Consider the following 114876-nt stretch of genomic DNA (forward strand, 5'->3'; position numbering starts at 1 on the left):
GGTCCTCAGCTCTGCCTCGGGCTGGTCCGGGTCCGGAATGGCCATCAGGCCTCTCAATTTCAGGTTCGGTAACTCGCCGATGGCGGCCACCAGTTCCGGAAGCTCCGTAATTCTGCTACCTGATTTGCTGTCTTCCTCATTAATATTGACCTGAAGGCAGATATTCAATGGTGGCATACCCGGGTCTCGTTGCTCACTGAGTCGACGGGCAATCTTGAGGCGATCGACACTGTGGACCCAGGAAAAGGCAGACGCAATTTGTCGGGTCTTGTTGGATTGTACCGGGCCGATGAAATGCCACTCGATGCCGTCGAGATCCGCCAGCGCTTCGATCTTCGCCAGGGCTTCCTGAAGGTAACTCTCACCGAACGCGCGCTGCCCCGCGGCGTAGGCCTCATGCAGATCGTCAGGCGGTCGCGCCTTGCTCACGGCGAGCAGCTGCACGGCTCCCGGCTCGCGGCCCGCCTGCAATGTTGCTTTTTGTATGCGTCGGGTTACGCTCCCGATGTTGTCTGCTATGCTGCTCATAGTGTGAAAATGCCATGTCCGGTCTGTCACTTGTACGATGACACGTTACCCGCAGGTCACTGAAATGCCAAGTGAACCACGCCGGGGCCTCGCCGGGCGCATGCGACCGGGATAAAAGAAAAAGCCTTCCGAGGATTCCTATGGATATTACTGAACTGCTTGCCTTTTCGGCCAAACAGGGTGCGTCTGACTTGCACCTGTCTGCCGGCCTGCCACCGATGATTCGTGTTGATGGGGACGTTCGCCGCATCAACCTGCCGCCCATGGAGCACAAAGAAGTCCACGGGCTGATCTACGACATCATGAACGACAAGCAGCGCAAGGACTACGAAGAATTCCTGGAAACCGACTTTTCCTTTGAAGTGCCGGGTGTGGCTCGTTTCCGTGTCAACGCCTTCAACCAGAACCGCGGTGCCGGTGCGGTGTTCCGGACTATCCCCTCCAAGGTTCTGACCATGGAAGATCTGGGCATGGGCCAGGTCTTCAAGGATGTGTCTTCGGTGCCCCGCGGGCTTGTGCTGGTGACCGGCCCGACCGGTTCCGGTAAGTCCACCACGCTGGCCGCAATGATCGACTACATCAACGATACCCGTTACGAGCACGTCCTCACCATTGAGGACCCTATCGAATTCGTGCATGACTCCAAGAAATGTCTGGTGAACCAGCGGGAAGTGCACCGGGATACCCTGGGCTTCAACGAAGCGCTGCGTTCGGCACTGCGGGAAGACCCGGACATTATCCTGGTAGGTGAGCTCCGGGATCTGGAGACCATTCGCCTGGCCCTCACCGCCGCGGAAACCGGCCACCTGGTGTTCGGCACCCTGCACACCACCTCTGCAGCCAAGACCATCGACCGGGTGGTGGATGTGTTCCCGGCCGAGGAAAAGTCCATGGTGCGTTCGATGTTGTCGGAATCGCTGCAGGCGGTTATTTCCCAGACCCTGATGAAAAAGATGGGTGGCGGCCGGATTGCGGCACACGAGATCATGATTGGTACGTCGGCAATCCGTAACCTGATCCGTGAGGACAAAATCGCCCAGATGTATTCCTCGATCCAGACCGGTGGTTCCCTGGGCATGCAGACACTGGATCAGTGTCTGGAGCGGTTGTTGCAGAAAGGGCTGATATCCCGCGAAGCGGCGCGGGCCAAGGCGAAGATGCCGGATAACTTTTAACAATGGTGCTCCCGGGGCTGGAGTTTGGGTGCCGGGAGCCGCGGGGTAATCCAGCCGGACTCCCCGAATTGAGTTTGAGGGGTGGGGCGGGTACTGCTTCCCGGGACTGTCTGCAGCATGGATGCTGCAGTCAAGCTTACATGGATGTATTCACAGCGTGTCCCGGGAAGCAGTACCCGCCCCACCCAGGCACCAAATAATGAAGACTGGGTAGAAAAATGGAATTCGAAAAACTGTTACGGCTGATGGTGGAAAAGGGCGGTTCGGACCTGTTTATTACCGCGGGTGTGCCGCCGAGCATGAAGGTGAACGGGAAAGTGCTGCCGGTCACCAAGAACGCGCTGACGCCGGAGCAGACGAGGGAATTTGTCTACGGCTCGATGAACGAGAAACAGCGCGCCGAGTTTGAGGAAACCCACGAATGTAACTTTGCGATCAGCGCCCGGGGCATTGGCCGTTTCCGGGTCAGCGCCTTCTTCCAGCGTAACCTGTGCGGCATGGTATTGCGCCGGATTGAGGTGAAGATCCCCCAGATTGACGACCTTGCCCTGCCGGGGGTGATCAAGGATCTGGCCATGACCAAGCGGGGCCTGATCATGTTTGTGGGTGCCACCGGTACCGGCAAGTCCACCTCGCTGGCGGCCATGCTGGGGCACCGTAACCGCAACAGCCGTGGCCACATTATCTCCATCGAGGATCCGATCGAATTCGTACACCAGCACCAGGGCTGTATCGTGACCCAGCGGGAAGTGGGGATTGATACCGAAAGCTTCGAAGTGGCTCTGAAGAATACCCTGCGTCAGGCGCCGGACGTTATTCTGATTGGTGAGGTGCGTACCCGCCAGACCATGGAATACTCGGTGCAGTTTGCCGAAACCGGCCACCTGTGCCTGGCGACATTGCACGCCAACAACGCCAACCAGGCGCTGGACCGGATCATTCAGTTTTTCCCGCCGGAACAGCATAACCAGATCTGGATGGACCTGTCCCTGAACCTCAGGGCCATTGTGGCACAACAGCTCATTCCCACACCCGATGGTAAAGGGCGTAAGGCGGTTATCGAGGTGCTGATCAATACCCCGCTGGTGGCGGACCTGATCCGTAAGGGCGAGGTGCATCGCCTGAAGGAGCTGATGGCCAAGTCCAACGAATCCGGTATGCAAACCTTCGATCAGGCGCTTTACCAGCTATACTCCGAAGGGTCGATTACCTACGAAGACGCTCTGGCTCATGCCGACTCCGCCAATGATCTGCGCCTGATGATTAAACTGGGTGCCGATGCCCAGGGGGCGGATAAATTGTCGTCTTCGGTGGACAGGCTCTCGATTCAGGACGACTAGAACTCGCTGCCCTCTCAGACTTTGGTCGTAGGTAGTTGGGGGCTGAACCGTTAGGGATGGCATTTGAAGCTGGTCGGTTCCGCCGCGTATACTTCGCGCGACAGAACAAGGAGAGACCATGCACAACAATTCCTCAATGCTTGCGCGAGCAATACAGCTGACCACTCTTGCGGCAATTGCCGCACCTGCGGGCGCCCTGGCGGGGGGCTTTTCCCTGAACGAGCAGAGCGCCAGTGCCATGGGCACAGCCAATGCCGGTGCCGCCGCCAATCCCGAGAACGCCACCACGGCTCTGTTTAATCCCGCCGGTATGAGCCAGTTGTCCGGCACCAATATATCTTTTGGTGCGGCGGTTCTGGATATTGATGCCGAGGCGCGGCAGTCATCTCTCTCAGCGGTTCGTCGGAACCCGGCAGTTCCCGTTCAGCCGGCGACTGGGGGTGGTGATATCGCTGATCCGGCTGTTCTGCCTAACTTTTACCTGACTCATGAAGTCAGTGACCGCGTTGACGTTGGCTTCGGTATCCATGCGCCCTACGGGCTGGCAGCGGATTACGAGGACGACTTTGCGGGTCGCTTCTTTGCCGATAAGACCGAGCTGACGGCCATTGCCTTCACTCCGTCGATCTCCGTGAACAACGGTAATGGCCTGTCCGTGGGCGCCGGCATCAACCTGATTTACGCGGAGGGCCGTCTCAGCCGGTATCAGGACCTGAGCGCTGTTGCCGGCCCGGCTGCCCTGGCTCTGGATGAACCTTATGCCGATATCGAAGGCGATGATATAGCCGCTACATTCCGGGTTGGTGTCCTTTATGAGCTGTCCGGGATGACCCAGATCGGCCTGAGTGTCCAGACGGGCACCGATCTCGATCTGGACGGCGACGCGACCATCTCCGATTTCCCGGTACTTTCCTCGCCCGGTCAGACCACAACACTGACAGAAAAGGTCCGGGTTCCGCTGGCCATTCCCGGGAGTGCAACGCTTGGTCTGCGGCATCGCTTTAACGACTCGTTTACCCTGCTGGCGGGTGCTACCTATGCCAGGTGGAGCCGGTTCGAAGAACTCGATATCTACAGCCGGGAGGGGCAGAGTGGTGAGGTATCCCAGGCAACCGGACGTCAGCCCGGCCAGCCGATCACGCACATCACCGAAAAGTGGCAGGATACCTGGCAACTTAACCTTGGCGGCATATGGCAGGTCACGCCCGACTGGGCACTGAAGGCCGGCTACGCCTGGGATGAGTCACCCGTGAACAAGCAATATGTGACTGCCCGCATACCTTCCCAGGACCGCCACTGGCTGACACTGGGTGCCCAGTGGAAGGAGATTGCTGGCGGCTGGACCGTTGACGCAGCCATGGGAACGCTGTTGTTCTCCGGAGACGCCAAGGTGAATGATCGTGAGTATGGTCATGACAATCCGACTCAACCCGCCACGCCTGCCAACTACCAGGGCACCTATGATCTGAGTGCCTGGAGTGCGGCTCTGCAGGTTAGCAAAGCCTTCTAGCCCGCACTGATCAGCCAACCACCTGACCACGGTAGATGACCTTTTTCTTCCGTGGCGGGTGGCTTTCTCCCTCGCCGTTTTCATTGGCCGTGACAGGTGGCGCGTCGGCGATCACCTGGCCGCGGTAGGTGCGCTTCAGGCCGTTGTCCTCTTCCTCGGGTTCAATGTTCAGTTGCGGAACCTGTTGCTTCAGGGTTTCCCAGGTCCGGATCAGATGGCTTGAGCGGGTTTTTCGGGCGTAATCCGCCAGTTGCTGTTCCAGATGCTCTTCCGTGAGATGCAGTTTGACGCCGAATTCTGAGTGAATCAGGCGCCGGCACTGGTGAACCAGTTTCAGCAGGCCGGGGTCCAGCAGCCAGCTACGTTCAGATGCCAGAGAAGTCATGGTTTGAGCCTCGGGAAAGTGTGTCACAACATGGCGTTGCCCCGGAACATCCGGCATGGGCAAGGCGCCGACCCTGGGGCCGGAAGCGAATTTCATGCCGTATCCGGGTGGGGCGGTGTCCGCCGCGCCCTGGCGTGAAACCCTGGCAGGAACAGGCGCCTTTGTGCTCTGAATCTCTGGCGCATTTCAGTGCATTGGCGGGCGTCCATGCCCTGTTTTGGGGTGGGTCAGTGGGCTTCGTCCCAGTTGTCGCCGGCCCCGGCCTCCACAAGCAGCGGTACATCCAGTTCTGCGGCTGCCGACATGCGTTTCACCAGTCCTTTACGGATTTTATCCAGGGCCGATTCCTTCACTTCCAGAATCAGTTCATCGTGAACCTGCATGGTCATCCGGGCTTCGTCGGCGTGCTCGGTGAGCAGCCAGTTCTCCACATCCACCATGGCCCGTTTGATAATGTCCGCTGCGGTGCCCTGCATGGGCGCGTTGATGGCCGTGCGCTCGGCAGCCTGTTGCAGCTGTTTGTTTCGGGCGTTGATTTCGGGCAGATACAGGCGGCGACCAAACAGGGTTTCCACAAAACCGTCCTCGTGGGCCTGTTTGCGGATGTTGTCCATGTATTTCAGTACCCCCGGGTAACGCTCGAAATAGCGGTCGATGTATTGCTGGGCCAGCTTGCGTTCCACATCCAGCTGCCGGGAGAGACCAAAGGCGGACATGCCGTAGATCAGGCCAAAGTTGATGGCCTTGGCGCTCCGGCGCTGGTCCGCCGATACCTCGTCCAGGTTTACACCGAAAACTTCGGCCGCGGTTGCCTTGTGAATGTCTTCCCCGTGTTCAAAGGCAGTGAGCAGTCCCTTGTCGCCGGACAGGTGAGCCATGATCCGCAGTTCGATCTGGGAATAATCCGCCGCGACCAGTTTGTACCCTTCCTGAGCGATAAACGCCTGACGTATCCGTCGTCCCTGCTCGCTGCGGATAGGGATATTCTGCAGGTTGGGCTCGGAGGAGGATAATCGTCCGGTCGCTGTGACGGCTTGATGGTAAGAGGTGTGCACACGGCCCGTCCGGTGGTGAATCAGCTCGGGCAGAGTATCGGTGTAGGTGGACTTGAGCTTGCTCAGGCTCCGGTGTTCGAGGATCAGCCGCGGCAGTTCATAGTCATGAGCGAGTTCCTGCAACACCGGCTCAGCGGTTGACGGTGCGCCCTTGGGGGTTTTCTTGACGACCGGTAAGCCCATTCTTTCGTAGAAAATGACCTGGAGTTGCTTGGTGGAGCCCAGATTAAAGGTCTCGCCTGCGACGTCGTGGGCTTCCTTTTCCAGTTCGGCCAGACGTTCGGCCAGCTCCTGGCTGTGCCGGCGCAGTGTACTCGCGCTGATCAGGGTTCCCCGCTGTTCCATACGCGAGAGCACTGGTACCAGGGGCAGGTCGATTTCCTTGTAAACGGATGCCAGTTTGCCGGTTTGCTTCAGCCTTGATCTCAGGGTCTGGTGCAGGCGCAGGGTGATGTCCGCATCCTCGGCGGCGTAGGGAGCGGCTTTCTCCAGCTCGATCTGGTTGAAAGTAAGCTGCCTGGCGCCCTTGCCGGCGATGGACTCGAAGCTGATGGTCTTTTCGCTCAGGTAGTGCATGGCGAGGCTGTCCATATCGTGGCGGGTGGCCACGGAATTCAGGACATAGGACTCAAGCATGGTGTCCTCGGCAATCCCCTCGAGGCAAATGCCGTGATTGGCCAGCACATTTTTGTCGTACTTCAGGTTCTGTCCGACTTTGGCCTGGCCCGGATCTTCAAGCAGTGGCTTGAGCTGTTCCAGTACCGCCTCACGGTCCAGCTGATCCGGAGCCCCCATGTAGTCGTGAGCCAGGGGCACATAAGCCGCTTCGCCCGGGGTGATGGCAAAGGAGACGCCAACTATCTCGGCGTCCATATAACGAAGGCTCGTGGTTTCGGTATCAAAGGCGAAAAGGTCGGCGGATTTGAGGCGCTGCAACCAGCGGTCAAGATCGCTCTGATCGGTAATAACGCTGTAGTTTTTACCGGCCTCGGGCGCCGGGTTTTCGCTGTAGTTTTTACCGGCCGGTGTTTGCGAGTCTTTATTGCTCTCCAGTTCAGCAATCCAGCTCCGGAATTCGTACTCCCGGAACAGTTCCAGCAGCTGCTGGTCATCCTGTTCACGCAGCTCCAGATCTTCCAGGCCAAAGTCCAGCTCCACATCGGTGCGGATGGTGGCCAGTTCGCGGCTCAGGGGGAGGGTTTCAGTGGCTTCCCGGAGGTACTCACCAATCTTGCCTCTGATCTCATCGGCATGCTCAATCAGATTGTCCAGATCTTCGTAGGTCTGCAGCCATTTCACCGCGGTTTTCGGTCCGCACTTGTTAACTCCCGGGATGTTGTCCACCTTGTCGCCCACCAGGGCCAGGTAGTCAACGATCTGCTCGGGGGTAACACCGAACTTTTCCACCACGCCCTCCCGGTCCATCCGGGTTTCGGTCATGGTGTTGATCAGCGTTACGTGGTCGCTGACCAGCTGCGCCATGTCCTTGTCGCCGGTTGAAACCACCACATCAATGCCCTTGCTGGTGGCTTCTTCGGCCAGTGTACCGATCACGTCGTCCGCTTCTACGCCGGTTACGGTCAGCAGGGGCAGGCCCATGGCCTTCACGATTTCGTGGATGGGTTCGATCTGGCAGGCCAGATCCTCAGGCATCGGCGGCCGGTTGGCCTTGTACTCTTCGTACAGGTCATGCCGGAAGGTTTTGCCCTTGGCGTCTAAGACCACCACCATCTTTGAGCCGGGGAAATCCTGCTCCAGGCGCCGGATCATGCTGATCACACCCTTGATCGCACCGGTGGGGTGGTCCTTGCTGGTGGTCAGCGGTGGAAGTGCATGATAAGCACGGAAAAGATAGGACGATCCGTCCACAAGAACCACTGGTGGTGTGTTTTTGCTGGTCATGTCAAAACAAGTCCGGATTCTGATTGAAGCATGGGTTGGCTTATGCAACTCTGTACTGAAATCGATGGACGAAAGGGTATCACGAAAATGAAACAAATCGCCTGCCCGGCATTGCTACTCGTCTGTTTGCCGTTGGCTGCTCTGGCCCAAGAAAAAGGGGCGCTGAACGAGACGCCGGTGGAAACGCCGAAAGAGCCCGTTGTGGTTTCCGATTATCAGCCTGCTGGCGAGGGCCCGCAAATTGTTATCCGCCCCGGCGAGAACGAGGTCTTTTATGAGTACCGGGTTAATGGTCAGCTTATGGAAATCAAGGTTGTGCCGGAAGTCGGGCCGGAATATTACCTGGTACCTGCCGATGGCGGTGGTGGTTGGGTCCGGCAGTCCGAGTCCGACACGCTGCTGCCCCGTTGGGTTATTTTCCGCTGGTAACCCTGATTCGTCTATTTCCCGCTTTTAGTATGAACATTCTAATTTTTCGGCGTAACTTGGATCCTGAGCTTGAAGCAAGGCCTGCTCCCAAGAAGTTTTAGCAGCGCCTTGGAACTTTCAGGAAACCAATAGGAGAACAGACATGGGTAAACTCAAGTCATATCAGGAACAGCTTCAGGAAATCGTCGATAAAGGCATCAATGCCGCTGAAGAGCAGCAGAAGAAGCTTGCCTCCAAGCCGTTTGATTACGCGGAAAAGCTGGAGGCCGAGGCGCGTGAGTACAGCGTCAAGACCCTGCGCAAGCGTTACAACGGTTACAGCGATAGCCTGTTTGGCCAGCTGCGCAGCCTGAACAGCCGCTTTGGCAGCTTCGCGGGTGATCTGGTCGCCAAGCTGGAAAAAGAGGCCGCTGAAGGCGCTGACGCGGTATCTGAAGCTGCCGAGGATGTTTCCGAAGCCGCTCAGGACGCCAAGAAGTCCGTTGAGGCCAAGAAGCCGGCTGCGCGCAAAACCACCGCGCACAAGACTACCGCTACTACCAAGAAGAGCACTGCTGCTTCCGCCTGAAAGCGGTGAGGCATCTCACTTGATCAGTCAGTGAAATGAAAGAAGGGCCTTCGGTTCACCGCTGGCCCTTCTTTTTATTCCGCGCTCCGGTGCGGCCCGGCTGCGGCGATCAGTTGGTTTCCCCGGCGGGCTCCAGCGGCAGTGTCCGGGCCTCGTCGGTGACTTCTTCCAGGCGTTCTATATCGGCTTCGAAGGCCTTCTGCAGTGCCTCAATTTCCTGGGTTTGCGAGGCAATCTCCCGCTCAATGTCCCGAATCTGTGACTCCAGCCTCCGGATTTTCTCAAGGATGGATTCAGGTATGTCGCGTCCGGTCCGTTCCATATCGGCCGCGCGGCTCTGTTCGCTGTCCAGCTGGCTGGATATTACCGAGATGTTGCCTCGCTTGAGCTGGATCAGGCCCTCGAGTTCCCGGATCTTTCGATGCATTGCTTTCACCGCCTGATCCGGGTGACTGAAGCGCTTCAGCAACTGCCTGTCTTTCTCACGTTGCTCGGCGAGCTCTTTCTGGCGTTGTTTTTCCGCTTCCCGGGCGGCAATTTCCTCTTCCGTGGGCGCGGGAGGAATGGTCTCGATCACACGACCATTGTTGCCCAGAATATCGTAGCCCCGTTTGGTGGCTTCCTGGGGAATAGTGCTGCTGATCACAACCTGGCCGTTCGCATCCGTGTATCGGTACATGTTGGCTGCGGCGTGGGGCGCTATGCCCAGCATAAGCGCACATGCACAAGCCCTGGCTGAAAATGCGGTCAGACGATTAGCCATTAATCAGACTCCGTAACGATCCCGGTAACTGGCGACCTTCCCGGCATGCCCGGCGAAGTCCGGGTTGGCCTTGAGGTAGTCCAGGATTTGTTCGAGGCGAATGATGCTCACCACCGGGATACCGAACTCCTTTTCCACTTCCTGAATGGCCGACAGTTCGCCATTGCCTTTTTCCTGCCGGTCCAGCGCTATAAGCACACCGGCCGGTTCGGCGCCCGCGGCCCGAATAATGTCGATGGACTCACGGATCGCAGTGCCCGCAGTAATAACATCATCGACAATCAGTACTCTGCCCTGCAGTGGTGCGCCAACAATGTTGCCGCCCTCACCATGATCCTTCTTTTCCTTGCGGTTAAACGCAAAAGGTTTGCTGTTACCGTCTGTAGCCAGGGCCATTGCTGTTACGGTGGCCAACGGAATGCCCTTATAGGCAGGCCCGAAAATGATGTCATAATCCAGCCCGCTGCGTGCTATCGCAGCGGCATAGGCCTTGCTTAACTGAAGCAGGTCATCCCCGGTATTGAACAAGCCTGCGTTGAAGAAGTACGGGCTGGTTCGACCCGACTTGAGCGTAAACTCGCCAAAGCGCAGTACGTTCCGGCGGATGGCAAACTCAATAAATTTTTGCTGATAGTCGTGCATGACAAGGCTTCTGGCGGGTGTTGATCTTTAATTAACACGTAAAAACGGTATCATACACACAAACCGAATCAGGGAACACGTATGCGGGTAGTATCAATCAGCGTCAATGGCCTCGCCCAGGCTGTTGAGAAGGGCTTTTTCGACTGGCTGGCGCAGCAGGATGCCGACGTGGTCTGCGTTCAGGACCATCGCATGCGGGCCTACGAGATTGAGGACTACAACCTGATTCCGGAAGGTTATGAGGCCTATTTCATTGATGGCGAGAACAATGAGGATGGTGGCGTGGGCATTTACACCCGCCACTTTCCGAAGGCCATCATGTACGGTTTCGCCAACGAGCAGGCGGATCGTGAGGGCCGGTTTATTCAGGCCGATTTTGACAAGGTTTCCGTGGCCTGTGTGCTCGCGCCCTGTGCCCTTGGCCGGGAAGAAGAACTGATCGGCGAAGATGACCTGACAGTGCTGGACCATAAGGACGAGTTCATGGAGTCTTTTGGTCTGCACATGCAGAAGACGCTGCGTAAGCGCCGGCAGTTTATTTTCTGCGCCAATCTTCAGACGGCCCACCATGTAACGGATGCCAGCCCGCTTTATCACAAGCTGGACTTTTCCGGTTTCCTGCCCCATGAGCGTGCCTGGCTTGACCGCCTGTTTGATGAAATGGGCTGTGTTGACGGGTTCCGGGAAGTGAACAGGCAGAGTAATCAGTTTACCTGGTGGCCGGAGCAGGCGGAAGGTTCCCGCAGGAATGCCGGTATCCGGGTGGATTACCAGTTGCTGACCCCTGGGATCCGCAAGACCATCGAGGATGGCTGGATTGACGACTCAACCCGGTTTTCCGATCACGCACCGGTGATCATGGATTACGATATCGAAATCGGTTTTTGAGTCTGGGGAAGGCGCCTGTGTGGCGACGTTTCCCCAGACACGCTACGAGCACATCCCTGTGCGCTTGCTTCGGGCCGTCCATGGCCCTCAACAGTCTGGGGAAACGTCGCCACACAGGCGCCTCAGACTTGTGAGTTAGCCTTCCAAAGCTGTTTTCTGGATTTCGAACAACTGCTCAATGCCCTGCCTGGCCAATACCAGCATGTTGTCCAGCTCTTCCTGAACAAACGGCGCACCTTCCGCCGTTCCCTGAATCTCGATAAAGCCGCCCTGGTCGGTCATGATGACGTTCATGTCGGTTTCCGCTTCGGAATCTTCCGGATAGTCCAGATCCACCACCGGGGTACCCTTGTAAACGCCAACGGACAGCGCGGCGACCATCTGTTTGAGTGGTGATTTTTTCAGGCGCTTTTCGGCCACCAGGTGGTTCAGGGCATCGACCAGTGCCACGCAACCGCCGGTGATGGCTGCGGTGCGGGTGCCGCCGTCGGCCTGGATAACGTCGCAGTCCACGGTGATGGTGTGCTCGCCCAGAGCGGAGAGGTCGACGGCGGCGCGCAGGGAGCGGCCGATCAGGCGCTGGATTTCGACGGTGCGTCCGCCCTGTTTGCCGCGGGCGGCTTCCCGGCCCATTCGGCTGCCGGTGGAGCGGGGCAGCATGCCGTATTCGGCGGTGATCCAGCCTTTACCTTCGCCCCTCATAAATGGGGGAACCTTGTTTTCGACGGAGGCGGTGCAGATAACTTTGGTGTCTCCGAATTCCACCAGCACGGAGCCTTCGGCGTGGCGGGTGTAGTTGCGGGTAATTCGAGCATCTCTCGGTTGCTCGGGCGTTCTGCCGCTTGGACGCATAGTATTTCCTGAAGTCAGTAATGAATTTCCGGGCGCGTGTCCCGGTCGATCGTGTGTCGAAAAGGCGGAAAAGTATAACACGTTGGCACTGGCCTTTTGTTTGGTTCGCCGTGGGCGTTAAGAGCCTGTTAAACTCGGATTGTTTCCACCAACCATGAGCGGAGCCGACATGATCCGAAGTATGACCGCATTTGCCCGGAAGGATGTCCAGGAAGACTGGGGGACGCTGACCTGTGAGATCCGGACGGTGAATCACCGCTACCTGGAACCGTCTTTCCGTCTGCCGGAGGCTTTCCGGGAGCTTGAGGGCCGGTTCCGTGAGGAGCTTCGGAATCAGCTGAAGCGAGGCAAGGTGGATGTGTCCATGCGGCTTCAGTCCGCCGAAAATGTGACCCAGAGCTTCGAGATTAGCGAAGAGATGGCGCAGGCCGTCAATGAGGCCGCGAATCACATCAATCGGATGCTGGATAACCCGGCCCACATCAACGCCCTGGATATTCTTCGCTGGCCTGGCGTTCTTTCGGTGCCGGAGCAGGACTATGGTCCGGCGAAAGAGGCAGCGGCCGGTTTGTTTGAGCAGACCGTTGCTGAGCTGGCATCAGTGCGGGAGCGCGAGGGAGAGCGGTTGCGGCCGTTGTTCGAAGATCGCCTTAAAGTCATGGGTGAGTTGGTCTCGGACGTGCGCGCTCGCATGCCGGAGCTGCTTGACGCCCAGGAGAAGGCGCTTCGGGAGCGGTTCGAGAAAGCGAAGGTGGAGCTGGATCCCGATCGGGTTACCCAGGAGATGGTGATGCTGGCCCAGAAAAGTGATGTGGCCGAGGAGCTGGACCGGCTGGACGCCCACATTGGCGAGGTGGCGGATACCCTGAAAAGTGAGGGGGCCATCGGTCGCCGGCTGGATTTTCTGATGCAGGAGCTGAACCGCGAGGCCAATACCCTGAGCAGCAAGAGTATCGACGCCGGAGTAACCCGCATTGCTGTGGATCTGAAAGTGCTGATCGAACAGATTCGGGAGCAGGTGCAGAACCTGGAGTGATCCCGGGGCAGGGCTTTTTGGGGTTCAGGACTGTTTCAGGCTGTCCAGGTTGTCCGGTAACCGGAACGTGACCTTTTGTTTGCTCAGCGGGCAGTCGAATTCCAGATAGTAAGCCAGCAGCTGCAGGGGAGCCGGGGCAGGTCGTCCGTACAGGCGGTCGCCGACGATCGGGTGCCCAAGGCCAGCCAGGTGGCGGCGGATCTGGTGTTTCCGTCCGGTTTCAATGCTCACCTGTACCAGGGAGGTCTGGTTGGCCTCGCTGGCACTTAGTGTCGTCACCCGGCTGGTTGCCGGTTTGCCCTCCACCGGAGCGTCAACGATCCGGTCCTGGGCGCTGACCACCCCGGTTACTCTGGCCCGGTAGTATTTGGTGATGGTTCGGGCTGAAAAGCACTGGGACAGGGCGCTCGCAGCTTTCGGGTCGTGGGCGATCAGCATCAGCCCGGCGGCGTCGGCATCGAGGCGGTGGATCAGGTGACACGGCCGCTCGAGAAGCACTTCTGCCAGCCGCAGCAGGCTGCAATGGTCGCCCCACTGGGAGCCTTGGGCGAGCATGCCGTGAGGTTTGAACCAGACGGTGTAACGCCCTTTGTCCTCCAGCAGAACCGGGTCTTCAGGTTTTCTGGCCAGTACCTTCTCGTCATAGTACAGCTGCAGGTGCACGCCGGCTCTGAGCTCCTTCGTCGCCCTTCGCAGTCTTAATTGTTTGCCCTTGTGCGTCCACCAGCAGGCGCCCTTGGTCATGGCATCCTTGATTTTCTGGCGTGAGAGCTCCGATGCCTCACTCAGTGCGTCAATGGCTTTCCGGGGTTTCTGAAGAGTAATGTCTATGGTCGTTCGCATGGGGTATATCAGTTGATAAAAGGGACAATTACGCAAATGGTATCAGGTGGCGCCCTGTCGGGGTGCGGTGTTTTGCCAAAGTCCGTATAATTCCGGCTTTACCGGTCGGAACAGGTGGCCGCCGCGTTCAGGTTTGGAGTTCTCGGGTTATGAGTCAGTCAGTTGAGCAGGGTACCCTGTACGTTATATCTGCGCCATCCGGTGCCGGTAAGACAAGCCTTGTGGCGGGCATGCTTCGCGATGACCACAAGCTTGGCGTCTCCGTGTCCCACACCACCCGCTCCATGCGCGAAGGGGAGCAGAACGGTGTTAACTACCACTTTGTCGGCCGCGAAGAATTTGAGGCAATGATTGCCAAGGGTGATTTTCTGGAACACGCGGATGTCTTTGGTAACTACTACGGCACCTCTCAGGCCTGGGTGCGGGAGACGCTGGCCAGGGGCCAGGATGTCATCCTGGAGATTGATTGGCAGGGTGCCAGTCAGGTGCGCCGGCTGATTCCCGAATGCGTCGGTATTTTTATTGTGCCGCCGTCGCCGGCAGTATTGCGCGAGCGACTGGTGGGTCGTGGTACCGACACGCCCGAGGTGGTGGAGCGCCGGTTGGCGGAGGCCAAGGAAGAGTGCCGCCACGCCGTTGAGTTCGACTTTCTGGTGGTCAATGACGACTTCGATATCGCCCTGGCGGACCTGCTGGCCATCGTCCGGGCCCAGCGCCTGCGCATGGAGGTGCAGCAGCCACGGCACCAGAAGCTTCTGGCAGGGTTGTCTGGCCTGGCCTGATACGGGCTTTTCCTGTATACAAATTGAACCGGTCGCAGTAAACTATCCGGTCTGCTGAATCAGTCATTTTATTTGTCGGGGAAGTTATGGCACGAGTTACCGTTGAAGATTGTCTGGAAAACGTTGATAACCGCTTCCAGCTGGTAATGCTGGCTACCAAGCGTGCGCGTCAGCTCGCTACCAAGGGGGCCGAGCCGATGGTGCCGGAAGAAAATGATAAGCCGACGGTGATTGCCCTGCGCGAAATCGCCGAAGGCAAGATTACTCGTGATCTGCTTAAGGAAGACGACGACGAGTGAGCTGTCTGCGGATATTGGGCATAAGTACCTGTCCGTGAGTGAGAAGCATTGAAATCCGTCCCCGCGGTTTTATAGTGTGTCTATAGAACGTTGCTGGAAGGACTAAGGAAGGACCCGGATGCGTGCATTCGGGTTTTTTTGTCCCTGAATTTCATGAGGTTGTGGAGGCGCGGTGTCGGCAGAGGCTACGGTTGAAGGGCTGGCGAGAGAGCTCAGCTCCTATCTGGATACCCATCGCATCAATCAGGTGCGACGGGCCTACTACTATGCCGAACAGGCCCATGAGGGCCAGATGCGCAAAAGCGGCGACCGCTACATTACCCATCCCCTGGCCGTTGCCCATATCCTCGCCGATCTCCGGCTGGACCACCAGAGCCTGATGGCCGCGATGCTTCACGATGTCATTGAAGACACCGGTATCCCGAAGGATGCCCTGTCGGAGCAGTTCGGTGAGGATGTGGCCGAGCTGGTGGATGGCGTCAGCAAGCTGACCCAGATTGAGTTCCGCTCCCGGGCGGAAGCCCAGGCTGAGAACTTCCAGAAGATGACTCTCGCCATGGCCCGGGATATACGGGTCATCCTGGTGAAGCTGGCTGACCGGCTGCACAACATGCGCACCCTCGGTCCCATGCCTTACGAGAAACGCCAGCGCATTGCCACCGAAACCCTCGATATCTACGCCCCGATCGCCAACCGCCTTGGTATGCACTCGATCTGCACCGAACTTGAGGATCTGGGTTTCTCCTCCCTGTATCCGATGCGATCGAAGTACATCTCGAAAGCGGTGGAGAAGCTTCGGGGCAGCCACCGGGAAATCATCGAAGACATCCGTGGCAAGTTGCAGGAAAAGCTGGAAGAGCGCGGCCTGCCCGGGCGGATTCTTGGCCGGGAGAAACACCTGAACAGCATCTACAACAAGATGAAGTTCAAGCAGAAATCCTTCCATGAAATCATGGATGTGTACGCCTTCCGGATTATTACCGACACCGAGGATGACTGTTATCGCATCCTCGGTGCCGTTCACAGCCTGTACAAGCCCCTGCCGGGCCGGTTCAAGGACTACATTGCCATGCCCAAGGCCAATGGCTACCAGTCTATCCATACCACCCTGTTCGGCATGCACGTGAACATTGAAATCCAGATCCGCACTGAGGAAATGGAGCACATCGCCAACAACGGTATTGCGGCTCACTGGATGTACAAGAACGAGCCCAGCAGCGTTACCAGTGCGAACCAGGCAAGGGTTGATCGCTGGGTGAAGGGTCTGATGGAAATGCGGGAGCGGGCCGATGATTCCATGGAATTCATTGAGCACGTGAAAGTGGATCTGTTCCCGGACGAGATCTACGTGTTCACGCCCAAGGGCCGCATCATGGAGCTGCCCAGCGGGGCAACACCGGTAGATTTCGCCTACGCGATCCACACCGATATCGGTAATGCCACCGTGGCCTGCCGGATCAACCGTAATCTCGGTTCCCTGAGCCAGCCCCTTCAAAGCGGTCAGACCGTCGAAATCATTACCGCACCCGGTGCCCGGCCCAATCCGGCCTGGCTCAGTTTCGTGGTTACCGGCAAGGCAAGAAGCAGTATCCGTCATGTCCTGAAGAGCCAGAAGCGGGCGGAATCGCTGGAGCTGGGACGGGCCTTGCTGAAGAAGTCGCTGAAAGGCTTTGGTGCCAAACTGTCGGATATCAGCGATGCCCAGAAACAGGCGGTGGTGAATCACAACCAGGTGAACAGTTTTGACGACCTGATCGGTGACATTGGTCTTGGAAACCGGATGGCCTATCTGGTTGCCCGTCAGCTCGTAAGCGGTGCCGAAGGACCGGACTCCGGTGAGGGCGCCCGGGATATCGAGGGTGGCAATCAAAGCCCGGTGACGATTCGTGGTACCGAGGGACTGCTGGTCCGGTTTGCCAGCTGTTGCAAGCCGATTCCCGGTGACCCGGTGGTGGGTGTTATGGATTCCGGCAAAGGCATGGTAATTCATTCCGATACCTGCTCTCGCTTGCCGGAAGACGACGAAGGCCGGGCCCGCCTGACCCATCTCAAGTGGGCCAAGGACATTACCGATGAATTTTCTGTGGAGTTGCGGGTAGAGCTTGAGCGTCAGCGCGGTGTGATTGCCGAGATGGCAAACGCCGTGGCCATGGCTGACGGTAACATCGAGCGCATCAATGTGGAGGAGCAGAATGCCCGCTTCGGTGTCGTCAGCCTGGTGGTGCATGTGCAAGGGCGCCGGCATCTGGCCCGGGTTATGCGGCGCATCCGCAATATTCGGGCAATTACCCACATCAGCCGCGTACGGCACTGAACCAGACCAAAGCCCGGTTGACAGGCGCGCCACAGAGGGGTGAGGATTGGCGTTTTGGAAGAGAGGAAAATAAGGGTCATGACCAACAAATCCGTAATTCAGACCGAGAATGCGCCTCAGGCCATTGGCACATACTCCCAGGCGGTGAAAGCCGGAGACACGGTATATCTGTCTGGCCAGATTCCGCTGGTGCCGGAGACCATGGAAGTGGTGGCAGGGGATTTTGCTGCCAAGACCCGTCAGGTATTTGATAACCTCAAGGCCGTGTGTGAAGCCGCCGGCGGTGAGCTCAAGGATATTGTCAAGCTCAATATCTATATGACCGACCTGGCAAACTTCGCCACGGTAAACGAGATCATGGCTACCTATTTCCAGGAGCCGTATCCTGCCCGCGCGGCAGTTGGCGTCGCTGCGCTGCCCAAGGGCGTACCCATTGAAATGGAAGCAGTCATGGTGCTGAGCTGAAGCCGGGGCAGGTTCCAATTTCGTGGAAAAGGCGGCTACGGTCGCCTTTTCCCGTTTCGCGGACTCAGTTTTGGTGAATCATCGCCCGATAGCCGGCCCGGAAGTCCGGGTACCGGAACTGGAATCCGGTGGCCAGCAGTCGCTGGTTATTGCAGCGTTTACTCCCGGCCCGGCCCCCTTGACGGGCGTCTGGTAAAGGATCGGCGCAGGGAGTTTGTTGCCGTACCCAGTCCACCACTTCATCGAGCCGTACCGGCTCGCAATCGCTGGCGATATAGCAGGGCTCCAGCAGCGCCCCGGAGACGGCAAGCCGGACCAGATGAGCGGCTGCTTCCGCAGCATCTTCTTCATGGATCCGGTTGCTGAACGGTGCCGGTGGCTGCGGGCTCATACGGCCTTGCTGAACCTCCTCAAGAAAACGTGCCCTGGACGGACCATAAATGCCACTGAATCGTATGATGGTTGCAGGGTGACCGCTGTCCAGCGCTGTTCGCTCCCCCGCCAGAATCTGTTCGCCGCTGAATCTGGCCGGGTTGACAGGGCTGGACTCGTCTACCCAGCTGTCGTCATCCTGAGCGTAAACGCTGGTACTGCTGACAAAGAAGAGATGTTTCAGGGAATGTTCGCCCAGTTCCCGTAGCAGGTTTTCGAGGCCGGTAACGTATGCATCCTGGTAGCCCTGCTGGTCGTAACTGGAGGGTGTCAGGCAATAAATGACGATGTCCAGGTTATCTGGCAACTGGCCGGCCAGGGTTGCAGGCCGGGTCAGGTCAGCTCTGATGCCGTGTACGCCTTTCGGCACCTGGTCCGGATTCCGGCGCAGCCCGAATACCGTTGCCGAGGCTTTCAGCCGGCTGGCGATGGCGCCACCGAGTTTGCCACAGCCGGCAACCAGGATTCCCGGCGGGTTAGTGCTTTCAGTGATTGCCATAGACAATTTCAATCCTTATGCTTTAGCTCATAAAGTTAAGTGGAACTTCGACCCGCATCCATCTGACCGGAGCTCACCATGACTCTCACCGAGTTACGATACGTCGTTACGCTGGCCCGCGAAAGGCATTTTGGCCGGGCTGCAGAGCGTTGCCATGTAAGCCAGCCGACACTCAGCGTTGCTGTGAAAAAGCTGGAAGATGAGCTTGGCATCCCGTTGTTCGAGCGCAGCAAGAGCAGCATCCGCGTCACCGAAACCGGTCAGCGTATTATTGAGCAGGCGCAACGGGTGCTTGACCAGGTGGGCGTCATCAGGGATATGGCCCAGGACGGCAAGAACCAGCTCAACTCGCCTTTGAAAGTCGGCGCGATTTACACGATTGGCCCGTACCTTTTCCCCCACTTGCTGCCGGAGTTGCGCCGTGCGGCGTCTGAAATGCCGCTTTACATCGAAGAGAATTATACTGCAAACCTGCGCCAGAAACTCCGGCACTCGGAGCTGGATGCCATCATCATCGCCCTGCCTTTTGAAGAGCCGGAAGTTGTGACGCTGCCGCTCTACGATGAGCCTTTTGTGGTGCTGTTGCCCGCCAGGCATCCGCTGGCAGAGAAGGAGCAACTGACTGCCGATGAACTCGCCCGGGAACAGCTGTTGCTTCTTGGTCCCGGCCACTGTTTCCGGGATCAGGTGCTGGAATCCTGTCCGCCGCTGGTCGATGCGGTGACCCGGCGTGCAGACGCGGCCTCCCCTTCGCTGGTCACCGAGGGCAGCTCTCTGGAAACGATTCGCCACATGGTTGCGTCCGGGCTGGGTATTACTGTGCTGCCGCTCTCCGCGGCAACGGCCATGCAGTACCATGAAGACATTCTGGCCGTGCGTCCATTCGCGCCGCCGGTGCCGTTCCGGACCGTTGCGCTGGCCTGGCGGGTTACCTTCCCGCGGCCCAAGGCGATTGACGTTCTGTCGCTGGCAGCGAGCCAGTGCCGGGTAATCGAGAAGGCGAGAACTGATACACCCGTCGTGGCCGAAAGCGCCTGAGACCTGCTATGACATCACTGGATGACATTTCGGTCACCCAGCTCAAGGGCGTAGGAAACGCCCTGGCAGAGAAGCTTGCCAGGCTGGGGATTGCTTCCCTGCAAGATCTGTTGTTCCACCTCCCGCACCGCTACGAGGACCGGACCCGCATTGTGCCGATGGGCAACCTGCGAATCGGCGATGTGGCGGTGGTCGAAGGGGAGGTGATGAAAGCCGACCTGGTTATGGGGCGCAGGCGCAGCCTGCAGGTGACTCTCCGGGACAACAGTGGCTTTCTGGTGATGCGTTTTTTTCATTTCAATGCGGCCCAGAAAAACCAGCTGGGTGAAGGGGCCCGGGTTCGATGCTTTGGGGAGGTCCGGCCGGGGCGGGCCGGCTACGAATTCTATCACCCGGAGTATCAGGTCAATCCGCCACCCATGCCTGGGGAAGGTCAGGCAACCCTCACCCCGGTGTATCCCCTGACCGAGGGCATTCAGCAACCCCGGGTGCGGTCCCTCTGCCAGCAGGCTCTGGGCTATCTGCAGCGATTCCCGATTCGGGACTGGCTGCCCCAGGAGCTGTTGGCCGAGTATCAACTGCCGGGTATTGCCGAGGCGGTCCAGGTGGTGCATTCGCCCCCCGCCAGTGCGCCTGTGCACCTGTTAATGGAAGGGCGCCACCCGGCGCAGCAGAGACTGGTAATGGAGGAATTGCTGGCGCATCAGTTGAGCCTGCTTCAGGTGCGTGAGCAGATCCGGGCCCGGGAGGCGCTGCCGCTTCTGCCAACGGGAGACCTTACGAAACGTTTCCTCGATTCCCTGCCGTTTTCACTCACCGGCGCGCAGCGCCATGTGCTCGCGGATATCCGGCAGGATCTCAGTCAGCCTTTGCCGATGCTCAGGCTTGTCCAGGGTGACGTTGGTTCCGGGAAAACCGTGGTGGCGGCCCTGGCGGCCCTGCAGGCTATTGGGGCGGGCACCCAGGTCGCCCTTATGGCGCCCACTGAAATCCTGGCAGAACAGCACTTGCAGAACTTCCGGGCATGGTTGGAGCCGTTGGGCATCCGGCTTGCCTGGCTGTCTGGCAAAGTCAAAGGCAAGGCGCGGCAAGAGGCGCTGGAAGTTGTCCGGTCCGGTGAGGCCGGGGTGGTGATCGGAACCCATGCCCTGTTCCAGAATGAGGTTGAGTTTCACCGGCTCGCGCTGGTAATCGTCGATGAGCAACACCGGTTTGGCGTTCATCAGCGCCTGGCCCTGCGCGAGAAAGGCGTGGGTGGGGCGCTGGCACCCCATCAGTTGATCATGACAGCAACGCCCATTCCCCGCACTTTGGCCATGAGCGCTTATGCGGATCTGGACACCTCGGTTATTGATGAATTGCCGCCGGGAAGGAAACCGATTGAAACCATCGTGATTCCCGACAGCCGAAGGGAAGATGTGATCGAACGTGTTCGTGGCGCCTGCCGGGAGGGTCGGCAGGCCTACTGGGTCTGCACACTGATCGAGGAATCCGAAGCCTTGCAGTGCCAGGCAGCAGAAGTGACGGCTCAGGAGCTGGCGGAGAGGCTGCCTGATCTCAAAGTGGACCTGGTCCATGGCCGACTCAGGGCCCAGGAAAAAGCGGCGGTTATGGAACAGTTCAAGGTGGGCGAGCTTGATTTGCTGGTAGCCACCACGGTGATTGAGGTTGGGGTTGATGTTCCCAATGCTTCGTTGATTATCATTGAAAATCCCGAGCGCCTCGGGCTGGCGCAACTGCATCAGCTTCGTGGCCGTGTCGGCCGGGGTGAGCAGGCAAGTTTTTGCGTACTGATGTACCACCCGCCATTGTCCGCTAATGGTAAGGCCCGGCTCCAGGCGCTTCGGGATAGCCAGGATGGCTTTTTTATTGCGGAGAAGGACCTGGAGATTCGCGGGCCAGGCGAGGTGCTGGGTACCCGCCAGACCGGCATGATGCAGTTCCGCCTGGCGGATTTTGAGCGCGATAAGAGCTGGATTGAGCCAGTACGGGAGATGGCGCCAGGGCTCATGGCGCGCCCGGATATAGTTCAGGCACTGGTACGACGTTGGCTTGGCGATAAAATTCGCTATGGCGACGTGTAGAAAAGTCCGTTCTCTGACCGACAGCGTATGGAAGTGGTCAGGAAATAGAGTTCAGTCAACATCAGGGTTATTTCCTTGCCCTATACTGAGCTTACAGTGATAACAGATCCGGACGATCCGAGAAAAAATAGCAACATTCGGGAGGGCTTTATGGAATTACCTGTCGCGGTGCAGCAGGCTCTGGGCGATTCCGCTGCGGGCGTGTCCCTCAGGGATGCTGCCCAGGCCAGCCGGAACGAACTGCTGCGCATGGTTTTGCTCAGTGATGGCCAGGGAAACCTTCAGGTTATCTGCCGCAAGGAGGATATGATCGATCTGGAGCAGTTGAACAAGCAACTTGGCCGTGATTTCCGGCTGATGAAGCGCCGGGAGCAGGTCCGGGTCCGGGAAAGAGCCGGACTTAAGGCATTACCAGCATTGCCGTCTCTGACCGGGTGGCCGACCGTTGTTGACCAGCGCGTTAGTTCCTTGCCAGCAGTCGCTCTTGAGCTGGGCGAGCAAAACCTGGCGATGGTTATGCCTGCGGAAGACTTCCGGACACTGACAGCCAAGGCCGACCGTCGTTCGTTCGCCGTGGCGCCGGAGTCCATCTCCGTCAACCTGAGTGACCATGGCAAGGACAGGGATCAGCTGCATTCTGCCATCAAGAAATTTACCGGCCGGCGTATACAGCAACGCCTGGAAGACACGCTTGAATTGCCGCCGCTGCCGGAAACCGCCCAGAGGATTATCCACCTGCGGGTTAATCCCAATGCTGTCATGGGAGACCTGGTAGACATCGTAGAGAGTGATCCAAGCCTTGCGGCCCAGGTGGTGAGCTGGGCTTCGTCCTCGTTTTATGCGGCCGCAGGTCAGGTAAAGTCAGTGCATGATGCCGTTTCCCGGGTACTCGGGTTTGATCTGGTGATGAACCTGGCCATGGGCCTTTCCCTCGGGCGGGCCCTCAAGCAGCCCCAGGATCATCCCGACGGCTATGTGGATTACTGGCAGCAGGCGATCTGGCAGGCGCAGTCTGCCGGCATTCTCGCCAGCATGATGCCCCGGGGGGAACGGCCGGTATTCGGACTCGCATACCTTGCCGGTCTGTTGCACAATTTTGGTCACCTGGTCCTTGCCCAGGTATTTCCGCCGCATTTCAGGCTCGCCTGTCGTTCGCTGGAAGTGAATCCGGATATTGACTCCTCGGTTACCGAGCACTATCTACTCGGTATTACCCGGGAGCAGATTGCCGCGCAACTGATGGAAAACTGGGGCATGCCGGAGGAAGTGACCCTGGCGATCCGTTACCAGAAAAATCCGGCCTACGATGGCGGCCAAAGCGTCTACGCCAGGCTGCTTTGGCTGGGCCGTCAGTTGTTAACCGCCCGGGGCGTGGAACTGGGTGCCGGGGAAGTGGTCAGTCAGTCGTTCTATCAGGAACTTGGCCTTAACCGTGAGCAGGTTGAGGAGCAGTTTGATGAGCTGGTCAACAGTAAGGACAGCATAATGGCCATGGCCGGCATGATGAGCCAGTAGCGGGTCGCTGTTCCCGGGAATCTGCCTCAAAAAAAGCCGGCCCCGAGGCCGGCAAGTTCACCCGCTTGTTGCAGAGTCGTCCAAACTTATCAGGAGAAAACAATGTGAGGCGGCTCCCACCGCAGATGATGGTGACCGCCCTGTCTTTAATTTAGACTCTGGCAGGGAAAAGAAAAGTCAACCGTATGCGCCTTAAAGGAATGAGTATGCCGTCAGTTTTCGAAGATTCCCGGACTTATTGATTTTCTTGGCTAAATTCTGGTGAGTCCTGGGAGTCCTGTTACAAAATATAACAAAAATAAGGTCTGACCAGTTGTGGCTGGAAGCATTCAAGGGGTGTCGGGCGAAAACGAATGGTGTCGAAGGGCGGTTGCTGCCCGGCGTATCTCGTCAGCGTGTTTCTGCTCAACTTCAAACCGTTCCTTGTCCATCTTTTCGATAAACTTTGTCTCAGTGGCCTGCCGAGCCCGATGGGTGGGCATGTGCTGCAGCTGATCGTGCACTTCCTGAAATACCCGAAAAGGGGACCGCTCCAGCAAGTCTGGTGCAATGTGGTCCAGCAGGCCCTTGAGCCGCAGGCAGGCTTCTGAATATTCGATCTGATCCTCTTCAATCGCCATCGCGATGACATGAACACTGCGGATCATGTCTTTTCTGCGGTTTGCCTGGAACTCCTTGGCTTTGGCCTGTCGTTTACGGTTTTCCGAGAGCAAAGTCATCTGCCGGCGGATAAACACCAGCATCAGAACGATGGCGATCACGCCGGTGATGATCAGACTCCACTGCAGCCACTGAGGCATTATCAACTCCTTTTATGGATCAGGCCCGTTTCCGTTGTCGCCCGGGGCGCCAGACTTTGACAGTAACGGACTGACCATTCAATACGGACGTGCCAGAGAGCGGATCAATGTCACCGTCGCTGAGCACATCGTTTATGCTTGCTCCGGCATGGGCTGCCGCCACTGACTGGCCGGTGCCCTCGCGGTCGTGACCCCAGCCATGGGGGATTGAAACGACGCCGGGCATGACATCTTCGGTGATTTCTACAGGTAGAACAATCTGCCGGGTTTCTGCACTGATTTTGGCCGAGTCGGTCGCCTGCAGTCCCAAGCGGCTGGCATCTTTGGGGTGAATCATCAGGGTGCAGCGGTCTTTACCTTTCACCAGGCGCTGGCTGTTGTGCATCCAGGAATTGTTGCTGCGAACATGGCGCCTGCCGATCAGGAGCAGGTCGTCGTCAGCGGGTGTTGCCAGCATGTCGTGTAAACGCCCGAGATCGTCCAGATACCGCCTGGGCGCCAGATTGATTCGGTCATCCCGGGTAAAGAGTCGATCCGGAAGCGAAGGCTGAAGCGGTCCGAGATCAACCCCGCTCGGGCATTCCCTGAGCGCGTGCAGCGAGAGGCCCTTGGGCAGGTCCTGCCAGTGGCGGTTCAGGGGGCTGAGTTTTGCCAGACCCCTGAGCAGATGCCGCTGCGGGAGAATATCCATGATCAGATCAACGGCCGGTTGCAACACCCCGCGTGCCCGGCCCACGTCTGCGCCATAGGGGCCGGCGCGCAGCAGCAGATCCAGAATCGGATCCGGGCCGATCTGCTTGAAGGTGCGCCAGCCCAGCTCTGAGCGCAGCGGCAACCGCCCGCCTTTTCGGCGTCTTTCAAGACGGTGGGCAAGTTCCAGCAGGATCTGCCAGTCATGGCGGGTATCCGGGCCCGCATCAAACAAGGGCTCGCTGTACTTGGCGACGTTGCGCACGGCAAGCATGTTGAAAATCAGGTCGTAATGACTGCGTTCGAGGGCTGCGGTCGGAGGCAAAATGATGTCGGCGTGGCGGGTGGTTTCATTCAGGTAGTAATCCACCGAGACCATGAAGTCGAGCCCGCCGAGAGCCTCTTCAAGCCGTCGTCCGTTGGGGCTTGAGAGGACCGGATTGCCCGCTATGGTAACAAAGGAACGGATCTGCCCCTCGCCCGGTGTCAGCATTTCATCGGCCATGGTGCTGGCAGGGTATTCTCCGGCAAACTCCGGCAATCCCTTCACGCGGCTGTGGCGTTTGCCAAAGTGACCGTTCTGGCCAGACATGGCGCCGAGCTCCACCAGATCGATGGCCGGCTGGGTAAACAGAACACCCCCGGAAATATCCAGTTTGCCGGTAAGAATGTTGAGGCAGTATGCGAGCCAGGTGGCGACACCGCCAAACCGTTGGGTGCTGGTACCGATGCGGGTGTACAGGGCGGCCTTTCGGGTCGTGGCCAGCTGTCGGGCGAGTGCCCGGATATCCTTCGTGGCAACGCCGGTACGGGCGCTCACCGCTTCTGGCGTGAAGGCGAGGGAAGCCAGGCGCAGCAGATCAACATCCTTTACCAGTCGCTCGGCAGGCCCCGGGTCCACCAGGTTCTCTTTAAACAGGGTATGCACCATGGCCATCAGCAGCAGGGCATCGCTACCGGGACGGATGAAATGGAATTGGTCCGCCAGCTTTGCGGTTTCGGTCCGGCGGGGGTCTACCACAATCATTTTCCCGCCCCGCTGTTTCAGGGCTTTGAGCCGGCCCCTGAAATCGGGCACGGTCATCAGACTGCCATTGGACGCCATCGGATTGGCACCGATGCAGATAAACAAATCGGTGTGGTCGATGTCCGGAATCGGAAACAGGATCTGGTGCCCGAACATTTCCAGGCTGGCCAGCATGTGCGGCAACTGATCGTTAGAGGTTGCCGAGAAGCGGTTCTGGCTGCCGATCGCCCGCAAAAACGGCATGGTAGCAACCAGGGAGCCATGGTTGTGGACATTGGGGTTGCCCAGGTAAACGCCGATACTGTTGCGGCCATGGTCCTGACGGGTCTGGTGGAGTTTTTCTGCAACCAGATCGAAGGCCTGGTCCCAGTCCATTTCCTGCCAGCCGGTCGTGGTTTTCCGCATCGGCTTCCGCAAACGGTCCGGATCCTCGTGGAGATCCTGCAGCGCAACCGCCTTTGGACAGATGTGCCCCCGGCTGAGCGGATCATTTTCATCACCCTTGATGGAGTCAATGTGACCGTCTTTCATTTCAATAGCGACACCGCACATGGCCTCGCAAAGGTGACAGGTACGGTAGTGGGTGCCGTTTTCCATGAAGGGGGTCTCCCGGAGACTGTTGCCATGGCTGCTGAGGTTTCATTTTGCAACCAGATTAGCAGGAAATGGACGGGAGGGGGAAATAAGGATCGGTCGTTTCAGAGGCAAAAAGGGCCAGCTCGCAGGCCGGCCCTTCGTGCACAGGTCTCAGAGCCTTCTATTGCTCAGCTGGGATCTCCTTCACCGGATTGGAGATGAAGTTGAGGTAGACGCCCTGTTCGGGGATCTGAAGGGGCAGATCTATCGTCACAATTTCTCCGCCAGGGACTCCCAGGGCCCGCGCGCGGACATTGATGTCGACCAGGTTCGAGTTTCGTTGCTCAATCTGCATCCGGCCGTCGTCGAAGAAGGTAATGTTCCCCTCGAGTTCGAGCACGAATTCCCGGCCGTACAGATCGTGGCGGCCGCCCAGCGGTATTTCCATGTCCGGTGCATCGAGCATCAGTTCGGCGCGGGTCTTGAACACCGGCTGGCCATTGTCGCCTTCGGTAATTACCCCGGGGATCAGGCCCGAGCGGCTGCAGGAGGGCCCGGAACAGGCCGGGTCGTCCTTAGTGTAGCGCATACGAAGGACTTGGGTATTGGTGATGGACTCTTCCTGTAGCGGGATGAACCCGAAAACCCGCAGCTCTGTGAACACACTGATTGATGTGGTCGCAAGCTGGGTGGGGTAGAGATTCACCAGAATCCCCTCATCGCCTGTCGGCTCATACACACCGGGGCCGACAACTTCGGTATTCAGGGCGTAGGTCTGATAGATAAACTTGTTCTTCGGGCACCGCTCACCGGTCTCGCAGCCAACCCGTGCATCGGCGGTACTGGCCACGATCACAGGAGGGGATGCTGAGGCCTGATTGTTCCGCACTCTCAGTTTGGTTGAGTTGGCTGAGGCTGCCCATCCGTCGTTGTCGCTGCCCTCATGGGCGAAAGGCTCAAGACAGTCCGGATTGGTGTTGGAGTCGCAGTCCACCAGGAAGTTGGCGTTGGTGTCCCGAACAGGCAGGTTCCGCAGAGGCGCGAACACGCTGTCCAATGGCTCGGCTCCGGTGAAGTAAATCACCATGTGGTCCGGACCGTTGTTGTTGCCGCCGTCATTCAACCCTTCGAGCAGGTCGGTTTTCAGGGCCAGGCCATCGGAATCGCAAATTGAGGTGTAGGCTCCGTTGGTGCAGGTGCCGGCGTCTTCCGATGACTTCAGGGTGTAACGGTAGTGGGCGCCGGCCTCCCAGGGTTGATCCGGATAGAAGCGGATTCGCTGGAGGCTCTTCTCGAGCCGGCCGGGTAGGTTGCTTTCCAGAACCGTGATGGAACCATTTGACGCCTGGCTCACCTTTTCAACGACGAAGGTGTCGCCCGGAATAATCGACTCCAGGTCCATAGACTTTGAGAACACCACCGTAATGGGGCGATCTGACGGCATGGTGCTGACTGGCAGCACGTCACCGACACCCCCATCCGAATAACACTGTCCCAATACGCCAGCGGAGAGATCCAGCAGGCTGTGGTCGGTCTCGCAGGGATAGCCCGGATAGGTTGTCAGGGCCAGGGCAGGGCGTCGGGTCACAGATGAGCCGCCAATGTCATCCAGTGAAAACTGCAGTGGCACTGTGGTGGCCGGATTGCCGGCCAGATCGGTCAGACCATCAATCACCACTTCGTAGTCAACGCCATGGCTCAGGCCATCTTTCGGATTGAGAATGACGGCGGTTCCGTCCAGGCGTGTCTCAAGGGCATCTACAGGAATGCCATCTGCAAACAGCGAGACGCCTGTCTCAATGGAATCCGGGGCCAGTGGCTCGTCAAAGAACAGAATGACAGGGTCGCCGGGGCGCTGCATGGACTGGCGAGTATCCGGAATGGCGGTCTCACCGCCGGGCATCCAGCTCACCAGGCTTGGCGATGTGCTGTCCAGCTCCCGGAGCAGCTCGGCATCAAGCACTGAGTCGGCATCGGTGGCGGCTTCGAGGTGGAACGCGATGGTTGAGTCAGTGTATTCCTGGCCCAGGAGGTTCGGTTCCACCATGCCAATGGCATCGATAGTGAGAACGCCATCCTGCACCAGGGCAATACCGCGCAATTCCACGCCCATCAGGTCCTGGGACAGAGCCGCGTTGGGCTGTGCATTTTCAGTGTTCATGGAAACATCCATAAACAGCGTGATGTGCCGGGGGGCATTGATATCATCAGTGTAGGGGTTGGGGCTGAGGTAGCCGGAGGCGTCTGACAACATGGTGACCTTGATGTTGCCGGTGGTCTGGAGCTCACCGGTGGCCGCATCCAGAACCGGAACCTTGCCGCCGACCCGAACATCCAGGCTGGTGCTGTTCAGAACGCTTCCCCGGGCAATGCGCAACGGCAGTGCTTCATCGGCGTCGAAAGCCGGCGCATAAGCCAACTCGGCGAACAGGTCCCCGGTTTGCTGGGACGGCCCGGCATTACCCTGAAGAACGGAGTTCAGGGTAACGCCATTGATGATCTGGCCGTTCAGTACAGACCGGGTCGCGGTCTCTTCGGTTTCTCCTGCCGCCAGGCCGGAGTCCACTGCCGATTGCTGGAGGACCACGGTCGGGCCGGTATCCCGTGGTGTGAAGCTGAACTCGCGATTGAGTCGCTCACCCTCGGGCCGGGTCTGACTGGCGAGGTTGTTGAGCCGGAGGGTGTAAGTCTGGCCTGTGTCGAGAACATCATTCTTGCTGCCGCACTCCCGGGGATCTTCGGCCACGCACGGATCGACGGTTATCCGGTTGCCTTTGACCAGAACGGTTGCTGGAACGGCCTCGCCAGTTTCGTCCAGCAACTCGATTGAACCGCCCAGACTCTTCCAGTCAGGATGAACAGGGTGGGTCATTGCGAGCCGGAAGGTCGAGAAATTCATCGCTTCAAACGGCGTTCCGCTGGCTGGCACCTGCCAGGCCACGTCAAAGCCTTCGGCGGAGTTGGCCAGGCCGGCGATTCCGGAAAAGGCGTTACGGGTACCGAACTGGATGCCGGGTTCACCAACCGCGTTTGGCGTGGCTATCTGCCTGCCACCTTCGGCCGCCAGTGGTTGGTCAAAAACCACAGTGTAGGATTGAAGGGCGTCAAGAGTGCTGGCTGGTGATAACTTCAGGCTCCTGCCTTCGTCAATCCGGCTTACGGAGAAAGGTATGGACTGCCCGCCGGAGGCCAGGCGGATTTTGGTCTGCAAGTCCGCATCTTCATCGGTAATACGGCGGTTAAAACGGAGCACGATATCTGTTTTCGGGCTGACGTTTGTCTGACCATCTGCCGGATAGGAGTAAACCACCAGGCCCGGAGTGGTTTTCTCGTTCATGGTCTGTTCATCCCCGCCGCAGGCCGCGAGCAGCAACGCGGGAATCAGTGCCAGTGTTTTGTTGTAATTCATGGCAAACCCTCCTTAAAACTTCAGGGTGACAGAGCCGCTGACAACATGAACGTCGCCGTCCGCCGTTACGGAAGTTTCGTTTCCGTCAAAATCCACCAGCGTGAAATCCCGCTCCTGCAATTGCTGGTACTGGTAGCCGATGTCCAGGCGTACCGGATAGGCCAACAGGCGGGTGCGGTCATAGGTGGCACTCAGACCGAGGCCAACGACAATTTTGTCGGTATCGAGATAGTTGATCTCCGGGTTGCGGGTGGATTTGAGCGGTGACTCCTCATAGGCAAGGCCGGCGCGCAGGGAGAAGTTTTTGTTGAGTGCGTACTCGGCGCCCACTCTGGGAATCAGGATGTCATCAAACTGAATCCGGTCACCAGGTGCCACGGAGCCCTGATCCTTAATGGTGTCGCCAGCGAACTGCTGCTCAAGCTCCGACCAGTTCTGCTGTTCGATACTGCCGCCGATACGCCAGCTGTCGCCCCTGTACTGGGCGCCAAAACCGAAGGTCTCCGGCTGAAAAGAATCGATGGTAGAGACCGCAAGACTCAGGCCCGGGTCCGGGATGGTCTGGGTCACGATAATGTTGGAGTCGACCGTGGTTGAGGCAGAGGATTTGGTCCGGTAGGTAAAAGCCGTCTCCCATCCCTGAAAGAAACAATCGCTTTCCGGGCAAAAGGTGCTGCCAAGATCAATGCTGGTGCCCAGAATGGTCTTCAGGGAAGGTTCGGCATTGACTGCAAGTCGCTCGCGAGTGGTTTCGCCACCCAGAGTGGATACAGCATCCAGGTTCGCCGTGGCATCAAGCGTTACCCTCACCGACGCACCGGCGGAAATCCCGCGCCAGAGAGGCGTTGCGCCACCGATATTCAGGAACAATGGCTCCTTGCCATATTGCAGGAATTGGCCGCTTTCCGTGGTCTGCGAATCGAACGCCAGCATCTCCTTGCCGTACTTCTCGACACCGGCGATGAAGCCCAGATAAATCGGATGTTTGAAGCGGGTCAGCGAGCCAAGGTTGGTCTTCATACCAATCAGCACATGCTGGCTGGGTGAGCTGGAAAGCACATCGCCATTGGCGTTCGGGTTGGCCGAACGCAGTTCCTGCTCTGAGTGCAGGATGCCGGCCGTCAGCTCGCCTCGCTCGTCTTTGGTCAGGTAGGCCGGGTTGTAGTAGGTGGCGGATACCTGATCGTTGAACATGGACAGCGACTGGGCGGTTGCCACATCCACCGGCATGACGCCGTAGGTGGTGCCGAGGTTGCCCATGCTGGCATTTGCCGGGAGAGAGAGACCTGCTGACAGAGAGGCGATGGCGACGGACAGGGCCCGTACTGAGAGCCGGGAGGAAATAGCCATTGATACACTCCATTACTTCGTTGTTTTTATGCTCGGGCCAAGGCCCGGCCCCTGACGCACGGCTGGTACGCAGGTGGTTCGGGTAATAGTGTATGTGGCTTGTCTTTTCAGGACGTTGGCTTTTTTGACATCGAACAACGTCTTTAGAACCAGCACTGCAAGAGGGAAGACGTAAGTGCGTGTAGTTCTGGGAGAAGATATTCAGCTTACAATGTTGTTAAGGGGATTAGTCGCGGCTGAGCTCAGGTGCTGGCACAGGAAAGGAGGCCCCAAACCGCCCGAAACGGAGTGCGGAAGTACACTTGAAAGAAAAGGTCCCAAGTGCAGGGCCTTTGAAATTTGTGAGCTTTAATGTGTCAATTAACCCGACACTAATTGGTTCTTATACGTCGCCGTATTGCAACGAGTCCCATTAGCCCTATGCTGAACAGCGCCAGGGTTGAGGGTTCAGGTACCTTTACCGGCCCACAATCACGATCGACGCAGTAGGCGGCATCATGAGAGAAGGGAGCAAAGTCGGTGATTGCCGTCCTTTGGCCATTAGTTTCGCCGTAGGTATAGAGATCAAAATGAAGACCGTAGCCCCCTGCCAGTGATGACGCATCGATCTGAAATACCTGCTTGAACAACTCCTCACCGGCAGGTCCAGCCGTATCGTCCTGGACGTTGTAGGAGGCAATTGTGGGCAGGCCGGCAAAACTGAATGCGAGTTGGTAATAGTAGGTATCGAAGATTCCGTGTGGGGCAAGTTCTCCGCCGTTGGAGACTGATGCGACAGGCGGAGTGCCATATTCGGAGGCGCCAAACAGGGTGGAAAGCGCCGTGCCATTTACGGTGACACTGCCAAGGTTAGCCGGATCCCCGATATTCTGGGTCTTGGGCAGTAGCGCGACCGAAAGGTAATAGTCAATAGCTGTATCTACTTCGGTTGTCTTGCCCAAAGCCCATAGATCAAATGATGAAGTTGTAGTCACGGTGCTCTCTTCTGTACCGCCTACATAGGTGCCGCCATCAATATCCAGTTGTAGTGTTGGTATGGCAAGCGCAGAGCCCGCTCCCAGCATCCCTGTAACCAAGGCCGCTAAAGTTCCCGTTCTCATAGCGACAATCCTCCAAAATTTCATATGCATGTCCCAACCAGTCAATGGCGGGTGTCCTGTGGAATACATGCAAAAGCATGACCAGAAACTAGAAGTAACGGAGTTTCAACGGCCTGACTTTACAAGGTAATTGCTTGGTAGGTGCTGTGTGTAAAATATGCCGACAAGAATCTGAGCTTTGATGAGTGGTCATGACACCATAACGTGGCCGGTGTTTGTCACCATAAATTGGCCGGGTTTTCCAGCCAATAATAGAATGACCAGATATTGTGGTATTAAGCCTTTTAAACAAAAGCGGACATTCAGATTTGGCTCTGAGTGCCTTTTTGCGAGCCTTCCTGACTAGCGGAGATCATCGACAGTTGTCGCAAAACTTCGTCGACTGAATTCTACAGGGCTTACAAGCCTCTGAAATTTATGAAATAGTGCTACGGGATGATCTTGGATAAGCGAACCTTGAAATTGCGCCAAAAACGACATTCTACGAATATCTCGATGTAAAAGTTTTCAGAGATTCACTCATAGGTCTCTGATAATTAAATATAAAGTGGCGTTTTATGCCTTTTCCCGTTGAGGGATATACGTCATTTGTCGTTGAATAAGCTGTTATATGGGCAACCTCAGTAAAAAATGGAGAATTTTAAGTGCCAACTGAAAATGTAATCCAAAAAAGTGCCGCACTGCGGGGGAAAGGTAAATTTGACGACGCAATCGAGCTGATCGAGCGCAGTATCCACAATATTGATCCCGATACTAAAGTTATCGCTTGGCTTGAAGCTTTTCGAGCCGCCAAAGAGAAAGGCGATCAAGCTCTAACAAGAAAGTACGCTGAGTTAGTTGCGTCTGAGGAACCAGATATGCCCTCTGTTCAAGATTATTTGTGACCATACACTTCATGTGAGGAAGAGCCAGCCATGGATAATAGGTTCGCGGTCTCGCTGCATGATGTTGACCCTTGGAGGCCAACAGATGAGGAGCGTCAAGAAGAAGTCGTGAAACGGCTAATGGACGAATGCGAAGTGTTGGGTGAGGCAAAGCCCAGCATCATGACTTTTGGTTTTCGTACTAATAGCTCTACTGCACAAATTGCGAACGATCTGGTCTCTGGCCTATCTCTTCCAGCACTTATTAGCTCTGCTGGATATGTCTTAAAGCACCTTGCACCATTAATCATCGAGTACCTGAAAACACGCCCCCAGAAAGAGGTCACGATAGACTACAAAGGGCATCGGGTAACAGTGAGAGGCGGTGGTGACGTTGCCAAAGAGCTGCAGAATTTGATTCGAAAAATTGATGAGACAGAGTCCGGTGGAGACTAACAGGGCATATAACCCATATGAGCGTCACACGGATGGTCTTTCTCCGCTCCCAAGAGGACACCGGTGCGCTAGTCGTTAGCCGGCGTACAACAGTGTGAACTTGAACAGGATACTTCTGGTGGCTTGAAGAAGTCCTTAAAGCCACATTCAATAACAGAATTTGGACGATGCCCAATGGATGCTATTATCGAAGTCGATGTTCGGGTTGATCAGATAGAACTGAGAAACCAGAGGCCGGTTTTTAGCTCGGATAAATCATACGAAAGGGCGGTGGAAGTATCTGGCCGGTGTCTTATCACTTACCCGTACTCGATCAGCATAGATGACGAAGTAGATTTGGCGCGTCTACCTGGGGTCGTAGCAATGCGAGGGAGCGATAGGTTTACGAGGCCTCAATCAGATAAAAATGGCGATATACTCGGTTTCATCCGGTACGAAAAAGCAGGGGAGCCTGTTGGGAATTCTGAAGGTTCTCCAGCTCGATTTGTTATTGAACTTGGTGGTTTTGACTTGAATCTTTTGGCATCGTTTGTACCAGCTATAAGGCCGGACGATAAGCTGCAACTCGTATTGACGGTTTTTGGGCTTGAGCACAGTTCTTCGCCCGATGGATGGCGTTGGCCAAGTTCAACAGTGCAAGATTCAGGAGCGATTCTCGTTTACGACTTTGCAGTCAAAATCGGAAGCCAATCTGACTGAGAAGTAGCGCTTTCTCTATCAGTGGGTGACTAGGTCCAGTGCCACTTCTTCAGCAATGTCCATGCAGTACCACTCCCGTACGATATAGGTTGACTCAGATCCTCATAAATCTTTCTATTAAAGCAGACAGCAACAACTCGCTGACCATCATTAGTATTGCTTCTGCCATAGCCTTTGAGTCATTCGCAAGGAACATCAGTAGCGCTGTCGCTAAAAGGAAGACAAAAAATATAAGTAGGGACTTGTGCTTCATTGATCGCAAGCCTTCAACGTTGGGTTGAAAAGATTTGCGATATCTCGAAGCACTGAGTGGCGATTTCAGGCTGGATATCGGGGGTAGAGTGGTGTTAGCGCCTAACGCATGGCCCCGTGCCAAGATCTATAGTAGAGCATGGAAGGACAGAAGGCGTCAAATTCTCGGCAGTGGAGCAACAGTGTCAATGGCCATTTATTTTGACCCACCTTTGGCCAATAAAATTGACCCACCTTTCATAGTCTAGCCTGTCGTTTTCTGCTTCAGCCGATAGCTTTCTCCTCCCAGCATAAAGATGTGTGAATGGTGGATGACCCGATCAATGATCGGCACCGCCACGTTGTCGTCGTGGAAGAACTCGCCCCAACTGGTGAAGTCCTTGTTGGTGGTGAGGATGATGGACCGGTATTCGTACAGGCTGTTGATCAGCTGGAACAGGTTGTACCGGGCCTGCCGCGTCATGGGCAGGTAACCCAGTTCATCGATGACCAGCAGGTCGTACTTGGCCAGTTGGCTGACCCGCTTTTTCAGCTCACCCTTCATCTCGGCCAGCTCTAGTTCTTCCACCAGATCGAGAGCGTTGCGGAACAGCACCCGGTAGCCGGCCTCCACAGCTTTGTGGCCAATGCCGATGGCCAGGTGGGTCTTGCCTACACCGGGCGGACCGATGAACACCAGGTTGTTTCGCTCGTCGATGAACTGGAAGTCCAGCAAGGCATTGACCTGGCGTTTGGTAATGGTGGTCTGGTGCCGGTAGTCGAAGCCCTCCAGGCGCTTCTCCGCTGGGAACGCAGCCATTTTCCGGTTCCGGCGGATGCGTTTGTCCTGGCGCTGGGTCAGTTCGTGCTCGGCAAGCCGGTCCGCGAAGCTGAGATAGGACATCTCGTTGGCTTCAGCCTCGGCCAGCAGGTTGGTCAGTTCGTCGGCGGCCGCGCTCAGGCGCAGGCTGCGGTAACGGGCCACGGTCTGTTCAAGCTGGCTCATGGGTCACCCCCTGGCCACTGGAGCGGCCAATATGGCGGTAAGCGCTCAGATCCAGTGTTTCTTTTGGTTCCGATAGCGGTTCCGGCTGTCGCTCCCGGAGAACGGCGGCCTGGGCTGCTTCCAGATAACTTTGCAGCCGTGTCGCGGTCATGCCGGGACGCTCTGCCAGCGTCGTAATTAATGCCGGATCCACGGGCGCATGGCGCTTGAGCAGGTCACGGGCAGCCACCAGCTGGTCCTTGTAGATCTTGGGCTCGGAACGCTTGAGCTGTTGGCACAACCGTGGCCCGATGTCACTGCCGATCAGGTCGTTGATCTTACCCTCAAGGGTGGCCACCCGCTGGGCATGATCCCGGTAGTGGTGGGTGTTCTTGATTACCTTGCCTTTATCGGCACACAGAGCATGGCTGGCAATGACTTCCCCTGTGTTCAGGTCGCTGATGTGGAGTTGGCCGCCGGACTCCAGAACGCCCACCCGGGCCTGCTGCCAGGCCATGGGCACAGAGTACTTGTTGGCCTTCCAGGCGATCAGGCCGGTCTTGTCGGCTCGACGTGTCTCGTGGGCCACAGATTGCACGCAAGCTGGTGACAGGTAAGCCTCCAGGTGTTCTCGCTCATCCCGTTCGAAGCGTTCCCGGGGTGGTTCTCCGGTGGTGCCGTGGATGCGGACATTGGCTACGCTCTCAAGCCAGTCCTGCACGTGCTGGCGCACGTGCTCCTGGTCCCGGAAGACTTCACCGTAGAGGCAATCCTGCTTGACGTACTTCACGCCAGCTTCCACCTTGCCCTTGCTCTCCGGGTCATAGCCTTCGCAGGCATGGATCCGGAACCCGGCCGTGGTGGCATACTCATGGAACCGTTGGTTTAGCGTCAGTTCCCGGTACTGCTCGTTGATCACCACCAGCTTGGTCTGATCGTAGACGCACTCCTCTGGCAGGCCACCGAAGTAACGCAGGGCTTCGTCATGGAGCTGGATAAACGTCTGGGTATCCAGCGGGCGGAAGGCCAGACCCACGTACATCAGCCGTGAGAAGGACAGCACGAACACCACGAAGTGGAGAATCCGCTCTTCGCCACCGATCAGCACGCCGCGCAACTCACCCGGATCCACCTGACACTGAACACCCGGCACATCGTCCAGAATGGGTTCGTAGTAGCGCATCTGGGCCGAGGCCACTTCCTCCTTAAGCACCCGCACATAGCGTCGGATGGTGCGATCCGAGGCCGACAACTCGCCAACCCTCTCTTGCAGCTTGCGGGCAATCTTGACGGCGCTGAGCTTGGGAAACTGCTGGAGCAAATGCACCAGATAATCCCGGTGATCATCGAGTCGCTTGCTCCGCGAGGGGTCTGCAAACCGTTCTGAAATCGCATCCACCTCCATCCGCAGGTACTTGCGAACGGTATTGCGGGACAACCCCAGTTCCTGACTGATGGCGCGGATCGACAGCCCTTTGCCGTTATCGTGCAGTGCCTTGATCTTGTGTATCACAACCCACTCCTTCACTGACATGCCCCCGGCCATGGATAAAAGCGGGGGACAGTAGCTGGTTCTGTGGCCTGACGGCCACCCGGGGGTGGGTCAAAATTAATGGCCAGTAGTGGGTCATTTTAATTGGCCACTAACAAACAGCCAGAGAAGTAACTACACTGTTCGACAAAGCCCACGAAAGGAAAATGCAATGAGGCAAATGTCACCGGCACTCTCAGTAATCTCTATCTTTTCTGTGCTATTGAGTGGCTGCGGCACCGTGCCTTCAGCCCAAGTGGATATCGAACCCTTGCCATTGGCTAATCAAGATGCGGTATACACGCGGGGCTTACCGATGCTGAGAAGCGTTGGTGAGAGCGCGACGGTGATCGTATCGCCGATTGAAACACCGCGAAGGCAAGCCTATCGAAACAGTTTTTGGGTTTGGATAGAAAACAACTCATTTGAACGCTCGTTTAATTTTGAAATAGGTGACGTACACGTCCGTTACAACAATGCCAATTCAAAAGTTCTTTCCTACACAGAAGCCAAGAACGAGGCTTATGCGGAAATGCGAGACCGCAAAACTCTTGCGGCGTTGGCATACAGTTCCCAGGCACTAAGTGCTGACCAAACCGCCACCTCCCAAGTGAGTAGGATCGGTGGGCCTTCAGTTCAGATTTATGAGCCAGCCAAGGCACAGCAGATACGCGTTCAGGCAGCGGATCAGCTTGAGTCAAATAGGCTTAAATCTGAATCAAAATTTCAATCAAAAGTCGAGGCGCTTGAGAGCTACGTAAGGCGGGAGACAATCACTCCTGGCGAGTCATTCGGTGGCTATTTCCATTTCAATATCAATAACTTTCAATACAATAAAAGCAATGACCTAACCATAACTGTGAACGCTGGAGGAGAGAGTCATCAATTTCATTTTCGAGAGTTCAATCACGGGCTCAACCCGGCAAAATTAAATTCAGCCGCCCCATCGGAAGATCCTCAATCTGGTGAGAAAGGTGATGCTAGAAATATTTTTGAGGGAAACTTTTTTAACGGACGTAAACTTTGGGGCTCATAATTTGATACACGTTGCTATGATCGAGTTGTGGCCCGAGTTCCCTTCGACGGAGGGGCAGGGATTGCAGCCATACGGCAATCCCATTTCAAGGATACTTGGTGTGCCAGGCGTCAAGGGGCCGAGTCCTCGCTTTCGGTATGCGACAACTGGGGGCTGTATCAACACCTTGGCCACAAACGGGTCTTCTGATTGCACCCAATACGGGATGCCGTCTGGCGATGTAGCCATATTCAACTGGCCAAGCGAAAACAGCCTTGGCTAGGCAGGTAAGCGTTGCGGATCCTACAACTTTGATCTCTATCTCCGAGTCGTCAAGCGCCTCTAAAACGCAGTTCTCGGACTCGGATCCGAATGTTCGCTTTGCGACCTTTGTGCAGCTGAGCACCTTATAAATTGCATGTGCCAAATTGGCACACCCAAGTTGATTAAGGCAATTAAGTATGCCAACATGGCACACGTAGATTGGGTCCGTCGAATCACTTTTTATCAAGGAAGAGGGTTTTCTTGGGTTCCAGTCGAGCCTATCCCACCATCGGTGAAGAATATGATGAACACACAAGGTAAAGACACTCGCTTGGTCGCCCGTGTCGATGAAGAAACGCAGAGACTTATTGCTCATGCAGCAGAGTTAACGGGCCGCAGCTTGAGTCAGTTCCTGATCTACGCTGCAAAGAAAGAAGCACAAGAGGCCGAGCGTCAGGCGCTACAAATTCAGGTTTCCCGGCAAAGTGCTGATCTTATGCTGGAGCTACTGGATAACCCTGAGCCGATTAACCCAAAGCTTCGAGAAGCTGCACTCAACCACAGGAAGTTGGCTGGTGACTTTAAGAACCGAAGAAATCAGTAAAAAACACAATCGGCGAAAGTTTGACTGCGGTAAACCTGCACTCAACGAGTTCTTAAAGAAAATTGCCCGGCAAAGCAGCCAGAAGATGGCGACACGGACTTATGTACTGATTGAAGATGAGGTCGACCCGACGGAGATCCTCGGTTATTACACTCTTCTTCCCAGCACCGTTGTCTTCCCCCAGGGGCATCCCCTGCAAAAGCGGTTTCCGTCGGATCCGCCGGTTTACCGGCTGGCACGGCTTGCGGTTGATAACTCCGTGAAAGGATACGGATTAGGAGCATACCTGCTGATCGAGTGCCTGAGGCGGGTTGTTGATGCGTCGATTTCAGTTGGAGGTATAGGCTGTGCGGTAGATGCCAAAGACGACGACTCAAAAAGATTCTACGAAAAGTTTGGGTTCGTTGCTATTGATGCCGTTGAGGGTGACTCTTTAGCTCTTTGGCTACCTTTTGAACAATGTCTCGAAGCAGTCGAACTCTCACAGACAAGTGGACAGTAGTCGGGTTCTGCCCCGTTACTGCGGATCTCTCTAAAAAGAGGCGGAATTTCTCCCGGGGGAAAGTGTTGGTCTATCCGCCTGAACGTTCGCTTTGCGACCTATCTGCCAATCTACGGTGTCAGTCTCCGGTCACGTTGTGGCGACATGACCCGAATTATGGTTTCAAAATGAGGCGGCCAAAACTGCTAACGTAAGTCACCATAATGTGGCCGTTCCGGCCAATTTATGCTGACATGACCAATGAGTGGTAAGGAGGCTGGCAAATGGTGGGCCCAGCAGGACTCGAACCTGCGACCAAGGGATTATGAGTCCCCTGCTCTAACCAACTGAGCTATAGGCCCATTCAGCGAACGCTGTTTGGAAAGGTGTTTCCGGAGGGGGGAAACAAAGCGGGCGCCATTATACCGGTGAGGTGTGGCGCCCGCTACTGTTTGCGGGAATTATCCCTGATTACCCTGGTCGTCGATAAAGCCACGCAGGTGATCGGAGCGTGACGGGTGACGCAGTTTGCGCAGTGCCTTGGCTTCGATCTGACGGATACGTTCCCGGGTAACGTCGAACTGTTTGCCGACTTCTTCCAGGGTGTGGTCAGTGTTCATCTCGATGCCAAAGCGCATCCGCAATACCTTGGACTCGCGGGCTGTGAGCCCGGCCAGTACGGAGCGGGTGGCCTCGCGCAGGCCTTCGGCGGTAGCGGAATCCACCGGGGAGAGGGCCTGGATATCTTCGATGAAGTCGCCCAGGTGGCTGTCTTCGTCATCGCCGATCGGAGTTTCCATGGAGATCGGCTCTTTCGCAATCTTCAGCACCTTGCGGATCTTGTCCTCGGGCATTTCCATGCGTTCGCCAAGCTCTTCCGGCGTGGGCTCCCGGCCCATCTCCTGCAGCATCTGGCGGGAGATGCGGTTGAGCTTGTTGATGGTCTCAATCATGTGCACCGGAATACGAATGGTGCGGGCCTGGTCCGCGATGGAGCGGGTGATGGCCTGGCGAATCCACCAGGTGGCGTAGGTGGAGAACTTGTAGCCGCGGCGGTACTCAAACTTGTCTACGGCCTTCATCAGGCCGATATTGCCTTCCTGGATCAGGTCCAGGAACTGCAGGCCGCGGTTGGTGTACTTCTTGGCGATGGAAATAACCAGTCGCAGGTTGGCCTCGACCATTTCCTTCTTGGCACGGCGGGCCTTGGCTTCGCCAATGGAGACGCGGCGGTTGATTTCCTTGATGTCGGCGACATCCAGATCCACTTCGTTCTGCACGTTCTGGATCCGCTTCTGGAGGCGAACAATCTCGTCAATGCGCTCCGAAATCGGCGCTGCGTAAGGCTTCTTGCTTTTGGCGATCTTGTCGGCCCAGTCCAGGTTGACCTCGTTGCCAGGGAAGGATTTGATGAAATCCTTGCGCGGCATTTTGCAGTCACGCACGCAGATCTGCATGATCGCCCGCTCGTTCTCGCGCACGAGATCATTGGTGGAGCGAACCACGTTGACCAGTTCATCGAATGCCTTGTTGGCCAGCTTGAACGGCGCGAACACCTGGCCCAGCTCGTTCAGGGCTTGCTGGGTTTTCTTGTCGGAACGGCCGTGCTTGGCCAGTGCCTTGTTGGCGGCATTCAGCTTTTCGTTGAGCAGTTCGAACCGGAGACGGGTTTCTTCCGGATCGGGTCCGTTATCGGTTTCTTCCTCGTTTGAGGAATCGTCGTCATCGTCGGAGGATGAGCCGGAATCGTCCGAGCTATCGGTGGTGGTGTCCTCGCCCATGAACGGCTCGGCATCGTCCGGGTCCAGAAAACCGGTTACCACGTCGCTGATGCGGCCTTCGTTCTCGATAATGCGGTCGTAGGCCTGGCTAACGGTGCCGGTGATGCCGGGAAAGTGCGCGACGGCAGCCATGACATCGCGGATACCTTCCTCGATACGCTTGGCGATGACGATTTCGCCTTCACGGGTCAGCAGTTCCACAGTGCCCATTTCCCGCATGTACATGCGGACCGGGTCTGTGGTTCGGCCGGCGTCGGATTCTACGGCAGCCAGCGCGGCGGCGGCTTCGGCGGCAGCGGCTTCGTCGGCCGTGGAATCGCCATCGGTCATCAGAAGCGTGTCTGCGTCCGGTGCAACTTCAGACACCTGAATGCCCATGTCGTTGATCATGCGAATGATGTCTTCGACCTGATCCGGGTCAGCGATGTCTTCCGGGAGGTGGTCGTTTACCTCGGCGTAAGTCAGGTAACCTTGTTCCTTGCCTCGTGCAATGAGGTCTTTCAAACGTGATTTTTGCGAATTGCCTGACATAGACACCCTGTGAACTCGCTTTTCAGAAGGAAAAAAGTGAAACAGCCATTATAGCTGTCGCTCGGTTGCTCTGCCACCAAGGAGCCGCGGCTTCATGGTTAGATGGTGATCAGTGCATCAAGTTTCAAGTGCTGTTAGTCCCGGGTTCCACCACTCAGGGCTCTCAGCTCCTGCCGCTCCTCGGTTGTGAGGCTTGACAGGTTTCGTAACAGTGTTGCCAGTCGCAGCTGGCGCGATGCTTCCTCGTTCGGGCTTAGAAGCTCCCTCGCGGCGGCCAGCGTGCTTTCCCGCGCCGGAATGTGCTCGATCCCGTCAAACAGGTGGTAAAACCGCTCCCGGGCTGTGTTGTCCAGTGCCAGTCCGCGAACCAGTGCTTTTCGATCCCGGACGGCCTTCTCCAGAATCCAGCTTGCAAAATTACGGGCCTGGTTAAACTGTCTGGAGCCGCTGGCCAGCTCTGTTACTTCGGTGGCCAGATCCGGCGCCTCCAGCAGGGCAAGGCAGAGAATGCTGTCCTTGCTGAGTTTTACGTCGATGCGCTCTTCGGTAACCCGGTCCCTTCGCTCGCCGTTCCACCTGCCTTTTTGTTGTCCGTGCTGCCGGTTTTGCCACGGATTGCGCCCGCCGCAGAGGCGGAGCATTTCATGCCACATGGCATCCCGGAGGGTGCTTCTTGGCATCTTGTTGAGCATTGGCTCAACCCGGGCCCTCAGTTCGCCCCGGTGTTCTGGCAACTGCAGATCCAGGCCTTCGCTCTGCCGGTCAAACAGGTACCGGGACATGGGTGTGGCGCCGTCAATGCGCTTCTGGAAGGCCTCGGGGCCTTCCTTTCGCACCAGTGTGTCCGGGTCCTCACCCTGTGGCAGCATCAGAAACTGCAGGTGGAGGCCGTCGGCCATCAGTTCCAGCGCATTTTCCATGGCCCGGTCAGCGGCCCGGAAGCCGGCCTGGTCTCCGTCGAAGCAGAACACAATGTGTCTGACCTGTCTCAGCAGGGCCGTCAGGCTGTCCTGATTCGTCGCCGTGCCCAGGGTTGCAACGGCATAATGAATGCCGTGCTGGGCGAGGGCGATAACGTCCATATAGCCTTCAACCACGAGTAATTTGTCGAGCTGCCGGATTGCCTGCCTGGCCTCAAACAGTCCGTATATCTCGCGGCTCTTATGAAAGACATCCGACTCCGGGGAGTTGATGTATTTCGCCTTGTCGTCACCCAGTGTACGACCGCCAAAGGCGACTGTTTTGCCCCGGCTGTTGCGAATCGGGAACATGACCCGGTTCCGGAACAGGTCCCTGGGCCGGCCGTATTTGTCGGAAACCGTGCCGGTCTCGATCAGCGGGCCCTGGAGGTCTCTGTTCGCCGCATCGTACAGGGCGGTACCGGTTGAGGGTGCGTAACCCACCTGGTATTGCTCTACGATGGTGCTGTCCAGGCCTCGCTGCTTCAGGTAGTCCCGGGCATAGGCGCCCTGCTGGCCCTGCAGCGCTGAGTGATAGAAGCGGCTGGCAAAATCCAGAGCGTCTGTCAGTGTTCGGGCCTGCTGGATTTCCTGTTTCGCAGCCCGGTCATAGGGCACTTCCAGTCCGACCCGTTTGGCCAGTTCTTCAACTGCTTCGGTAAAACCCAGTCCGTCGAACTCCCTGACAAAACTGATGGCGTCGCCATGAGCTCCGCACCCGAAGCAGTGGTAAAAGCCCTTATCCGGCCGGACATTGAACGAGGGTGTTTTCTCGTCGTGGAACGGGCAGCAGGCCTTGTAATTGGCGCCGGCTTTCTTGAGTGTAATGCGTGAACCGATCAGTTCCGCCAGATCTATGCGGTCCAGCAGGTTTTCAACAAACTGTTGAGGGATCAGTCCGCTCATGGAGGCTCCACATCAGGCCGTCATCGGAATTGGCCAATAGCCAAAAATGCCGCCGAAGCCAAGCCTCGGCGGCATTTTTGAGTCGCTCTGTGCAGCCTGCGGCTGTACAGGCAATCAGTGCTTTGCAGTCAAGCGGCGTCGGAAAACTTAGTACAGACGCTCGAACTTGCGCTGTTCCCGCTGAAGCTTCTTGAGATGACGCTTAACGGCAGCGGCTGCTTTGCGCTTACGAACAGCGGTCGGCTTCTCGTAGTGCTCACGACGACGCACTTCAGAAAGTACACCTGCTTTTTCGCAGGAACGCTTGAAGCGACGCAGTGCTACGTCAAACGGTTCATTCTCTTTCACTTTAACAGCTGGCATTCGAAAATCACCTACCTGATAGATTCGGTTTCAATTTTGTCCGCCTGGCATGGCCAGATCGGTTCTCGATCCCTGGTCAGATTGGCTAAAACTCGACCAGTGCATAATTTAGGGCGGCAATGATAGCGCCTGGCTTATGGCGAGGTCAATGTTTGTTCGATGAATCTGCCAGTGGGTTTCGGGTTTCTGCTAAAATGCGCCTCGTTTTCAATTCTGCCAATCCATTTCTGCTAACCAATGTGGCCAGACACTATGCTGATACTTGGTATTGAAACCTCCTGTGATGAAACCGGCGTTGCACTGTACGACACCGAGCAGGGCCTGCTGGGCCACGCACTGTTCAGCCAGATAGCCATGCATGCGGATTACGGCGGTGTGGTGCCCGAGCTGGCTTCCCGGGACCACGTCCGCAAGCTCCTGCCACTGTGTGATCAGGTGCTGGCGGATGCCGGGCGAAGCCGCACCGATATAGAGGGCATTGCCTACACCGCGGGCCCCGGGCTGGTGGGCGCGCTTATGGTGGGTGGCGCTGTGGCTCATGCGCTGGGCTTTGCCCTGGGCATTCCCGTGCTGGGTGTGCATCACATGGAGGGGCATCTGCTGGCGCCCATGTTAGAGGACAATCCGCCCGCATTTCCTTTTGTGGCCTTGCTGGTTTCCGGCGGGCACACGCAGTTGGTGCGGGTCGATGGCATAGGTGCGTATGAAATGCTGGGTGAGTCGGTGGACGATGCCGCCGGTGAAGCCTTCGATAAAACCGCCAAGATGCTCGGCCTGGATTATCCGGGTGGCCCCCGGGTGGCGGCACTCGCCGAGAAAGGCACTGAAGGGCGCTACCGGTTTCCGAGGCCAATGACCGACCGGCCCGGGCTGGATTTCAGTTTCAGTGGCCTGAAAACCTTTACCCTCAATACCGTGAATGCTGCCCGGGATTCCGGTGGGCTGGATGACCAGACCCGGGCGGATATTGCTCTGGCTTTTGAGGCGGCTGTGGTGGACACCCTGACCATCAAATGCCGCCGGGCTCTGGAGCAGACCGGCTGCAAGCGCCTGGTTATCGCAGGGGGCGTCAGTGCCAACCGGCGTTTGCGTGCCGGCCTGGAAAAAATGGCGACCAAACGGAAAGCGGATGTCTTTTATGCCCGCCCGGAGTTCTGTACCGATAACGGTGCCATGATTGCCTATGCCGGCGCCCAACGCCTCAAGGCGGGCCAGCAGGATGGCGAGCGGATCCTTGCGGTGCCCCGGTGGCCGATGAATAGGTTACCGCCGATCAGTGAGCCTAGGTCTGCAGGGCTGGTTGACTGATCTCTCGACGGAGCTTTAGAGGCCAGCCTCCCGGCCCTGTGTGAGCCGGATCAGGTTGTTGCGGTGGCGAACCACGATCAGGATAGCCAGCAGGCCAAACAGGGGCAGGGTTTCCGGCTCGATAAACGCGCTGATAAGCGGCCCGCTGATGATGGCCAGCAGCGAGGCGAGGGCTGAAATTCGCCAGCGCCAGATCACCAGCGTCCAGATGGCAGCCATCACCAGCGTGGTTACCGGCGCCAGGGCAAGACCGGCACCGAGCGCGGTTGCCACGCCTTTGCCGCCCTGAAACCGGTAGAACACCGGGATCATGTGGCCGGTCACTGCGCACAGCGCCACGATAGCCTGAACCATCACCGAGAGGCCGGCAGCGTGAGCCAGCCAGACCGGGAGCCAACCCTTGGCGGCGTCGAGTGCGAGCGTCATCAGGGCTGGCGGCCAGCCTCCGGTGCGGTAAACGTTGGTTGCGCCCGGATTGCCGGAGCCCTGGGTCCTGGGATCCGGTAGCTTCCAGAGCCGGCACACTGGCAGTGCGAACAGCACTGAGCCGGCCATATAAGCGGCGGCATAGAGCAGAACGGTTAATACCGGGTCACTGGGAATCATGCTGTGGGCTCGGAAGCGAAGACGTATCTGGTCATTGTGTGCGAAAATGCCGGCCCTGAAAACGCCGGCCAGCTTGCTCACAATATCCCCTGGTTGTGCGTTATTCAATCACGAACGAGTGGAAGAGTCCGGGAGCCCCCTTGGCAGACAGCGTATTTATCGAAGGCCTGGTTGTGGAGACAGTGGTCGGTGTCTACGACTGGGAACGGGAAGTCACCCAGAGCCTGGTCATCGACCTGGAGATGGCCTGGGATAATCGGGTGCCTGGCCGTTCCGATGATGTTGCCGACGCTCTGGATTACGCCACAGTCAGTCGTCGGATCGGGACCTGTCTGAAAGAACTCAGGCCAAAGCTGCTTGAACACGGCGCCGAGGTCCTGGCCGGGGTTCTGCAGGCAGAATTTGGCGTAATCTGGCTCAGGCTGGCCATACGTAAACCGGGTGCCGTGCCCGGCGCGAAGGCCGTGGGCGTGTGCATCGAAAGGGGGTCGCGGTAATGTCGGGTCCCGTCCGGGTCTACCTCAGTATTGGCAGCAATGTAGACCGGGAGCGATACGTTATCGCCGCGCTTGATGCCCTGCATGAATGGTTTGGTGAACTGAGTGTCTCACCGGTGTATGACAGTGAGGCCGTAGGGTTTGATGGCTCCCCGTTCCTGAATCTGGTCGTGGGTGTCGACACGGTACTGCCGGTTGCCGAGCTGTCCCGGCGCTTCAAGCAACTTGAGGCGGACAATGGCCGGCGCAGGGATGTCCCGAAGTTCAGTGCCCGAACCCTGGATCTGGACATTCTGACCTACGGCGACGTTGTCGGGCGGGTTGATGGTGTTGAGCTGCCACGGGGCGAAATCCTCAAGAATGCCTTTGTTCTTCGACCCCTGGCAGACATTGCGCCGGAAGCCGTGCATCCGGTGTGCGGTAAAGCCTATGGCCAACTGTGGCGTCAATACAACACCGGCCAGAAACTCTGGCCGGTGGATTTCAGCTGGCAGGGGCGGCAGATATCAAGAGCGGTCGCTGGCTGAGCGAAACAGCTCGATGAGGTGGTCGGTGGAGCTGTCGCTGTCCTGGTCGCCGGTGTCCTGGCCAAGCAAGCGAGGCAGAATGCTTTTGCCGAGCTGTTTGCCCAGTTCCACCCCCCACTGATCAAACGAATCCACATCCCAGATCACTCCTTGCACGAAGGTCCGGTGTTCGTAGAGCGCGATGAGTGCGCCGACGGTTTCCGGGGTTGCCTTCTCCATCGTCAGGGTGTTGCTCGGTTTGTTGCCCGCAATCACTTTGTGGGGGGCAAGCTGCTCAATCTCTGCGTCGGAGTGCTTTTCCGCCGCCAGTTCTGCCCTGGCTTCTTCCAGGGATTTGCCGGCCATCATGGCTCTGGACTGGCTGAGGCAATTGGCAAACAGGTCCGCATGATGGGTGGCAACGGGATTGTGAGTGGTCAGGGGAATGATGAAGTCCGCCGGAATCAGGCGGGTGCCCTGGTGAATCAGCTGATGGTAAGCGTGCTGGCCGTTGGCGCCAACCCCGCCCCAGATGACCGGCCCGGACTGCCAGGCCAGAGCCTCGCCGCCCTGGGTCACGCTCTTGCCGTTGCTCTCCATATCCAGCTGCTGGAGATGGTCCGGCAGGCTGCGCAGGTAGTGATCGTAGGGCAGGATGGCGTGGGTTTCGGCGCCCCAGAAATTGTTGTACCAGACCCCGAGCATCGCCATGACTACCGGCAGGTTCTGGTGCAGTGGCGCCTCCCGGAAGTGCTGGTCCATAGCGTGGGCGCCGGCCAACAGAGCCCGGAAGTTGGCCATGCCGACGGTGAAGGCGATGGGCAATCCGATGGCGGACCAGAGGGAGTAACGGCCTCCGACCCAGTCCCACATGGGAAAGACGTTGTCCGGATCGATTCCGAAAGTCCGTGCTGCCGGCACGTTGGCCGTAACGGCCATGAAGTGCCTGGAAATCGCCTGTTCGTCGCCGCAGTGGTCGAGCAACCACTGGCGCGCCACCTTGCTGTTTTCCAGGGTCTCCTGGGTCCGGAAGGATTTGGACTGGATCAGAAACAGAGTGGTTTCCGGATTCACCTGCCGGAGGGTTTCACAGATTTCGGTGCCGTCGATGTTGGCCACGTAATGGCACGGTACGCCAGACTGTCCGTAGGGCTGGAGTGCCTCGCCCACCAGCTTGGGCCCGAGATAGGAGCCGCCGATACCGATGCTTACGACGTCAGTAAAGGGTTTGCCGGTGTATCCGGTGCGGCTGCCGCTCAGCACGCCGTCTACCAGCGTTTCCATCCGTGCCAGGGTGCGCTGTACCTCGGCAACGACGTCCTGGCCGTTCACCATGATGGCCTCCGTGCCCGGATTGCGAAGCGCCGTATGCAGGGCGGGGCGGTCCTCGGTGACGTTCACGCGGTCACCCCGCAGCAGTGCCTCGCGCCGGGCTTCCAGGTTGCAGCTGCTTGCCAGTGCCAGCAGTGCCTCAAGCACCTCGTCGGTGAGCCGGTTCTTGGAGAAATCCAGGGACAGTCCCGCCGCCTCGATAAAGTAGCGCTTTGCCCGCTCGGGATCCTGTCTGAAGAGATCCGTCATGGCAATGCCGTCCAGACGTTCCCTGTGTTCCTTCAGTGTCTGCCATTCGGGTTTCGAGGTCAGTACTGCCGGATTTGCGGACATCAGAGTCTCCTTTTCTGTGGGCCTATCGGGTTACGGACAGGTTATCAATCAAACGGGTCGTGCCGAGGAAGGCCGCCGCCAGGAGAGTGATCTCCTGATCATCCGGGGTGGCCGGCTTAAGGGTCTGGCTATTCACGATGTTGAAATAATCCGGACGCAGCCCGGCCTTGCCCAGGCTTTGCTCAGCTTCGCTTTCCAGAGCCTGGAAGTCTGTACGACCATCGGCGATTTTTCCGGCCGTGGCCTGCAGGGTCTGGTACACAACCGGAGCGATTTTCCGTTCATCAGGTGTGAGGTAGCCATTTCGGGAGCTTTTCGCCAGACCATCGTCCTCCCGAACGGTGGGCGCCCCAACGACATCGACAGGCATCATCAGATCGCGGACCATTTTCCGGATGACGGCGAGTTGCTGGAAGTCCTTCTCGCCAAACACCGCAAGGTCCGGCTGAACCATGTTGAACAGCATGGTCACCACCGTTGCAACGCCTTCAAAGTGACCGGGCCGGCTGGCGCCGCAGTGGCCATCGCTGACATCCGGTACAACCACCTGGGTCTGTTTTGCCAGCCCTTCCGGATACACTTCGTCCAGGGTAGGGGCGAATACCAGAGTGTTGCCGGCCGAAGCGAGCTTATCCTGATCTTCAGCCAGGGTTCTCGGGTACTTGTCCAGATCTTCGCCGGCTCCGAACTGCATTGGATTGACAAAGATGCTGGTAACCACAACATCGGCCATCTCGGCAGCTTTTCGGACCAGGGAAACGTGGCCCTCGTGCAGATTTCCCATGGTTGGCACCAGGCCGATGGTTTTACCCCGCCCGCGGTAGCCGCGAAGGATGGTCCTCAGTTCTTTCAGGGAATGTATGGTTCTCATGCCTTGAACGTATGCTCCTCAGCGGGGAATGTGCGCTCGCCGACGGCGTTCACATAGGCCTCAATCGCCTCCTGTACCGAATGCGTCTCGGCCAGGAAGTTTTTCACGAACCTCGGTTTGCGGCCGGTGGTGATGCCGAGCATGTCATGCAGTACCAGGACCTGGCCGTCGGTATCCGAGCCCGCACCAATGCCAATTACCGGAGCCCTGACGGCCTGGGAGATTCGTGCGGCCAGCGGCGCCGGAACACATTCCAGCAGAATGAGGTCGGCGCCGGCTGACTCCAGTTCGCAGGCATGTTCGATCATCATCTCCGCTGCCTTTTCGTCACGGCCCTGTACCTTGTAGCCGCCAAACTTGTTGACGAACTGCGGTGTCAGGCCCAGGTGTGCACACACGGGCACGCCGCGTTCGCTCAGGGCGGCGATGGTGTCTTTCATCCAGTCGGTGCCTTCGAGTTTCACCATGTGGGCGCCGGCGCGCATCAGTTCCGCGGCGTTCTCCAGGGCGGCCTCAACGGTTCCGTAACTCATGAACGGCATGTCCGCCATGATCAGGGAACCGCGGTTACCCTTGGCGACACAGCTGACGTGGTACACCATCTGGTCCATGGTCACCGGCAGAGTGCTGTCGTGGCCCTGCAGCACCATGCCAAGGGAATCGCCAATCAGAATAACGTGAACGCCCGCTTCGCTGACGACCTGGGAGAAGGTGGCGTCGTAGGAGGTAAGGGCTGCGAAGGCTTTGCCCTTCTGCTTGAATTCACGCAGGGTATTGATGGTAACAGCCATAGAATCCTTGCCTTTTGGGTGGATGGGCCTAGACCGGGCCGGGGTACCGGCGCTGAAGTGTTAAGGGTAATCCGCGGGTGGAAGCTTGCGCAAGCGGTTGTCCGGGCATTGGCGGCGCAGAGCGGCAACGGGTGTTCCGTCCGGCAATGTCAGGCCTGGGTTCAGGTCCAGTAAGGGCTGGAGGGCAAAGTCGCGGTTTGGCAGTTCCCTGTGGGGTACGGTAAGCCGTTCATCATCCAGTGTCCGGTCCCCAAACAGCAGCAGATCCAGGTCGAGGGTTCGGGGCCCCCAGTGCCGGAGCCGTTCCCGGCCGTGGGCCTGCTCGATTGACTGTAGCTGGTCCAGCAATTGATGGGGGGGCAGCGATGTTTTCAGCCACACAGCGCCGTTGACAAAGTCTGGCTGGTCCTGCGGGCCGACGGGCCGGCTCGCATAAAAGGCTGATTGGGCCACGAGGGTGGTGTCCGGCAGGGCAGCCAGTTCGGAAACGGCCCGGGCGAGCTGGACGACAGGCGCTTCGAGATTGCTGCCCAGCCCGATGAACGCATCGGTCATCATTGCTGTGGCGGTCTTTGAACCGGTTTGCGGCGGCGTTTGCGCTTTTTCGGCGCGTCGCTGGCCAGTTCGGATAGCATCCGCTCCTGGCGCCGCTCATCCGCTTGCTGGAACTCGGTCCACCATTGGCCCAGACCTGGCTCAATCTCGCCAGAATCCTCCCGGACCAGCAGGAAATCGTAGGCAGCCCGGAACCGGGGATGCGTCATGGTGACAAAGGCCCGCTTGCCCTGGCGGCGAGGCAGGCGCATCTGGAGTTCCCAGATTTCCTTCATGGGCCCCGAGAAGCGTTTGGGAATTGAGGTTGCCTGCACCTGCCGGCCGATCACCTTGCCGATGGCGCCATGCAGTGCGGGTTGAACCGGGTCGCCGTTGTCCTGTCTGCGATGCCATTCCGCCTGGAGCGCCGGCCAGAGCATGGCGGCAAACAGGAAGTAGGGGGTGACCGATTTGCCCTGGGCAATACGGGCGTCGGTATTCCGTAGAGCCTGGCGGATCAGTTCATCCGGTTCGCCGGCCTCTATGGCCCTGACGGTTTCAGGAAACAGTGGCTCGAGCAGGTTGTAACGGGTTAACAGATCGTAGGTGGCCTCGCCGTGACCAGCGGAAAACAGCTTGAGCACTTCATCAAACAGCCGGGCAGAAGGGATATGACTCAGTAACGGAGCCAGCTCTTTTATCGGAGCTTCGGTTTCCGGTTCGATATCAAACCCGAGCTTGGCGGCAAACCGGATGGCCCGGAGCATACGAACCGGATCTTCCCGGTAACGGGTTTCCGGGTCGCCAATCAGGCGCAGTTGCCGGTTACGCAAATCTTCTATGCCGTTGGCGAAATCAATGATGGTGAAGTCGCGAATGCAGTAGTACAGGGCGTTTACTGTAAAGTCCCGGCGCAGGGCGTCCTCTTCCTGATTGCCGTAGACATTGTCCCGGAGCAGTAGCCCATGTTCGCTGGTTCTGCGATCGTCATCATCGGCGTCGGTATCGGCTTCTGTGGCGTTGCCCCGGAAGGTGGTTACCTCGATGACTTCCCGGCCAAACACCACGTGAACAATTCGGAACCTGCGGCCGATCAGCCGGGAGTTGCGGAACAGATCGTGTACTTCTTCCGGCGTGGCGTTGGTGGCGATGTCGAAATCCTTGGGCTTTCCACCCAGCAGGATGTCTCTGACGCCGCCACCGACCAGGTAGGCTTCATAGCCTGACTTATTCAGGCGATGCAGGACCTTCTTGGCGGGCTCACTGATTACCGAGCGGGAGACGTTGTGCTGGTCCCGGGGGATTTCCCGCCGCTGGTAGATGAGGGCTTTCTTTTTTCCGTTGCCGGACATGAATGAACGGAATTTACCGACCGATTGCTCGACGAGTGTGAAAATTGATTTAGGCATTGAAATCCGTGGCCGCGATGAGCAAAAACCGAGAGTTTAACGGTTTGAGCAGGATTTGCACACGTCTGCCGTGGATTACAGTTCCGGTGCCCAGAAAATCAAAAGGCGGATCCGTTTACACGAATCCGCCCTGAAAGCGTTGACGATCTGCATTGTTTTTGTTTTTGCCGGGATTTTTCTTCGTTTTTGTACCCCACTGTCTATCCCCAAATCTGGGGCATATCAACAGTGCAAACGGAAAGCTTTGAATACACAGAGCAGCCAGAGACATCGGGCGGGTTTGGAGTAGCTGCAGCGTCACCTGTAAGGCAATTCTTCTCTGCATCTACAACTCGCACGTGCCGTGGGGCCACTAAAAAGCAAAGTACCCAAAACACTCAGTTCGCTCACGTCCTGTTTTTGTTTTTGTTACCGAACGTTTTTCCGCAGCTTTTTGTTTTTGTTGTGGCGCTGCTTTGTCACTCTTGTTTTTGTTGTTGTGCGCTTAATAGTCTGCAGTCCGTGTGCCAGTTTTTTTATTTCTTTTATTAACAATGCCTTACGATTTTGTAGGCTATAAGTGTTACCCCGTATCTGACCTAAGTGTTACTGAGATCACGTTACTCCTGAGGGGGAGTGTTACCGAGAGGAACAAAGAGTAACAACTGAGTTTCCGTTCACACTATTCTGGTTTCAGTTTCCTGAGGGTTTTTTCCGCGGGATCCCAAGGCGCTGGCGACGTTCCCACAGGGATTTCCGGCTGATCCCCAGTTTCTGGGCCAGCTCGGTCTCGCTCATGCGGTCCTGGTTCTCGAGAACAAAGTGCTGGAAGTAGTCTTCCAGGGAAAGGTCGTTGGCTGAATCTGCTTCCCGGGTCCGGGTTTGCTCATTGTTGCCTTCCACCAGCGTTTCCGGGATGTACTCGTCGCCACCTTCACTGTCGAGGTCCAGTAGTGCCGGAGTAATAACATCGCCATCACAGAGGATGGTGGCCCGCTCAATGGCATTTTCCAGTTCCCGCACGTTACCTGGCCAGCGGTGGCGTTCGAGAGCCCGCATGGCCTCAGGGCTGAGATTGAGGTTGGGTTTGCCCATTTTCTCACCCTGGCGCTTCAGGAAGCGGCGGGCCAGGCCGAGAATGTCGCTCTGACGTTCCCGTAACGGCGGAATCCGGATCTGCATGACATTCAGCCGGTAATAAAGGTCTTCCCGGAACTCGCCCGTGCGTGTCATGGCTTTCAGGTTCCGGTGGGTAGCCGCAATCATCCGCACGTTTACCTTTCGGCTCTGAGTGGAGCCAACCTTGCGGATCTCGCTCTCCTGCAGCACCCGTAGCAGACGGGCCTGGGCTTCTGCGGGTAATTCACCGATTTCATCCAGGAACAGGCTGCCGCCATCGGCCGCTTCGATCAGGCCCGTCCTCGCTGAAACCGCACCGGTAAAGGCACCCTTCTCATGGCCGAACAGTTCCGATTCAATCAGGCTTTCCGGAATCGCCGCACAATTCACCGAAATTAACGGCTTGGTGGCGCGCGGGCTCATCAGGTGAAGGGCGCGGGCGGCCAGCTCCTTGCCGGTACCGGATTGCCCCTGAATCAGCACGGTGGTTTCTGTGGGCGCAACCTTGCGGATCAGGGTAAACACGCGCTGCATGGGGTCGCAATCGCCGAACATGATGTTGGCGGGGTCGCTGCTTTCGGGTATTTCGGCGGTGGCGGCGGGTTCACCGCCAGTGTTCTGGCCAGACGGTTTTCGAGCCAGAATGTTCTCTACGGCAGCCAGCATTTCGTCGTGGTCGAACGGTTTGGCGATGTATTCAACGGCGCCCATTTTCATGGAATCCACGGCCGAGCGAAGGCTGGCGTAGCTGGTCATGATCAGCACCGGGGTGTTCGGCGCCCGGTTGATCAGCTCGGTGCCGGCAGCACCGGGCAGGCGAAGATCGGAGATGATCAGGTCAAACTGGTCCGGTTCGTGGTTCTGCTCGGCTTCTTCGACAGATGAGGCATCGGCGACTTCATAGCCGGCATGCTGCAGCAGCTTGCGTACTGCTGAGCGAATAATGTCTTCGTCTTCCACGATCAGAATTCGAGGCATAACAGTCTCAAGACCTTTGGTTCTGGCTGATGGTAGTGTTGCCGGTTTCGGTTTCGGTTTCGGATTCGTAGGCTGGCAATCTCAGCCGTACGCAGGTGCCCCTGCCTGTTTCTGCATTGGCGGGGCTCTCAACCTGAATGTTGCCGTAGTGTTCTTCAATAATGCTGTACACCAGCGATAAGCCAAGGCCGGTACCTTTATTCGGTGCCTTGGTGGTGTAAAACGGCTCAAAGATATGATCAAGCTGGTCTCCGGGGATGCCCGGGCCCTCATCGGCGACCTCGATAATAGCGGAGTAGCCGTCACCCTTTCCACTGATCAGGACGGTGCCACCTTCAGGGGATGCGTCCCGGGCGTTGGCCAACAGGTTGACGAACACCTGAACCAGGCGTTGTTCATCCCCGAGGATCTGCAGCGACGGTGGGCAGTCATTGATGTAATGGATGCCCAGCCCCTTGTCGCTGAGTGACAGCAGATTGATCGATTCCTCGACACACCGATGTATCGTTACGGGCTCGTACCGGTTCGCCTGGGCGTGATTGCCGGTCCGGGCGAAGTTCATCAGCGATTGCAGGATGGCAGAAATGCGCCGGGTCTGTTGCTGGATCTGTTCAGCCGTGTCCAGAATATCCGGGTTGTCTGTTTCCAGCTTCAGGTTCTGGGCCAGCGAGGAAATGCCGGTAACCGGATTCCCGATCTCATGGGCAACGCCTGCTGCGAGCCTGCCCACCGAGGCCAGCCGCTCACTGTGCATGAGCTCGTCCTCCAGCAGGCGGGTCTCAGTCTGGTCTTCCACCAGGATGATACTGCCACCTTCGGTGTGATCCGGCCCGCTCAGGGCGGCCTTGTGCAGGTTCAGCCAGTGTGGTTTGCCACGGAGGTCCAGTCGGTGTTTGTAACGGTGCAGATCTTCACCCCGATTGAACCCCTCCAGCAACAGGTGCCAATGTTCGGGCAGTGCCATCAGCCGGGCACCGACCACGTCGTCGGCTGTGATGCCGGTGAGTTCCTCCATGGTGTGGTTCCACATCAGGATCTCGCCATCTTCGCCCACCGAGCAGGCGGGAATGGGCAGGTTCTGCAAGGTTTGCCGGTAATGCCGGCGCAGGTTGTCGAGTTCTCCGGCCAGCCCGGTCAGCCGGTTCTGGTAATCGCCGAGGGCGCGTTCGACATACCGGATGTCCTGGGCGGTACCGCCCTGGGCCATGGGTTTGAAGCCCAGATGACGCTTGACCATGTCCCGGGCAACGGCGGGCCCGAGCAGGCCGGACAGGTTGATCTCAACCTGATCCCGGAGCCTTCGGAGCTGGTAGGGCCGGTACTCTATGTTCGGCAGCTTCAGCTGGGCGAGCGCCCGCTCCACTTCCCGTCGGGCCACCCCATAGCCCAGGGGCTCCGCCAGTTGCCGGACGAAATCGCTGGAAGAGGTGGCCAGCAGTTCCCGTCGTTGGGGGCGGGAGAGGGCGCCCAGCGAGCATGCCTGGGCGGCACTGGCCTCCTCGCTGGTGCTGGTGCTGAGTACCGAGATGAGGGCAAAGACGGTGATATTGGCCGTCAGACTCACGAAGGTGAAGATGTGCCAGTTGCTGTAATCCGGAATCAGCGGGGCGTCGAACCAGGCCAGTAAATTGGCGGTATGAGAGAAGGGCAGGACCAGGGTGACGACCCAGATTGCCAGCCCGACAAGCAGACCGGCGATGAGTCCTCGCCGGTTGCCCTCTGGCCAGTAAATCACGCCAAGGGCGCCGGGCAGCAATTGGAGGGTGCCGGACAGCGAAATGGCACCGAGAATGGACAGGTCAAGATTTTTGCCGATGGTCTCGTGGAACAGCAACGCCAGGAGAATAATCACCGCGATGAGCAGCCGTTTGATCCACTGCAGCCAGCGATAGATGTCGCCCTGGTCTTTCGGGGTTTTCAGTGGCAGCACCACGTGGTTCAGGGCCATGCCCGCCAGTGCCAGTGTGCTGACGATCATCAGGCCGCTGGCCGCTGACAGGCCGGCAATGTACATCAGCAGTGTGAGCGTGGGGCTGTCCAGGGCCTGAGGGGCACCAATGGCGAAGAACCCTGGCCCTGTTGTCACCGCCAGTTCCTGACCGCCCCACAGAATAAGGGGGACTGGCAGGCCAAGCAGCAACAGGTAAAGTGGCAGGCCCCAACTGGCCTTCGCCAGGGCTTTGGGGGAGGGGTTTTCGCTGAAGGTCATGTGGTACATGTGCGGAAGCACCAGCGCCCCGGCAAACGACATCAGCATCAGTGCCCGCCAGCTACCGTCGTCAATGCTGAGCGTCATGGTGGCGGCCGCGGAGGATCTGTTGTCGAGCCAGTGTTCCAGGCCGTCCATGCCATCGAAGACCCCGAACAGAATGACACCGCCGAGCACCAGTAACGCCACCAGTTTGATCAGCGAATCGAAAGCGATGGCCAGAACCAGGCCCTGATGATTCTCGGAGTTCTGGTCCCGGCGAGCTCCGAACAGCATGGCGAACAACACCACGATGAGGCTGAACATCACACTGATCAGCTTGGGTGAGGTATCCGGTGCCAGGATGCTGGCCGATGTGACCACGGCCTGAATCTGCATGCTCAGCAGTGCCAGAATGGCGCCGCCGGAGCACAGGGTTGCCAGGGTGCCCGCCCACTGGCTGCGGTACCGGTAGGCAAACAGGTCTGCGAGGGAAGTAAGCTGGTAGGCGCGACCGATCCGCATGACAGGGTTCAGGAGCACGGGCGCCAGCAGGAAGGCGCCACTGATGCCCAGATAATAGGCCAGGAAGCCGTAGCCGGATTCCGCCGCCATGCCAACGGCCCCGTAAACCGCCCAGATACCTGCGTACACGCCCAGGCTGAGGATGTAGACCAGGGGATGGCGGACCCATTGGCGCGGCAGCATGCCACGCTCGGTCACCCAGGCAATACCGAATAGCAGGACCAGGTAGAGCAGGCTGGCGAGCAGCAGGCCAGAGGCACTAAAACTCATTGGGATCCCGCCGCCATTCCAGCCAGAAACCGATGGCAATCAGCCCGGCCCAGATAACATACGGGCTATACCAGGCGTTTCCCGGCGAAGTCCACCAGTCGAGGATGTTGGGCGAAAAAATATAGATGGCCAGTACCAACAGGAAGACCAGACGGTAGATATACATCAGGCATGCTATCCGCGCTGAGGTGTGAGAAGGGCTTTATACCATGTCCCTCACCGGGATGTCAGGGGGATGGCGCCCCGTTGCCAGTTCGCCTGGCCCCAGTCCAGCAGGGTTTCCGGTGGGCCTTTTGCTAGCGCTTCCGGTGGGTTCTGGCCGAGGGCGACCAGTGCCCTGAACAGGTTTTGTCCGGGCGTGTTGTCGTCCAGGGCCGGCGCATGGGTCTGCTTGCTGAGTTTCTGGCCCGCTTCGTTGAGAACGACCGGAATGTGCAGCCAGCGCGGTGGCCTGGCACCAAGCGCCCGGTAAATCTGTTGTTGTTGGGCGGTCATTTCCAGCAGGTCCGAGCCGCGGACCACATCTGAAATGCCCTGGTCAATGTCATCAACCACCACCGCAAGCTGGTAGGCGTAGAACCCTTCCTTGCGGAGAATGACCGGGTCATCCAGTTCTGCTCTTACGATCTGGTGTTGTGGGCCCAGCAGCAGATCCTGCCAGTGGCAGTCCTCGTCTGTCAGGGCAAAGCGAATGGAAAAAGGGCGGTCGCCGGTTACGGCCTTGCCGCTGCGGCATTGATTGGGGTGGCGCCCCTCGTTGGCCTGGAGTTCCTTTCGCGAGCAGGGGCAACGGTAGCCGTCCCCCTGTTCCATTAGCCGGGCAATGGCGGTCTGGTAGGCGTTGTGCCGCCGGGACTGGAACCGGACTGGTTCATCGGGAAACAGGCCGTGGGCGTCGAGGCTGGAGAGGATCTGTCCGGTTGCTTCCGGAGGTTCCCGCAGGGGGTCAAGGTCTTCAACGCGGATAAGCCATTGGCCACCCTGGTTGCGGGCTTCCAGGAAGCTGGCGAGTGCGGTTACCAGCGAGCCGAAATGCAATGGGCCGGTCGGAGAAGGCGCGAACCGGCCGCGGTACCGGGGATTGGTCATGGCAGTCAGTCAGCCGGCCTTGCTGTAAGGGGCACAAAGCCGGCGGCTGTCGAATGGCTGATTCAGATACCGGTCTGGCGTTCGCGAATCTCGGCCAGGGTTTTGCAGTCGATGCACAAGGTGGCCGTCGGGCGGGCCTCCAGTCGGCGGATGCCAATTTCCACGCCACACTGGTCACAGAAACCGTAGTCGTCCTTGTCGATGCGGTCGATGGTCTGGTCAATTTTCTTGATCAGTTTCCGCTCGCGGTCACGGGTACGCAGTTCCAGGCTGAATTCCTCTTCCTGGGTTGCGCGATCACTCGGATCCGCGTAGTTTGCCGCGTCTTCCTGCATGTGATGCATGGTGCGGTCAACTTCTTCCATCAGTTCCTGCTTCCACTGCAGCAGCAGATCCTTGAAGTGCTGAAGCATCTCAGCACTCATGTACTCTTCACCCTTCTTCATTTCGTAGGGGGTGAAGTTGGTAAAACGTTCGCGTGGTTGTTGTGCAGTATTTGCCATTGCACCCGGCCTCTTGTTTGTACTTCACAAGAACGCTTTGCTTCACTCCGCGTGAGCCCCCGTGGCTGCGCGGTTGTATCCTGGATGAAGCATTCGTCCTGAAACGGGAATTTGCGGAAAATAGCAGATTAGTCTCGGGGGTGCCAGCCTTGTGACATCTACTTTTGTACGGAGATCACATGAAGTTTCCAGAACCTTTGTTTGAAGGCCGTCTTATCCGCCGCTACAAACGCTTTCTGGCGGATGTACGGCTCCCGGACGGCACCGAGGTCACCGCCCACTGCCCGAACACCGGCTCCATGCTGGGCTGCCAGCCTGACAACGCCCGGGTGTGGCTCAGTCGCAGCGACAACCCCAGGCGCAAACTTCCATACACCTGGGAATTGGTGGAAACCTCGCCCGGGCAGCTGGCCTGCGTGAACACCGCCCGGCCCAATGCTCAGGCCCGGGCGGCCGTACAGGCCGGAACGGTGGTGGAATTGTCCGGCTACCCGGAGTGCCGGGCCGAAGTAAAATACGGCTCGGAGAAAAGCCGGATCGATCTGTTGCTTTCCGGTCATGGGAAGGCGGCCGATGCATGGGTGGAGGTGAAAAATGTCACGCTGGCGGAAAACGGCCAGGGCTTTTTCCCGGATGCGGTCACCGAGCGCGGCCAGAAACACCTTCGCGAGCTGATGGCGCAGGTACAGCAGGGCGATCGCGCTGTCCTGTTTTTCGTCGTCAATCACACCGGTATCGAAACGGTTCGTCCGGCGGACCACATTGACCGGAAATACGGCGAGCTGCTGCGCGAGGCCTGCGATGCGGGCGTGGAAGTGATCGCCTACCGCGCTGACCTGAGTCGGGGCAATGGCAATCCAACGGGCCTCCTGACCCTCACCGACTCGGTGCCGGTTATTCTGGAAGTCTGATTTTGAACTGACCGTCCCGCTCCCGGGCCTTTTCCCGGAGCCGGAACTCGATAAATTTGCCCGGAGCCGGATCGGACACTGCGCAAACTGGTTGCCAGCCCCGCCTGTCGCTGGTCATTTTGGCAGTATGGCGTAACGCATGCGGGTCCCGTGATTCAGGGACATGACAATCTCATCGGCCTCCAGCCGGTGCGGGAAATAGCAGCCGGAAATCTTGGCGCTGGCAATGCTTGCGCCTTCCATTCTGGATTTCGAAAAATCTATCCCGCGCAGGTCCGTGCCGCGAAAGTAGGCATGGCGGAAATCCAATCCCTTGGCATTCATCCCGCGCAGGTCCAGACCCCGGAAATCGCCGTGGGCGAAACTGGGCAGCTCTGTGAGTTTTGCCTTCTCGGCGTTGAAGGCCTGCATGTCCTCACTGCGAAGGAGGGCATACAGGGGGTGGCTGATCTGATGTACTTCGTGTTCGCGGTTGTCGTCCATCTCATGCCTCATGCTGGCCAGTGGTAACCCATTGTTTTAATTTCCTGTTTTAGTGATGGAAATGCCCAGATGCTGCCGAATCCGGTCGGCCACCGCCTCTGCTACATGTTCCTGATCCGTGTGCAGATGGATGGTGTGGGTCTTTTCTTCCGCCGTCAGCGGTTCAAACCAGGTTTGCTGGGTGTCCAGGAGTTCCTCGGTTGCCTCTGAGGCGTCTCCCTTGCGGTTGCGGATCCATTCCCGGCGCAATGTCTCCGGCGCTTCGCAGTGTATCAGCGCAAACGGCACGCCCTGGGCTTCCGCCACGGAGGCCAGCAGCGACCGCTCGCTTTCTTTCAGGCTGGCGGCATCCACGATAACCGGTAAGCCGGCTGCCAGAACCTGTCCGGCGAGCCCTGCCAGCCGTTGGTAGGTTTTCGCCGTTGCTTGCGCAGTGTAGAGGTTGCCGCCCGTGGGGGAACGCGAACTTTCCAGTGGTGCAAGCCCGTGCAGACGCTTGCGCTCAACATCTGAGCGCAGGCGGATCAGGCCCAGTTCGCCGGCCATGGCAGCGCTGACGCAGGTTTTTCCGCTGGCGGACAGGCCAGTGGTTGCCAGCAGATAGTGATTGGGGATGGTGCTGTAATCCTCGGCCAGCTGGGCGTAATCACGATAGCGCTGCATCAGGTCGGCTTTTTCGCCCCCGCTGAGGGACGGATTGCCCATGGTGAACAGCGCAATCTTGGCCCGGACCATGGCCCGGTACGCCTTGTAGAGCGGCAGCAGGGGCAGGGCTTCGAAGTCGTCCCGGTATTCCAGATAGGTGTTGAGCACCAGATTGGCCAGCGCGCCTTCCCGCCGGAATTCCAGGTCCATCAGCAGGAACGCCAGATCGTTGATCACATCAATCCAGCGGAAAGGCTCGCTGAATTCGATGCAATCGAAAACCGTAACGTCGCCTTCAAAGCGGGTGATGTTGGCCAGGTGCAGGTCGCCGTGGCACTCACGGACCATGCCGTTGGCCCGGCGACTGGCAATCAGCTCCCGATGGCGTTCGAAGGTAGACTCGGTCCAGGCCTGGAGGTTGTCCAGTTGCAGGAGCAGATCGGCGTCGTCAATCAGCGGGCGTATCTGGTCAAAATTTTCCTGCATCGCCGCAAAGACCGCTTCAGGGGTTCCAAGCGGCTTTTCGTCAGGGACCGGTGGCAATCGCTCGTGGAAGGCGGCGACCTGCCGGGCAAGGCTGGTCAGAAGTTCCGGTGCCAGCTCACCTTGTTCCTGAAGGCGGTCGAACAGCTGGTCCTGATCGAACTGGCGCATTTTGATGGCGTATTCGAAGGCCTCGCCGTCACCACCGAGAACGGGGTGATCCGGGGTCCCGGAAATCGGAAGGACCTCAAGGTACAGCGCTTCGGCCAGTCTTCGATTGAGCCGGAGCTCTTCCGCGCAGAAATGCTTTCTGCGTTCCAGGGTGGAGAAGTTCAGAAAGCCGAAATCCATTGGTTTCTTGATCTTGTAGGCGTAATCGCCGGTCAGGATAACCTGGGAGATATGAGTTTCAATGACCTGGAAGTCTTTGACCGGGTGGTCGTACAGCTCTGGATTCTGCAGTGCCAGAATCAGATTACCTGGGGATGTCTCACTCACGGTGCTCTCCTCGCGTTCCCTGAACCCATTGATTTTTATTGCCCTATCATAACGGGCAGATTACAGAAATAACACACAGTTGGCCTGCCTTCCTGGCCGGTCCCTTCGTTATAATCCGGCCATGAAAAAATCCAGCTCATCTTCCCCGTCCAGGCGAAAGCCCTCCCGAAAGTCCTCGAATAGTGGTCGCCGCCCATGGTTCTGGCGTTTGATGTTCCGGTTTTGTGCCATTGGCCTCGTGTTGCTCGCAGGCTGGACGGTCTATCTCGATGCGGTTGTAACGTCCCGCTTCGAGGGGCGCCGGTTTGAAGTGCCGTCGCGGGTGTATGCTCGCCCCCTTGAGCTCTTTGAGGGCGCCAGTATCAGCGCCGGTGCCCTCGAACGGGAGCTCCAGCTATCCGGTTTTCACAAGGGCGCAGGCGATAAGCCCGGCAGTTATCAGCGCAATGGCAGCCGGTTCGTCATCAGTACCCGTGGCTTTTCCTTCCCGGATGGTGATGAACCCGCGCGCAAGATTTCATTGACGATCTCGGCTGACCGAGTCCAGAGCTTTTCGGTGATTCGGGGCGAGGCCGCACCGATCATTCGCCTTGAACCCGCCCGGATCGGCGGAATTTATCCGGCTCACAAGGAGGACCGGGTGCTGGTCGAGCTGAGTCAGGTCCCTGCCTTGCTGCTGGCGACATTGATGGCCGTGGAGGATCGCAATTTCTATGATCATTTCGGGATTGCCCCCTTGTCCATTGGCCGGGCAATGCTTGCGAATATCCGGGCCGGTCGTGTCGTCCAGGGTGGCAGCACCCTGACCCAGCAACTGGTCAAGAATCTCTTCCTGACCCGTGACCAGACACTGCTCCGCAAGGGCAATGAGGCCATCATGTCGGTTTTGCTGGAGCTCCATTATGAAAAAGACGACATCCTTGAAACCTACCTGAACGAAGTCTATCTGGGGCAGGCAGGCACGCGCAGCATTCATGGTTTCGGCCTGGCCAGTCAGTTTTACTTCGGCCAATCCCTGGGCGATCTCGACGTGCACCAGATTGCCCTTCTGGTTGGGATGGTCAAGGGCGCGAGCTACTACAATCCCCGGCGAAACCGCGAGCGGGCAACAGAGCGCCGGAATCTCGTGATTTCGGAAATGGAGCAGGCTGGCCTGATCGAACCCGAGCGTGCCGCAAGGGCCAGGGGCCTTCCGCTCGGGGTCAGCGAGCGCCCCTCCTATTCCGAGAACCGCTACCCGGCCTACATTGATCTTGTGCGAAGGCACCTGGCCCGTGACTACAAGGAAGAAGATCTTCGCAGTGAAGGTCTGCGGATTTTTACCACTCTGGACCCGGCCATCCAGTACGCCGCAGAATTCGCCGTGACTGATACCTTGCCAAGGCTCGGTGGTGCGAAGCTGGCGGAATCGCTGGAGGCGACCCTGGTGGTGACAGCCAAGGATTCCGGGGAAGTCCTGGCCCTGGTCGGCGGGAAAGACCCCCGGTTTGCCGGTTTCAACCGGGCTCTGGACGCCAATCGCCAGATTGGCTCGCTAATCAAGCCGTTTATATATTTGTCGGCGTTGCAGCGGTCCGAGCGTTATACCTTGATGACACCGGTGCTGGATAAGTCTTTTACTCTGGAATTTGATGACGGTCGGCGCTGGCAACCGAAAAATTACGATGGCGAAGAGCGAGGGGAGGTACCGTTGCACAAGGCGCTTTCCCACTCCTACAACTTGCCTGCGGTGCGGGTCGGGCTGGATATCGGTGTGGATGTGGTCAGTGACACGCTGACTGCTTTTGGTGTCGATACGCCGATTTCGCAGTACCCGTCCATGTTGCTGGGATCGGTTTCCATGAGCCCGATTACCGTCGCCCAGATCTATCAGGGACTGGCGACTTCCGGCTTCAATACCCCGTTAAGAACGATTCGGGAAGTCACCGATGCCAGTGGCGAGGCGCTTTCCCGATACAGCCTTGAGGTGGAGCAGGTTGCCGATCCTGCGGCCGTGCATCTGGTACAGTACGCGATGCAGGAAACCATGCAGGAAGGCACCGGGCGTTCCGCCTACAACATCTTGCCACGGCAATTGACCCTGGCCGGCAAGACGGGGACCACCGACGATGGTCGGGATTCCTGGTTTGCCGGGTTCAGCGGCGATCTACTGGCAGTAGCCTGGGTCGGTCGTGATGATAACGGAGCAACAGCGTTGACAGGTGCCAGTGGGGCGCTGCCGGTCTGGTCCCGTTTTATGGCGCAGGTGCCGCAGCATGGCTTTTCGCCGGTGGTGCCTGATGGGGTCAACTACCACTGGGTTAATACGGAGCGCCAGGCGCTGACAGATAAGTACTGCGACAATGCCCGTTTGCTGCCTTTCATCGCCGGCAGCGAACCGGCGCAGACAGTTTCATGCTCCGGAACCCTTGAACGGCGTATCCGGGGCTGGTTTGAAGGATTGTTCCAATGAAGATCAAAACGACGCTCAGAACAGGGCTCATCATGACACTGCTCGCCCTGGCGGGCTGCGCCTCCGGCCCGGGTGGCGGAATTTATGTGCCGGTGGGTGGTGAGCCCGCCAAGGCACCAGAGCCCCCACGAACCAGTGCCGGTGAGGATGAGGCGCCGGTCTGGCGAAAAAGCGAGCAGCCCGCGGCGGCGCCGTCAGAGCAGGAACCGCCTCGCAGCAGTTCTCCGAGCTACCGTGAAACCGGGGATGGGCTCTCGCCGGCTGCGCTCAGCCTGGTGCGTGACGCTGATGGATTACTAAAACAGGGTGACACCGCCGGGGCGATTGCCCGGCTCGAACGGGCCCAGCGAATTGCGCCCCGCTCGGCGGAAGTGTACTTCAAGCTGTCGGAAGCCTACGTAGCCAGCAACCGGTTGGGCCCCGCTGAGCAGTTCACCCTTAAGGGGCTGTCTCTGGCCGGAAGCGATGCCAGACTGCAGAGAGCCGGTTGGCTGTTGCTGGCGGATATTCGCCGGGCAAGAGGTAATGTGGCTGGGGCGGATCAGGCGGAGGCCCGGGCAGCGGCGTTGTAATTGAGGCCCCTGCGCAGGCAGGGGCACTGATAGGCAGCGCTATTTTGCTTACTGGGGCAGCGGAATCGGCTGTGCCTGTACTTCTGAATCGGCAATGACTTCCACGTTCTGCGTGCCTTGGAACTCCAGTGTGTCGTCGGTTTCGTTGTTATCCAACTGACAGCTGTAGCTGATGGTGTAATCCCCGGCAGGAAGGAAGGCAGCAGTGTAGGTATACAGACTGGCGCTATCCTCGTTCGATACGGGAACTGCCATAACCGGCTGTTCGTCCTCACTGTTGATATTGATGTTTGTGGGGACAACATCAGGCCCTTCAAATATGTATACCGAACCCTCATAGGCGCAGTCAGCACGCTGGTCATCGTTCGCCCGGGTGGAATTGATGGTGGCAAAGTCCACTTCGCCGGTAATAGCGCCTACTTGCAGGTTATTGACCAATCGGAGCGAAGGTTTCAGCAGGAAGTCCGCGAGCGACTGCCCCTGAGGGTCGACGATGGATTTTTTGACATCAAAGTCGATGGTGAAGTCCGTTGTGGTGTCCGCGGCTACCAGAAAATCACCCTTGAGCTTAAGAACGCTTGAGGGAACGGCCAATGTTTTCCGGATGTCGGGTGCATCATCGGTTATGACATAGGAGTCCGGCAGTGAGTCGTCGTCCGTGTCGGAGTCCTCAACATTGATGTTTAGCCGTAGTTCCGAGTACTGGCCCGCGGGCACTTCTTCGTCGGTGATCAGTGGTGCACTCAGGCCGCCCTGGAGCGCCAGAAGGTTCAATGACTTTGGTTCATCAAAAATGAACTCTACCCATTTGCCATCGGCCGGTTTCAGCGCCATCCCTGTAAACGAGATTGTCACATCGGTGAGGTTCGTCGTCGGCGCATCGGTAATGCCGAACGAAACCGTGCCTGTGGAGCTGGATGCCTGTCCGTCATCTCCGCCACCACAGGCCGCAATGCTCGCAGCCAGTGCCGAAACAGTGAAAAGCTGGGTCGAACGTTTCATATAAACCTCCATGGCTTATTTTGGGGAGTTGTAGCGTAGCAACATCGCTACCTGACCCCGGTAAAACGATCGGCAAGGGAGCGGGGTTCCGGAAGTTTTGTTAACCTTTCCTCATATCCCGGCAATGGCTTAATAATCGTTTTGCGGAAATGGCAAATGCACCGGCCGGGCGGTCTGTTTTAGACTGCGCCGCTGGAATCAACCCACGCAGGTAAACAACAGCTTTGGCAATATTTCCTTTTAAGCCTTCAAAGGCGCGGCGGTTTGAATTGCTGGTGCAACCCCATCTGGAGGCAATGTACCGGTTCGCGTTCCGTTTGGCAGGGCAGCAGCAGGATGCAGAAGATCTGGTTCAGGATGTGGTAATCAAACTGTATCCGCGGCTGGATGAGCTGGAGGCGGTCGAGCAGCTGCGGCCTTGGCTTAACCGGGTTTTATATCGTCAGTTTATTGATCAGATCCGGCGTAAAAACCGGCAGGTTGACCGCCCGCTGACGGAGCTTGTCGGGACCGAAAGTCAGGCGGACTGGCTGGACAGCCTGCAATCCGACAGCGGCGGGCCGGATATTCAGCTGGAGCACGCCCGGCTTGCACCAGTTCTGGATCGGGTGTTGGCAACACTGACACCGGATCAGCGAACCCTGTTGTTGCTTCACGACGTGGATGGCTGGCGCCAGGAAGACGTTGCCGAGGTGTTGGATATCCCGTTGGGAACAGTGAAATCCCGGTTACACCGTTGCCGGGCTGTCTTGCGCAAAAAATTGCAGCGGGAGCTGGAACCAATCGAGTCAGTCGGTCGTGTGGGAGAGTGAGGTGATGACGATGTCCTGCAACGAAATTCGGGTTAACCTGCCCGCCTACATCAGAAACGAACTTTCCGCTGCTGAGCATGACCGGGTGGCTCAGCATTTGGCCGCCTGCGAGGAATGCAACGAGGTGCTTGCGTCGGAGCATGTCCTGAACGATACCCTGCAGGAGCGATTCGTCATCCCGGCACCGTCCCCGGATTTCCAAGAGCGTGTTTTTGCCGCTGCCCGGGGCAATGCTGATGCCGGATGGAGTCACTCGGTACTGGGCGGGGCCATTGCGGCGGCTCTTGCCTTGGGTGTTGGTCTGGGCGTTCTGCTGCAGCCGGCCGGGGTGACAGAAGATGCGGCTTCCATTGCCGCCGGCTCTGATGTCGTGGCTGAAAAGCCGGAGGAGCCGATTGCAGTCCCTGTTGATAAAACGGTTCGCCTGGCCTTCCGCTCCGGTGAAGCACTGGAAAATGTTACCTTGACACTGAAGCTGCCGCCGCATGTAGAGCTTGCTTCATGGCCAGGTCAGCGCGAGTTCAGTTGGCAGGTGAGTCTGGAGGCGGGTGAGAATGTCCTGTCACTGCCTCTGAAGCTACTGTTCCCGGGAATGGGTGAGTTGGTGGCGCGACTGGACACCGGAGACCGCCAGAAAACCTTCCGGGCCCTGATTCCTGAATACCCGGCACTGCCGGTTGAGGGCCCGGAATCATGAAGCGTGATAGCCTCTCCCAGTGCATTCAATCGGCCGGATTGTTGGTTTTTCTGCTGTTGGCACCAATGACGACGCAGGCAAGCGACGATCTGGATGTTACCATGCGCATGGTGACCGACGATGTTGAGCTTACCGATTCAGTGGTTCGGGAAATAGAGTTGCCCCATGCTGTCGAAAGGCCTGATACCCCGGCCAAGTTCGGCTCTCGGGGCCTTGATGCAGCCAGGGAAGCCCGTGAAAGGGGGCGCGAGTTCGGTGAATCCATGTCTGAAAAAGCCCGGCAATCCCGAGATTTGATTAAAGGTAATGCCGAACGACCCGAACGACCCGAACTGCCGGATGCGGCGGGGCGGGAGCGCTGAAACTGAGCGAGTAGGCCGGCCTGTCCTGCGATGATCAATCCGGAGAAATCTGTTTGCTGGTGTGCTGGCTTGCCCTTTCTTTATCCTTTTTACTGGTTGCTCCCGTTGGGCTTCAGGCGGCCGAATCCGATGCTGGAATGGAGCAGTTCCGCGACGGTATTCAATCATTTGAAAACGGAAACCTGCAGGCGGCCCGGGCCCACTTTGAAAGCGCCGTCGCCGCCGGCCTGACATCCTCCTCCCTTTTCTACAACCTTGGTGTTACCTGTTACCAGCTCGGGGACTATCCTGCCGCCGAAACAGCCTTCCGTACCCTGTTGGACGGCCAAAACGGCGCACTGGTGCGCTACAATCTTGGCTTGGTAGCGCTTGGTAAAGGCGATCAGGAGGCCGCCAGAGACTGGTTTGAGCAATCGGCCGCTGCCGGTACTCCGGAAAAAATCCGGGCCTTGTCCCTGGCTCAGTTAAAGGAGCTGGGTGGCAACGTTGTGCCCCCTGGCCGCCAACCCGAACGCCGGGGCTATCTGGCAGCATCCGAAGGTTATGACTCCAACATTGCCGGCTTGCCTGAGGCCACCACGTCCCGTGAAGGCGGTGTCTTCTTCGACGCGCTGGCAGCCGGAACATTTGAACAACCTGCGGGTGCCCGTTCCCGGTTTGCCCTGGAAGTGGCGGCCTATGCCCGCAAATACCCGTCGGATGGAAGCTACGATACCCGGGTTTTACAGGGGCGGTTGGGCTGGTCCGAGTCCCTCAACGACGGGGAACGGGGAGCTGTGGTGTCCGTTGTTCAGTCCTGGTTTGATGGTCAGTCACTGGAGCGTCGATACGGTGTTGAGGGGTATTATCGCTGGAATGGGTGTGTATTGGTGGGCAGCCCTGACCAATGTGGCGTAGCCCTCGCGGCGGCCACAGTTGATGGCGGTTCAGGCTTTGAAGCGTACGATGGTCAGTGGTACCGGGCCCGCCTGCATGCACTTAAGTACTACGGGAGCTGGCGGTTTTATGGCGAGTATGCACTGGAAATCAATGATCGTCGGGATCAGCGTACAACAGACGAATATATCAGTGTGTCACCCAATCACCACACTGTGGAAGTGGCCGCCCGCTACCGCTGGCAAACGGACCTGGTTACCGGAGCGCTCGGCTCAATTCGCCACAGCCGGTATCAGGAGCCCCACGTGTTGGTTGCTTCAGCCGGTGAGAGTGGGCGCAGGAAGGATAACCGCCTTGAGGTCGGGGTACTGGCGGAGCGATCACTGAATAGCCGTTGGCTGGTGCGGGGAGAGTGGCTGATCCGCGATAACCGCAGCAGTCTGGCGCAGTATGGGTATGAACGCCAGACTGTCATGCTTACTTTGGAAGGTGCCTTCTAGCCCCTTTATTCAGGAGCCAGAAGGTTGGTTGCGGATTACAGACCGGCATTCCTCAGCCGGTTGGCGTGCTGCTTGTAAACGGATTTCGGGTCAGTTTCGAACAGGCTGTGCAGTCCGAGCGCCTGGTTAATCTCATCAAGATGGTTCATGAAGTAGTTGTCCCGGATAACCTTGCCGAACCGATTGCTGCAGCGCCCGACCAGACCATCGTTCTGGCTGAAACCGAAGGTCAGGCTGGTGGTGCCGAGCAGGGCGTCAGACGGGTCCAGCACGTTGGTGAGAACGCCGGTGCCTCCCCAGGAATAGAAGCGAACGCCGTTCGCCGAGTAAGCCCCTTCTCCGCACGCCGTCGCCGGAACACCGGCAGGGGCGAAGCTGTTGAATTCGGCACTTCCCTGAGTCGTCAGGGAGTAAAGGCTGGAGCGCAGGTCCTGGTTGTAGCCGCCGCCCGAAAGCAGATCGATAAGGCCACCAAGGGCATTGCCCAGGCTCGCTGCCAGACTTTCGGCGGGCGATCCGTAGATCAGATCAGCGACCGGAGAGCCCTTGTGGGGGGAGCCCACCGAGGTTACCGAAGCCACCAGATCAGGCCGGATCCGGGCGATGTAGCGGGCGGTTGGCCCGCCATGGCTGTGGCCAATCAGGTTCACCTTACCATGCACAGCGGCAATCGCCTGAACCTGAGGCAGCAGGGCTTCACCACGGGCAATAGTGCTATCAAGAGCCGGAACCTGGGTGGTGTAAACATCGGCGCCATATTTGCGGAGATCTTCAGCCACGCCGTACCAGTAATCCACACCGGCAATGGAATCAAAACCGAACATACCGTGCACCAGCACAACCGGGTAACGGGTATCGGTGTAATCTGAAGGGGTAGAGTCCCACCACCAGGCGGCGGAGGGCGCAGACCAGGCCACAGTCAGGGCCAGGGCCATTGCTTTAATCCAGGCTTTCATTGTCGTTCCTACAGTTTGATGTTGTGTTTGTTATTCAAACTGCGGCTCAACCTAACGGGTTGCTCCAGAGACTCCTTTCTCATACTGCATCTGCCTCAAGGCAGATCGAGTGCTTCCGTGCGCTGACTTGGTTCTTGTGTTTGTTAGGTTGATGCCGTCAGAGCATCTCGGTAGAGATGTGCCCATAATTTGATCAGTGACATGGGTAAGTCAACGGCAGAGGAGGCAAGCCGGGTGTGTTCACTCTGGAAGTGTGAGGCATATCACATGGATGGCCCCGCAGGACAAGCCTCGGGCTGACCTGCGGGGTGTGTTGACTGGCGAGCGCAGTCTCAGGGATCAGAGCGTGGCCATGACCTTCTTGGCCGCCGCGGTAGTATGGGCAATATCTTCTTCTGACAACGCAGCGCTGGTGAAGCCAGCCTCGAAGGCGGAGGGGGCCAGGTAGACACCCTCCTTCAGCATGCCTTGGAAGAACTTCTTGAATCGCTCGACATCGCAGGCCATCACCTGGTCGAAGCGGGTAACCGAAGGCTCTTCTGTGAAGAAGAAACCAAACATGGCACCGGAACCCTGAACGGTCAGGGGAATGCCGGTGGCATCGGCGGCCTCCCTGAGGCCTCGGCAAACGGCGTTGGTTTTCTCGGTCAGGCGGTCGTGAAAACCGGGCTCGGAAATCGCGTTCAGAGTCGCCAGGCCTGCACACATGGCGAGCGGGTTTCCGCTCAGGGTACCGGCCTGGTAGACCGGGCCCAGCGGTGAGATATGCTCCATGATTTCACGTTTGCCGCCAAAGGCGCCAACCGGAAGCCCACCGCCAATCACCTTGCCCAGGGCCGTGAGATCAGGCGTCACGCCATATAGCCCCTGGGCACCGCCGAGGGACACGCGGAAGCCGGTCATTACCTCGTCAAAAATCAGCACCGTGCCATGCTCGTCGCATACCTCACGCAGCCCTTCGAGGAATCCGGGCACCGGCGGGATGCAATTCATGTTGCCGGCAACCGGCTCCACGATGATTGCCGCGATCTGGTCGCCCATCTTGCTGAAGGTCTCTCTGACACTATCGATGTCGTTGTAGGTCAGCGTCAGGGTGAGTTCGGCCAGGCTGGCCGGAATGCCCGGTGAATTCGGCACGCCGAGGGTCAGTGCGCCGGAGCCCGCCTTTACCAGAAGGGAATCCACGTGTCCGTGGTAGCAGCCTTCAAACTTCACAATCTTGTCCCGGCCGGTGTAACCCCGGGCCAGTCGGATTGCGCTCATGGTTGCCTCGGTGCCGGAGTTCACCATGCGGACCAGATTGATTGAGGGCACCAGTTCGCAGACCTTCCTGGCCATCTCCGTCTCAAGCGCCGTTGGCGCGCCATAGCCGATGCCGAGATCAACCTGGGCATGGAGGGCATCCTTGATGCGCTTGTCCGAGTGGCCAAGAATCATCGGCCCCCAGGAGCCGATGTAGTCGATATAGCGTTGGCCGTCCTCGTCATACAGGTAGGCGCCCTGGGCATGGTTGAAGAAGATGGGTGTTCCCCCGACACCGCGAAAGGCCCGGACCGGGGAATTTACGCCACCGGGAATGTATTTCTGAGCCTGCTCGAAAAGGGTTTCGGAGTGCGTCATGTGTCTTGGCTCCTGTTATCTTGGAAGTGAAAAAGTGGATGATGGTTTGCGAACAGTCGTTCAAAGGCTTTTGCCCGTTGCTCAATGTCATCAGGGCTGCCCCCGAACAGGCCGCCAACCACGGCAAGCATGTCAGCACCGGCACGAATCAGAGATTCGCCGTTTTCTGTGGTTACTCCGCCAATGGCAGCCAGGGGGCGACGGAAACGTTTCGCCTCGGTGAGCACCTCCGGCGATGCCGCCGGTGCCCCCGGTTTGGTCGAGGACGTGAAAAAGCGCCCGAATGCAAGATAGTCGGCACCTTCCTCCAGCCCGGCCTGTGCCAGTGCAAGGTCGGCATGGCAGGTTACTCCGATGATGGCCTGCTCCCCGAGTAACCGGCGGGCAGCGGCCAGTGAGCCGTCGGTCTGTCCCAGGTGAACGCCGGCAGCTCCGACCCGTTTTGCCAGTTCCGGATCGTCATTGATCAGCAGCGGCACACCGGCGTTGCGGCAAACAGCCTGAAGGTTTCTGGCCTGAGCGACTCTCTCGGCCAGGGGGGCGGATTTTTCCCGGTATTGTACCATTACCGCGCCACCCCGCAGTGCCGCTTCAACGGATTCAATGAGAATGGCACGCGGGGTGAGCTGGCTGTCGGTAATGGCATAGAGCCCCGGGCGAAGCCCCTTGCTCATCGTTCCCACAGAATGCCCCGGTCCGGTACTGGCTGGCCTTTGCCAACCTCAAGCGCATGCAGTATGGCGTGGTTTACGTAGTTCTGGGCCTGGGAGATGGCGGCGCGGGGCGACAGGCCCGACGCCCGGCCTGCTGCAATAGCTGCCGCCAGCGTGCAGCCGGTACCGTGGTACTCTCCGCCAATACGCTCAATCTCCCAGCGCATGGGCTCCGGGCCATGGTTGTAAAGCGTGTTGGTGATGTGGATGCCGGTGCCATGGCCCCCGGTTGCAAGAACCGATTCACATCCGCCTTGCAGCAGGTGTTCGGCTGCCTCGCCGGGATTATCGCGGCCTCCCAGCAACGCCAGTTCGACCCCGTTCGGGGTAATCATCTCGGCCAGCGGAAACAACCGCTCCTTCATGGCGGCAATCAGTTCGTCGTCGGCCAGGTCGCCGCCACCCGCGGCCTTGATTACCGGGTCGGTGATGAGCGGCAGGCCCGGGCGTTCGGCCATAAACTCCACCAGTACGTCCACCACCGCGGCGTTACCCAGTGCACCGGTTTTCACCGCATGAATCGGAGCATCGTCTGCAATGCACTGAAGCTGCTTGCGAATCAACTCAGCAGAGACGGCTTCAGCGCCGTACACGTTCCGGGTGTCCTGAACGGTGAGGCAGGTTAGTACGGGCAGAGGGTGGCAACCCAGTGATGTAATCGCCTGGATGTCAGCCTGAATACCCGCGCCGCCAGAGGGGTCCAGACCGGAGAGTATCAATACCTGGGGACGATTATAGCGTTTGATGACCCACCTCCTTAGAAGGGTTTGACGACAGCCAGGATAACAACGGCCAGAAGGATAAAGACCGGCAGTTCATTGAACCAGCGATAGAATACGTGGCTGCGGGTATTCCGGTCGTCCCGGAAGACTTTGACAAGATGTCCGCAGTAGAAATGGTAAACGATCAGCACAGCGACCAGAAGCAGCTTCACATGCAGCCAGCCCTGACTGAAGTAGCCAGAAACATTGTAACTGATCAGCCACACACCGAAGACAATCGTGGCAATCATTGAGGGCGTGGTGATGCCCCGATAGAGCTTGCGCTCCATGATCTTGAATCGTTCGCGCCCCGGTTCATCCTCGCAGGCGGCGTGGTAGACGAACAGCCTGGGCAGATAGAAGATGCCGGCAAACCAGCACACCAGTGAAATAATATGGAAGGCTTTGACCCACAGCATTCGTCAGCTCCGTCGGTATTGGTAATAACTTTCGATATCGGATTTGAGCACCACACCGTAAACCCGCTGGATCATGGGCGCTACGTGACGTTGTACGTACAGGGCCTCGGCGTTGGTTGACTCGAATTCGTCCAGGGCCTCCTCAAGGGTGGCCTGGTATTGTACCGGAGCGACATCACGACGATTGGCGGGAATATCCATCAGATCGATGGACTCCGGGGGCTCGATTTCTTCTTCGGAAACCAGCTTTTCGGTGTCTTCGATATAGCGGGCGAGGTCGACCGCTGGCAGCAGGGCGGTCGGCCCGTTACTGCCCTCAACAACCAGCCACTTGGGTTCGGATTTCAGGACCTTCCGGGCGTCCCCGACAGTAAGGTGTCGCTCTGTGCGCAGAATGCTGCGGTCCATAATGGCTCCTACCGATACCCGGCGCAGGGCCTGGATAACCGGAGAATTCTGGTAGCTCAGGCCCTGATTCTTGAGGATGGTAAGGAACAGTGATTTCTTGCCGAACGCTTCACTGGTCACCAGGCTTGAGGTGGTAATGATGAGCATGCCCGGAAGGATGATGTTGGCGTTATGGGTCAGTTCCATCAGGGCCATCAGGGCAGCCAGCGGCGCCTGAAGCACTGCCCCCATCATGGCTCCCATGCCCAGTATGGCGTAGACCCCTACGGAGGAAGCGTGCTCCGGCATGATCTGGGCCCCGATCAGCCCCATTGCTCCCCCCAGTGTTGCACCCATAAACAGAGTCGGGCCGATGACGCCACTTGGCATGCCCAGCCCGATGGACAACGATGTAATGATCAGTTTGGCAACGCCTGCGCCCAATAGCAGCCAGAATCCCAGCTGACCATTAATGGTTTCGTTAACAGTGTCGTACCCGATACCCATGGTTTCCGGAACCAGAATGGCGAAAGGCACCATCAGCAAACCTGCGGTGACAATCCGCAACAGGACTGGCCGGTGGTGATGTTTGCCCATGGTGTCCACTAACTGAATAAACAACGCAGCGGCAATGCCGATAATGACGGCAATAGCGAGAATCCAGGGAATCTCAAGCAGGGAATTCATCGTCAGGGCAGGCACGTTGAAGGCTGGCTCTGAGCCATACACCGCCTGGGTGACAACGGCGGCACTGACCGCTGCCAGGATGATAGGGGTGAAGCCGGCAATGGTGTATTCCATCATCACGACTTCCATGGCGAAAATGACACCGGATATCGGCGTATTGAACGAGGCTGAAATCGCCGCTGCGCAGCCGCAGGCAACCAGGGTCCGGATGCTGTTGTTCGGCAACCGCATCCACTGCCCCATCAGGCTGGAGAACGCGGCCCCCAGATGCACCGCCGGTCCCTCCCGGCCTGCGGACTGGCCACTGACAACCGTGGCGACGCCCGAGATGAATTGCACGATGGCGCTGCGGATGGATATGTAGCCCTGGTGGTAATTCAGGCGCTCCATGACATGGACAACCCCCACCTTGCGGTCATGGGTGGCCAGCCGGTGGAACAGCAAACCGAGGCTGAGAGCCCCTGCAAGAGGAAGCAGGCCGCGGGTCAGCAGGTCGAGGTTCTCAAACGACTCAGAGCCCTCTCCCGGAAGAAAGCGCTCCAGGGGCCATTCGATGGCCAGGCGGAAAATCAGGATGACACCGCCAGTGATAAGCCCCGATAACAGGCCAAGAACGGCCAGTTGCGGCAGCGCGTCGACACCGGAAAGCCTGCGCCGGAAAACAGGGATCAGGTGCTCGGTAATCTGGTACCAGATTTTCTGCATGAGGCCGGAGTTCCGGTGAATTTAGGCGGACTGCCAGAAGGTTTCTGGCAACGTTTCTGACAACATTGTAACGGTCGCCCTGAGGGCTGCAATAAGTCATTGGTTTATCATGGTAGACTACGCCGTCAAACCTCAAAATCCTGATACGACGTCGCTGGAGAGAAAGGTGATTAAAGTAGGCATCGTTGGTGGCACCGGGTATACCGGTGTGGAGCTGCTGAGAATCCTCGCGGTTCACCCTGAAGTTTCGGTCAGTTGCATTACATCCCGCTCGGAAGCCGGCCTGCCTGTGGCGGATATGTATCCGAACTTGCGCGGGCACTATGACCTCGCGTTCTCTGAGCCGGATGCAGGCATACTGGCAGCATGCGATCTGGTGTTCTTTGCCACGCCCCACGGTGTCGCCATGAGGATGGTGCCGGAACTGATGGCGGCTGGTGTGCGTGTGGTTGATCTCTCTGCGGACTTCCGCCTGAAAGATCTGGATGTCTGGGCAAGCTGGTACGGCATGCGCCACGAAAGCCCGGAATGGGCTGAGAAGGCAGTCTACGGGCTGCCGGAAGTGGTCCGTGAGGAAATCCGCGAAGCGCAACTGGTGGCGAACCCGGGCTGTTACCCGACTGCCGTTCAGCTGGGCTTTCTGCCACTGCTTGAGCAGGGCCTGGTCGATCCCGCCCGCCTGATCGCAGATGCGAAATCGGGAGCCAGCGGGGCTGGCCGGCAGGGCAAGATCGGCATGTTGCACGGGGAGGTTGGCGAGAGCTTCAAGGCCTATGGCGCTTCCGGTCATCGCCATCTGCCCGAAATTCGTCAGGGGCTGTCTGGCGCGGCTGGTGGTGACGTGGGGGTGACGTTTGTTCCGCACCTGATTCCGATGATTCGCGGTATCGAAGCAACTCTCTATGCTGAGCTGAAAGATCCAGCAGACTTCGACCGGCTTCAGGCGTTGTTTGAAGAGCGGTACAAGGCGGAACCGTTTGTCGATGTCATGCCCTTTGGCAGTCATCCGGAAACCCGGAGTGTGAGGGGCGCAAACCAGTGCCGTATGGCGCTGCATCGGCAGGAGCAAAGCAACATTGTTATTGTGTCTTCGGTCATCGATAACCTGGTGAAAGGCGCCGCCGGGCAGGCGGTTCAGAACATGAACATCATGTTCGGGCTGAAAGAAACCATGGGGCTTGAGGCTCCGGCGCTTCTGCCGTAATGCCGAAGGACAAACCGTGAGCGAGCAGAGAAAGCCGGCCGAAGAGTATGTTGTAATCCGGCATCGCCCGGGTTACCGCCTGCGCAGAACAGCAATCCTGCTGGTGTTCACCCTAGTCGCTGCGATCGCCGGGTATGCAACTGGCCTGGCGCAGGGCGGGTTCCGGTTCTCCAGTGCGGAAGAATCGAACCAGGTGCTGGAGAGCGAAGTCGAAAAGCTTCGGAAGGATTACCGGGAGGCCCGGCAGCAGTTGATCAATCTGGAGCGCGGGCGAGCCATTGATGAGCAGGCCCTGAACCGGGCCCGGAAAACCATAGTTGATCTTGAAACCCGGATTGCGTCACTGCAATCGGACCTGACTTTCTATAAAAACATCATGGCACCCTCGGAAACTAGCAAAGGGTTACAGGTCGACAGCGTCACGCTGACACCCAGCCGCAGTCAGGGTGCCTACGATTTCAAGTTGGTACTGACCCAGGTCGGTAATAACAAAAGTTACATCTCCGGCGTGGTGGCGGTGAACGTCATCGGGCTGCGTGACCAGGAAAAAGAGGTGATTGCCCTGCGTGATCTTTCTGAGGATATCGAGGATCTCGGGGTGAAGTTCCGTTTCCGGTATTTCCAGGATGTTGAAGGTACCCTGGCGTTGCCGGAAGAATTTGAGCCAATCGAGATTCAGGTGGTAGCCCAGGCGGAGGGACGGAAGTCCTCGCAGGCCGAGCGTACCTTTAACTGGGATGATTTAACGGAGAACTGACATGCTTGGCAAGAAAAAGCAGAAGCCACGCCGGCCTACCGGCCATTTTGATACCCTGGTTTCCTCCCGTACAACCATCGAGGGGGATGTTCACTTCTCCGGTGGCCTGCATGTGGACGGGCGTATTCGCGGCAAGGTGGTTGCTGATGAAGGGACCGATGCCGTGCTCAGGGTCTCGGAGGTCGGAGAGGTCACCGGCGATATCAACGCCCCTCACGTGATCATCAATGGTACGGTGAATGGTGATGTCTACGCCTCGGCCCATCTTGAACTGGCGGAAAAAGCGTCCATCAATGGGAGTGTTTTTTACAACCTTATCGAAATGGCGATGGGAGCTTCGGTTAACGGTAATCTGGTCCATCAGCGGGAACCGGTCGGGTTGCTTGCACAGGATGGTTCCGCCACCCGGCAGAAGCAGGAACAGGCCCACGGTGCTGACCAGCCGGACGAGGCTGATGAAGCATCGGTCGATGGTGGAAAGTCCGAATAGTTGATTGTTTTAGTCAGGAATACCATAATCGCCTGAGTTGTTAGCAATAATCCGGAGGCGAACTTGAGTGCAGTCCAGCAACAAATGGCCACACCGCTGTTCTTCAGTGACAGCGCCGTTGCCAAGGTGCGTGAGTTAATCGAGGAAGAGGGTAACGCCGAACTCAAACTCCGCGTCTTCGTGACCGGGGGCGGCTGTTCCGGGTTTCAGTATGGTTTCTCGTTCGATGAAAGCCAGGATGAAGAAGATACCGTTATCGAGCGTGACGGCGTTTATCTGTTGGTTGATCCGATGAGCTATCAGTATCTTGTCGGAGCCACCATCGATTATCAGGAAGGTCTTCAGGGTTCCCAGTTTGTCGTCCAGAATCCGAATGCCAGCTCAACCTGCGGGTGTGGCAGTTCCTTCTCCATCTGAACTCAGGAAGGCCTCAGGCCGGGTAGATGGCCCCCAGGATTCGCGGGCCTGACGCTCCGGTCACCTCAGGTAGGTTACCTGGTAATCCCTCCAGGGCCTGTTTTGCCAGCCAGGCAAATGCCACCGGTTCCACCATTTGCGGGTCCAGCCCCAGGTCTGATGTCAGCGTGAGCCGGCTTTCAGGCAAAGCTTTCTCAAGCTCCGCCATCAGTAGCGAATTCCGCGCACCGCCGCCGCAGACATAAATCCGGAGATCGCGGGCTTCGGGTAATTGATTCGCCACGCTTTCCACTGTCAGTTGCAGCAGGGTTCGCTGAATATCCTCGGCCGGGATGTCCGGATGGCGACTTACCTGCGTTTTTACCCAGTCCAGATTGAACCTCTCCTTGCCGGTGCTTTTCGGGGGTGTCCGCGAAAAATAGGCATCCGAGAGCATATCGCTGAGCAGTTCCTGATTCACTTTGCCTTCCCTGGCCCAGTGGCCATCGCTGTCAAAAGGAAGCCCGGTCTGAGCCAGGCACCAGGCATCCATCAGCGCGTTGGCTGGACCGGTGTCGAAACCGGTTACCGGGCTGCCTCTGTCGGCCGGGATCCAGGTTATGTTCGCGATGCCCCCCAGATTGAGGATGCAGCGATCCTCTGTGTCTGAACTGAAAAAGGCCTTGTGAAACGCAGGGACCAAAGGCGCTCCCTGGCCTCCGGCAGCCATGTCCCTTCTGCGGAAGTCGCCGACGGTGGTAATGCCGGTGGCTTCAGAAATGACAGACGGATTGCCAATCTGGATGGTAAAGGGCGCCGCACCTAAAGGTTGATGGCGAAGCGTCTGACCGTGACTGCCAATGGCGCGAATAGCTGATGCACAGAGGCCCGAGTGCCGTATCACCTCTGTCGCGGCCTGCGCAAACAGCGTGCCGGCGAGAGTGTCCAGTTCGCCGATTTCATCCGGGGTTGCCTGATTCTGGCTGGCAGCCAGGAGTCTGTGCCGGATCTGATCGGGGTAGGGTGCGGTGTGAGACGCGTGGATTCGTGCGGACTGTCCCTGGAAAGACACCAGCACGGCATCAATGCCATCCATGCTGGTGCCGGACATCAAACCGATCCAGGTGTCCATAGCGCTCAGTCGTCTGAAGCCAGTGCGAGTTGCCGGTAGCTCTCGCGGAAAACATCAAATTGTGCGATTCGTTGTTCGGTGACCTGCTTGAAGCGGGCCATCTCGGAAGACGGTACAGGTTTTGCGTCCGGCAATTTCACGGTGCGTGAGTTGCGCGGAGCGCCATTCAGCCGGAACTCATAGTGTAGATGTGGCCCGGTTACCATGCCGGAGGAGCCGACATAGCCGATGGTTTCGCCCTGCTTTACCCGGGTGCCATTCTTAATACCCTTTCCAAGGCGGCTCATATGGGCGTAAAGCGTGGAGATGTTGTCGCCATGCTTCAGGATTACCGTGCGGCCGTAACCGCCTTTCCATCCTGCAAACTTCACACGACCTGCGCCGGCCGCCTTGATGGGGGTTCCTGGAGGCGCGCCATAGTCGGTGCCCTCGTGAGGACGAACCACATCCAGAACAGGGTGGCGCCTTTGAAGATTGAACGGCGAGGAAACCCGCGCATTGATCGGCGTGCGCAGGAATGCCTTGCGCATGCTCTTGCCGTTGGGGTTGTAATAATCGCTGTCGCCATTGCTGTCGGTGTAGAGTAGGGCAATGTTCTCCTCGCCACGGTTGACAAATCTGGCAGACAGGATGCGCCCGGTATCGAACTTCTCGCCATCGAGGTAAAGTTCTTCATAGACCACTTCAAACTGGTCGCCCTTGCGAACGTCGTACACAAAGTCGATTTCCCAGCCGAAGATGCCGGCCAACTCCATAGTGAGTTGGTCATTAAGTCCGGCTTCGCGAGCGGCAAGATAAAGTGAGCCGTCGATTGTTCCGGAAGCGAACGCCGGCCGTGCTTCAGGTTTGCGAACTTCCGTCTTGCTGGTGAAGCTTTCGCCTTTCCTGCTGATTTTCAGGGTTTCCAGGAGGTTGCGCTGCAACTCAACCGAAGCCAGAGCACCGTCACCAGCTGTGGCGAAACGGATCGTTTCACCGGCGTAGAGGCGCTGCAGCTTTTCGGCTTCTCCGTCGCCGTGGATCACCGAGAGCATGATGCCGTCATTGAATCCTGCTTTCTTGAATAGCGAGGACAGGGTATCGCCCGACTTGATGGCGAAGGTTTGCCACTCCAGTTCCGGTTGTTCCGGCGCGGCCGGGGCTGCAGGCTCGGTGAGGCTGACTTGCAGGGAAGACTGCTCTCCGGAATCTGCCGTAGGCGATGCAGGCTGTTCGTCCACTGGGAGCGAAGCCGGTTGCGCTGACGGCTCCGGTTCAGCGTTCGTCTTTGCGACGGTTCCCTGCTCCAGATCCAGTGAATAGGACATTCGCTTGGCTTCGACATTGCTACTGGGGCTCATCAGAACAGTGGCGGTAACAATCACAGTCGCCGCTGCAGCAATGGTAATGTGTGTTTTTGGAAACATTTTCAGCACGTGTCACACCCGTTTTAATCGGTATTCCGGCAGCTTGTACTATCTAATTAAAGCTGCTGTTCAAGTATAGTCCAACAGATTACCGTATAAAATGCATGCGGGACAGCGTGAAATATTACGGTTACTGCCCCATCCTCCGGATTTCTTTTGGCAGCGTTGTTATAATGCGCCGCCCTTTTGTTTCGGTGTTGGTCAAAATCTGGTCAAACCACTCTAGCAGGAGAGCGCGTAACTCACAGATTTCTTTTGTTGAAGTCTGTAACCGATGAAATCTTTCAAGATCAAGATTGGGGACGTGTTGGTCATGGCATGCACTGATGAAGCGTTGGCGATTATCAAGCGCGGAGTAGACGAACTCATTCCGGAAGATGAGTTGGTAGAAAAACTAAGGGAAGGTCGTCCTCTCAGGATTAAGGCCGGCTTCGATCCCACTGCGCCCGATCTTCACCTTGGACACACCGTCCTTATTAACAAGCTTCGTCAGTTTCAGGATCTGGGTCACGAGGTCATCTTCCTGATCGGTGACTTTACTGGGATGATTGGTGATCCGACCGGAAAGAGTGCCACCCGGCCCCCTCTGACAGAGCAACAGGTAGCCGATAACGCGGTCAGCTATAAAGAGCAGGTGTTCAAGATTCTCGATCCATCGAAAACCCGTGTGGTTTTCAACTCCGAGTGGATGGGCAAAATGACCGCGGCCGATATGGTCAAGCTGGCGGGACAGTATACCGTTGCCCGTATGCTTGAGCGCGATGATTTTACCAAGCGCTACCGGGCGGAGCAGGCCATTGCGATCCATGAGTTTCTCTATCCCCTGGTGCAGGGATACGATTCGGTCGCCCTTGAGGCAGACGTTGAATTGGGTGGGACCGATCAGAAGTTCAACTTGCTGATGGGACGGATTCTTCAGAAGCATTATGGTCAGTCTCCCCAGGCGATTCTCACCATGCCTATTCTGGAGGGGCTTGATGGCGTTCAGAAGATGTCCAAGTCCCTTGGAAACTATGTGGGCGTTAATGATTCTCCGGGTGAGATGTACACCAAGCTGTTGTCGATGCCGGATGATCTTCTCTGGCGTTACTTTGAGCTGCTGAGCTTCCGTCCGCTTGCAGAGGTGGAGACGTTCCGGAAGGAAGTGTCGGTGGGGGGCAATCCCCAGGATTATAAAAAGTTGCTGGCGGAAGAGATTATTACCCGCTTCCATGGTGAAGAGGCTGCAAAGACGGCGCACAAGTCAGCTGGGAACCGTGTTTCTCTTGGGGAGATTCCCGAGAACCTGCCGACCATTGAGGTTTCACTTGAAGGTCAGTCCGGGATGCCAATGGCTTCGGTATTGCGTTTGGCAGGCCTGGTAAAGAACGGTGCTGCCGCCCGCGATGTGCTGGGGCGTGGGGCGGTTTTCGTCGATGGTCGGAAATTCGAGGGCGATCGGGTGTTCGTGAAAGGTGACGACTGCGTCATACAGGCGGGAAAGAAGAAGATAGCCCGGGTTTTGGTCACTGCGTAACCGGGTTTCGGCGATTTTGAAATTTTTTTCAGGATCGCCGTTGACACCTTGGCGCAGGTCTGTAGAATGCGCATCTCTTTCGAGGGGCAGGCCAGTTGGGAGGCTCTGGATTCGAAAGACAACTGTTTGAAAGTATTCGAAAATTTGATATTTAAATTGTTCGAAATAAACGGTTGACAGGGTGGCGGAACGATGTAGAATACGCCTCCTTGATTGAGCCACGGCTCAACCGCTCTTTAAAAAGTTAACCAAGTAATTCGTGTGGGCGCTGGCCGAGGTATTTCGGAGATGAAATATCAGGACAGTGACTCGTCGAAATTGAGTTTTGTCTTGAGCAAGAATAGAGGATCTTCGGATTCTTGTATGATTTAAACTGAAGAGTTTGATCATGGCTCAGATTGAACGCTGGCGGCAGGCTTAACACATGCAAGTCGAGCGGTAACAGGTCCTTCGGGATGCTGACGAGCGGCGGACGGGTGAGTAATGCTTAGGAATCTGCCTGGTAGTGGGGGATAGCCCGGGGAAACCCGGATTAATACCGCGTACGCCCTTCGGGGGAAAGCAGGGGATCTTCGGACCTTGCGCTATCAGATGAGCCTAAGCCGGATTAGCTAGTTGGTGGGGTAAAGGCCCACCAAGGCGACGATCCGTAGCTGGTCTGAGAGGATGATCAGCCACATCGGGACTGAGACACGGCCCGAACTCCTACGGGAGGCAGCAGTGGGGAATATTGGACAATGGGGGCAACCCTGATCCAGCCATGCCGCGTGTGTGAAGAAGGCTTTCGGGTTGTAAAGCACTTTCAGTGAGGAGGAAGGCCTTAAGGTTAATACCCTTGAGGATTGACGTTACTCACAGAAGAAGCACCGGCTAACTCCGTGCCAGCAGCCGCGGTAATACGGAGGGTGCAAGCGTTAATCGGAATTACTGGGCGTAAAGCGCGCGTAGGTGGTTTGATAAGCGAGATGTGAAAGCCCCGGGCTTAACCTGGGAACGGCATTTCGAACTGTCAGGCTAGAGTGTGGTAGAGGGGTGTGGAATTTCCTGTGTAGCGGTGAAATGCGTAGATATAGGAAGGAACACCAGTGGCGAAGGCGGCACCCTGGACCAACACTGACACTGAGGTGCGAAAGCGTGGGGAGCAAACAGGATTAGATACCCTGGTAGTCCACGCCGTAAACGATGTCAACTAGCCGTTGGGACTCTTGAAGTCTTAGTGGCGCAGCTAACGCACTAAGTTGACCGCCTGGGGAGTACGGCCGCAAGGTTAAAACTCAAATGAATTGACGGGGGCCCGCACAAGCGGTGGAGCATGTGGTTTAATTCGACGCAACGCGAAGAACCTTACCTGGCCTTGACATGCTGAGAACTTTCCAGAGATGGATTGGTGCCTTCGGGAACTCAGACACAGGTGCTGCATGGCCGTCGTCAGCTCGTGTCGTGAGATGTTGGGTTAAGTCCCGTAACGAGCGCAACCCCTATCCCTAGTTGCTAGCAGTTTGGCTGAGAACTCTAGGGAGACTGCCGGTGACAAACCGGAGGAAGGTGGGGATGACGTCAGGTCATCATGGCCCTTACGGCCAGGGCTACACACGTGCTACAATGGCGCGCACAGAGGGCTGCAAACCCGCGAGGGGGAGCCAATCTCACAAAACGCGTCGTAGTCCGGATCGCAGTCTGCAACTCGACTGCGTGAAGTCGGAATCGCTAGTAATCGTGAATCAGAATGTCACGGTGAATACGTTCCCGGGCCTTGTACACACCGCCCGTCACACCATGGGAGTGGATTGCACCAGAAGTGGTTAGTCTAACCTTCGGGAGGACGATCACCACGGTGTGGTTCATGACTGGGGTGAAGTCGTAACAAGGTAGCCGTAGGGGAACCTGCGGCTGGATCACCTCCTTAAACGAAGCCGAAGGCTTCGGTCAGAGTCCACACGAATTACTTGGTTGGCTAATAAAGAGAGCAAAGGGTCTTACAGGCCCGTACCTTTGGGTCTGTAGCTCAGTTGGTTAGAGCGCACCCCTGATAAGGGTGAGGTCGGTGGTTCAAATCCACCCAGACCCACCAAAATTGCGTTATCCGTCGTTATCGCCGGGCTCACGTGCTACTCGCACGCTACACCGCCGATGCCTAGGCTAACCCAATTTTCGGAGCATGCCTTGGAGTTGCGGGGCCACGCCGGGTTGGGTAACCCGAAGTGAGTGACGAACGCGGATGCGCCGACAGGTTTTGTCAATCCAGGCGCAGCGTGACGTGAGTGAAGGAGTGGACCCTCGATGGGTCATGGACGGATGCGAACGGAAGGCTGCAACGACGAGTGACAGAAGCTGGACAAGTAGACGGGGTATAAGCTCAGCTGGGAGAGCGCCTGCCTTGCACGCAGGAGGTCGGCAGTTCGATCCTGCCTAGCTCCACCAAATTTTACTGGACCAACGCGAGTTGGGCAGTGTGACAGAAAACAAGTTTTTCAGTTTGATGACCGAGTTAAGGGTTATGGCTGAAGGCCTTCTTTCTGATCACTGGGTCAGATTTGCTCTTTAACAAATTGGACGAGATAGAACACGAAGACGTTTTCTCATTATCTCCGAGAAAACGTGTTCAATGTGATAGCGATTTCAAGCGTTATCCGGTGTTGTCGTTGAAGTGGTTGTTATATTGCTTCAAGTGGACTGTCTCGAAACAGGGTTCTTTGTCAGGCTTGCCTGGTAAGGGATGTTGATTCGTGAACAGTTGTCTTGGGGTTATATAGTCAAGCAACTAAGCGCATACGGTGGATGCCTTGGCAGTCAGAGGCGATGAAAGACGTGGAAGCCTGCGATTAAGGCTCGGGGAGCTGGCAAACAAGCTGTGATCCGGGCATCTCTGAATGGGGGAAACCCACCGACTTTCGGGTCGGTACCGTACAGTGAATACATAGCTGTGCGGGGCGAACCGGGGGAACTGAAAACATCTAAGTACCCCGAGGAAAAGAAATCAACCGAGATTCCCTCAGTAGCGGCGAGCGAACGGGGACCAGCCCTTAAGCTGGACGACGGGTAGGAGAAGGCTCTGGAAAGGGCCGCCATAGTGGGTGATAGCCCCGTATCCGAAACCCAAGTTCAGTGAAATCGAGTAGGACGGGACACGTGATATCCTGTCTGAACATGGGGGGACCATCCTCCAAGGCTAAATACTCCTGACTGACGATAGTGAACCAGTACCGTGAGGGAAAGGCGAAAAGAACCCCTGTGAGGGGAGTGAAATAGATCCTGAAACCGTATGCGTACAAGCAGTCGGAGCGGGACGTGTTCCGTGACGGCGTACCTTTTGTATAATGGGTCAGCGACTTATGTTCAGTGGCGAGGTTAACCGTTTAGGGGAGCCGTAGGGAAACCGAGTCTGAATAGGGCGATTTAGTCGCTGGGCATAGACCCGAAACCGGGCGATCTATCCATGAGCAGGTTGAAGGTTGAGTAACATCAACTGGAGGACCGAACCCACTGTCGTTGAAAAGCCAGGGGATGACTTGTGGATCGGAGTGAAAGGCTAATCAAGCCCGGAGATAGCTGGTTCTCCCCGAAAGCTATTTAGGTAGCGCCTCGGACGAATACCACAGGGGGTAGAGCACTGTTTCGGCTAGGGGGTCATCCCGACTTACCAACCCGATGCAAACTCCGAATACCTGTGAGTACTATCCGGAGACACACGGTGGGTGCTAACGTCCATCGTGAAGAGGGAAACAACCCAGGACCCGCCAGCTAAGGTCCCCAAGTACCAGTTAAGTGGGAAACGATGTGGGAAGGCTCAGACAGCTAGGAGGTTGGCTTAGAAGCAGCCATCCTTTAAAGAAAGCGTAATAGCTCACTAGTCGAGTCGGCCTGCGCGGAAGATGTAACGGGGCTCAAACTGGTCACCGAAGCTGCGGCTGTGCACGCAAGTGCACGGGGTAGGGGAGCGTTCTGTAAGCCTGCGAAGGTGTGTTGAGAAGCATGCTGGAGGTATCAGAAGTGCGAATGCTGACATGAGTAACGACAATGGGGGTGAAAAACCCCCACGCCGGAAGACCAAGGGTTCCTGCGCAACGCTAATCGGCGCAGGGTGAGTCGGCCCCTAAGGCGAGACCGAAAGGTGTAGTCGATGGGAAACGGGTTAATATTCCCGTACCTTGGATAGCTGCGATGGAGAGACGGAGAAGGCTAGGTGAGCCGGGCGACGGTTGTCCCGGTTTAAGCGAGTAGGGAGTGGACTTAGGCAAATCCGGGTCCACAATCTCGAGACGCGACGACGACTGCTCATAGAGCGGGAAGTCATTGATGCCCTGCTTCCAGGAAAATCTTCTAAGCTTCAGGCTATTCGGGACCGTACCCCAAACCGACACAGGTGGTCAGGTAGAGAATACCAAGGCGCTTGAGAGAACTCGGGTAAAGGAACTAGGCAAAATGGTGCCGTAACTTCGGGAGAAGGCACGCCGGTATTACGTGAAGCCCCTGCGGGTGGAGCGGACGCCGGTCGAAGATACCAGGCCCTGCGACTGTTTATTAAAAACACAGCACTGTGCAAACAGCGAAAGTGGACGTATACGGGTAAGTTGTGACGCCTGCCCGGTGCCGGAAGGTTAATTGATGGGAGTTAGCGCTTGCGCGAAGCTCTTGATCGAAGCCCCGGTAAACGGCGGCCGTAACTTATAACGTCCTAAGGTAGCGAAATTCCTTGTCGGTAAGATTCCGACCTGCACGAATGGCGTAACGATGGGGCGCGCTGTCTCTACCCGAGACTCAGTGAAATTGAAATCGCCGTGAAGATGCGGTGTATCCGCGGCTAGACGGAAAGACCCCGTGAACCTTTACTATAGCTTCACAGTGAATTTGAGCATGTTTTGTGTAGGATAGCTGGGAGGCTTTGAAGTGGGAACGCCAGTTCTCATGGAGCCAACCTTGAAATACCAGCCTGACCTGTTTGAGGTTCTAACTTGGTCCCCTGATCGGGGATGAGGACACTGTGTGGTGGGTAGTTTGACTGGGGCGGTCTCCTCCCAAAGCGTAACGGAGGAGCACAAAGGTGGGGCTAAGCATGGTCGGACATCATGCGGTTAGTGTAATGGCACAAGCCCGCTTAACTGCGAGACAGACACGTCGAGCAGGTACGAAAGTAGGTCATAGTGATCCGGTGGTTCTGTATGGAAGGGCCATCGCTCAACGGATAAAAGGTACTCCGGGGATAACAGGCTGATACCGCCCAAGAGTTCACATCGACGGCGGTGTTTGGCACCTCGATGTCGGCTCATCACATCCTGGGGCTGAAGCCGGTCCCAAGGGTATGGCTGTTCGCCATTTAAAGTGGTACGCGAGCTGGGTTTTAGAACGTCGTGAGACAGTTCGGTCCCTATCTGCCGTGGACGTTGGAGATTTGAGGAAAGCTGCTCCTAGTACGAGAGGACCGGAGTGGACGAACCTCTGGTGTTCGGGTTGTCACGCCAGTGGCATTGCCCCGGTAGCTATGTTCGGACAGGATAACCGCTGAAAGCATCTAAGCGGGAAGCCCCTTCCAAGATGAGATCTCCCTGCCCCTCGAGGGCCCTGAAGAGGCCGATTCAAGACCAGGACGTTGGATAGGTCGGGTGGTGTAAGCGCTGCGGAGGCGTTGAGGCTAACCGATACTAATTGCTCGTGCGGCTTGACTATATAAACACCCAAGACAATTGCGGGTAACGCAAACCGAAATCGATTATCACTCAGAAAACACCCTGAACGTTCCATCTCGTCCCCCAGTGATCAACCGTTTTGCCTGACGACCATAGCGGTCTGGAACCACCTGATCCCATCCCGAACTCAGAAGTGAAACAGACCAGCGCCGATGGTAGTGTGGCGTTGCCCATGTGAGAGTAGGTCATCGTCAGGCTCCTAATATAAACAAGCCCCGACAGCAATAGCTGCCGGGGCTTTTTTGTTTTGGATCGAGGCCCTGCTGTGCACTACAACGGCCCCCATGTGACAAGGCGTGCTCGATATCAATGTAAACCTGACTGCAACGCCCATTCCCTGATCTGTCGGCGGCGAATTCGCAAAGCCTGACCGCCGACTTTGTTTTTTTCGCCTCCCTGGTGTTTAATCCGGCCTTACCCAATCTTATGGCTGGATACGTCTTATGAAATCCAAGGCACTTTTAGAGCTTCTCAGTGACGGCCAGGTTCACTCGGGCGAGTTCCTGGCCGCTCACCTTGGCGTTAGTCGTACCGCGATCTGGAAACAGATTCGTCGCGCCATGGACGAGGGCATTGAGATTGCCACAATTCGCGGGCGCGGGTATCAGCTGGTTTCCCGGGTTGACCTTCTTGACCGGGATTCAGTGCTCCAGTGTCTCGATCCGTGGCGCAGGGAAGCGCTATCTTTGAATGTGCTCGATGAAGTGGATTCAACCAATGCCGAAGTGATCAGGCAGGTCGCGGCAGGGGCCGGGAAAATGCCGGTAGCCATCGCTGATTGTCAGACTGCGGGACGCGGACGTAGAGGTCGCGTCTGGCAGAGCCCACGGGGAGAAAATCTCTACTTGAGCATGGGGCTAACTTTCCATGGTGGGTTTGGCGTTCTTGATGGTTTGAGCCTGGTGTTGGGGGTTGCCGTCGCCAACGCGCTTGAGCAGCTTGGCGTGCCAGAGGTTGGGCTCAAATGGCCCAATGACATCTTTCTTCCAGACGGCAAGCTGGGCGGTATTCTTGTAGAGTTGCAGGGCGAGCTTGAGGAAGGGGTTGTTCAGGTGATCGCTGGTATCGGGCTCAATGTTCACATGTCCCGGCCAGAAGGTGTTGATCAGCCGTGGAGCAGCCTCGCCAGGGCGTGTCCGGAGATTGTGTGGTCACGGAATCAGATCGCTGGCGCCATTATTGACGCAGTACTGGATGCGGTTCCGATTTTTTCGGACCTGGGTTTCGGGGACTTTCGTGAGCCCTGGCAGCGGCGCGATATTTTTATGGGGAAGCCGCTTCAGGCGCGAGGTGGCGATGTTGAAGGCGTTGGTTGCGGTATTGATGACAATGGTAATTACCAGATACGGACCGCTGACGGAATCGTTCCGGTACGAGCCGGAGAGATTAGCTTGCGGGTAATGCAATGAAGCTCTACATTGACGCCGGTAATACCCGGCTCAAATGGTGTCTCGAGGAAGCCGGCGAGACAGTAGCCAGCGGTGCCGGCGTGCTGGATGAGGAAAACCCGTTACCGGGCATTACAGGCTTTGCATCCCGCATCCGCCGGATTGCAGTCTCAACGGTTGCCTCGGAGGAGAAGCGCGAGAGACTGCTCGGTTATCTGGCGGGGCTGAGCAACGTGCCTGCCCGTTGTTATTGGTCGGAACCGGAGCGGGGTGGGCTTCAAAATGCCTATTCCGACTTCGACAGGATGGGCGCTGACCGCTGGCATGCGATGTATGGTGCGTGGATTGGTCACAAGCAGGGCTTTGTTGTTGTGGACGCGGGTAGTGCGGTCACCGTGGATTTTGTGGATCAGTGCGGCCGGCACCTCGGGGGGTATATTCTCCCGGGCCTGAAGATGATGTTTCGGAGCCTCAAAACCGATGCCGCGCGTATCGGGTTCGATCCTGAGCAGGTTTTGGAAACCGGGCCTGGCAAAAGTACCGGCGAATGCGTTAACCATGGGCTTGCGTGGCTGTCGGATGCCATGATTGTCCGTATCCGTCGGGATGCGCAGGCGTTTGGTCTTGCGGATGTTCTGGTTACCGGTGGCGATGCGGATCGACTCATCGGGCTTGGCCTGTCCGGAATCCATCGTCCTGATCTGGTGTTGACGGGCCTCCGTGCCATTGCTGATGAGGAAGCGTCCTAATGCGATGGATGGCGCTACTCCTGCTGTTTTTGAGCCTGGGGCTTTATTATCTTCCGGATTATCTTGGACCCTCCGGTGGCATGGCCAAAGTCGCCAGTGGAAGTCTCCCCAGGGTCGTCAGTCTGAAGTCACCGGATCCGGAGGGGGGGGCGGTCAAAGTGGTTCCGTCTCAAGAAGCGCCTGTGTTGTCCTGCGTCCGCCTTGGCTGGATAGACACCGCTGAGCGTACCCGGGAACTGATCAATAGCCAGCCTCTTGTCAGCGAGGCGGGTTTTGCCATTGAAGAGGTAGATCGGGGGCTCGCTCCCTTATACTGGGTGCTCATCCCGCCTCAGCCCCGGGAGGTGGCATTGCGCCAGTTTCGGGATATTCAGCGACAGGGTATCGATTCCTATCTGGTAACTGGGGGGGAGAACCGCAACGCCATTTCCCTCGGCCTGTTCGAGTATCGGGAATCTGCAATATCCATGCTGGAAGAAAAAAAACGTCAGAATCTTAATGCGGTACTGGTCAACTTCCCCCGAAATCAGATAAGCTACGCCCTCACTTTTGAGGCTGAGTCAGACCTCGCAGAGGAGCTGGTTCAGGCGGTGAAAGCGGATTACGGCAACAATTTTGATTTCGTCGAGATCAGGCCTTGTGAAGGTGTTGCAACGCCAGAAAAAAATCCGTAGTATACCGCCCTCGCTGAAGAGGCGATTGTGAGCTGGCGTAGCTCAGTTGGTAGAGCAGCTGACTTGTAATCAGCAGGTCGGGGGTTCGATTCCGTCCGCCAGCTCCATTTTTAAGTTTTGACGGATTTGCATAAGTGAATCCGACTCGGAGGGGTTCCCGAGTGGCCAAAGGGATCAGACTGTAAATCTGACGGCATCGCCTTCGCAGGTTCGAATCCTGCCCCCTCCACCACTAATTGCTCGCGGGCATCGTATAGTGGCTATTACCTCAGCCTTCCAAGCTGATGACGCGGGTTCGATTCCCGCTGCCCGCTCCAATTTGCTTGCAGTGCTCATGTAGCTCAGTCGGTAGAGCACATCCTTGGTAAGGATGAGGTCACCGGTTCAATTCCGGTCATGAGCTCCATTATTTATCCGGTCAACGTTACGATCCTGGTTGATTAGGGAGATTGGTCGAATGTCTAAGTCTAAGTTTGAACGTAATAAGCCGCACTTGAACGTGGGCACCATTGGTCACGTTGACCATGGCAAGACCACTTTGACAGCAGCCCTGACTCGCGTGTGTCACGAAGTCTGGGGTACGGGTGAGAGCCGTGCGTTTGACCAGATTGATAACGCCCCGGAAGAGCGTGCGCGTGGTATTACCATTGCGACCTCTCACGTTGAGTACGATTCCCCGAGCCGTCACTACGCTCACGTAGACTGCCCGGGCCACGCGGATTATGTGAAGAACATGATCACGGGTGCGGCCCAGATGGACGGCGCTATTCTGGTTTGCTCCGCAGCGGACGGCCCCATGCCGCAGACTCGTGAGCACATCCTGCTGTCCCGTCAGGTGGGCGTACCTTACATCGTTGTGTTCCTGAACAAGGCGGACATGGTAGACGATGAAGAGTTGCTTGAGCTGGTAGAGATGGAAGTTCGTGACCTGCTGAGCCAGTACGACTTCCCGGGTGACGACACGCCGATCATTACCGGTTCTGCGCTGATGGCGCTGGAAGGCAAAGATGACAACGAGATGGGCACTACCGCGGTCAAGAAGCTGGTAGAGGCCCTGGACGACTACATCCCTGAGCCGGAGCGTGCGATTGATCAGCCGTTCCTGATGCCGATTGAGGACGTATTCTCCATCTCCGGTCGTGGTACGGTGGTAACCGGTCGTGTTGAGCGTGGCATCATCAAGGTTGGTGACGAAGTGGAAATCGTGGGTATCAAGGATACCGTGAAGACCACGTGTACCGGCGTTGAAATGTTCCGCAAGCTGCTGGACGAAGGCCGTGCTGGTGAGAACGTGGGTGTTCTGCTGCGTGGAACCAAGCGTGACGACGTTGAGCGTGGTCAGGTTCTGTGTGTGCCGGGCTCCATCAAGCCGCACACCAAGTTCGAGTGCGAAGTGTACGTATTGTCCAAGGAAGAGGGTGGTCGTCATACGCCGTTCTTCAAGGGCTACCGTCCGCAGTTCTATTTCCGTACTACCGACGTAACGGGTTCCTGTGAGCTGCCGGAAGGCGTGGAAATGGTTATGCCGGGTGACAACGTGAAGATGAGTGTTACCCTGATTGCTCCGATCGCCATGGAAGATGGTCTGCGCTTCGCGATTCGCGAAGGCGGCCGTACCGTTGGTGCCGGCGTGGTCTCCAAGATCATCGAGTAGGTTACTCGAGAGTAAGTGCGCTGAGTTGTTTCGGTGCAGGCCAGTAGCTCAATTGGCAGAGCAGCGGTCTCCAAAACCGCAGGTTGGGGGTTCGATTCCCTCCTGGCCTGCCATTTTTTAACATCCGGATACATAAGTTGATTCCTATGGAGTCAAAAGCCGTTCAGTCGACCAGCCGTTTCGATTTCGTGAAGTGGCTGGTTGTTTTCGTTCTGATCGCCATCGGTGTGGTGGGGAATCAGTATTATAGTGCCGAGTCTCTGCTGTATCGGGTTCTGGCTCTTGTAGGTCTCGCGATTGTTGCGGCGCTTGTCGCCCTTCAAACTGATCGTGGTCGTCGTTTTGCGACGCTGCTGAAGGAAGCGAGGGTGGAGATCCGGAAAGTGGTATGGCCCACCAGGCCCGAATTGGTGCAGACAACTGTGATTGTTGTGGTGTTTGTGCTGGTCGTTGCGCTGTTGTTGTGGGGTATGGATTCGCTGATCAGCTTGCTGGTCGCCGGGTTTATCGGTTAACAGGAGTGGGCAATGGCTAAGCGCTGGTACGTCGTTCATGCGTATTCTGGCTTCGAAAAGCAGGTAATGCGCACTCTGAAAGAGCGTGTTGCTCTTGATGGCATGGAAGACAGGTTCGGCGAAATCCTGGTTCCGACCGAGGAAGTCGTCGAGATGCGTGAAGGGAAGAAGCGCAAGAGTGAGCGCAAATTCTATCCCGGGTACGTACTGGTCCAGATGGAAATGGATGACGCAACGTGGCACCTTGTAAAGAACACGCCACGGGTTCTGGGTTTTATCGGTGGTACCAAGGATAAGCCGGCACCCATCACCGAGAAAGAGGCAGAAGCAATTCTGCGTCGTGTCGAGAGTGGTGCGGACAAGCCCAAGCCCAAGACCCTGTTTGAGCCAGGTGAAGTTGTTCGTGTTGTTGAAGGGCCTTTCGCTGACTTCAACGGCGTTGTAGAAGAAGTTGACTACGACAAGAGTCGTGTCAAGGTTGCCGTTTTGATCTTCGGCCGTTCAACTCCGGTAGAGCTGGAGTTTGGGCAGGTCGAGAAAGACTGACCGGCAATACGAAAGCTGGAAGCTCGCGCGCTATGGCGACGCGGGCTTTTTGTGTCTGCTTTTTGCAGCTGTAACTAAAGGGGAGCCGAAAGGCGTCTGAACCCACAGGAGATGTATCATGGCTAAGAAGATCGAAGCCTATATCAAGCTTCAGGTTGCTGCCGGTAAGGCCAATCCAAGTCCCCCCGTTGGTCCTGCACTGGGTCAGCGTGGCGTAAACATTATGGAGTTCTGTAAGGCGTTTAACGCACAGACCCAGGATATGGAGCCAGGCCTGCCGATTCCTACTGTTATCACGGTTTACAGTGATCGCAGCTTTACCTTTATCACCAAGACTCCGCCTGCACCGGTTCTTCTCAAGAAGGCCGCCGGCATCAAGAGTGGCTCCGGTCGTCCGAATACCGACAAGGTTGGTACCGTGACCCGTGAGCAACTTGAAGAAATTGCCAAGACCAAAGAGCCGGATCTGACCGCTGCCGATATGGACGCAGCGGTACGTACCATTGCAGGAACAGCCCGCAGTATGGGCCTGAACGTGGAGGGCCTGTAACATGGCAAAGCTGAGCAAGCGTCAGAAGCTTATTCGTGAAAAGGTAGACTCTACCCGTTCCTACTCTGTTGACGAGGCAGTTTCGCTGCTGGTCGAGCTGGGTCAGAGCGTGAAGTTTAAAGAGTCAGTAGACGTGGCTGTAAACCTGGGCGTTGATGCGCGTAAATCCGATCAGGTGGTTCGTAGCAGTACTGTTCTGCCACATGGCACCGGTAAGACTGTCCGGGTGGCCGTCTTTACCCAGGGCGCCAATGCCGAGAAAGCGACAGCGGCCGGTGCAGATATCGTCGGTATGGACGATCTGGCAGACGAAGTTAAAAAAGGCAACATGGATTTCGACGTGGTTATCGCCACTCCCGATGCCATGCGTGTTGTTGGTCAGCTGGGCCAGATTCTGGGTCCCCGTGGCCTGATGCCGAACCCGAAGGTGGGTACTGTGACTCCTGACGTTGAGACTGCGGTCAAAAACGCCAAGGCAGGGCAGGTTCGTTACCGCACCGACAAGAACGGCATTATCCATGCCCCGCTGGGTAACGTTGAGTTTTCTGCCGAGAACATCAAGGAGAACCTTGAGGCTCTGGTGGCAGATCTGAAAAAGGCCAAGCCCTCGTCGGCGAAAGGCGTGTATCTCAAGAAGATCACCGTTTCCTCGACTATGGGTCCTGGCCTGACTATCGATCAGAGCGGTCTGAACATCTGATTCTCTGAGCGGTAGTTACTTTGTAGTCTGGGCGGAAGCCAAGGCTGTCAAAGACCGCAGGCCCCCGAAGCGCTTCGGGTTTACCGGAAGCGCCACAAGGGTTAAAGCAACGCCTGCGCAGACGGTGTGAAGACGTTCTCTCTGAACCCAAACACCGTTGGGAGCCCCGTGAGGGGTATATGTGGGTTTGCCGGGATATCCCCGGCGAAATCGAGGAGAAATCCAGTGGCAATTAGACTCGAAGACAAGAAAGCGATCGTCGCTGAAGTCAACGAGACTGCCGGTGGTGCTCTGTCTGTGGTTCTGGCTGACTACCGTGGTGTGACCTCTGGTGACATGACGGCGCTTCGCGCCAAGGCTCGTGCCGAAAACGTGCGTCTGAAGGTTGTTCGTAACAACCTGGCAAAGATCGCGATTCGCGGTACCGAGTTCGAGTGCATTGATGAAGCGCTGGTTGGTCCGACCATTCTGGCATTCTCTATGGAAGATCCGGGCGCGGCAGCGCGTCTGCTGAAGGATTTCGCCAAAGAGAAAGAGGCGTTCGAGATCAAGGGATTGGCCGTCGGCGGAGAGCTGATGGGTGCAAACCAGATCGACCGTCTTGCCAAGCTGCCAACACGTCACGAAGCGTTGACAATGCTGGCCGCAGTTACACAGGCACCGATCACCAAGCTGGCACGGACACTGAACGAAGTTCCTTCGAAAGTGACTCGTGCTGTAGCGGCAGTTCGCGACCAGAAGCAAGAAGCTGCTTGATTCTGTTGAACACCATTTTTTATATTTTTGGGAGAAAGTCATGGCTCTGTCTAACGAAGACATTTTGAATGCAATCGCAGAAATGAGCGTAATGGACGTAGTTTCGCTTGTTGAAGCAATGGAAGAGAAATTCGGTGTGTCTGCCGCTGCAGCTGTAGCTGCTGCGCCTGCCGCCGCTGGTGGCGAAGCTGCCGCTGCTGAAGAGCAGACCGAATTTGACGTAATTCTTACCGGTCCCGGTGAGAAGAAGGTCAACGTAATCAAGGCCGTTCGTGAACTGACCGGCCTGGGTCTGAAAGAAGCTAAGGAAATGGTCGACAGCGCACCTTCCGCAATCAAGGAAGCTGCCAGCAAAGACGACGCTGAAGCAGCCAAGAAGAAGCTTGAGGAAGCAGGCGCTTCCGTTGAGCTTAAGTAAGAGTCGGCTGTTGATCGAAACCGTGCGATAAGCATGGACAGGCTGGTGGCTTTGGGCCACCGGCCTTTTTCTGTTGTATATGCTATAGAGTCTGGCGAGCAATTGCAGGTTGATGTTCGATTCAAAACCTACAGCCAGAGTCTTGTTCAAGACGGCGCGATAAGCCGAGCAATTCGGCCCCGAAGCAGAACAATGGTTGCTTCTTGATACCAGGTATCAGGTCTAAAGCTGGGGAATGCAGATGACTTACTCCTACACTGAGAAAAAGCGGATTCGCAAAGATTTTAGTAAATTGCCTTCCGTGATGGACGTCCCCTATTTGCTGTCTATTCAGCTGGATTCGTTCAGGGACTTCCTCCAAATGGAAGCCGCTCCTGAAGACCGCCGGGAAACCGGTCTTCACGCAGCATTCAAATCCGTATTCCCGATTGTCAGTTACTCTGGCAATGCCGCACTCGAATACGTGAGTTACCGTATTGGCGAGCCGGTTTTTGATGTCAAGGAATGCCAGCTGAGGGGCGTAACCTACGCAGCACCGCTGCGGGTGAAAGTCCGCCTTATCATTTACGATAAGGAATCGTCCAACAAGGCGATCAAGGACATTAAAGAGCAGGAAGTGTACATGGGCGAAATGCCCCTGATGACCGAGAACGGTACCTTCGTTATCAACGGTACCGAGCGCGTTATTGTTTCCCAGCTCCACCGGTCGCCGGGTGTGTTCTTCGACCACGACAAGGGTAAGACCCATTCCTCCGGCAAGCTGCTGTATTCGGCCCGGGTGATTCCTTATCGTGGTTCCTGGCTGGACTTCGAGTTTGATCCGAAGGACTCCGTGTTCGTTCGTATCGACCGTCGCCGCAAGCTGCCGGCGTCTATTCTGCTGCGGTCACTTGGCTACACCTCCGAGCAGATGCTTGAGATGTTCTTTGAAACCAGTAAATTCAGCCTGGGCGCGGAAGTGTGCAAGCTGGAGCTGGTGCCGAGCCGTCTGCGGGGTGACATCGCCACCTTCGATATCAAGGACAATGACGGCAATGTGATTGTCGAGGAAGGTCGCCGGATTACCGCCCGTCACATCAAGCAGCTGGAAAAAGCCGGCATCAATGAGCTTGAGGTACCGACCGAGTACCTGTACGGCCGCGTCCTGGCCAAGGACATGATCGATCAGGCCAGCGGTGAAGTTCTGGTTGAGTGTAACTCCGAGCTCACCGAAGAGCTGGTCACCAAGATTCTGGATGCGGGCGTAAAGGAGATCGAAACCCTTTACACCAACGATCTGGACTGCGGTCCGTTCATGTCCGATACCCTGCGCATCGATCCGACCCGCACCCCGCTGGAAGCGCTGGTTGAGATTTACCGGATGATGCGCCCGGGCGAGCCGCCCACCAAAGAGTCGGCTGAGAACCTGTTCAATAACCTGTTCTTCTCCGAAGAGCGCTATGACCTGTCAGCGGTTGGCCGGATGAAGCTCAACCGTCGTCTTCGCCGTGAGGAAAGCACCGGTGAAGGCACGCTGACCCACGAAGACATCATCGATGTTCTCAAGACCCTGATCGATATCCGTAACGGCCAGGGCAATGTGGATGACATCGATAACCTGGGTAACCGTCGTGTTCGCTGCGTTGGTGAAATGGCCGAGAACCAGTTCCGTGTGGGTCTCGTGCGGGTTGAGCGCGCGGTTCGTGAGCGTCTGAGCCTGGCGGAAAGTGAAGGCCTGATGCCTCAGGACCTGATCAACGCCAAGCCCGTAGCCGCAGCGGTTAAAGAGTTTTTTGGTTCCAGCCAGTTGTCCCAGTTCATGGATCAGAACAACCCACTGTCCGAAGTGACTCACAAGCGTCGTATCTCGGCCCTTGGTCCCGGTGGTCTGACCCGTGAGCGTGCCGGCTTTGAGGTTCGCGACGTACACCCGACCCATTACGGCCGTGTGTGCCCGATCGAGACGCCGGAAGGCCCGAACATCGGTCTGATCAACTCGTTGGCGACCTATGCCCGCTCCAATTCCTACGGCTTCCTTGAAAGTCCGTACCGGAAAGTGGTTGAAGGTGTGGTCACCGACGAAGTGGTGTACCTGTCTGCCATTGAAGAAAGCAATTATGTGATCGCCCAGGCCAGTGCCGCGATGGACGAAAAGTCCAAGCGCCTGACCGATGAGCTGGTTACCGTGCGTCACCAGAACGAGTTCACCGTCACCCCGCCGGAAAGCGTCAACTTTATGGACGTGTCTCCGCGCCAGGTGGTGTCGGTGGCTGCGTCACTGATTCCGTTCCTGGAACACGACGACGCCAACCGCGCACTGATGGGTGCAAACATGCAGCGTCAGGCGGTTCCGACGCTTCGTTCACAGGTGCCGCTGGTCGGTACCGGTGTTGAGCGCACTGTGGCCCAGGACTCCGGCGTTTGTGTAACGGCCCGTCGCGGTGGCGTCATCGAGAGTGTTGATGCGGCCCGTATCGTGGTCCGTGTTAACAACGAGGAAACCGAAGCGGGTGATGCCGGTGTGGATATCTACAACCTCACCAAGTACACCCGTTCGAACCAGAACACCTGCATTAACCAGCGCTCCATCGTGCGTCAGGGTGATGTCATTGCCCGCGGTGACGTGTTGGCTGATGGTCCGTCCGTGGACCTGGGTGAACTGGCGCTGGGGCAGAACATGCGCATCGCGTTCATGCCCTGGAACGGTTACAACTTCGAGGACTCCATCCTCATCTCCGAGAAAGTGGTTCAGGAAGACCGTCTGACTACCATTCACATTCAGGAACTGACCTGTGTGGCCCGGGACACCAAGCTGGGCAGCGAAGAAATCACCGCGGATATTCCGAACGTTGGTGAAAGTGCGCTGTCCAAGCTGGATGAGTCCGGCATTGTGTACATCGGTGCGGAAGTGGGGCCGGGCGATATCCTGGTTGGCAAGGTGACCCCGAAGGGTGAAACCCAGCTGACACCAGAGGAGAAGTTGCTGCGTGCCATCTTCGGTGAGAAGGCGTCCGATGTTAAGGACACCTCCTCACGGGTGCCGACCGGTACCCGCGGTACGGTCATTGATGTTCAGGTATTTACCCGCGACGGTATCGAGAAGGACCAGCGTGCCCAGTCCATCGAGAAAGAGCAGCTGGACCAGTACCGCAAGGATCTGAAGGACGAATACCGCATTGTTGAAGGGGCTACTTTTGAGCGTCTCATGAGCGCCCTGAAAGGCCAGGTAGTGATCAGTGGTCCGGGCCTGAAAAAAGGCGCAACTCTTGAGGAAGGCTACCTGGCCGACCTGCCGCGTTCCGACTGGTTCAAGCTCCGGATGAAAGACGAGAGCCTGAACGAGCTGCTGGAGAAATCCGAGCAGGGTCTGGAGGATCGCAAGAAGGAGCACGAAGCGCGCTTTGATGATAAGAAAGGCAAGCTTCAGCAGGGTGATGACCTTGCCCCGGGCGTACTGAAAATCGTCAAGGTATACCTGGCGATCAAGCGTCGCATCCAGCCGGGTGACAAGATGGCCGGTCGTCACGGTAACAAGGGTGTTATTTCCTCGGTTATGCCGATCGAAGACATGCCTTACGACGAACACGGCAATACGGTTGACGTGGTTCTGAACCCGCTGGGTGTACCCTCGCGGATGAACGTAGGTCAGGTGCTTGAGACCCATCTGGGCGCGGCGGCCAAAGGTCTGGGTGAGCGAATCAGCCAGATGCTGGACGAGCAGCGCAAGGTCGCGGAATTACGCAAGCTGCTGGATGAGATCTACAATCATTCGGACGAAGTGTTCAAGGTGGATCTGGATTCCCTGTCTGACAAGGAAATTCTGGAGATGTGCCATAACCTCCGTGGTGGTGTTCCCATGGCAACGCCGGTGTTCGACGGTGCCAAGGAGGCCGAGGTCAAGCGTATGCTTGAGCTGGCGGGGATGAGCACTACCGGCCAGACCAGGCTGTACGATGGTCGCACCGGTGATGCCTTCGATCGCCCGGTGACGGTTGGTTACATGTACATCCTGAAGCTGAACCACCTGATCGATGACAAGATGCACGCTCGTTCCACCGGTTCTTACAGCCTGGTTACCCAGCAGCCGCTGGGTGGTAAGGCCCAGTTCGGTGGCCAGCGCTTCGGTGAGATGGAAGTGTGGGCCCTTGAGGCCTACGGTGCAGCCTATACGCTGCAGGAGATGCTCACCGTCAAGTCTGATGACGTGAACGGTCGGACCAAGATGTACAAGAACATTGTCGATGGCGACCATCGTATGGAGCCGGGCATGCCCGAGTCCTTCAACGTTCTTGTCAAGGAAATCCGCTCGCTGGGTATCGACATCGAGCTGGAATCCGAGTGAGCCGAATTGTTTTTGGCAGCGTGAGCGGGCACGACCTGTGCCCGCCCGAGATTAACGCCATCCGGAGCTTTTACTGATGAAAGATTTGCTGAATCTTCTCAAGAGCCAGAACCAAAGCAAGGAATTTGACGCCATCCGAATTGGCCTGGCGTCGCCTGATATGATCCGTTCCTGGTCCTTTGGCGAAGTGAAGAAGCCTGAGACCATTAACTACCGTACCTTCAAGCCGGAGCGCGACGGTCTTTTCTGTGCCAAGATCTTCGGCCCGATCAAGGACTATGAGTGCCTGTGTGGCAAGTACAAGCGTCTGAAGCACCGCGGTGTCATCTGCGAGAAGTGTGGCGTTGAGGTTGCGCTGGCCAGTGTGCGTCGTGAGCGCATGGGCCACATCGAGCTGGCCAGCCCGGTGGCACACATCTGGTTCCTGAAGTCACTGCCGTCCCGCATTGGCCTGATGCTGGACATGACCCTGCGCGACATCGAGCGGGTCCTGTACTTCGAATCCTTTATTGTGATCGATCCGGGGATGACCACCCTGGAGAAAGGGCAACTGCTGAATGACGAGCAGTACTACGAAGCCCTGGAAGAATTCGGTGACGAGTTCGACGCCCGCATGGGTGCCGAAGCGGTCAAGGAGCTGCTGGAAGGTATCGACCTGCAGGAAGAGGTTGATGCGCTGCGTGAAGAGATCCCGCAGACCAACTCTGAAACCAAGATCAAGAAATTCAGCAAGCGCCTGAAGATTCTCGAGGCGTTCCTGTACTCCGGCAACAAGCCGGGCGACATGGTCATGACCGTGCTGCCGGTTCTTCCGCCGGATCTGCGTCCGCTGGTGCCGCTGGACGGCGGTCGGTTTGCGACGTCAGACCTGAACGACCTGTACCGCCGGGTAATTAACCGGAACAACCGGCTCAAGCGCCTGCTGGAGCTGAATGCTCCGGACATTATCGTGCGCAACGAGAAACGGATGCTGCAGGAAGCCGTGGACGCGCTGCTGGACAACGGCCGTCGTGGCCGTGCCATCACCGGCACCAACAAGCGCCCGCTGAAGTCCCTGGCTGACATGATTAAGGGTAAGCAGGGTCGTTTCCGTCAGAACCTGCTGGGTAAGCGGGTGGACTACTCCGGTCGTTCGGTGATCGTGGTCGGCCCCTACCTGCGTCTGCACCAGTGTGGTCTTCCGAAGAAGATGGCCCTGGAGCTGTTCAAGCCGTTTATTTTCTCCAAGCTGGAGCACCGCGGCCTGGCGACCACCATCAAGGCCGCCAAGAAGATGGTTGAGCGTGAGGAAGGCGTGGTCTGGGATATCCTGGACGAAGTCATCCGCGAGCATCCGATCATGCTGAACCGCGCCCCGACCCTGCACCGTCTGGGTATCCAGGCGTTCGAGCCGGTGCTGATCGAAGGCAAGGCGATCCAGCTGCACCCGCTGGTGTGTGCGGCTTACAACGCCGACTTTGACGGTGACCAGATGGCGGTGCACGTACCGCTGACCCTGGAAGCCCAGCTCGAAGCCCGTGCGTTGATGATGTCCACCAACAACGTACTGTCGCCGGCCAACGGCGAGCCGATCATTGTACCGTCCCAGGACGTGGTACTTGGTCTGTACTACATGACCCGTGAGCGCAAGAGCGCCCTCGGTGAAGGTATGGTGTTCTCCGACGTCAAAGAGGCGCACCGGGCCTACGGTGCCGGCAAGGTCGATCTTCAGGCTATTGTGAAGGTTCGGGTGAAAGAAGTTGCGATTGCCGAGGACGGTTCGCGCACCGAAGAGTACAAGATCGTTGATACCACGGTCGGTCGCGCCCTGCTGTTTGATATCGTGCCGGACGGCCTGTCTTACGACCTGGTGAACAAGCCCATGGTCAAGAAGGCTATCTCCAACCTGATCAACACCTGCTACCGTGATGCCGGTCTGAAAGACACGGTTATCTTCGCGGACCAGCTGATGTACATGGGCTATCACTACGCCACCGTGTCCGGTATCTCAATCGGTTTCAACGATTTCGAGATTCCCCCGGAGAAGTACGAGCTGGTTGATGCGGCATCCGCCGAGGTGAAGGATATCGAAACCCAGTACGCGTCAGGTCTGCTGACCCAGGGCGAGAAGTACAACAAGGTTATCGATATCTGGTCCCGTGCCAACGACAAAGTGTCCAAGGCCATGATGGAGCGTCTTTCCAAGGAGCAGGTGATCGGTCCTGACGGGCAGCCTGTCAAGGGTGAAGATGGCGAGTTCGAGATGCAGGAGTCTTTCAACTCCGTGTACATGATGGCCGATTCCGGCGCCCGGGGTTCGGCGGCCCAGATTCGTCAGTTGGCCGGTATGCGTGGCCTGATGGCCAAGCCCGACGGCTCCATCATCGAAACACCGATCACCGCGAACTTCCGTGAGGGTCTGAACGTACTCCAGTACTTCATCTCAACTCACGGTGCCCGGAAAGGTCTGGCGGATACCGCACTGAAGACGGCGAACTCTGGTTACCTGACCCGTCGTCTGGTTGACGTTTCCCAGGATCTGGTTGTTACCGAGGACGATTGCGGTACTGACGAAGGCCTGCTGATGACGCCGCATATCGAAGGCGGCGACGTTGTTGTGCCTCTGGGTGACCGCGTGCTGGGGCGTGTTACAGCCCGTGATGCGTTTACTCCGACAGACAAGGACAACGCCGTTGTTTCGGCGGGCACCCTGCTGGACGAGAAAGCGGTTGAAGCCCTTGAGCAAGCCGGCGTCGACGAAGTCTGGGTTCGTTCCGCGATTACCTGTGAGACCCGTCACGGCATCTGTTCGAAGTGCTATGGCCGCGATCTGGCCCGTGGTCACCGGGTGAACGTTGGCGAGGCCGTGGGTGTTATTGCTGCCCAGTCCATCGGTGAGCCGGGTACCCAGCTGACCATGCGGACCTTCCACATTGGTGGTGCTGCGAGCCGGGCATCGGCCGTTGACAACATCCAGGTCAAGCATGGCGGTACAGTACGCCTGCACAATCTGAAATCGATTGAAAAGAGCGACGGTTCTCTGGTTGTAGTATCCCGTTCCTCTGCCCTGGCCATCGCGGATGATCAGGGGCGTGAACGTGAGTGGTACAAGCTGCCCTACGGTGCCGTGCTGTCCGTGAAGCACGGTGATATGGTTGAAGCTGGTGTTGCGGTGGCCAAGTGGGATCCGCACACTCACCCGATCATCGCCGAAGCGGAAGGCACCGCCAAGTTCGTCAACATGGATCAGGGCATTACCGTCCGCACCCAGACCGACGAACTGACTGGCCTGTCCACCATGGAGGTTATCGACCCCAAAGAGCGTCCTGCGGCGGGTAAGGATATCCGTCCGGCGATCCAGCTGATCGATGCGACAGGAGAAGAGGTGGAGCTGCCAGGTGGCGGCACTGCAATCTTCTTCCTGCCCGCGAACGCCCTGGTTACCATGGCGAACGGCGCCAAGATCGAACTCGGTGACGTGGTTGCCCGGATTCCGCAGGAAAGCTCCAAGACGCGGGATATCACCGGTGGTCTGCCGCGGGTTGCCGATCTGTTCGAGGCCCGTCGCCCGAAAGAGTCTTCTATCCTTGCCGAGATTAGCGGCATAGTGTCTTTCGGTAAGGAAACCAAGGGTAAGAAGCGTCTGGTGATCACGCCGAAGGATGGCGATGCCTACGAAGTACTTATTCCGAAGCATCGTCAGATGAACGTGTTCGAAGGCGAGACGGTTGAAAAGGGTGAAGTGATTTCCGATGGCCCGTCCAACCCGCATGACATCCTGCGCCTGCTGGGTGTTGTCGCGCTTGCCAAGTACATCACCAACGAGATCCAGGACGTGTACCGTCTGCAGGGCGTTGTCATCAACGATAAACACATTGAGGTTATCGTTCGGCAGATGCTGCGCAAGGTCGAAATTACCGATCCGGGTGATACGACCCTGCTGTCCGGTGATCAGGTGGAAATCACCCAGGTGCTGGAAGAAAACGAAAAGGCCGATGTGGCAGACAAGGAGCCGGCGCGGTTCGAGCGTCTGCTGCTGGGTATCACCAAGGCGTCCCTGGCCACGGAGTCGTTCATTTCCGCGGCTTCGTTCCAGGAAACCACCCGGGTACTCACCGAAGGTGCGGTTACCGGTAAACGGGATTACCTCCGCGGCCTGAAAGAAAACGTTGTGGTTGGCCGGCTGATTCCGGCAGGTACCGGTCTGGCTTACCACGCCGAGCGTCGTCGCAAGCGCGAACTGGAAGAACAGGGCGTTACTGCGGCAGACGTGGAAGAAGCTCTGAGCGCCGAGCTCAATCGCGAAAGCTGAGTTGGGCCGGTGCGCCGCCTCCGGGTAGTTACCTACCCGCGAGGTGGTCAAAAAGAGACCAGTCGTCTTGACTGTCCGGGGGCGCAGGCTTACACTTGCGTCCCTTAAATTTTACCCCCTGCACAGGGGGTAAGTTTCATTGATATGGTTTTTTGGAGTTTGCTTACATGGCAACGATTAATCAGTTGGTGCGTAAGCCTCGTAAGCGCAAGGTAGCCAAGAGCGATGTTCCTGCTCTCCAGGCCTGCCCTCAGCGCCGTGGTGTGTGCACTCGTGTGTACACCACAACGCCGAAGAAGCCGAACTCAGCACTGCGTAAAGTGTGCCGTGTTCGCCTGACCAACGGCTACGAGGTTTCCTCTTACATTGGTGGTGAAGGTCACAACCTTCAGGAGCACAGTGTTGTGCTGATCCGTGGCGGTCGAGTAAAAGACCTTCCGGGTGTGCGCTATCACACTGTTCGCGGAACACTGGACACCCAGGGTGTGCAGAACCGTAAGCAGGGCCGCTCCAAGTACGGTGCAAAACGACCCAAGTCCTGATCTCCCGGACGGGTGCCTTTTATCGTTGCTTGTCAGAACGGTAAGAGTAAGGCTGAGTAGCATTTGCTATCTCAGGGGTTCCTGAAGACCTTTTGGATATATAAGGGCTTATCGATGCCTAGAAGAAGAGTTGCAGCAAAACGGGAAATTATCCCGGATCCCAAATTCGGCAGTGCACGTCTTGCCAAGTTCATCAACCACGTGATGGAAAGTGGCAAGAAGTCCGTTGCAGAGCGCATTGTTTACGGCGCGCTGGACATTGTTGCCGAGAAATCAAAAGAAGAGCCGATCGACATGTTCGAGAAGGCCCTGGAAAACATCCAGCCGATGGTTGAGGTCAAGTCCCGTCGTGTGGGTGGTGCTACCTACCAGGTGCCCGTAGAAGTACGGCCTTCCCGTCAGAACGCGCTGGCGATGCGCTGGCTCGTAGAATTTTCACGGAAGCGCGGTGAGAAATCCATGGCACAGCGTCTGGCTGGTGAAATCCTGGACGCCGCTGACAGCAAAGGCTCCGCTGTTAAGAAGCGTGAAGATGTTCACCGCATGGCAGAAGCCAACAAGGCGTTCTCTCACTTCCGTTTCTAATCAGCCGAGGTTTATACAGTGGCACGCAAGACTCCTATCAAGCGTTACAGAAACATTGGTATTTGTGCGCACGTTGATGCGGGCAAAACCACAACCACCGAGCGGGTCCTGTTCTATACAGGTATTTCCCACAAAATCGGTGAGGTTCATGATGGTGCGGCTACCATGGACTGGATGGAGCAGGAGCAGGAGCGTGGTATTACCATTACCTCAGCTGCGACGACCTGTTTCTGGCAGGGCATGGACAAGCAGTATCCGGAGCACCGGATCAATATCATCGACACCCCGGGGCACGTTGACTTTACCATCGAGGTAGAGCGTTCATTGCGCGTACTCGACGGTGCTGTTGTTGTGTTCTGCGGCTCCTCCGGTGTTGAGCCCCAGTCCGAGACTGTGTGGCGTCAGGCCAACAAGTACGAAGTTCCCCGCATGGTGTTCGTCAACAAGATGGACCGTGCCGGTGCCAACTTCCTGCGGGTTGTTGACCAGATCAAGAACCGTCTGGGCGCAAACGCGGTTCCCATTCAGTTGCCGATCGGTTCCGAAGACAAGTTCGCCGGCATCGTCGACCTGATCCGTAACAAGGCGATCTACTGGAATGAAGACGATTCCGGCGCTACTTACGATCAGAGAGACGTTCCTGAGGATATGGTCGAAGAAGTCGCCATGTATCGCGAGCAGATGATGGAAGCCGCGGCGGAAGCGAACGAAGAGTTGATGGAGCGTTACCTCGAAGAGGGCGAGCTCAACATTGACGACATCAAGAAAGGGCTGCGCCTGCGCACCCTGGCCAACGAAATCGTTGTTGCTACTTGCGGCTCCGCGTTCAAGAACAAGGGTGTTCAGGCGGTGCTGGACTCCGTCATCGAATTCCTGCCGGCTCCGGATGAAGTTAAGGCCATCCGTGGTGAGGTGGACGAAGACGGTACCGAAGAGACCCGTCAGGCCGATGATGACGCACCATTTTCAGCGCTTGCCTTCAAGATCGCGACTGATCCGTTCGTTGGTACCCTGACCTTTTTCCGGGTGTACTCTGGCAAGCTGGAATCCGGCAATGCCGTCTACAACTCCGTGAAGGGCAAGAAGGAGCGTGTCGGCCGTATGGTTCAGATGCACTCCAAAGATCGCCAGGAGATCAAAGAGGTTCTGGCGGGTGATATCGCTGCGGCCATCGGCCTGAAGAGTGTGACCACTGGTGACACCCTGTGCGACGAAAACCACAAGATCATCCTTGAGCGTATGGAATTCCCGGAGCCGGTAATTTCCGTAGCGGTTGAGCCGAAGTCCAAGGCGGACCAGGAGAAGATGGGTGTTGCTTTGGGCAAGCTGGCCCAGGAAGATCCGTCATTCCGGGTGCGTACCGACGAGGAATCCGGGCAGACCATTATCTCCGGTATGGGTGAGCTTCATCTGGATATCATCGTTGACCGTATGCGTCGCGAGTTCAAGGTTGAAGCCAACATTGGCAAGCCGCAGGTGGCTTATCGTGAGTGCATCCGCAAGCCGGTAGACGTCGAAGGCAAGTTTGTTCGTCAGTCCGGTGGTCGCGGTCAGTACGGTCACGTCAAGATCAAGCTTGAGCCGCTGCCACTGGATGATGAAGATGGCGAAAACTTTATCTTCGTGAATGAGATTGTTGGTGGTGTGGTTCCGAAGGAATACATCCCGGCAGTCCAGCAGGGTATTTCCGAGCAGATGCAGAACGGCTGTCTGGCCGGCTATCCGCTGCTGCGCATCAAGGCGACCCTGTATGACGGCTCCTATCACGATGTTGACTCCAACGAGATGGCTTTCAAAGTCGCCGGCTCCATGGCGATGAAGAAAGGTGCTCTGGAAGCCAATCCTGCGCTTCTCGAGCCTATCATGAGAGTTGAGGTTGTCAGCCCTGAGGAATATATGGGTGACGTCGTCGGTGATTTGAACCGTCGTCGCGGCCTGATTCAGGGTATGGATGAAGGCCCCTCGGGTAAAGTCATCCGCGCAGAAGTTCCGTTGTCGGAGATGTTCGGTTACGCCACTGACCTGCGTTCAGCGACTCAGGGTCGGGCGTCTTATGCGATGGAGTTCTCTCGCTATATGGAAGCTCCTTCGAACATTGCCGAAGCGATCATTAAAAAGGGTTGATCCCCAGGACTTAAGAAACAGGAAGAGGTGTAACCGTGTCTAAATCTAAATTTGAGCGTAATAAGCCGCACTTGAACGTGGGCACCATTGGTCACGTTGACCATGGCAAGACCACTTTGACAGCAGCCCTGACTCGCGTGTGTCACGAAGTCTGGGGTACGGGTGAGAGCCGTGCGTTTGACCAGATTGATAACGCCCCGGAAGAGCGTGCGCGTGGTATTACCATTGCGACCTCTCACGTTGAGTACGATTCCCCGACCCGTCACTACGCTCACGTAGACTGCCCGGGCCACGCGGATTATGTGAAGAACATGATCACGGGTGCGGCCCAGATGGACGGCGCTATTCTGGTTTGCTCCGCAGCGGACGGCCCCATGCCGCAGACTCGTGAGCACATCCTGCTGTCCCGTCAGGTGGGCGTACCTTACATCGTTGTGTTCCTGAACAAGGCGGACATGGTAGACGATGAAGAGTTGCTTGAGCTGGTAGAGATGGAAGTTCGTGACCTGCTGAGCCAGTACGACTTCCCGGGTGACGACACGCCGATCATTACCGGTTCTGCGCTGATGGCGCTGGAAGGCAAAGATGACAACGAGATGGGTACTTCGGCGGTCAAGAAGCTGGTAGAGGCCCTGGACGACTACATCCCTGAGCCGGAGCGTGCGATTGATCAGCCGTTCCTGATGCCGATTGAGGACGTATTCTCCATCTCCGGTCGTGGTACGGTGGTAACCGGTCGTGTTGAGCGTGGCATCATCAAGGTTGGTGACGAAGTGGAAATCGTGGGTATCAAGGATACCGTGAAGACCACGTGTACCGGCGTTGAAATGTTCCGCAAGCTGCTGGACGAAGGCCGTGCTGGTGAGAACGTGGGTGTTCTGCTGCGTGGAACCAAGCGTGACGACGTTGAGCGTGGTCAGGTTCTGTGTGTGCCGGGCTCCATCAAGCCGCACACCAAGTTCGAGTGCGAAGTGTACGTGCTGTCCAAGGAAGAGGGTGGTCGTCATACGCCGTTCTTCAAGGGCTACCGTCCGCAGTTCTACTTCCGTACTACCGACGTAACGGGTTCCTGTGAACTGCCGGAAGGCGTGGAAATGGTTATGCCGGGTGACAACGTGAAGATGAGTGTTACCCTGATTGCTCCGATCGCCATGGAAGATGGTCTGCGCTTCGCGATTCGCGAAGGCGGCCGTACCGTTGGTGCCGGCGTGGTCTCCAAGATCATCGAGTAATTCGCTCGTTTGGTCCGGGAAAAAGGGGCTGAAGTATCAGCCCCTTTTTCTGTTAAAGCCGCATATGTTACCCAACCGTGTCAATCTGCATGGCAGTTGACACGGTTGGGTATTATGCATACAATGCGGCTCCTTTTTTTGAAGGTCGGCTAACTAGTAGCTGCTACGAGTGGAGTTTGGTGCATCATGCAAAGCCAAAAAATTCGAATCCGGTTGAAGGCGTTTGATTATCGCCTTATCGACCAGTCCACGCAGGAGATTGTCGATACCGCCAAGCGGACCGGCGCTCAGGTGCGTGGGCCTATTCCTCTGCCGACGCGGAAGGAAAAGTACACAATATTGGTCTCTCCGCACGTCAATAAGGACGCGCGCGATCAATATGAAATTCGTACTCACAAGCGTCTGCTCGACATCGTCGAGCCGACGGAGAAGACAGTAGATGCTTTGATGAAGCTGGACCTGGCAGCAGGTGTAGACGTTCAGATCAGCCTCGGCTAATACCTGCCCGGTATCAGTCTGTGTAACTGTCATAAGGCCATAGAGGGTGAGAGCCCCGTACACTTAAGAGGTGAAACATGGCAATTGGTGTTGTCGGTCGTAAGGCCGGTATGACCCGTATTTTTACGGAAGACGGGCAGGCGCTGCCCGTAACGGTAATCGAGGTTGAGCCCAACCGGATTACCCAACTTAAGACTCTTGAAAGCGATGGCTACCGTGCCGTTCAGGTTACTGTGGGTACCCGTCGTTCCTCCCGTGTAACCAAGAGTGAGGCTGGTCACTTTGCCAAGGCGGGCGTTGAAGCCGGTCGTGGTATGTGGGAATTCCGCCTGGCTGATGGCGAAGGTGAAGACCTGGCTGCCGGCGGCGAGATTACGGCCTCCGTCTTTGAAGACGGTCAGGTGGTTGATGCCATCGGACAGTCCAAAGGTAAGGGTTTTCAGGGCGGCGTTAAGCGCTGGAACTTCTCCATGCAGGACGCTACCCACGGTAACTCCCTCTCTCACCGTGCTCCGGGCTCCATTGGTCAGAACCAGACTCCGGGTAAGGTATTCAAGGGCAAAAAGATGGCGGGCCAGATGGGTAACGCACAGGTTACCGTGCAGAACCTGAAAATTGTCCGTGTCGACGCCGAGCGCAACCTGCTGCTGGTAAGTGGTGCCGTACCCGGCGCAACTGGCGGCGATGTTGTCATCAAGCCTGCAGTTAAAGCCTGAGGAGCGGTGCGATGGAATTGACTATTACGGGTAGCGGCAAGGGAATCTCTGTTTCCGAGGCCGCATTCGCCAAAGATTTTAACGAGTCGCTGGTTCACCAGGTTGTTACTGCTTACATGGCAGCTGGCCGCCAGGGTACCAAGGCTCAGAAGACGCGTTCCGAAGTCAGCGGTGGCGGTAAAAAGCCATGGCGTCAGAAGGGCACCGGTCGTGCCCGTGCCGGTACTATCCGTAGCCCGATCTGGCGCTCCGGTGGCGTTACCTTCGCAGCAAAGCCCCGTAGTTTTGAGCAGAAGGTTAACCGCAAGATGTACCGCGCAGCGATGCGCTCCATTTTTTCCGAGCTGGTTCGCCAGGAGCGTCTGGTTGTTGTTGACGACATGAACGTTGACAGCCCCAAGACCAAGGCATTCAACGCCAAGCTGAAGGATATCGGTGTGACCAACGCACTGATTCTGTCCGACAATGTCGAGCAGAATCTGCACCTGGCAGCACGCAACATCCCGCACATTGACGTGCGCGACATTGCTGGCCTGGATCCGGTTAGCCTGGTTTCCTTCGAGAAAGTCGTTGTGACTGTTCCCGCTCTGAAGAAGATCGAGGAGATGCTGGGATGAATCAGGAACGCATTTATCAGGTCCTGCTTGGGCCGCACGTATCGGAAAAAGCTTCTCTGGTGGCCGAGCACGGCCAGGTTGTTTTCCGGGTTGCCCCGGATGCCACCAAGCCCGAGATCAAGAAGGCCGTTGAGCAGCTGTTCAACGTCACCGTAGAAGGTGTTCAGGTTCTGAACCGAAAGGGTAAGCTCAAGCGCACCACCCGCGGGTTCGGCAAGCGTAATGACATTCGTAAGGCTTACGTAAAGCTGGCTGAAGGTCAGGACATCGATTTTCTGGATGTGGAATAAGGTAAAGGGGTCGTAATATGCCGATCGTCAAAACCAAACCAACATCTGCCGGACGCCGTCACGTTGTAAAGCTTTACAACCCGGATCTGTACACTGGGCGCCCTTACGAGCCGTTGGTAGAAAGAAAGAACAAGACGGGTGGTCGTAACAATGTAGGCCGCATTACAACCCGTCACATGGGTGGTGGTCACAAGAAGCACTACCGTGTTATCGATTTCAAGCGGACCAAAGATGGTGTCCCGGCGGTCATTGAGCGCCTGGAATACGATCCTAACCGCTCTGCGCACATTGCACTGCTGAAGTACGCCGATGGCGAGCGTCGTTACATTGTCGCTCCCAAGGGTATGCAGATCGGTGATCCTGTGCGCTCCGGTATCGACGCGCCGATTAAAGTGGGCAGCACGCTGCCGCTCCGGAATATTCCGGTCGGTTCCGTGGTCCACTGCGTCGAACTCAAACCTGGCAAAGGTGCACAGCTGGCCCGTTCCGCGGGCGCATCCGTACAGCTGGTTGCCCGGGAAGGTGCTTATGCCACCATCCGCCTGCGCTCAGGTGAAATGCGAAAGGTGCTTGTAGATTGCCGTGCCACGCTGGGTGAAGTATCCAACAGCGAGCACAGCCTCAAGCAGCTTGGTAAAGCGGGTGCATCACGCTGGCGCGGCAAACGGCCAACCGTACGTGGTGTTGCTATGAACCCAGTTGACCACCCACATGGTGGTGGTGAAGGGCGTACCTCTGGCGGGCGTCACCCGGTTACTCCGTGGGGTGTTCCGACCAAAGGGCATAAGACTCGTAAGAACAAGCGTACTGACAAGATGATAGTACGTCGTCGTTCGGCCAAGTAAACGACTACATAGAGGTAATTGCTGTGCCACGTTCTTTGAAGAAAGGTCCTTTTATAGACCTGCATCTGTTGAAGAAGGTCGAGGCAGCTCTGGAAGCTAATGACAAGCGGCCGATCAAAACCTGGTCGCGTCGGTCAACAGTTTTTCCGGAGATGGTAGGCCTGACCATTGCAGTCCACAACGGCAAGCAGCACGTGCCGGTTTATGTCACCGAAGATATGGTTGGGCATAAACTGGGTGAGTTCGCGGCAACGCGTACTTATCGTGGTCATGCGGCCGACAAGAAAGCTAAACGCTGATTGTGAGGTAATAGAAATGGAAGTAGCAGCCAAGTACAAGGGCGCTCGCCTCTCAGCTCAGAAAGCACGTCTTGTCGCTGACCAAGTACGCGGCAAGGCTGTTGAGGACGCCCTGAACATTCTGACTTTCAGCCCGAAAAAGGCGGCAACAGTCATCAAGAAAGCTCTTGAGTCTGCCATCGCCAACGCTGAGCACAACGAAGGTCTGGACGTTGACGAACTGCGGGTTTCCACCGTGATGGTGGATGAGGGTCCGACGCTCAAGCGAATCAAAGCTCGAGCCAAGGGGCGCGCTGACCGGATTTTCAAGCGCACCTGCCATATCACCGTCAAGGTCGCCGACAAGTAGGAGATGCTCAGATGGGTCATAAAGTAAATCCAACCGGTATGCGCCTGGGTGTGATCAAAGAGCACAACTCAGTCTGGTATGCCGACAAAAAGGAATACGCGAAAAACCTGTTGAATGATATTCAGGTTCGCGAATTCCTCGACAAGCGCCTGGTGAAGGCGTCTGTCAGCAAGATTGTGATCGAGCGCCCTGCTCAGAACGCCCGTATCACGATCCATACTGCCCGTCCCGGTATTGTTATCGGTAAGAAGGGTGAAGATGTTGATCGTCTGCGTCGCGAAGTAAGCGACATGATGGGTGTGCCTGTGCATATCAACATCGAAGAAGTCCGCAAGCCGGACCTGGATGCCCGCCTGGTAGCGCAAAACGTTGCCGGCCAGCTGGAGCGTCGTGTGATGTTCCGTCGCGCTATGAAGCGTGCGGTACAGAACGCCATGCGCCAGGGAGCCAAGGGTATCAAGATCCAGGTAGGCGGTCGTCTCGGGGGTGCTGAAATCGCGCGTTCCGAGTGGTATCGCGAAGGTCGTGTACCTCTGCACACTCTGCGTGCAGATATTGATTACGCAACCTACGAAGCGCATACCACTTACGGCGTAATCGGCGTCAAGGTATGGATCTTCAAAGGTGAGATTCTTGGTGGTATGGAGCAGGTCCGTGCTGACAAGAAAGCCTCTGGGAAGAAAGGTTCTAAGTAAAGGGGCACTCTTATGCTGCAACCAAAACGCACCAAATTTCGCAAGGTAATGAAAGGCCGTAATACCGGTCTTGCTCACCGCGCCAACAAGGTGAGCTTCGGTGAATACGGATTGAAGGCGACCAGCCGTGGGCGTATAACTGCGCGCCAGATTGAGGCAGCGCGTCGTACCATGACTCGTCGCATCAAGCGGGGCGGTAAGATCTGGATCCGGGTCTTCCCGGACAAGCCGATCACCGGAAAGCCGCTTGAAGTTCGAATGGGTAAAGGTAAGGGTTCTGTCGAGTATTGGGTGGCTGAAATCCAGCCAGGCCGCATGCTCTACGAGATGGAAGGTGTCGCCGAAGACGTGGCACGCGAAGCTTTCACGCTCGCTGCGGCCAAATTGCCGGTACAGACCACCTTTGTAACGAGGACGGTGATGTGATGAAAGCAACAGAGCTGCGTGAAAAATCCGTCGAGGAGCTGAACAAAGAGTTGATCGACCTCCTGAAGGAGCAGTTCAACCTGCGCATGCGTAAGGCGACAGGTCAGCTGAATCAGTCTCATCTTCTCGCTAAGGTGAAGCGCGACATCGCTCGCGTGAAAACAGTATTGAATGACAAGGCAGGACAGTGACATGACTGAAGCTACCCAAACTGCCAGAACTCTGAGCGGCAAGGTCGTGAGCAACAAGATGGAGAAATCCATTGTGGTGCTGGTCGAACGTCAGGTGAAACACCCGCTGTACGGTAAGTACATGAAGCGTTCAACCAAGATCCATGCTCATGATGAGAGCAATCAGTGCAACATCGGCGACACTGTGACCATTCAGGAAACCCGTCCGGTCTCCAAGACCAAGAGTTGGGCCCTGGTGGAAGTCACCGAACGTGCATCCAAGGTGTAATTCGCCCGGAGAACAACCATGATTCAGACTCAAACAATGCTTGAAGTCGCGGATAACAGCGGTGCGCGTCAGGTGATGTGCATCAAGGTCCTGGGCGGTTCACACCGGCGTTATGCCAGCGTAGGGGATATCATCAAGGTGACCGTCAAGGAAGCCATCCCCCGCGGTAAAGTGAAGAAAGGCCAGGTCCTGAAAGCTGTCGTGGTGCGCACCCGCAAGGGTGTTCGCCGTCCCGACGGTTCGCTGATCCGTTTCGACGGAAACGCGGCAGTACTTCTGAACAATCAGGACGCTCCTATTGGTACCCGTATCTTCGGACCGGTTACCCGTGAACTGCGTAATGAGAAGTTCATGAAAATTATCTCACTGGCACCCGAAGTACTTTAAAGGACCAGAGGCCGGTTATGAAAAAGATCAAACGAGATGACGAAGTAATCGTCACTACGGGGAAAGATAAAGGCAAACGTGGTAAAGTCCTGAAGGTTCAGGATGATGGCCGTATGGTTGTTTCTGGCATCAATATGATGAAGAAGCACACCAAGCCAAACCCGATGCTGGGCTCCCCAGGTGGCATCGTCGAAAAAGAAGCACCTATCCAGGCTTCCAACGTGGCTATTTTTAATCCGCAGACCGGCAAAGCCGATCGTGTAGGCTTCCAGACCAGGGAAGACGGCGCGAAAGTGCGGATCTTTAAGTCCACGAACGAAG

Annotated in this window: 104 protein-coding genes, 8 tRNA genes and 3 rRNA genes (2 of these 115 running past the window's edge); 74 read left to right on the forward strand and 41 right to left on the reverse strand. The window is 57.2% G+C overall.

Annotated elements, in window-relative coordinates; all coding sequences use genetic code 11:
* Window positions 1-528, reverse strand: partial view of a YggS family pyridoxal phosphate-dependent enzyme gene (locus tag D0851_RS15135; protein WP_117619398.1) — the 5' portion only. The gene continues 177 nt to the left of window position 1, outside the view; only the first 528 of its 705 coding nucleotides appear in the window; its start codon is at window positions 526-528; its stop codon lies off the left edge, out of view.
* A 140-nt stretch (window positions 529-668) separates the two neighbouring features.
* Between D0851_RS15135 and D0851_RS15140 the strand changes: the two genes are divergently transcribed.
* The 3 genes from D0851_RS15140 to D0851_RS15150 all read left to right on the forward strand — a co-directional run bounded on the left by D0851_RS15140 (window position 669) and on the right by D0851_RS15150 (window position 4553).
* Window positions 669-1703 carry a type IV pilus twitching motility protein PilT gene (locus D0851_RS15140; RefSeq protein WP_008174189.1) on the forward strand — a complete coding sequence of 345 codons (1035 nt, stop codon included), beginning with the start codon at window positions 669-671 and terminating at the stop codon, window positions 1701-1703.
* A gap of 218 nt (window positions 1704-1921) precedes the next feature.
* Window positions 1922-3043, forward strand: a complete 1122-nt coding sequence (locus D0851_RS15145) for a PilT/PilU family type 4a pilus ATPase (RefSeq protein WP_117619399.1) — start codon at window positions 1922-1924, stop codon at window positions 3041-3043.
* A 118-nt stretch (window positions 3044-3161) separates the two neighbouring features.
* A complete protein-coding gene (locus tag D0851_RS15150; RefSeq protein WP_117619400.1) occupies window positions 3162-4553 on the forward strand; it encodes an OmpP1/FadL family transporter in 1392 nt (463 codons plus the stop codon).
* A 10-nt stretch (window positions 4554-4563) separates the two neighbouring features.
* Here D0851_RS15150 and D0851_RS15155 read toward each other — a convergent pair whose 3' ends face one another.
* Complete coding sequence (locus tag D0851_RS15155) at window positions 4564-5034, reverse strand: hypothetical protein (protein WP_227539317.1); 471 nt, start codon at window positions 5032-5034, stop codon at window positions 4564-4566.
* Between the two features lie 131 nt (window positions 5035-5165).
* Complete coding sequence (gene polA / locus D0851_RS15160) at window positions 5166-7895, reverse strand: DNA polymerase I (RefSeq protein WP_117619401.1); 2730 nt, start codon at window positions 7893-7895, stop codon at window positions 5166-5168.
* An 87-nt stretch (window positions 7896-7982) separates the two neighbouring features.
* On the opposite strand from polA, the gene D0851_RS15165 reads away from it, so the two are divergent.
* Both D0851_RS15165 and D0851_RS15170 read left to right on the forward strand, forming a co-directional pair.
* On the forward strand, window positions 7983-8324 hold the full coding sequence (locus D0851_RS15165; RefSeq protein ID WP_117619402.1) for a DUF2782 domain-containing protein: 342 nt from the start codon (window positions 7983-7985) through the stop codon (window positions 8322-8324).
* A gap of 142 nt (window positions 8325-8466) precedes the next feature.
* Window positions 8467-8892: a hypothetical protein gene (locus D0851_RS15170; RefSeq protein ID WP_117619403.1), complete on the forward strand. Its 426-nt coding sequence runs from the start codon at window positions 8467-8469 to the stop codon at window positions 8890-8892.
* A 109-nt stretch (window positions 8893-9001) separates the two neighbouring features.
* On the opposite strand, the gene D0851_RS15175 is transcribed toward D0851_RS15170, so the two are convergent.
* Entirely contained in the window at window positions 9002-9655 is a 654-nt protein-coding gene (locus tag D0851_RS15175; protein WP_117619404.1) for a DUF4124 domain-containing protein, read from the reverse strand.
* A 3-nt stretch (window positions 9656-9658) separates the two neighbouring features.
* Window positions 9659-10297 (reverse strand): orotate phosphoribosyltransferase, encoded by a 639-nt coding sequence (gene pyrE / locus D0851_RS15180; protein WP_117619405.1) that lies wholly within the window; start codon window positions 10295-10297, stop codon window positions 9659-9661.
* 81 nt (window positions 10298-10378) lie between these two features.
* Between pyrE and D0851_RS15185 the strand changes: the two genes are divergently transcribed.
* Window positions 10379-11185 (forward strand): exodeoxyribonuclease III, encoded by an 807-nt coding sequence (locus D0851_RS15185; RefSeq protein WP_117619406.1) that lies wholly within the window; start codon window positions 10379-10381, stop codon window positions 11183-11185.
* A 135-nt stretch (window positions 11186-11320) separates the two neighbouring features.
* On the opposite strand, the gene rph is transcribed toward D0851_RS15185, so the two are convergent.
* Complete coding sequence (gene rph / locus D0851_RS15190) at window positions 11321-12037, reverse strand: ribonuclease PH (RefSeq protein WP_117619407.1); 717 nt, start codon at window positions 12035-12037, stop codon at window positions 11321-11323.
* Window positions 12038-12206: 169 nt separating this feature from the next.
* Here rph and D0851_RS15195 point away from each other — a divergent pair, with 169 nt between their 5' ends.
* Window positions 12207-13073, forward strand: a complete 867-nt coding sequence (locus tag D0851_RS15195; protein ID WP_117619408.1) for a YicC/YloC family endoribonuclease — start codon at window positions 12207-12209, stop codon at window positions 13071-13073.
* A gap of 24 nt (window positions 13074-13097) precedes the next feature.
* Here D0851_RS15195 and D0851_RS15200 read toward each other — a convergent pair whose 3' ends face one another.
* Window positions 13098-13916, reverse strand: coding sequence for an RluA family pseudouridine synthase (locus tag D0851_RS15200; protein ID WP_117619409.1), 819 nt, complete (start codon window positions 13914-13916; stop codon window positions 13098-13100).
* Window positions 13917-14065: 149 nt separating this feature from the next.
* Here D0851_RS15200 and gmk point away from each other — a divergent pair, with 149 nt between their 5' ends.
* From gmk to D0851_RS15220, 4 genes are all read left to right on the forward strand, one after another.
* On the forward strand, window positions 14066-14698 hold the full coding sequence (gene gmk / locus D0851_RS15205; protein WP_117619410.1) for a guanylate kinase: 633 nt from the start codon (window positions 14066-14068) through the stop codon (window positions 14696-14698).
* An 86-nt stretch (window positions 14699-14784) separates the two neighbouring features.
* A complete protein-coding gene (gene rpoZ, locus D0851_RS15210) occupies window positions 14785-14997 on the forward strand; it encodes a DNA-directed RNA polymerase subunit omega (RefSeq protein WP_117619411.1) in 213 nt (70 codons plus the stop codon).
* A 172-nt stretch (window positions 14998-15169) separates the two neighbouring features.
* Entirely contained in the window at window positions 15170-17311 is a 2142-nt protein-coding gene (locus tag D0851_RS15215; RefSeq protein WP_117619412.1) for a RelA/SpoT family protein, read from the forward strand.
* 78 nt (window positions 17312-17389) lie between these two features.
* Window positions 17390-17776: a RidA family protein gene (locus D0851_RS15220; protein WP_064228391.1), complete on the forward strand. Its 387-nt coding sequence runs from the start codon at window positions 17390-17392 to the stop codon at window positions 17774-17776.
* A 64-nt stretch (window positions 17777-17840) separates the two neighbouring features.
* Here the strand turns inward: D0851_RS15220 and D0851_RS15225 are convergent, their stop codons facing one another.
* Window positions 17841-18707 (reverse strand): NAD-dependent epimerase/dehydratase family protein, encoded by an 867-nt coding sequence (locus D0851_RS15225; RefSeq protein ID WP_117619413.1) that lies wholly within the window; start codon window positions 18705-18707, stop codon window positions 17841-17843.
* A 78-nt stretch (window positions 18708-18785) separates the two neighbouring features.
* On the opposite strand from D0851_RS15225, the gene D0851_RS15230 reads away from it, so the two are divergent.
* The 3 genes from D0851_RS15230 to D0851_RS15240 all read left to right on the forward strand — a co-directional run bounded on the left by D0851_RS15230 (window position 18786) and on the right by D0851_RS15240 (window position 23344).
* A complete protein-coding gene (locus D0851_RS15230) occupies window positions 18786-19745 on the forward strand; it encodes a hydrogen peroxide-inducible genes activator (protein ID WP_117619414.1) in 960 nt (319 codons plus the stop codon).
* A gap of 8 nt (window positions 19746-19753) precedes the next feature.
* Window positions 19754-21829, forward strand: coding sequence for an ATP-dependent DNA helicase RecG (gene recG, locus D0851_RS15235; RefSeq protein WP_117619415.1), 2076 nt, complete (start codon window positions 19754-19756; stop codon window positions 21827-21829).
* A gap of 150 nt (window positions 21830-21979) precedes the next feature.
* A complete protein-coding gene (locus tag D0851_RS15240) occupies window positions 21980-23344 on the forward strand; it encodes an HDOD domain-containing protein (protein WP_117619416.1) in 1365 nt (454 codons plus the stop codon).
* A gap of 329 nt (window positions 23345-23673) precedes the next feature.
* On the opposite strand, the gene D0851_RS15245 is transcribed toward D0851_RS15240, so the two are convergent.
* From D0851_RS15245 to D0851_RS15265, 5 genes are all read right to left on the reverse strand, one after another.
* On the reverse strand, window positions 23674-24144 hold the full coding sequence (locus D0851_RS15245; RefSeq protein ID WP_117619417.1) for a DUF2489 domain-containing protein: 471 nt from the start codon (window positions 24142-24144) through the stop codon (window positions 23674-23676).
* 19 nt (window positions 24145-24163) lie between these two features.
* A complete protein-coding gene (locus tag D0851_RS15250) occupies window positions 24164-26458 on the reverse strand; it encodes a molybdopterin-dependent oxidoreductase (protein ID WP_117619418.1) in 2295 nt (764 codons plus the stop codon).
* A 160-nt stretch (window positions 26459-26618) separates the two neighbouring features.
* Window positions 26619-29846 (reverse strand): Ig-like domain-containing protein, encoded by a 3228-nt coding sequence (locus tag D0851_RS15255; RefSeq protein WP_117619419.1) that lies wholly within the window; start codon window positions 29844-29846, stop codon window positions 26619-26621.
* Between the two features lie 12 nt (window positions 29847-29858).
* Window positions 29859-31196 carry an alkane uptake protein AupA gene (aupA, locus tag D0851_RS15260; RefSeq protein WP_117619420.1) on the reverse strand — a complete coding sequence of 446 codons (1338 nt, stop codon included), beginning with the start codon at window positions 31194-31196 and terminating at the stop codon, window positions 29859-29861.
* Between the two features lie 371 nt (window positions 31197-31567).
* Window positions 31568-32296: a choice-of-anchor N protein gene (locus tag D0851_RS15265; RefSeq protein WP_162893756.1), complete on the reverse strand. Its 729-nt coding sequence runs from the start codon at window positions 32294-32296 to the stop codon at window positions 31568-31570.
* A 644-nt stretch (window positions 32297-32940) separates the two neighbouring features.
* On the opposite strand from D0851_RS15265, the gene D0851_RS15270 reads away from it, so the two are divergent.
* From D0851_RS15270 to D0851_RS20245, 3 genes are all read left to right on the forward strand, one after another.
* A complete protein-coding gene (locus tag D0851_RS15270) occupies window positions 32941-33180 on the forward strand; it encodes a hypothetical protein (protein ID WP_117619422.1) in 240 nt (79 codons plus the stop codon).
* Window positions 33181-33210: 30 nt separating this feature from the next.
* A complete protein-coding gene (locus D0851_RS15275; RefSeq protein ID WP_117619423.1) occupies window positions 33211-33615 on the forward strand; it encodes a hypothetical protein in 405 nt (134 codons plus the stop codon).
* A 174-nt stretch (window positions 33616-33789) separates the two neighbouring features.
* Complete coding sequence (locus D0851_RS20245; RefSeq protein WP_162893757.1) at window positions 33790-34314, forward strand: hypothetical protein; 525 nt, start codon at window positions 33790-33792, stop codon at window positions 34312-34314.
* 496 nt (window positions 34315-34810) lie between these two features.
* On the opposite strand, the gene istB is transcribed toward D0851_RS20245, so the two are convergent.
* Together istB and istA are read right to left on the reverse strand one after the other, a co-directional pair.
* Window positions 34811-35551, reverse strand: coding sequence for an IS21-like element helper ATPase IstB (istB, locus tag D0851_RS15280; protein ID WP_092034459.1), 741 nt, complete (start codon window positions 35549-35551; stop codon window positions 34811-34813).
* The gene (istA, locus tag D0851_RS15285) at window positions 35538-37043 is read right to left on the reverse strand and encodes an IS21 family transposase (protein WP_162893660.1); all 1506 of its coding nucleotides are present in this window, start codon (window positions 37041-37043) and stop codon (window positions 35538-35540) included. Before istA ends, istB begins: the two co-directional genes overlap by 14 nt.
* 190 nt (window positions 37044-37233) lie before the next feature.
* Between istA and D0851_RS15290 the strand changes: the two genes are divergently transcribed.
* From D0851_RS15290 to D0851_RS15300, 3 genes are all read left to right on the forward strand, one after another.
* Window positions 37234-38097: a hypothetical protein gene (locus D0851_RS15290; protein WP_117619424.1), complete on the forward strand. Its 864-nt coding sequence runs from the start codon at window positions 37234-37236 to the stop codon at window positions 38095-38097.
* A 544-nt stretch (window positions 38098-38641) separates the two neighbouring features.
* On the forward strand, window positions 38642-38944 hold the full coding sequence (locus tag D0851_RS15295) for a DUF1778 domain-containing protein (protein WP_106672860.1): 303 nt from the start codon (window positions 38642-38644) through the stop codon (window positions 38942-38944).
* Entirely contained in the window at window positions 38916-39446 is a 531-nt protein-coding gene (locus D0851_RS15300) for a GNAT family N-acetyltransferase (protein WP_117619425.1), read from the forward strand. The genes D0851_RS15295 and D0851_RS15300 overlap by 29 nt, the downstream gene beginning before the upstream one ends.
* Before the next feature lie 264 nt (window positions 39447-39710).
* Here the strand turns inward: D0851_RS15300 and D0851_RS15305 are convergent.
* The 4 genes from D0851_RS15305 to rpsU form a co-directional block, all read right to left on the reverse strand.
* A tRNA-Ile gene (locus tag D0851_RS15305) sits at window positions 39711-39787 on the reverse strand.
* Window positions 39788-39886: 99 nt separating this feature from the next.
* Window positions 39887-41737: an RNA polymerase sigma factor RpoD gene (rpoD, locus tag D0851_RS15310; RefSeq protein ID WP_117619426.1), complete on the reverse strand. Its 1851-nt coding sequence runs from the start codon at window positions 41735-41737 to the stop codon at window positions 39887-39889.
* A gap of 134 nt (window positions 41738-41871) precedes the next feature.
* Complete coding sequence (gene dnaG, locus D0851_RS15315; protein WP_117619427.1) at window positions 41872-43602, reverse strand: DNA primase; 1731 nt, start codon at window positions 43600-43602, stop codon at window positions 41872-41874.
* A gap of 147 nt (window positions 43603-43749) precedes the next feature.
* Complete coding sequence (gene rpsU / locus D0851_RS15320; protein ID WP_007153483.1) at window positions 43750-43965, reverse strand: 30S ribosomal protein S21; 216 nt, start codon at window positions 43963-43965, stop codon at window positions 43750-43752.
* Window positions 43966-44217: 252 nt separating this feature from the next.
* Here rpsU and tsaD point away from each other — a divergent pair, with 252 nt between their 5' ends.
* Entirely contained in the window at window positions 44218-45273 is a 1056-nt protein-coding gene (tsaD, locus tag D0851_RS15325) for a tRNA (adenosine(37)-N6)-threonylcarbamoyltransferase complex transferase subunit TsaD (protein WP_117619428.1), read from the forward strand.
* A 15-nt stretch (window positions 45274-45288) separates the two neighbouring features.
* Here the strand turns inward: tsaD and plsY are convergent, their stop codons facing one another.
* On the reverse strand, window positions 45289-45879 hold the full coding sequence (gene plsY, locus D0851_RS15330) for a glycerol-3-phosphate 1-O-acyltransferase PlsY (RefSeq protein ID WP_117620429.1): 591 nt from the start codon (window positions 45877-45879) through the stop codon (window positions 45289-45291).
* A gap of 140 nt (window positions 45880-46019) precedes the next feature.
* On the opposite strand from plsY, the gene D0851_RS15335 reads away from it, so the two are divergent.
* On the forward strand, window positions 46020-46376 hold the full coding sequence (locus D0851_RS15335) for a dihydroneopterin aldolase (RefSeq protein ID WP_117619429.1): 357 nt from the start codon (window positions 46020-46022) through the stop codon (window positions 46374-46376).
* Complete coding sequence (gene folK / locus D0851_RS15340) at window positions 46376-46903, forward strand: 2-amino-4-hydroxy-6-hydroxymethyldihydropteridine diphosphokinase (RefSeq protein ID WP_117619430.1); 528 nt, start codon at window positions 46376-46378, stop codon at window positions 46901-46903. Before D0851_RS15335 ends, folK (D0851_RS15340) begins: the two co-directional genes overlap by 1 nt.
* Here the strand turns inward: folK (D0851_RS15340) and pgi are convergent.
* The 10 genes from pgi to dksA form a co-directional block, all read right to left on the reverse strand.
* Window positions 46883-48547, reverse strand: coding sequence for a glucose-6-phosphate isomerase (gene pgi, locus D0851_RS15345; protein ID WP_117619431.1), 1665 nt, complete (start codon window positions 48545-48547; stop codon window positions 46883-46885). The genes folK (D0851_RS15340) and pgi overlap by 21 nt on opposite strands.
* 22 nt (window positions 48548-48569) lie before the next feature.
* Window positions 48570-49418: a pantoate--beta-alanine ligase gene (gene panC, locus D0851_RS15350; protein WP_117619432.1), complete on the reverse strand. Its 849-nt coding sequence runs from the start codon at window positions 49416-49418 to the stop codon at window positions 48570-48572.
* Complete coding sequence (panB, locus tag D0851_RS15355; RefSeq protein ID WP_117619433.1) at window positions 49415-50209, reverse strand: 3-methyl-2-oxobutanoate hydroxymethyltransferase; 795 nt, start codon at window positions 50207-50209, stop codon at window positions 49415-49417. The genes panC and panB overlap by 4 nt, the downstream gene beginning before the upstream one ends.
* Before the next feature lie 60 nt (window positions 50210-50269).
* Window positions 50270-50767, reverse strand: coding sequence for a 2-amino-4-hydroxy-6-hydroxymethyldihydropteridine diphosphokinase (folK, locus tag D0851_RS15360; protein ID WP_117619434.1), 498 nt, complete (start codon window positions 50765-50767; stop codon window positions 50270-50272).
* Window positions 50764-52095 carry a polynucleotide adenylyltransferase PcnB gene (gene pcnB, locus D0851_RS15365; RefSeq protein ID WP_205422346.1) on the reverse strand — a complete coding sequence of 444 codons (1332 nt, stop codon included), beginning with the start codon at window positions 52093-52095 and terminating at the stop codon, window positions 50764-50766. Before pcnB ends, folK (D0851_RS15360) begins: the two co-directional genes overlap by 4 nt.
* Window positions 52096-52824: 729 nt before the next feature.
* Window positions 52825-54228, reverse strand: a complete 1404-nt coding sequence (locus D0851_RS15375) for a sigma-54-dependent transcriptional regulator (RefSeq protein ID WP_117619436.1) — start codon at window positions 54226-54228, stop codon at window positions 52825-52827.
* A 7-nt stretch (window positions 54229-54235) separates the two neighbouring features.
* A complete protein-coding gene (locus tag D0851_RS15380; protein ID WP_117619437.1) occupies window positions 54236-57211 on the reverse strand; it encodes a sensor histidine kinase in 2976 nt (991 codons plus the stop codon).
* Window positions 57201-57377, reverse strand: coding sequence for a hypothetical protein (locus D0851_RS20250; RefSeq protein WP_007153470.1), 177 nt, complete (start codon window positions 57375-57377; stop codon window positions 57201-57203). Before D0851_RS20250 ends, D0851_RS15380 begins: the two co-directional genes overlap by 11 nt.
* A 50-nt stretch (window positions 57378-57427) precedes the next feature.
* Window positions 57428-58300 carry a tRNA glutamyl-Q(34) synthetase GluQRS gene (gluQRS, locus tag D0851_RS15385; RefSeq protein ID WP_117619438.1) on the reverse strand — a complete coding sequence of 291 codons (873 nt, stop codon included), beginning with the start codon at window positions 58298-58300 and terminating at the stop codon, window positions 57428-57430.
* A gap of 62 nt (window positions 58301-58362) precedes the next feature.
* A complete protein-coding gene (gene dksA / locus D0851_RS15390; protein WP_117619439.1) occupies window positions 58363-58803 on the reverse strand; it encodes an RNA polymerase-binding protein DksA in 441 nt (146 codons plus the stop codon).
* A 179-nt stretch (window positions 58804-58982) separates the two neighbouring features.
* On the opposite strand from dksA, the gene sfsA reads away from it, so the two are divergent.
* Entirely contained in the window at window positions 58983-59714 is a 732-nt protein-coding gene (gene sfsA, locus D0851_RS15395; protein ID WP_117619440.1) for a DNA/RNA nuclease SfsA, read from the forward strand.
* A gap of 114 nt (window positions 59715-59828) precedes the next feature.
* Here sfsA and D0851_RS15400 read toward each other — a convergent pair whose 3' ends face one another.
* Both D0851_RS15400 and D0851_RS15405 read right to left on the reverse strand, forming a co-directional pair.
* Entirely contained in the window at window positions 59829-60197 is a 369-nt protein-coding gene (locus D0851_RS15400; RefSeq protein ID WP_117620430.1) for a pentapeptide repeat-containing protein, read from the reverse strand.
* A 36-nt stretch (window positions 60198-60233) separates the two neighbouring features.
* Window positions 60234-61823: an AAA family ATPase gene (locus D0851_RS15405; protein ID WP_117619441.1), complete on the reverse strand. Its 1590-nt coding sequence runs from the start codon at window positions 61821-61823 to the stop codon at window positions 60234-60236.
* Between the two features lie 121 nt (window positions 61824-61944).
* On the opposite strand from D0851_RS15405, the gene mrcB reads away from it, so the two are divergent.
* Both mrcB and D0851_RS15415 read left to right on the forward strand, forming a co-directional pair.
* Window positions 61945-64275 carry a penicillin-binding protein 1B gene (gene mrcB, locus D0851_RS15410; RefSeq protein WP_117619442.1) on the forward strand — a complete coding sequence of 777 codons (2331 nt, stop codon included), beginning with the start codon at window positions 61945-61947 and terminating at the stop codon, window positions 64273-64275.
* A complete protein-coding gene (locus D0851_RS15415; protein WP_117619443.1) occupies window positions 64272-64847 on the forward strand; it encodes a tetratricopeptide repeat protein in 576 nt (191 codons plus the stop codon). Before mrcB ends, D0851_RS15415 begins: the two co-directional genes overlap by 4 nt.
* A gap of 48 nt (window positions 64848-64895) precedes the next feature.
* On the opposite strand, the gene D0851_RS15420 is transcribed toward D0851_RS15415, so the two are convergent.
* Entirely contained in the window at window positions 64896-65849 is a 954-nt protein-coding gene (locus tag D0851_RS15420; protein ID WP_117619444.1) for a DUF4382 domain-containing protein, read from the reverse strand.
* A gap of 275 nt (window positions 65850-66124) precedes the next feature.
* Here D0851_RS15420 and D0851_RS15425 point away from each other — a divergent pair, with 275 nt between their 5' ends.
* The 4 genes from D0851_RS15425 to D0851_RS15440 all read left to right on the forward strand — a co-directional run bounded on the left by D0851_RS15425 (window position 66125) and on the right by D0851_RS15440 (window position 69096).
* Complete coding sequence (locus tag D0851_RS15425; protein WP_117620431.1) at window positions 66125-66661, forward strand: RNA polymerase sigma factor; 537 nt, start codon at window positions 66125-66127, stop codon at window positions 66659-66661.
* A gap of 4 nt (window positions 66662-66665) precedes the next feature.
* Window positions 66666-67358, forward strand: coding sequence for an anti-sigma factor family protein (locus D0851_RS15430; RefSeq protein ID WP_227539320.1), 693 nt, complete (start codon window positions 66666-66668; stop codon window positions 67356-67358).
* Entirely contained in the window at window positions 67355-67720 is a 366-nt protein-coding gene (locus tag D0851_RS15435; protein WP_227539321.1) for a hypothetical protein, read from the forward strand. The genes D0851_RS15430 and D0851_RS15435 overlap by 4 nt, the downstream gene beginning before the upstream one ends.
* A gap of 137 nt (window positions 67721-67857) precedes the next feature.
* Entirely contained in the window at window positions 67858-69096 is a 1239-nt protein-coding gene (locus tag D0851_RS15440; protein WP_227539322.1) for a tetratricopeptide repeat protein, read from the forward strand.
* 35 nt (window positions 69097-69131) lie between these two features.
* Here D0851_RS15440 and D0851_RS15445 read toward each other — a convergent pair whose 3' ends face one another.
* The 6 genes from D0851_RS15445 to D0851_RS15470 form a co-directional block, all read right to left on the reverse strand.
* The gene (locus D0851_RS15445) at window positions 69132-70052 is read right to left on the reverse strand and encodes a lipase family alpha/beta hydrolase (RefSeq protein WP_117619447.1); all 921 of its coding nucleotides are present in this window, start codon (window positions 70050-70052) and stop codon (window positions 69132-69134) included.
* 339 nt (window positions 70053-70391) lie between these two features.
* Window positions 70392-71672 carry a glutamate-1-semialdehyde 2,1-aminomutase gene (gene hemL / locus D0851_RS15450; RefSeq protein ID WP_117619448.1) on the reverse strand — a complete coding sequence of 427 codons (1281 nt, stop codon included), beginning with the start codon at window positions 71670-71672 and terminating at the stop codon, window positions 70392-70394.
* A complete protein-coding gene (gene thiE, locus D0851_RS15455; protein WP_117619449.1) occupies window positions 71669-72346 on the reverse strand; it encodes a thiamine phosphate synthase in 678 nt (225 codons plus the stop codon). The genes hemL and thiE overlap by 4 nt, the downstream gene beginning before the upstream one ends.
* The gene (gene thiD, locus D0851_RS15460; protein WP_117620433.1) at window positions 72343-73101 is read right to left on the reverse strand and encodes a bifunctional hydroxymethylpyrimidine kinase/phosphomethylpyrimidine kinase; all 759 of its coding nucleotides are present in this window, start codon (window positions 73099-73101) and stop codon (window positions 72343-72345) included. Before thiD ends, thiE begins: the two co-directional genes overlap by 4 nt.
* A gap of 41 nt (window positions 73102-73142) precedes the next feature.
* Window positions 73143-73565, reverse strand: coding sequence for a protoporphyrinogen oxidase HemJ (gene hemJ, locus D0851_RS15465; protein ID WP_117619450.1), 423 nt, complete (start codon window positions 73563-73565; stop codon window positions 73143-73145).
* 3 nt (window positions 73566-73568) lie between these two features.
* Window positions 73569-75344 carry a chloride channel protein gene (locus D0851_RS15470; RefSeq protein ID WP_117619451.1) on the reverse strand — a complete coding sequence of 592 codons (1776 nt, stop codon included), beginning with the start codon at window positions 75342-75344 and terminating at the stop codon, window positions 73569-73571.
* A 166-nt stretch (window positions 75345-75510) separates the two neighbouring features.
* Between D0851_RS15470 and argC the strand changes: the two genes are divergently transcribed.
* From argC to erpA, 4 genes are all read left to right on the forward strand, one after another.
* Window positions 75511-76548: an N-acetyl-gamma-glutamyl-phosphate reductase gene (gene argC, locus D0851_RS15475; protein ID WP_117619452.1), complete on the forward strand. Its 1038-nt coding sequence runs from the start codon at window positions 75511-75513 to the stop codon at window positions 76546-76548.
* 16 nt (window positions 76549-76564) lie between these two features.
* Window positions 76565-77305 (forward strand): DUF6776 family protein, encoded by a 741-nt coding sequence (locus tag D0851_RS15480; RefSeq protein WP_117619453.1) that lies wholly within the window; start codon window positions 76565-76567, stop codon window positions 77303-77305.
* 1 nt (window position 77306) lies between these two features.
* Window positions 77307-77795, forward strand: a complete 489-nt coding sequence (locus D0851_RS15485) for a bactofilin family protein (RefSeq protein ID WP_117619454.1) — start codon at window positions 77307-77309, stop codon at window positions 77793-77795.
* A gap of 84 nt (window positions 77796-77879) precedes the next feature.
* Window positions 77880-78212 (forward strand): iron-sulfur cluster insertion protein ErpA, encoded by a 333-nt coding sequence (gene erpA, locus D0851_RS15490; protein ID WP_205422348.1) that lies wholly within the window; start codon window positions 77880-77882, stop codon window positions 78210-78212.
* A gap of 13 nt (window positions 78213-78225) precedes the next feature.
* Here erpA and D0851_RS15495 read toward each other — a convergent pair whose 3' ends face one another.
* Together D0851_RS15495 and D0851_RS15500 are read right to left on the reverse strand one after the other, a co-directional pair.
* Window positions 78226-79323 (reverse strand): anhydro-N-acetylmuramic acid kinase, encoded by a 1098-nt coding sequence (locus D0851_RS15495; RefSeq protein WP_117619456.1) that lies wholly within the window; start codon window positions 79321-79323, stop codon window positions 78226-78228.
* A 5-nt stretch (window positions 79324-79328) separates the two neighbouring features.
* Window positions 79329-80738, reverse strand: a complete 1410-nt coding sequence (locus D0851_RS15500; protein WP_117619457.1) for a peptidoglycan DD-metalloendopeptidase family protein — start codon at window positions 80736-80738, stop codon at window positions 79329-79331.
* A 304-nt stretch (window positions 80739-81042) separates the two neighbouring features.
* Here D0851_RS15500 and tyrS point away from each other — a divergent pair, with 304 nt between their 5' ends.
* The 40 genes from tyrS to rplX form a co-directional block, all read left to right on the forward strand.
* Window positions 81043-82245 (forward strand): tyrosine--tRNA ligase, encoded by a 1203-nt coding sequence (tyrS, locus tag D0851_RS15505; protein ID WP_117620434.1) that lies wholly within the window; start codon window positions 81043-81045, stop codon window positions 82243-82245.
* A gap of 370 nt (window positions 82246-82615) precedes the next feature.
* Window positions 82616-84151 (forward strand): 16S ribosomal RNA (locus tag D0851_RS15510).
* An 88-nt stretch (window positions 84152-84239) separates the two neighbouring features.
* Window positions 84240-84316 (forward strand) — tRNA-Ile (locus tag D0851_RS15515).
* Window positions 84317-84590: 274 nt separating this feature from the next.
* Window positions 84591-84666 (forward strand) — tRNA-Ala (locus tag D0851_RS15520).
* A 330-nt stretch (window positions 84667-84996) separates the two neighbouring features.
* A 23S ribosomal RNA gene (locus D0851_RS15525) occupies window positions 84997-87909 on the forward strand.
* 102 nt (window positions 87910-88011) lie between these two features.
* Window positions 88012-88126 (forward strand): 5S ribosomal RNA (gene rrf / locus D0851_RS15530).
* The 16S, 23S and 5S rRNA genes sit together here with 2 tRNA genes alongside, the layout of an rRNA operon.
* Before the next feature lie 246 nt (window positions 88127-88372).
* A complete protein-coding gene (locus D0851_RS15535) occupies window positions 88373-89338 on the forward strand; it encodes a biotin--[acetyl-CoA-carboxylase] ligase (protein WP_117619458.1) in 966 nt (321 codons plus the stop codon).
* Complete coding sequence (locus tag D0851_RS15540) at window positions 89335-90066, forward strand: type III pantothenate kinase (RefSeq protein ID WP_117619459.1); 732 nt, start codon at window positions 89335-89337, stop codon at window positions 90064-90066. Before D0851_RS15535 ends, D0851_RS15540 begins: the two co-directional genes overlap by 4 nt.
* Complete coding sequence (locus tag D0851_RS15545; protein WP_227539325.1) at window positions 90066-90740, forward strand: hypothetical protein; 675 nt, start codon at window positions 90066-90068, stop codon at window positions 90738-90740. The genes D0851_RS15540 and D0851_RS15545 overlap by 1 nt, the downstream gene beginning before the upstream one ends.
* Window positions 90741-90771: 31 nt before the next feature.
* Window positions 90772-90847 (forward strand) — tRNA-Thr (locus D0851_RS15550).
* A 40-nt stretch (window positions 90848-90887) separates the two neighbouring features.
* Window positions 90888-90972: transfer RNA gene (locus D0851_RS15555), tRNA-Tyr, on the forward strand.
* Window positions 90973-90982: 10 nt separating this feature from the next.
* Window positions 90983-91057 (forward strand) — tRNA-Gly (locus tag D0851_RS15560).
* A gap of 13 nt (window positions 91058-91070) precedes the next feature.
* Window positions 91071-91146 (forward strand) — tRNA-Thr (locus tag D0851_RS15565).
* 51 nt (window positions 91147-91197) lie between these two features.
* The gene (tuf, locus tag D0851_RS15570; RefSeq protein ID WP_117619460.1) at window positions 91198-92394 is read left to right on the forward strand and encodes an elongation factor Tu; all 1197 of its coding nucleotides are present in this window, start codon (window positions 91198-91200) and stop codon (window positions 92392-92394) included.
* A 37-nt stretch (window positions 92395-92431) separates the two neighbouring features.
* A tRNA-Trp gene (locus D0851_RS15575) sits at window positions 92432-92507 on the forward strand.
* Between the two features lie 33 nt (window positions 92508-92540).
* Window positions 92541-92909 (forward strand): preprotein translocase subunit SecE, encoded by a 369-nt coding sequence (gene secE, locus D0851_RS15580; RefSeq protein ID WP_117619461.1) that lies wholly within the window; start codon window positions 92541-92543, stop codon window positions 92907-92909.
* A 12-nt stretch (window positions 92910-92921) separates the two neighbouring features.
* Window positions 92922-93455, forward strand: coding sequence for a transcription termination/antitermination protein NusG (gene nusG / locus D0851_RS15585; RefSeq protein ID WP_117619462.1), 534 nt, complete (start codon window positions 92922-92924; stop codon window positions 93453-93455).
* Between the two features lie 118 nt (window positions 93456-93573).
* Window positions 93574-94005 (forward strand): 50S ribosomal protein L11, encoded by a 432-nt coding sequence (gene rplK, locus D0851_RS15590; protein ID WP_012139849.1) that lies wholly within the window; start codon window positions 93574-93576, stop codon window positions 94003-94005.
* 1 nt (window position 94006) lies between these two features.
* Window positions 94007-94705, forward strand: coding sequence for a 50S ribosomal protein L1 (gene rplA, locus D0851_RS15595; RefSeq protein WP_117619463.1), 699 nt, complete (start codon window positions 94007-94009; stop codon window positions 94703-94705).
* Window positions 94706-94930: 225 nt separating this feature from the next.
* Window positions 94931-95461: a 50S ribosomal protein L10 gene (gene rplJ / locus D0851_RS15600; protein WP_117619464.1), complete on the forward strand. Its 531-nt coding sequence runs from the start codon at window positions 94931-94933 to the stop codon at window positions 95459-95461.
* Window positions 95462-95501: 40 nt separating this feature from the next.
* Window positions 95502-95879, forward strand: coding sequence for a 50S ribosomal protein L7/L12 (gene rplL, locus D0851_RS15605; protein ID WP_117619465.1), 378 nt, complete (start codon window positions 95502-95504; stop codon window positions 95877-95879).
* A 241-nt stretch (window positions 95880-96120) separates the two neighbouring features.
* Entirely contained in the window at window positions 96121-100200 is a 4080-nt protein-coding gene (gene rpoB, locus D0851_RS15610; protein WP_117620435.1) for a DNA-directed RNA polymerase subunit beta, read from the forward strand.
* A gap of 76 nt (window positions 100201-100276) precedes the next feature.
* Window positions 100277-104491 (forward strand): DNA-directed RNA polymerase subunit beta', encoded by a 4215-nt coding sequence (gene rpoC / locus D0851_RS15615; protein WP_117619466.1) that lies wholly within the window; start codon window positions 100277-100279, stop codon window positions 104489-104491.
* Between the two features lie 167 nt (window positions 104492-104658).
* A complete protein-coding gene (gene rpsL, locus D0851_RS15620) occupies window positions 104659-105033 on the forward strand; it encodes a 30S ribosomal protein S12 (RefSeq protein ID WP_008174844.1) in 375 nt (124 codons plus the stop codon).
* 114 nt (window positions 105034-105147) lie between these two features.
* Window positions 105148-105618 (forward strand): 30S ribosomal protein S7, encoded by a 471-nt coding sequence (rpsG, locus tag D0851_RS15625; RefSeq protein ID WP_099619739.1) that lies wholly within the window; start codon window positions 105148-105150, stop codon window positions 105616-105618.
* A gap of 18 nt (window positions 105619-105636) precedes the next feature.
* Window positions 105637-107742, forward strand: coding sequence for an elongation factor G (fusA, locus tag D0851_RS15630; RefSeq protein ID WP_117619467.1), 2106 nt, complete (start codon window positions 105637-105639; stop codon window positions 107740-107742).
* A 35-nt stretch (window positions 107743-107777) separates the two neighbouring features.
* On the forward strand, window positions 107778-108974 hold the full coding sequence (gene tuf / locus D0851_RS15635) for an elongation factor Tu (RefSeq protein ID WP_117619468.1): 1197 nt from the start codon (window positions 107778-107780) through the stop codon (window positions 108972-108974).
* Between the two features lie 186 nt (window positions 108975-109160).
* Window positions 109161-109472, forward strand: a complete 312-nt coding sequence (rpsJ, locus tag D0851_RS15640) for a 30S ribosomal protein S10 (protein WP_041341420.1) — start codon at window positions 109161-109163, stop codon at window positions 109470-109472.
* 77 nt (window positions 109473-109549) lie between these two features.
* Window positions 109550-110188, forward strand: coding sequence for a 50S ribosomal protein L3 (rplC, locus tag D0851_RS15645; RefSeq protein WP_008174858.1), 639 nt, complete (start codon window positions 109550-109552; stop codon window positions 110186-110188).
* Between the two features lie 11 nt (window positions 110189-110199).
* Window positions 110200-110805: a 50S ribosomal protein L4 gene (gene rplD, locus D0851_RS15650; protein WP_117619469.1), complete on the forward strand. Its 606-nt coding sequence runs from the start codon at window positions 110200-110202 to the stop codon at window positions 110803-110805.
* On the forward strand, window positions 110802-111095 hold the full coding sequence (rplW, locus tag D0851_RS15655; RefSeq protein WP_117619470.1) for a 50S ribosomal protein L23: 294 nt from the start codon (window positions 110802-110804) through the stop codon (window positions 111093-111095). The genes rplD and rplW overlap by 4 nt, the downstream gene beginning before the upstream one ends.
* 17 nt (window positions 111096-111112) lie before the next feature.
* On the forward strand, window positions 111113-111940 hold the full coding sequence (gene rplB, locus D0851_RS15660) for a 50S ribosomal protein L2 (protein ID WP_117619471.1): 828 nt from the start codon (window positions 111113-111115) through the stop codon (window positions 111938-111940).
* Between the two features lie 23 nt (window positions 111941-111963).
* Window positions 111964-112239 (forward strand): 30S ribosomal protein S19, encoded by a 276-nt coding sequence (gene rpsS, locus D0851_RS15665; protein WP_007154011.1) that lies wholly within the window; start codon window positions 111964-111966, stop codon window positions 112237-112239.
* 16 nt (window positions 112240-112255) lie between these two features.
* Entirely contained in the window at window positions 112256-112588 is a 333-nt protein-coding gene (gene rplV, locus D0851_RS15670) for a 50S ribosomal protein L22 (protein WP_048497742.1), read from the forward strand.
* Window positions 112589-112599: 11 nt separating this feature from the next.
* Entirely contained in the window at window positions 112600-113283 is a 684-nt protein-coding gene (gene rpsC, locus D0851_RS15675) for a 30S ribosomal protein S3 (RefSeq protein WP_048497743.1), read from the forward strand.
* Window positions 113284-113295: 12 nt separating this feature from the next.
* Window positions 113296-113709 carry a 50S ribosomal protein L16 gene (rplP, locus tag D0851_RS15680; protein WP_048497744.1) on the forward strand — a complete coding sequence of 138 codons (414 nt, stop codon included), beginning with the start codon at window positions 113296-113298 and terminating at the stop codon, window positions 113707-113709.
* Window positions 113709-113900, forward strand: a complete 192-nt coding sequence (rpmC, locus tag D0851_RS15685) for a 50S ribosomal protein L29 (RefSeq protein WP_048497745.1) — start codon at window positions 113709-113711, stop codon at window positions 113898-113900. Before rplP ends, rpmC begins: the two co-directional genes overlap by 1 nt.
* Before the next feature lies 1 nt (window position 113901).
* Entirely contained in the window at window positions 113902-114168 is a 267-nt protein-coding gene (rpsQ, locus tag D0851_RS15690) for a 30S ribosomal protein S17 (protein WP_008174879.1), read from the forward strand.
* 18 nt (window positions 114169-114186) lie between these two features.
* Entirely contained in the window at window positions 114187-114555 is a 369-nt protein-coding gene (gene rplN, locus D0851_RS15695; RefSeq protein WP_007154005.1) for a 50S ribosomal protein L14, read from the forward strand.
* 17 nt (window positions 114556-114572) lie between these two features.
* Window positions 114573-114876, forward strand: partial view of a 50S ribosomal protein L24 gene (gene rplX / locus D0851_RS15700; protein ID WP_117619472.1) — the 5' portion only. 17 nt of this gene lie beyond the right edge of the window; the window shows 304 of its 321 coding nt (coding positions 1-304); it begins with the start codon at window positions 114573-114575; the stop codon falls past the right edge of the window.

Origin of the sequence: Marinobacter sp. Arc7-DN-1 (genome assembly GCF_003441595.1) — a bacterium.
Lineage (GTDB): Bacteria > Pseudomonadota > Gammaproteobacteria > Pseudomonadales > Oleiphilaceae > Marinobacter > Marinobacter metalliresistant.

Excerpts from the sequence above, each read along its gene's own strand:
- D0851_RS15155 (WP_227539317.1), bottom strand. The coding sequence starts at position 5,034 with ATGAAATTCGCTTCCGGCCCCAGGGTCGGCGCCTTGCCCATGCCGGAT.
- rpoB (WP_117620435.1), top strand. The coding sequence starts at position 96,121 with ATGACTTACTCCTACACTGAGAAAAAGCGGATTCGCAAAGATTTTAGT.
- D0851_RS15200 (WP_117619409.1), bottom strand. The coding sequence starts at position 13,916 with ATGCGAACGACCATAGACATTACTCTTCAGAAACCCCGGAAAGCCATT.
- rplC (WP_008174858.1), top strand. The coding sequence starts at position 109,550 with ATGGCAATTGGTGTTGTCGGTCGTAAGGCCGGTATGACCCGTATTTTT.
- panB (WP_117619433.1), bottom strand. The coding sequence starts at position 50,209 with ATGGCTGTTACCATCAATACCCTGCGTGAATTCAAGCAGAAGGGCAAA.
- rplN (WP_007154005.1), top strand. The coding sequence starts at position 114,187 with ATGATTCAGACTCAAACAATGCTTGAAGTCGCGGATAACAGCGGTGCG.
- rph (WP_117619407.1), bottom strand. The coding sequence starts at position 12,037 with ATGCGTCCAAGCGGCAGAACGCCCGAGCAACCGAGAGATGCTCGAATT.
- D0851_RS15275 (WP_117619423.1), top strand. The coding sequence starts at position 33,211 with ATGGATAATAGGTTCGCGGTCTCGCTGCATGATGTTGACCCTTGGAGG.
- D0851_RS15185 (WP_117619406.1), top strand. The coding sequence starts at position 10,379 with ATGCGGGTAGTATCAATCAGCGTCAATGGCCTCGCCCAGGCTGTTGAG.
- D0851_RS15150 (WP_117619400.1), top strand. The coding sequence starts at position 3,162 with ATGCACAACAATTCCTCAATGCTTGCGCGAGCAATACAGCTGACCACT.
- D0851_RS15145 (WP_117619399.1), top strand. The coding sequence starts at position 1,922 with ATGGAATTCGAAAAACTGTTACGGCTGATGGTGGAAAAGGGCGGTTCG.
- D0851_RS15435 (WP_227539321.1), top strand. The coding sequence starts at position 67,355 with ATGAAGCGTGATAGCCTCTCCCAGTGCATTCAATCGGCCGGATTGTTG.
- tsaD (WP_117619428.1), top strand. The coding sequence starts at position 44,218 with ATGCTGATACTTGGTATTGAAACCTCCTGTGATGAAACCGGCGTTGCA.
- rplK (WP_012139849.1), top strand. The coding sequence starts at position 93,574 with ATGGCTAAGAAGATCGAAGCCTATATCAAGCTTCAGGTTGCTGCCGGT.
- plsY (WP_117620429.1), bottom strand. The coding sequence starts at position 45,879 with ATGATTCCCAGTGACCCGGTATTAACCGTTCTGCTCTATGCCGCCGCT.
- hemL (WP_117619448.1), bottom strand. The coding sequence starts at position 71,672 with ATGACGCACTCCGAAACCCTTTTCGAGCAGGCTCAGAAATACATTCCC.
- polA (WP_117619401.1), bottom strand. The coding sequence starts at position 7,895 with ATGACCAGCAAAAACACACCACCAGTGGTTCTTGTGGACGGATCGTCC.
- D0851_RS15420 (WP_117619444.1), bottom strand. The coding sequence starts at position 65,849 with ATGAAACGTTCGACCCAGCTTTTCACTGTTTCGGCACTGGCTGCGAGC.
- rpsC (WP_048497743.1), top strand. The coding sequence starts at position 112,600 with ATGGGTCATAAAGTAAATCCAACCGGTATGCGCCTGGGTGTGATCAAA.
- D0851_RS15140 (WP_008174189.1), top strand. The coding sequence starts at position 669 with ATGGATATTACTGAACTGCTTGCCTTTTCGGCCAAACAGGGTGCGTCT.
- rpsQ (WP_008174879.1), top strand. The coding sequence starts at position 113,902 with ATGACTGAAGCTACCCAAACTGCCAGAACTCTGAGCGGCAAGGTCGTG.
- pgi (WP_117619431.1), bottom strand. The coding sequence starts at position 48,547 with ATGTCCGCAAATCCGGCAGTACTGACCTCGAAACCCGAATGGCAGACA.
- pyrE (WP_117619405.1), bottom strand. The coding sequence starts at position 10,297 with ATGCACGACTATCAGCAAAAATTTATTGAGTTTGCCATCCGCCGGAAC.
- D0851_RS15240 (WP_117619416.1), top strand. The coding sequence starts at position 21,980 with ATGGAATTACCTGTCGCGGTGCAGCAGGCTCTGGGCGATTCCGCTGCG.
- mrcB (WP_117619442.1), top strand. The coding sequence starts at position 61,945 with ATGAAAAAATCCAGCTCATCTTCCCCGTCCAGGCGAAAGCCCTCCCGA.
- D0851_RS15440 (WP_227539322.1), top strand. The coding sequence starts at position 67,858 with ATGGAGCAGTTCCGCGACGGTATTCAATCATTTGAAAACGGAAACCTG.
- folK (WP_117619430.1), top strand. The coding sequence starts at position 46,376 with ATGTCGGGTCCCGTCCGGGTCTACCTCAGTATTGGCAGCAATGTAGAC.
- D0851_RS15255 (WP_117619419.1), bottom strand. The coding sequence starts at position 29,846 with ATGAATTACAACAAAACACTGGCACTGATTCCCGCGTTGCTGCTCGCG.
- D0851_RS20250 (WP_007153470.1), bottom strand. The coding sequence starts at position 57,377 with ATGTATATCTACCGTCTGGTCTTCCTGTTGGTACTGGCCATCTATATT.
- istB (WP_092034459.1), bottom strand. The coding sequence starts at position 35,551 with ATGAGCCAGCTTGAACAGACCGTGGCCCGTTACCGCAGCCTGCGCCTG.
- rpoC (WP_117619466.1), top strand. The coding sequence starts at position 100,277 with ATGAAAGATTTGCTGAATCTTCTCAAGAGCCAGAACCAAAGCAAGGAA.
- D0851_RS15290 (WP_117619424.1), top strand. The coding sequence starts at position 37,234 with ATGAGGCAAATGTCACCGGCACTCTCAGTAATCTCTATCTTTTCTGTG.
- D0851_RS15545 (WP_227539325.1), top strand. The coding sequence starts at position 90,066 with ATGCGATGGATGGCGCTACTCCTGCTGTTTTTGAGCCTGGGGCTTTAT.
- D0851_RS15535 (WP_117619458.1), top strand. The coding sequence starts at position 88,373 with ATGAAATCCAAGGCACTTTTAGAGCTTCTCAGTGACGGCCAGGTTCAC.
- D0851_RS15495 (WP_117619456.1), bottom strand. The coding sequence starts at position 79,323 with ATGGACACCTGGATCGGTTTGATGTCCGGCACCAGCATGGATGGCATT.
- rpoZ (WP_117619411.1), top strand. The coding sequence starts at position 14,785 with ATGGCACGAGTTACCGTTGAAGATTGTCTGGAAAACGTTGATAACCGC.
- D0851_RS15540 (WP_117619459.1), top strand. The coding sequence starts at position 89,335 with ATGAAGCTCTACATTGACGCCGGTAATACCCGGCTCAAATGGTGTCTC.
- rpsG (WP_099619739.1), top strand. The coding sequence starts at position 105,148 with ATGCCTAGAAGAAGAGTTGCAGCAAAACGGGAAATTATCCCGGATCCC.
- D0851_RS20245 (WP_162893757.1), top strand. The coding sequence starts at position 33,790 with ATGGATGCTATTATCGAAGTCGATGTTCGGGTTGATCAGATAGAACTG.
- rpsJ (WP_041341420.1), top strand. The coding sequence starts at position 109,161 with ATGCAAAGCCAAAAAATTCGAATCCGGTTGAAGGCGTTTGATTATCGC.
- rplB (WP_117619471.1), top strand. The coding sequence starts at position 111,113 with ATGCCGATCGTCAAAACCAAACCAACATCTGCCGGACGCCGTCACGTT.
- panC (WP_117619432.1), bottom strand. The coding sequence starts at position 49,418 with ATGAGAACCATACATTCCCTGAAAGAACTGAGGACCATCCTTCGCGGC.
- D0851_RS15175 (WP_117619404.1), bottom strand. The coding sequence starts at position 9,655 with ATGGCTAATCGTCTGACCGCATTTTCAGCCAGGGCTTGTGCATGTGCG.
- D0851_RS15165 (WP_117619402.1), top strand. The coding sequence starts at position 7,983 with ATGAAACAAATCGCCTGCCCGGCATTGCTACTCGTCTGTTTGCCGTTG.
- D0851_RS15445 (WP_117619447.1), bottom strand. The coding sequence starts at position 70,052 with ATGAAAGCCTGGATTAAAGCAATGGCCCTGGCCCTGACTGTGGCCTGG.
- rplW (WP_117619470.1), top strand. The coding sequence starts at position 110,802 with ATGAATCAGGAACGCATTTATCAGGTCCTGCTTGGGCCGCACGTATCG.
- gluQRS (WP_117619438.1), bottom strand. The coding sequence starts at position 58,300 with ATGACCAATCCCCGGTACCGCGGCCGGTTCGCGCCTTCTCCGACCGGC.
- D0851_RS15470 (WP_117619451.1), bottom strand. The coding sequence starts at position 75,344 with ATGCAGAAAATCTGGTACCAGATTACCGAGCACCTGATCCCTGTTTTC.
- D0851_RS15170 (WP_117619403.1), top strand. The coding sequence starts at position 8,467 with ATGGGTAAACTCAAGTCATATCAGGAACAGCTTCAGGAAATCGTCGAT.
- D0851_RS15220 (WP_064228391.1), top strand. The coding sequence starts at position 17,390 with ATGACCAACAAATCCGTAATTCAGACCGAGAATGCGCCTCAGGCCATT.
- folK (WP_117619434.1), bottom strand. The coding sequence starts at position 50,767 with ATGATGACCGATGCGTTCATCGGGCTGGGCAGCAATCTCGAAGCGCCT.
- dnaG (WP_117619427.1), bottom strand. The coding sequence starts at position 43,602 with ATGAGCGGACTGATCCCTCAACAGTTTGTTGAAAACCTGCTGGACCGC.
- D0851_RS15430 (WP_227539320.1), top strand. The coding sequence starts at position 66,666 with ATGACGATGTCCTGCAACGAAATTCGGGTTAACCTGCCCGCCTACATC.
- rplV (WP_048497742.1), top strand. The coding sequence starts at position 112,256 with ATGGAAGTAGCAGCCAAGTACAAGGGCGCTCGCCTCTCAGCTCAGAAA.
- D0851_RS15485 (WP_117619454.1), top strand. The coding sequence starts at position 77,307 with ATGCTTGGCAAGAAAAAGCAGAAGCCACGCCGGCCTACCGGCCATTTT.
- rpsL (WP_008174844.1), top strand. The coding sequence starts at position 104,659 with ATGGCAACGATTAATCAGTTGGTGCGTAAGCCTCGTAAGCGCAAGGTA.
- nusG (WP_117619462.1), top strand. The coding sequence starts at position 92,922 with ATGGCTAAGCGCTGGTACGTCGTTCATGCGTATTCTGGCTTCGAAAAG.
- rplL (WP_117619465.1), top strand. The coding sequence starts at position 95,502 with ATGGCTCTGTCTAACGAAGACATTTTGAATGCAATCGCAGAAATGAGC.
- secE (WP_117619461.1), top strand. The coding sequence starts at position 92,541 with ATGGAGTCAAAAGCCGTTCAGTCGACCAGCCGTTTCGATTTCGTGAAG.
- rpmC (WP_048497745.1), top strand. The coding sequence starts at position 113,709 with ATGAAAGCAACAGAGCTGCGTGAAAAATCCGTCGAGGAGCTGAACAAA.
- aupA (WP_117619420.1), bottom strand. The coding sequence starts at position 31,196 with ATGGCTATTTCCTCCCGGCTCTCAGTACGGGCCCTGTCCGTCGCCATC.
- rpsU (WP_007153483.1), bottom strand. The coding sequence starts at position 43,965 with ATGCCAGCTGTTAAAGTGAAAGAGAATGAACCGTTTGACGTAGCACTG.
- D0851_RS15415 (WP_117619443.1), top strand. The coding sequence starts at position 64,272 with ATGAAGATCAAAACGACGCTCAGAACAGGGCTCATCATGACACTGCTC.
- D0851_RS15245 (WP_117619417.1), bottom strand. The coding sequence starts at position 24,144 with ATGCCTCAGTGGCTGCAGTGGAGTCTGATCATCACCGGCGTGATCGCC.
- D0851_RS15230 (WP_117619414.1), top strand. The coding sequence starts at position 18,786 with ATGACTCTCACCGAGTTACGATACGTCGTTACGCTGGCCCGCGAAAGG.
- D0851_RS15380 (WP_117619437.1), bottom strand. The coding sequence starts at position 57,211 with ATGAGTTTTAGTGCCTCTGGCCTGCTGCTCGCCAGCCTGCTCTACCTG.
- rplA (WP_117619463.1), top strand. The coding sequence starts at position 94,007 with ATGGCAAAGCTGAGCAAGCGTCAGAAGCTTATTCGTGAAAAGGTAGAC.
- D0851_RS15225 (WP_117619413.1), bottom strand. The coding sequence starts at position 18,707 with ATGGCAATCACTGAAAGCACTAACCCGCCGGGAATCCTGGTTGCCGGC.
- D0851_RS15295 (WP_106672860.1), top strand. The coding sequence starts at position 38,642 with ATGATGAACACACAAGGTAAAGACACTCGCTTGGTCGCCCGTGTCGAT.
- pcnB (WP_205422346.1), bottom strand. The coding sequence starts at position 52,095 with ATGTCCGGCAACGGAAAAAAGAAAGCCCTCATCTACCAGCGGCGGGAA.
- thiE (WP_117619449.1), bottom strand. The coding sequence starts at position 72,346 with ATGAGCAAGGGGCTTCGCCCGGGGCTCTATGCCATTACCGACAGCCAG.
- D0851_RS15250 (WP_117619418.1), bottom strand. The coding sequence starts at position 26,458 with ATGGAAAACGGCACCCACTACCGTACCTGTCACCTTTGCGAGGCCATG.
- rpoD (WP_117619426.1), bottom strand. The coding sequence starts at position 41,737 with ATGTCAGGCAATTCGCAAAAATCACGTTTGAAAGACCTCATTGCACGA.
- recG (WP_117619415.1), top strand. The coding sequence starts at position 19,754 with ATGACATCACTGGATGACATTTCGGTCACCCAGCTCAAGGGCGTAGGA.
- hemJ (WP_117619450.1), bottom strand. The coding sequence starts at position 73,565 with ATGCTGTGGGTCAAAGCCTTCCATATTATTTCACTGGTGTGCTGGTTT.
- D0851_RS15195 (WP_117619408.1), top strand. The coding sequence starts at position 12,207 with ATGATCCGAAGTATGACCGCATTTGCCCGGAAGGATGTCCAGGAAGAC.
- rplD (WP_117619469.1), top strand. The coding sequence starts at position 110,200 with ATGGAATTGACTATTACGGGTAGCGGCAAGGGAATCTCTGTTTCCGAG.
- erpA (WP_205422348.1), top strand. The coding sequence starts at position 77,880 with ATGGCCACACCGCTGTTCTTCAGTGACAGCGCCGTTGCCAAGGTGCGT.
- tuf (WP_117619460.1), top strand. The coding sequence starts at position 91,198 with ATGTCTAAGTCTAAGTTTGAACGTAATAAGCCGCACTTGAACGTGGGC.
- tyrS (WP_117620434.1), top strand. The coding sequence starts at position 81,043 with ATGGCATGCACTGATGAAGCGTTGGCGATTATCAAGCGCGGAGTAGAC.
- D0851_RS15265 (WP_162893756.1), bottom strand. The coding sequence starts at position 32,296 with ATGAGAACGGGAACTTTAGCGGCCTTGGTTACAGGGATGCTGGGAGCG.
- D0851_RS15400 (WP_117620430.1), bottom strand. The coding sequence starts at position 60,197 with ATGGACGACAACCGCGAACACGAAGTACATCAGATCAGCCACCCCCTG.
- gmk (WP_117619410.1), top strand. The coding sequence starts at position 14,066 with ATGAGTCAGTCAGTTGAGCAGGGTACCCTGTACGTTATATCTGCGCCA.
- dksA (WP_117619439.1), bottom strand. The coding sequence starts at position 58,803 with ATGGCAAATACTGCACAACAACCACGCGAACGTTTTACCAACTTCACC.
- rplP (WP_048497744.1), top strand. The coding sequence starts at position 113,296 with ATGCTGCAACCAAAACGCACCAAATTTCGCAAGGTAATGAAAGGCCGT.
- sfsA (WP_117619440.1), top strand. The coding sequence starts at position 58,983 with ATGAAGTTTCCAGAACCTTTGTTTGAAGGCCGTCTTATCCGCCGCTAC.
- D0851_RS15375 (WP_117619436.1), bottom strand. The coding sequence starts at position 54,228 with ATGCCTCGAATTCTGATCGTGGAAGACGAAGACATTATTCGCTCAGCA.